Source organism: Thalassorhabdus alkalitolerans, assembly GCF_042656525.1.
GTDB classification, from domain to species: Bacteria; Bacillota; Bacilli; order Bacillales; family Marinococcaceae; genus Thalassorhabdus; species Thalassorhabdus alkalitolerans.
The window spans coordinates 1-113,440 of the sequence record NZ_JBHSOZ010000010.1 but is presented as its reverse complement, the minus strand read 5'-3'; the positions used below and the strand labels follow the sequence as shown (position 1 = coordinate 113,440).

122 protein-coding genes, 2 pseudogenes, 4 riboswitches and 1 other annotated feature (1 of these 129 cut by a window edge) are annotated in these 113,440 nt (G+C 41.9%); of the genes and pseudogenes, 22 read left to right on the top strand and 102 right to left on the bottom strand.

The window, feature by feature from the left end; genetic code table 11:
• The 3 genes from ACFPU1_RS15560 to prsW all read right to left on the bottom strand — a co-directional run.
• Positions 1-499 carry the 5' portion of a methionine biosynthesis PLP-dependent protein gene (locus ACFPU1_RS15560; protein ID WP_385942791.1) on the bottom strand. The gene continues 608 nt to the left of window position 1, outside the view, so the window shows 499 of its 1,107 coding nt (coding positions 1-499); the start codon lies at positions 497-499; its stop codon lies beyond the left edge, outside the window.
• A 182-nt stretch (positions 500-681) separates the two neighbouring features.
• A riboswitch (SAM riboswitch) is annotated at positions 682-788 on the bottom strand.
• Positions 789-848: 60 nt separating this feature from the next.
• Positions 849-1,013, bottom strand: coding sequence for a hypothetical protein (locus tag ACFPU1_RS15555; RefSeq protein ID WP_198153567.1), 165 nt, complete (start codon positions 1,011-1,013; stop codon positions 849-851).
• Positions 1,014-1,025: 12 nt separating this feature from the next.
• The gene (gene prsW, locus ACFPU1_RS15550) at positions 1,026-1,682 is read right to left on the bottom strand and encodes a glutamic-type intramembrane protease PrsW (RefSeq protein ID WP_385942789.1); all 657 of its coding nucleotides are present in this window, start codon (positions 1,680-1,682) and stop codon (positions 1,026-1,028) included.
• A 135-nt stretch (positions 1,683-1,817) separates the two neighbouring features.
• Between prsW and ACFPU1_RS15545 the strand changes: the two genes are divergently transcribed.
• Positions 1,818-2,789 (top strand): asparaginase, encoded by a 972-nt coding sequence (locus ACFPU1_RS15545; RefSeq protein WP_054637401.1) that lies wholly within the window; start codon positions 1,818-1,820, stop codon positions 2,787-2,789.
• Between the two features lie 290 nt (positions 2,790-3,079).
• On the opposite strand, the gene ACFPU1_RS15540 is transcribed toward ACFPU1_RS15545, so the two are convergent.
• The 7 genes from ACFPU1_RS15540 to ACFPU1_RS15510 all read right to left on the bottom strand — a co-directional run bounded on the left by ACFPU1_RS15540 (position 3,080) and on the right by ACFPU1_RS15510 (position 9,542).
• Entirely contained in the window at positions 3,080-4,087 is a 1,008-nt protein-coding gene (locus ACFPU1_RS15540; protein ID WP_385943040.1) for a YpdA family putative bacillithiol disulfide reductase, read from the bottom strand.
• 83 nt (positions 4,088-4,170) lie between these two features.
• Positions 4,171-5,436, bottom strand: coding sequence for a Glu/Leu/Phe/Val family dehydrogenase (locus tag ACFPU1_RS15535; protein ID WP_054637400.1), 1,266 nt, complete (start codon positions 5,434-5,436; stop codon positions 4,171-4,173).
• A gap of 258 nt (positions 5,437-5,694) precedes the next feature.
• A complete protein-coding gene (locus ACFPU1_RS15530) occupies positions 5,695-6,285 on the bottom strand; it encodes a genetic competence negative regulator (protein ID WP_054637399.1) in 591 nt (196 codons plus the stop codon).
• 94 nt (positions 6,286-6,379) lie between these two features.
• Positions 6,380-7,294 (bottom strand): MerR family transcriptional regulator, encoded by a 915-nt coding sequence (locus tag ACFPU1_RS15525; protein ID WP_385942786.1) that lies wholly within the window; start codon positions 7,292-7,294, stop codon positions 6,380-6,382.
• Between the two features lie 43 nt (positions 7,295-7,337).
• Positions 7,338-8,105 (bottom strand): metallophosphoesterase, encoded by a 768-nt coding sequence (locus tag ACFPU1_RS15520; protein ID WP_385942784.1) that lies wholly within the window; start codon positions 8,103-8,105, stop codon positions 7,338-7,340.
• A 207-nt stretch (positions 8,106-8,312) separates the two neighbouring features.
• Entirely contained in the window at positions 8,313-8,441 is a 129-nt protein-coding gene (yhfH, locus tag ACFPU1_RS15515; RefSeq protein WP_083465578.1) for a protein YhfH, read from the bottom strand.
• Between the two features lie 390 nt (positions 8,442-8,831).
• Positions 8,832-9,542, bottom strand: coding sequence for an SIR2 family NAD-dependent protein deacylase (locus ACFPU1_RS15510; protein WP_385943039.1), 711 nt, complete (start codon positions 9,540-9,542; stop codon positions 8,832-8,834).
• A 118-nt stretch (positions 9,543-9,660) separates the two neighbouring features.
• Between ACFPU1_RS15510 and ACFPU1_RS15505 the strand changes: the two genes are divergently transcribed.
• Both ACFPU1_RS15505 and ACFPU1_RS15500 read left to right on the top strand, forming a co-directional pair.
• Positions 9,661-9,870, top strand: coding sequence for a hypothetical protein (locus ACFPU1_RS15505; protein ID WP_054637397.1), 210 nt, complete (start codon positions 9,661-9,663; stop codon positions 9,868-9,870).
• 146 nt (positions 9,871-10,016) lie between these two features.
• Positions 10,017-10,247, top strand: coding sequence for a hypothetical protein (locus ACFPU1_RS15500; RefSeq protein WP_054637396.1), 231 nt, complete (start codon positions 10,017-10,019; stop codon positions 10,245-10,247).
• A 57-nt stretch (positions 10,248-10,304) separates the two neighbouring features.
• Here the strand turns inward: ACFPU1_RS15500 and ACFPU1_RS15495 are convergent, their stop codons facing one another.
• The 3 genes from ACFPU1_RS15495 to ACFPU1_RS15485 all read right to left on the bottom strand — a co-directional run bounded on the left by ACFPU1_RS15495 (position 10,305) and on the right by ACFPU1_RS15485 (position 13,724).
• On the bottom strand, positions 10,305-10,760 hold the full coding sequence (locus ACFPU1_RS15495; protein ID WP_385942781.1) for a DUF2663 family protein: 456 nt from the start codon (positions 10,758-10,760) through the stop codon (positions 10,305-10,307).
• Between the two features lie 401 nt (positions 10,761-11,161).
• Positions 11,162-12,667: a RecQ family ATP-dependent DNA helicase gene (locus tag ACFPU1_RS15490; RefSeq protein WP_385942779.1), complete on the bottom strand. Its 1,506-nt coding sequence runs from the start codon at positions 12,665-12,667 to the stop codon at positions 11,162-11,164.
• On the bottom strand, positions 12,657-13,724 hold the full coding sequence (locus ACFPU1_RS15485; RefSeq protein WP_385942777.1) for a YpbB family protein: 1,068 nt from the start codon (positions 13,722-13,724) through the stop codon (positions 12,657-12,659). Before ACFPU1_RS15485 ends, ACFPU1_RS15490 begins: the two co-directional genes overlap by 11 nt.
• 219 nt (positions 13,725-13,943) lie before the next feature.
• Here ACFPU1_RS15485 and ACFPU1_RS15480 point away from each other — a divergent pair, with 219 nt between their 5' ends.
• Positions 13,944-14,198 carry a ferredoxin gene (locus ACFPU1_RS15480; RefSeq protein WP_054637389.1) on the top strand — a complete coding sequence of 85 codons (255 nt, stop codon included), beginning with the start codon at positions 13,944-13,946 and terminating at the stop codon, positions 14,196-14,198.
• A gap of 30 nt (positions 14,199-14,228) precedes the next feature.
• Here the strand turns inward: ACFPU1_RS15480 and ACFPU1_RS15475 are convergent, their stop codons facing one another.
• Entirely contained in the window at positions 14,229-15,335 is a 1,107-nt protein-coding gene (locus ACFPU1_RS15475) for a M14 family metallopeptidase (RefSeq protein ID WP_385942774.1), read from the bottom strand.
• A gap of 146 nt (positions 15,336-15,481) precedes the next feature.
• Positions 15,482-15,695, top strand: a binding site (T-box leader).
• A 223-nt stretch (positions 15,696-15,918) separates the two neighbouring features.
• Between ACFPU1_RS15475 and serA the strand changes: the two genes are divergently transcribed.
• Positions 15,919-17,541 carry a phosphoglycerate dehydrogenase gene (gene serA / locus ACFPU1_RS15470; protein ID WP_385942772.1) on the top strand — a complete coding sequence of 541 codons (1,623 nt, stop codon included), beginning with the start codon at positions 15,919-15,921 and terminating at the stop codon, positions 17,539-17,541.
• Between the two features lie 65 nt (positions 17,542-17,606).
• Here the strand turns inward: serA and ACFPU1_RS15465 are convergent, their stop codons facing one another.
• From ACFPU1_RS15465 to ACFPU1_RS15340, 26 genes are all read right to left on the bottom strand, one after another.
• Entirely contained in the window at positions 17,607-18,014 is a 408-nt protein-coding gene (locus tag ACFPU1_RS15465) for a hypothetical protein (protein WP_054637387.1), read from the bottom strand.
• A gap of 41 nt (positions 18,015-18,055) precedes the next feature.
• On the bottom strand, positions 18,056-18,235 hold the full coding sequence (locus ACFPU1_RS15460) for a hypothetical protein (protein ID WP_385942770.1): 180 nt from the start codon (positions 18,233-18,235) through the stop codon (positions 18,056-18,058).
• A 69-nt stretch (positions 18,236-18,304) separates the two neighbouring features.
• Entirely contained in the window at positions 18,305-19,417 is a 1,113-nt protein-coding gene (locus ACFPU1_RS15455; protein ID WP_385942768.1) for a Ger(x)C family spore germination protein, read from the bottom strand.
• Positions 19,401-20,504 carry a GerAB/ArcD/ProY family transporter gene (locus ACFPU1_RS15450; RefSeq protein ID WP_385942766.1) on the bottom strand — a complete coding sequence of 368 codons (1,104 nt, stop codon included), beginning with the start codon at positions 20,502-20,504 and terminating at the stop codon, positions 19,401-19,403. The genes ACFPU1_RS15455 and ACFPU1_RS15450 overlap by 17 nt, the downstream gene beginning before the upstream one ends.
• A gap of 18 nt (positions 20,505-20,522) precedes the next feature.
• The gene (locus ACFPU1_RS15445; protein ID WP_385942764.1) at positions 20,523-22,034 is read right to left on the bottom strand and encodes a spore germination protein; all 1,512 of its coding nucleotides are present in this window, start codon (positions 22,032-22,034) and stop codon (positions 20,523-20,525) included.
• A 181-nt stretch (positions 22,035-22,215) separates the two neighbouring features.
• Positions 22,216-23,136, bottom strand: a complete 921-nt coding sequence (locus ACFPU1_RS15440; RefSeq protein WP_385942762.1) for a VanW family protein — start codon at positions 23,134-23,136, stop codon at positions 22,216-22,218.
• A gap of 112 nt (positions 23,137-23,248) precedes the next feature.
• A complete protein-coding gene (locus ACFPU1_RS15435; protein ID WP_385942760.1) occupies positions 23,249-23,821 on the bottom strand; it encodes a cob(I)yrinic acid a,c-diamide adenosyltransferase in 573 nt (190 codons plus the stop codon).
• A gap of 1 nt (position 23,822) precedes the next feature.
• Positions 23,823-24,254, bottom strand: coding sequence for a bifunctional adenosylcobinamide kinase/adenosylcobinamide-phosphate guanylyltransferase (locus ACFPU1_RS15430; protein WP_385942758.1), 432 nt, complete (start codon positions 24,252-24,254; stop codon positions 23,823-23,825).
• Positions 24,206-24,811 carry a histidine phosphatase family protein gene (locus ACFPU1_RS15425; RefSeq protein WP_385942756.1) on the bottom strand — a complete coding sequence of 202 codons (606 nt, stop codon included), beginning with the start codon at positions 24,809-24,811 and terminating at the stop codon, positions 24,206-24,208. The genes ACFPU1_RS15430 and ACFPU1_RS15425 overlap by 49 nt, the downstream gene beginning before the upstream one ends.
• Positions 24,769-25,524 carry an adenosylcobinamide-GDP ribazoletransferase gene (gene cobS, locus ACFPU1_RS15420; protein ID WP_385942754.1) on the bottom strand — a complete coding sequence of 252 codons (756 nt, stop codon included), beginning with the start codon at positions 25,522-25,524 and terminating at the stop codon, positions 24,769-24,771. The genes ACFPU1_RS15425 and cobS overlap by 43 nt, the downstream gene beginning before the upstream one ends.
• A gap of 14 nt (positions 25,525-25,538) precedes the next feature.
• Entirely contained in the window at positions 25,539-26,102 is a 564-nt protein-coding gene (locus ACFPU1_RS15415) for a bifunctional adenosylcobinamide kinase/adenosylcobinamide-phosphate guanylyltransferase (RefSeq protein ID WP_385942752.1), read from the bottom strand.
• Positions 26,099-27,175 carry a pyridoxal phosphate-dependent aminotransferase gene (locus ACFPU1_RS15410; protein ID WP_385942750.1) on the bottom strand — a complete coding sequence of 359 codons (1,077 nt, stop codon included), beginning with the start codon at positions 27,173-27,175 and terminating at the stop codon, positions 26,099-26,101. Before ACFPU1_RS15410 ends, ACFPU1_RS15415 begins: the two co-directional genes overlap by 4 nt.
• A complete protein-coding gene (gene cbiB, locus ACFPU1_RS15405) occupies positions 27,162-28,118 on the bottom strand; it encodes an adenosylcobinamide-phosphate synthase CbiB (protein ID WP_385942748.1) in 957 nt (318 codons plus the stop codon). The genes ACFPU1_RS15410 and cbiB overlap by 14 nt, the downstream gene beginning before the upstream one ends.
• The gene (locus ACFPU1_RS15400) at positions 28,118-29,593 is read right to left on the bottom strand and encodes a heme ABC transporter ATP-binding protein (RefSeq protein ID WP_385942746.1); all 1,476 of its coding nucleotides are present in this window, start codon (positions 29,591-29,593) and stop codon (positions 28,118-28,120) included. Before ACFPU1_RS15400 ends, cbiB begins: the two co-directional genes overlap by 1 nt.
• A 22-nt stretch (positions 29,594-29,615) precedes the next feature.
• Complete coding sequence (locus tag ACFPU1_RS15395; RefSeq protein WP_385942743.1) at positions 29,616-30,656, bottom strand: FecCD family ABC transporter permease; 1,041 nt, start codon at positions 30,654-30,656, stop codon at positions 29,616-29,618.
• Complete coding sequence (locus ACFPU1_RS15390) at positions 30,637-31,668, bottom strand: ABC transporter substrate-binding protein (RefSeq protein ID WP_385942741.1); 1,032 nt, start codon at positions 31,666-31,668, stop codon at positions 30,637-30,639. The genes ACFPU1_RS15395 and ACFPU1_RS15390 overlap by 20 nt, the downstream gene beginning before the upstream one ends.
• Positions 31,669-31,883: 215 nt before the next feature.
• A riboswitch (cobalamin riboswitch) is annotated at positions 31,884-32,078 on the bottom strand.
• A 79-nt stretch (positions 32,079-32,157) separates the two neighbouring features.
• A complete protein-coding gene (locus ACFPU1_RS15385; RefSeq protein ID WP_385942739.1) occupies positions 32,158-32,889 on the bottom strand; it encodes a class I SAM-dependent methyltransferase in 732 nt (243 codons plus the stop codon).
• Positions 32,890-33,051: 162 nt separating this feature from the next.
• On the bottom strand, positions 33,052-34,833 hold the full coding sequence (locus ACFPU1_RS15380) for an ATP-binding protein (RefSeq protein WP_385942737.1): 1,782 nt from the start codon (positions 34,831-34,833) through the stop codon (positions 33,052-33,054).
• Positions 34,833-35,549, bottom strand: coding sequence for a response regulator transcription factor (locus ACFPU1_RS15375; RefSeq protein WP_385942735.1), 717 nt, complete (start codon positions 35,547-35,549; stop codon positions 34,833-34,835). Before ACFPU1_RS15375 ends, ACFPU1_RS15380 begins: the two co-directional genes overlap by 1 nt.
• A gap of 257 nt (positions 35,550-35,806) precedes the next feature.
• Positions 35,807-36,994, bottom strand: coding sequence for a c-type cytochrome biogenesis protein CcsB (ccsB, locus tag ACFPU1_RS15370; RefSeq protein ID WP_385942733.1), 1,188 nt, complete (start codon positions 36,992-36,994; stop codon positions 35,807-35,809).
• Positions 36,995-36,999: 5 nt separating this feature from the next.
• Positions 37,000-38,664, bottom strand: coding sequence for a cytochrome c biogenesis ResB family protein (locus tag ACFPU1_RS15365; protein WP_385942731.1), 1,665 nt, complete (start codon positions 38,662-38,664; stop codon positions 37,000-37,002).
• A 15-nt stretch (positions 38,665-38,679) separates the two neighbouring features.
• Positions 38,680-39,210, bottom strand: coding sequence for a thiol-disulfide oxidoreductase ResA (gene resA, locus ACFPU1_RS15360; protein WP_100398491.1), 531 nt, complete (start codon positions 39,208-39,210; stop codon positions 38,680-38,682).
• Between the two features lie 119 nt (positions 39,211-39,329).
• Complete coding sequence (locus ACFPU1_RS15355; RefSeq protein WP_100400794.1) at positions 39,330-40,052, bottom strand: pseudouridine synthase; 723 nt, start codon at positions 40,050-40,052, stop codon at positions 39,330-39,332.
• A gap of 175 nt (positions 40,053-40,227) precedes the next feature.
• Positions 40,228-40,758: a spore maturation protein gene (locus ACFPU1_RS15350; RefSeq protein ID WP_100398490.1), complete on the bottom strand. Its 531-nt coding sequence runs from the start codon at positions 40,756-40,758 to the stop codon at positions 40,228-40,230.
• A gap of 1 nt (position 40,759) precedes the next feature.
• On the bottom strand, positions 40,760-41,353 hold the full coding sequence (locus ACFPU1_RS15345) for a nucleoside recognition domain-containing protein (RefSeq protein ID WP_100398489.1): 594 nt from the start codon (positions 41,351-41,353) through the stop codon (positions 40,760-40,762).
• A gap of 6 nt (positions 41,354-41,359) precedes the next feature.
• Positions 41,360-42,499, bottom strand: a complete 1,140-nt coding sequence (locus ACFPU1_RS15340) for a D-alanyl-D-alanine carboxypeptidase family protein (protein ID WP_385942727.1) — start codon at positions 42,497-42,499, stop codon at positions 41,360-41,362.
• Positions 42,500-42,600: 101 nt separating this feature from the next.
• On the opposite strand from ACFPU1_RS15340, the gene ACFPU1_RS15335 reads away from it, so the two are divergent.
• Positions 42,601-43,362: a YetF domain-containing protein gene (locus ACFPU1_RS15335; protein WP_083465569.1), complete on the top strand. Its 762-nt coding sequence runs from the start codon at positions 42,601-42,603 to the stop codon at positions 43,360-43,362.
• Positions 43,363-43,560: 198 nt separating this feature from the next.
• On the opposite strand, the pseudogene ACFPU1_RS15330 reads toward ACFPU1_RS15335, so the two are convergent.
• From ACFPU1_RS15330 to ACFPU1_RS15300, 7 genes and pseudogenes are all read right to left on the bottom strand, one after another.
• A pseudogene (locus ACFPU1_RS15330) lies at positions 43,561-43,805 on the bottom strand (transposase); the annotation flags it as partial.
• A gap of 290 nt (positions 43,806-44,095) precedes the next feature.
• Positions 44,096-44,959 (bottom strand): DUF421 domain-containing protein, encoded by an 864-nt coding sequence (locus ACFPU1_RS15325; protein ID WP_385942724.1) that lies wholly within the window; start codon positions 44,957-44,959, stop codon positions 44,096-44,098.
• Between the two features lie 21 nt (positions 44,960-44,980).
• Positions 44,981-45,187, bottom strand: a complete 207-nt coding sequence (locus ACFPU1_RS15320; RefSeq protein WP_054637877.1) for a DUF1657 domain-containing protein — start codon at positions 45,185-45,187, stop codon at positions 44,981-44,983.
• Positions 45,188-45,198: 11 nt separating this feature from the next.
• A complete protein-coding gene (spoVAE, locus tag ACFPU1_RS15315; RefSeq protein WP_385943038.1) occupies positions 45,199-45,546 on the bottom strand; it encodes a stage V sporulation protein AE in 348 nt (115 codons plus the stop codon).
• A 2-nt stretch (positions 45,547-45,548) separates the two neighbouring features.
• Complete coding sequence (gene spoVAD, locus ACFPU1_RS15310; protein WP_385942722.1) at positions 45,549-46,565, bottom strand: stage V sporulation protein AD; 1,017 nt, start codon at positions 46,563-46,565, stop codon at positions 45,549-45,551.
• Positions 46,565-47,044, bottom strand: a complete 480-nt coding sequence (gene spoVAC / locus ACFPU1_RS15305) for a stage V sporulation protein AC (RefSeq protein WP_385942720.1) — start codon at positions 47,042-47,044, stop codon at positions 46,565-46,567. The genes spoVAD and spoVAC overlap by 1 nt, the downstream gene beginning before the upstream one ends.
• Before the next feature lie 16 nt (positions 47,045-47,060).
• Positions 47,061-47,522: a hypothetical protein gene (locus ACFPU1_RS15300; protein ID WP_385942718.1), complete on the bottom strand. Its 462-nt coding sequence runs from the start codon at positions 47,520-47,522 to the stop codon at positions 47,061-47,063.
• A 245-nt stretch (positions 47,523-47,767) separates the two neighbouring features.
• On the opposite strand from ACFPU1_RS15300, the gene ACFPU1_RS15295 reads away from it, so the two are divergent.
• Positions 47,768-48,451, top strand: coding sequence for a DUF421 domain-containing protein (locus tag ACFPU1_RS15295; protein WP_385942716.1), 684 nt, complete (start codon positions 47,768-47,770; stop codon positions 48,449-48,451).
• 219 nt (positions 48,452-48,670) lie between these two features.
• Here ACFPU1_RS15295 and ACFPU1_RS15290 read toward each other — a convergent pair whose 3' ends face one another.
• The 4 genes from ACFPU1_RS15290 to ACFPU1_RS15275 all read right to left on the bottom strand — a co-directional run bounded on the left by ACFPU1_RS15290 (position 48,671) and on the right by ACFPU1_RS15275 (position 51,481).
• Entirely contained in the window at positions 48,671-48,877 is a 207-nt protein-coding gene (locus tag ACFPU1_RS15290) for a DUF1657 domain-containing protein (RefSeq protein ID WP_054636405.1), read from the bottom strand.
• A 159-nt stretch (positions 48,878-49,036) separates the two neighbouring features.
• Positions 49,037-49,954: a superoxide dismutase gene (locus tag ACFPU1_RS15285; RefSeq protein ID WP_385942714.1), complete on the bottom strand. Its 918-nt coding sequence runs from the start codon at positions 49,952-49,954 to the stop codon at positions 49,037-49,039.
• A gap of 191 nt (positions 49,955-50,145) precedes the next feature.
• A complete protein-coding gene (gene scpB / locus ACFPU1_RS15280) occupies positions 50,146-50,724 on the bottom strand; it encodes an SMC-Scp complex subunit ScpB (protein ID WP_385942712.1) in 579 nt (192 codons plus the stop codon).
• Positions 50,717-51,481 carry a segregation/condensation protein A gene (locus ACFPU1_RS15275; RefSeq protein WP_054636407.1) on the bottom strand — a complete coding sequence of 255 codons (765 nt, stop codon included), beginning with the start codon at positions 51,479-51,481 and terminating at the stop codon, positions 50,717-50,719. Before ACFPU1_RS15275 ends, scpB begins: the two co-directional genes overlap by 8 nt.
• Positions 51,482-51,919: 438 nt before the next feature.
• On the opposite strand from ACFPU1_RS15275, the gene ACFPU1_RS15270 reads away from it, so the two are divergent.
• Positions 51,920-52,447, top strand: coding sequence for a DUF309 domain-containing protein (locus ACFPU1_RS15270; RefSeq protein WP_385942710.1), 528 nt, complete (start codon positions 51,920-51,922; stop codon positions 52,445-52,447).
• Positions 52,448-52,510: 63 nt separating this feature from the next.
• On the opposite strand, the gene ACFPU1_RS15265 is transcribed toward ACFPU1_RS15270, so the two are convergent.
• The 5 genes from ACFPU1_RS15265 to ribD all read right to left on the bottom strand — a co-directional run bounded on the left by ACFPU1_RS15265 (position 52,511) and on the right by ribD (position 56,539).
• Entirely contained in the window at positions 52,511-52,876 is a 366-nt protein-coding gene (locus ACFPU1_RS15265; protein ID WP_054636409.1) for a GNAT family N-acetyltransferase, read from the bottom strand.
• A 193-nt stretch (positions 52,877-53,069) separates the two neighbouring features.
• On the bottom strand, positions 53,070-53,543 hold the full coding sequence (ribH, locus tag ACFPU1_RS15260) for a 6,7-dimethyl-8-ribityllumazine synthase (RefSeq protein ID WP_100398479.1): 474 nt from the start codon (positions 53,541-53,543) through the stop codon (positions 53,070-53,072).
• Positions 53,544-53,563: 20 nt separating this feature from the next.
• On the bottom strand, positions 53,564-54,757 hold the full coding sequence (locus ACFPU1_RS15255; protein ID WP_100400789.1) for a bifunctional 3,4-dihydroxy-2-butanone-4-phosphate synthase/GTP cyclohydrolase II: 1,194 nt from the start codon (positions 54,755-54,757) through the stop codon (positions 53,564-53,566).
• 35 nt (positions 54,758-54,792) lie between these two features.
• Positions 54,793-55,443 (bottom strand): riboflavin synthase, encoded by a 651-nt coding sequence (gene ribE / locus ACFPU1_RS15250; protein ID WP_385942707.1) that lies wholly within the window; start codon positions 55,441-55,443, stop codon positions 54,793-54,795.
• Position 55,444: 1 nt separating this feature from the next.
• On the bottom strand, positions 55,445-56,539 hold the full coding sequence (ribD, locus tag ACFPU1_RS15245; protein WP_385942705.1) for a bifunctional diaminohydroxyphosphoribosylaminopyrimidine deaminase/5-amino-6-(5-phosphoribosylamino)uracil reductase RibD: 1,095 nt from the start codon (positions 56,537-56,539) through the stop codon (positions 55,445-55,447).
• Between the two features lie 258 nt (positions 56,540-56,797).
• Positions 56,798-56,946: riboswitch (FMN riboswitch) on the bottom strand.
• A gap of 573 nt (positions 56,947-57,519) precedes the next feature.
• Between ribD and ACFPU1_RS15240 the strand changes: the two are divergent.
• Positions 57,520-57,771 (top strand): annotated as a pseudogene (locus ACFPU1_RS15240) (transposase); the annotation flags it as partial.
• A gap of 201 nt (positions 57,772-57,972) precedes the next feature.
• Here the strand turns inward: ACFPU1_RS15240 and ACFPU1_RS15235 are convergent.
• Positions 57,973-58,407 (bottom strand): peptidylprolyl isomerase, encoded by a 435-nt coding sequence (locus tag ACFPU1_RS15235; RefSeq protein ID WP_054636410.1) that lies wholly within the window; start codon positions 58,405-58,407, stop codon positions 57,973-57,975.
• Positions 58,408-58,460: 53 nt separating this feature from the next.
• A complete protein-coding gene (lysA, locus tag ACFPU1_RS15230) occupies positions 58,461-59,780 on the bottom strand; it encodes a diaminopimelate decarboxylase (protein WP_385942702.1) in 1,320 nt (439 codons plus the stop codon).
• 232 nt (positions 59,781-60,012) lie between these two features.
• Between lysA and ACFPU1_RS15225 the strand changes: the two genes are divergently transcribed.
• Both ACFPU1_RS15225 and ACFPU1_RS15220 read left to right on the top strand, forming a co-directional pair.
• On the top strand, positions 60,013-60,474 hold the full coding sequence (locus ACFPU1_RS15225) for a YsnF/AvaK domain-containing protein (protein WP_385942700.1): 462 nt from the start codon (positions 60,013-60,015) through the stop codon (positions 60,472-60,474).
• 97 nt (positions 60,475-60,571) lie between these two features.
• Positions 60,572-61,081 (top strand): YsnF/AvaK domain-containing protein, encoded by a 510-nt coding sequence (locus ACFPU1_RS15220; protein ID WP_385942698.1) that lies wholly within the window; start codon positions 60,572-60,574, stop codon positions 61,079-61,081.
• A 179-nt stretch (positions 61,082-61,260) separates the two neighbouring features.
• Here ACFPU1_RS15220 and ACFPU1_RS15215 read toward each other — a convergent pair whose 3' ends face one another.
• From ACFPU1_RS15215 to ACFPU1_RS15135, 17 genes are all read right to left on the bottom strand, one after another.
• Positions 61,261-62,736 (bottom strand): spore germination protein, encoded by a 1,476-nt coding sequence (locus ACFPU1_RS15215; RefSeq protein WP_385942696.1) that lies wholly within the window; start codon positions 62,734-62,736, stop codon positions 61,261-61,263.
• Positions 62,721-63,296 carry a stage V sporulation protein SpoVABEA gene (gene spoVAEA, locus ACFPU1_RS15210; RefSeq protein ID WP_385942694.1) on the bottom strand — a complete coding sequence of 192 codons (576 nt, stop codon included), beginning with the start codon at positions 63,294-63,296 and terminating at the stop codon, positions 62,721-62,723. The genes ACFPU1_RS15215 and spoVAEA overlap by 16 nt, the downstream gene beginning before the upstream one ends.
• A gap of 27 nt (positions 63,297-63,323) precedes the next feature.
• Positions 63,324-63,746, bottom strand: a complete 423-nt coding sequence (locus ACFPU1_RS15205; RefSeq protein WP_385942692.1) for a stage V sporulation protein AB — start codon at positions 63,744-63,746, stop codon at positions 63,324-63,326.
• Positions 63,747-63,748: 2 nt separating this feature from the next.
• Complete coding sequence (locus ACFPU1_RS15200) at positions 63,749-64,348, bottom strand: stage V sporulation protein AA (RefSeq protein ID WP_385942690.1); 600 nt, start codon at positions 64,346-64,348, stop codon at positions 63,749-63,751.
• Positions 64,349-64,523: 175 nt separating this feature from the next.
• Positions 64,524-65,273, bottom strand: coding sequence for an RNA polymerase sporulation sigma factor SigF (sigF, locus tag ACFPU1_RS15195; RefSeq protein ID WP_054636412.1), 750 nt, complete (start codon positions 65,271-65,273; stop codon positions 64,524-64,526).
• Between the two features lie 11 nt (positions 65,274-65,284).
• Positions 65,285-65,725 carry an anti-sigma F factor gene (spoIIAB, locus tag ACFPU1_RS15190; protein WP_054636413.1) on the bottom strand — a complete coding sequence of 147 codons (441 nt, stop codon included), beginning with the start codon at positions 65,723-65,725 and terminating at the stop codon, positions 65,285-65,287.
• A 2-nt stretch (positions 65,726-65,727) separates the two neighbouring features.
• Complete coding sequence (gene spoIIAA, locus ACFPU1_RS15185) at positions 65,728-66,078, bottom strand: anti-sigma F factor antagonist (protein ID WP_385942687.1); 351 nt, start codon at positions 66,076-66,078, stop codon at positions 65,728-65,730.
• Between the two features lie 122 nt (positions 66,079-66,200).
• Positions 66,201-67,400 carry a D-alanyl-D-alanine carboxypeptidase family protein gene (locus ACFPU1_RS15180; RefSeq protein WP_385942685.1) on the bottom strand — a complete coding sequence of 400 codons (1,200 nt, stop codon included), beginning with the start codon at positions 67,398-67,400 and terminating at the stop codon, positions 66,201-66,203.
• A 121-nt stretch (positions 67,401-67,521) separates the two neighbouring features.
• Positions 67,522-68,823 (bottom strand): pyrimidine-nucleoside phosphorylase, encoded by a 1,302-nt coding sequence (locus ACFPU1_RS15175; RefSeq protein ID WP_385942683.1) that lies wholly within the window; start codon positions 68,821-68,823, stop codon positions 67,522-67,524.
• Between the two features lie 22 nt (positions 68,824-68,845).
• Complete coding sequence (locus ACFPU1_RS15170; RefSeq protein ID WP_385943036.1) at positions 68,846-69,661, bottom strand: purine-nucleoside phosphorylase; 816 nt, start codon at positions 69,659-69,661, stop codon at positions 68,846-68,848.
• 6 nt (positions 69,662-69,667) lie between these two features.
• Complete coding sequence (locus tag ACFPU1_RS15165; protein ID WP_385942681.1) at positions 69,668-70,501, bottom strand: purine-nucleoside phosphorylase; 834 nt, start codon at positions 70,499-70,501, stop codon at positions 69,668-69,670.
• 8 nt (positions 70,502-70,509) lie between these two features.
• Positions 70,510-71,703, bottom strand: a complete 1,194-nt coding sequence (deoB, locus tag ACFPU1_RS15160) for a phosphopentomutase (protein WP_385942679.1) — start codon at positions 71,701-71,703, stop codon at positions 70,510-70,512.
• Between the two features lie 138 nt (positions 71,704-71,841).
• The gene (gene xerD / locus ACFPU1_RS15155; RefSeq protein WP_385942677.1) at positions 71,842-72,732 is read right to left on the bottom strand and encodes a site-specific tyrosine recombinase XerD; all 891 of its coding nucleotides are present in this window, start codon (positions 72,730-72,732) and stop codon (positions 71,842-71,844) included.
• A gap of 15 nt (positions 72,733-72,747) precedes the next feature.
• A complete protein-coding gene (locus ACFPU1_RS15150; protein WP_385942675.1) occupies positions 72,748-72,978 on the bottom strand; it encodes a YqzK family protein in 231 nt (76 codons plus the stop codon).
• Positions 72,979-73,170: 192 nt separating this feature from the next.
• Positions 73,171-73,671 carry a ferric iron uptake transcriptional regulator gene (gene fur / locus ACFPU1_RS15145; RefSeq protein WP_385942674.1) on the bottom strand — a complete coding sequence of 167 codons (501 nt, stop codon included), beginning with the start codon at positions 73,669-73,671 and terminating at the stop codon, positions 73,171-73,173.
• Between the two features lie 118 nt (positions 73,672-73,789).
• Positions 73,790-74,431, bottom strand: a complete 642-nt coding sequence (gene spoIIM, locus ACFPU1_RS15140; RefSeq protein ID WP_385942671.1) for a stage II sporulation protein M — start codon at positions 74,429-74,431, stop codon at positions 73,790-73,792.
• Between the two features lie 294 nt (positions 74,432-74,725).
• A complete protein-coding gene (locus ACFPU1_RS15135; protein WP_385942670.1) occupies positions 74,726-75,265 on the bottom strand; it encodes an NUDIX hydrolase in 540 nt (179 codons plus the stop codon).
• 76 nt (positions 75,266-75,341) lie between these two features.
• Here ACFPU1_RS15135 and mciZ point away from each other — a divergent pair, with 76 nt between their 5' ends.
• Positions 75,342-75,464, top strand: a complete 123-nt coding sequence (gene mciZ / locus ACFPU1_RS15130) for a Z-ring formation inhibitor MciZ (RefSeq protein WP_157842924.1) — start codon at positions 75,342-75,344, stop codon at positions 75,462-75,464.
• A 3-nt stretch (positions 75,465-75,467) separates the two neighbouring features.
• Here the strand turns inward: mciZ and ACFPU1_RS15125 are convergent, their stop codons facing one another.
• Both ACFPU1_RS15125 and ACFPU1_RS15120 read right to left on the bottom strand, forming a co-directional pair.
• On the bottom strand, positions 75,468-76,538 hold the full coding sequence (locus ACFPU1_RS15125) for a DUF3866 family protein (RefSeq protein ID WP_385942668.1): 1,071 nt from the start codon (positions 76,536-76,538) through the stop codon (positions 75,468-75,470).
• Between the two features lie 229 nt (positions 76,539-76,767).
• Complete coding sequence (locus ACFPU1_RS15120; protein ID WP_385942666.1) at positions 76,768-77,289, bottom strand: TlpA family protein disulfide reductase; 522 nt, start codon at positions 77,287-77,289, stop codon at positions 76,768-76,770.
• A 218-nt stretch (positions 77,290-77,507) separates the two neighbouring features.
• Here ACFPU1_RS15120 and ACFPU1_RS15115 point away from each other — a divergent pair, with 218 nt between their 5' ends.
• On the top strand, positions 77,508-78,341 hold the full coding sequence (locus tag ACFPU1_RS15115) for an undecaprenyl-diphosphate phosphatase (protein ID WP_385942664.1): 834 nt from the start codon (positions 77,508-77,510) through the stop codon (positions 78,339-78,341).
• A 296-nt stretch (positions 78,342-78,637) separates the two neighbouring features.
• Here ACFPU1_RS15115 and ppc read toward each other — a convergent pair whose 3' ends face one another.
• Positions 78,638-81,391 (bottom strand): phosphoenolpyruvate carboxylase, encoded by a 2,754-nt coding sequence (gene ppc, locus ACFPU1_RS15110; RefSeq protein ID WP_385942662.1) that lies wholly within the window; start codon positions 81,389-81,391, stop codon positions 78,638-78,640.
• A 224-nt stretch (positions 81,392-81,615) separates the two neighbouring features.
• Complete coding sequence (locus ACFPU1_RS15105; protein ID WP_385942660.1) at positions 81,616-82,575, bottom strand: CobW family GTP-binding protein; 960 nt, start codon at positions 82,573-82,575, stop codon at positions 81,616-81,618.
• Between the two features lie 155 nt (positions 82,576-82,730).
• Here ACFPU1_RS15105 and ACFPU1_RS15100 point away from each other — a divergent pair, with 155 nt between their 5' ends.
• Both ACFPU1_RS15100 and ACFPU1_RS15095 read left to right on the top strand, forming a co-directional pair.
• A complete protein-coding gene (locus ACFPU1_RS15100) occupies positions 82,731-83,765 on the top strand; it encodes a permease (RefSeq protein ID WP_385942658.1) in 1,035 nt (344 codons plus the stop codon).
• Positions 83,766-83,886: 121 nt separating this feature from the next.
• Positions 83,887-84,894, top strand: coding sequence for a TIGR03943 family putative permease subunit (locus ACFPU1_RS15095; protein WP_385942656.1), 1,008 nt, complete (start codon positions 83,887-83,889; stop codon positions 84,892-84,894).
• Positions 84,895-84,995: 101 nt separating this feature from the next.
• Here the strand turns inward: ACFPU1_RS15095 and trpB are convergent, their stop codons facing one another.
• The 7 genes from trpB to ACFPU1_RS15060 all read right to left on the bottom strand — a co-directional run bounded on the left by trpB (position 84,996) and on the right by ACFPU1_RS15060 (position 91,456).
• The gene (gene trpB / locus ACFPU1_RS15090; RefSeq protein ID WP_385942654.1) at positions 84,996-86,177 is read right to left on the bottom strand and encodes a tryptophan synthase subunit beta; all 1,182 of its coding nucleotides are present in this window, start codon (positions 86,175-86,177) and stop codon (positions 84,996-84,998) included.
• Positions 86,178-86,246: 69 nt separating this feature from the next.
• On the bottom strand, positions 86,247-87,872 hold the full coding sequence (gene cimA / locus ACFPU1_RS15085) for a citramalate synthase (protein WP_385942652.1): 1,626 nt from the start codon (positions 87,870-87,872) through the stop codon (positions 86,247-86,249).
• A gap of 188 nt (positions 87,873-88,060) precedes the next feature.
• Entirely contained in the window at positions 88,061-88,915 is an 855-nt protein-coding gene (locus ACFPU1_RS15080; protein ID WP_385942650.1) for a PRD domain-containing protein, read from the bottom strand.
• 156 nt (positions 88,916-89,071) lie between these two features.
• Positions 89,072-89,230: a hypothetical protein gene (locus ACFPU1_RS15075; protein WP_385942648.1), complete on the bottom strand. Its 159-nt coding sequence runs from the start codon at positions 89,228-89,230 to the stop codon at positions 89,072-89,074.
• A gap of 99 nt (positions 89,231-89,329) precedes the next feature.
• The gene (locus ACFPU1_RS15070) at positions 89,330-89,923 is read right to left on the bottom strand and encodes a YflT domain-containing protein (protein WP_385942646.1); all 594 of its coding nucleotides are present in this window, start codon (positions 89,921-89,923) and stop codon (positions 89,330-89,332) included.
• Positions 89,924-90,140: 217 nt separating this feature from the next.
• Positions 90,141-90,794, bottom strand: a complete 654-nt coding sequence (locus ACFPU1_RS15065; RefSeq protein WP_385942644.1) for a general stress protein — start codon at positions 90,792-90,794, stop codon at positions 90,141-90,143.
• Positions 90,795-90,955: 161 nt separating this feature from the next.
• The gene (locus ACFPU1_RS15060; protein ID WP_385942642.1) at positions 90,956-91,456 is read right to left on the bottom strand and encodes a PTS sugar transporter subunit IIA; all 501 of its coding nucleotides are present in this window, start codon (positions 91,454-91,456) and stop codon (positions 90,956-90,958) included.
• A 306-nt stretch (positions 91,457-91,762) separates the two neighbouring features.
• A riboswitch (purine riboswitch) is annotated at positions 91,763-91,862 on the top strand.
• A gap of 110 nt (positions 91,863-91,972) precedes the next feature.
• On the opposite strand from ACFPU1_RS15060, the gene ACFPU1_RS15055 reads away from it, so the two are divergent.
• The 4 genes from ACFPU1_RS15055 (at position 91,973) to ACFPU1_RS15040 (ending at position 95,394) form a co-directional block, all read left to right on the top strand.
• On the top strand, positions 91,973-92,569 hold the full coding sequence (locus ACFPU1_RS15055; protein WP_385942640.1) for a xanthine phosphoribosyltransferase: 597 nt from the start codon (positions 91,973-91,975) through the stop codon (positions 92,567-92,569).
• 15 nt (positions 92,570-92,584) lie between these two features.
• Positions 92,585-94,102: an NCS2 family permease gene (locus tag ACFPU1_RS15050; RefSeq protein WP_385942638.1), complete on the top strand. Its 1,518-nt coding sequence runs from the start codon at positions 92,585-92,587 to the stop codon at positions 94,100-94,102.
• A gap of 259 nt (positions 94,103-94,361) precedes the next feature.
• On the top strand, positions 94,362-95,045 hold the full coding sequence (locus tag ACFPU1_RS15045; protein WP_385942636.1) for a hypothetical protein: 684 nt from the start codon (positions 94,362-94,364) through the stop codon (positions 95,043-95,045).
• A gap of 160 nt (positions 95,046-95,205) precedes the next feature.
• Entirely contained in the window at positions 95,206-95,394 is a 189-nt protein-coding gene (locus tag ACFPU1_RS15040) for a hypothetical protein (RefSeq protein WP_385942634.1), read from the top strand.
• Between the two features lie 190 nt (positions 95,395-95,584).
• On the opposite strand, the gene asnB is transcribed toward ACFPU1_RS15040, so the two are convergent.
• From asnB to ACFPU1_RS15025, 3 genes are all read right to left on the bottom strand, one after another.
• A complete protein-coding gene (gene asnB, locus ACFPU1_RS15035; RefSeq protein ID WP_385942632.1) occupies positions 95,585-97,435 on the bottom strand; it encodes an asparagine synthase (glutamine-hydrolyzing) in 1,851 nt (616 codons plus the stop codon).
• A gap of 85 nt (positions 97,436-97,520) precedes the next feature.
• Entirely contained in the window at positions 97,521-98,507 is a 987-nt protein-coding gene (locus tag ACFPU1_RS15030; RefSeq protein WP_385942630.1) for a class I SAM-dependent methyltransferase, read from the bottom strand.
• Positions 98,508-98,528: 21 nt separating this feature from the next.
• The gene (locus ACFPU1_RS15025; RefSeq protein WP_385943034.1) at positions 98,529-99,872 is read right to left on the bottom strand and encodes an FAD-dependent oxidoreductase; all 1,344 of its coding nucleotides are present in this window, start codon (positions 99,870-99,872) and stop codon (positions 98,529-98,531) included.
• Positions 99,873-100,001: 129 nt separating this feature from the next.
• Between ACFPU1_RS15025 and ACFPU1_RS15020 the strand changes: the two genes are divergently transcribed.
• On the top strand, positions 100,002-100,181 hold the full coding sequence (locus tag ACFPU1_RS15020) for an H-type small acid-soluble spore protein (protein ID WP_054636433.1): 180 nt from the start codon (positions 100,002-100,004) through the stop codon (positions 100,179-100,181).
• 28 nt (positions 100,182-100,209) lie between these two features.
• On the opposite strand, the gene ACFPU1_RS15015 is transcribed toward ACFPU1_RS15020, so the two are convergent.
• The 9 genes from ACFPU1_RS15015 to ACFPU1_RS14975 all read right to left on the bottom strand — a co-directional run bounded on the left by ACFPU1_RS15015 (position 100,210) and on the right by ACFPU1_RS14975 (position 109,261).
• Entirely contained in the window at positions 100,210-101,058 is an 849-nt protein-coding gene (locus ACFPU1_RS15015; RefSeq protein ID WP_054636434.1) for a fructosamine kinase family protein, read from the bottom strand.
• On the bottom strand, positions 101,055-101,525 hold the full coding sequence (locus ACFPU1_RS15010) for a low molecular weight protein-tyrosine-phosphatase (protein ID WP_054636435.1): 471 nt from the start codon (positions 101,523-101,525) through the stop codon (positions 101,055-101,057). The genes ACFPU1_RS15015 and ACFPU1_RS15010 overlap by 4 nt, the downstream gene beginning before the upstream one ends.
• Before the next feature lie 121 nt (positions 101,526-101,646).
• Positions 101,647-101,928, bottom strand: coding sequence for a hypothetical protein (locus ACFPU1_RS15005; protein WP_054636436.1), 282 nt, complete (start codon positions 101,926-101,928; stop codon positions 101,647-101,649).
• Between the two features lie 396 nt (positions 101,929-102,324).
• Positions 102,325-102,762: a YaaR family protein gene (locus ACFPU1_RS15000; RefSeq protein ID WP_385943032.1), complete on the bottom strand. Its 438-nt coding sequence runs from the start codon at positions 102,760-102,762 to the stop codon at positions 102,325-102,327.
• Between the two features lie 131 nt (positions 102,763-102,893).
• Entirely contained in the window at positions 102,894-104,573 is a 1,680-nt protein-coding gene (locus tag ACFPU1_RS14995) for a flagellin N-terminal helical domain-containing protein (RefSeq protein WP_385942627.1), read from the bottom strand.
• Positions 104,574-104,590: 17 nt separating this feature from the next.
• A complete protein-coding gene (locus ACFPU1_RS14990; RefSeq protein WP_385942625.1) occupies positions 104,591-105,013 on the bottom strand; it encodes a flagellar export chaperone FliS in 423 nt (140 codons plus the stop codon).
• A 58-nt stretch (positions 105,014-105,071) separates the two neighbouring features.
• Positions 105,072-105,371: an EscU/YscU/HrcU family type III secretion system export apparatus switch protein gene (locus ACFPU1_RS14985; RefSeq protein WP_054636437.1), complete on the bottom strand. Its 300-nt coding sequence runs from the start codon at positions 105,369-105,371 to the stop codon at positions 105,072-105,074.
• A complete protein-coding gene (locus ACFPU1_RS14980) occupies positions 105,368-107,866 on the bottom strand; it encodes a hypothetical protein (protein WP_385942623.1) in 2,499 nt (832 codons plus the stop codon). The genes ACFPU1_RS14985 and ACFPU1_RS14980 overlap by 4 nt, the downstream gene beginning before the upstream one ends.
• Positions 107,867-107,977: 111 nt before the next feature.
• Positions 107,978-109,261 (bottom strand): DNA polymerase IV, encoded by a 1,284-nt coding sequence (locus ACFPU1_RS14975; protein WP_385942621.1) that lies wholly within the window; start codon positions 109,259-109,261, stop codon positions 107,978-107,980.
• 127 nt (positions 109,262-109,388) lie between these two features.
• Between ACFPU1_RS14975 and ACFPU1_RS14970 the strand changes: the two genes are divergently transcribed.
• A complete protein-coding gene (locus tag ACFPU1_RS14970; RefSeq protein WP_385942619.1) occupies positions 109,389-109,580 on the top strand; it encodes a hypothetical protein in 192 nt (63 codons plus the stop codon).
• Positions 109,581-109,624: 44 nt separating this feature from the next.
• On the opposite strand, the gene ACFPU1_RS14965 is transcribed toward ACFPU1_RS14970, so the two are convergent.
• Positions 109,625-110,743: a M20/M25/M40 family metallo-hydrolase gene (locus ACFPU1_RS14965; RefSeq protein ID WP_054636441.1), complete on the bottom strand. Its 1,119-nt coding sequence runs from the start codon at positions 110,741-110,743 to the stop codon at positions 109,625-109,627.
• A gap of 34 nt (positions 110,744-110,777) precedes the next feature.
• On the bottom strand, positions 110,778-111,188 hold the full coding sequence (gene mce, locus ACFPU1_RS14960; protein WP_157049850.1) for a methylmalonyl-CoA epimerase: 411 nt from the start codon (positions 111,186-111,188) through the stop codon (positions 110,778-110,780).
• 159 nt (positions 111,189-111,347) lie between these two features.
• Between mce and prli42 the strand changes: the two genes are divergently transcribed.
• Complete coding sequence (prli42, locus tag ACFPU1_RS14955; protein WP_157842918.1) at positions 111,348-111,440, top strand: stressosome-associated protein Prli42; 93 nt, start codon at positions 111,348-111,350, stop codon at positions 111,438-111,440.
• Between the two features lie 87 nt (positions 111,441-111,527).
• Here the strand turns inward: prli42 and ACFPU1_RS14950 are convergent, their stop codons facing one another.
• Complete coding sequence (locus ACFPU1_RS14950) at positions 111,528-112,040, bottom strand: L,D-transpeptidase (RefSeq protein WP_385942616.1); 513 nt, start codon at positions 112,038-112,040, stop codon at positions 111,528-111,530.
• 18 nt (positions 112,041-112,058) lie between these two features.
• Positions 112,059-113,081, bottom strand: coding sequence for an aromatic acid exporter family protein (locus ACFPU1_RS14945; RefSeq protein WP_385942614.1), 1,023 nt, complete (start codon positions 113,079-113,081; stop codon positions 112,059-112,061).
• Positions 113,082-113,440 lie beyond the last annotated feature (359 nt).

Below are 113,440 nucleotides of genomic sequence, written 5' to 3'. Positions count from 1 at the left end.
TATTCTCTCTTGCAACAGCAGCAAGGCCTTCCAAATCAGCTTCCTGCATTAATGGATTTGTCGGCGTTTCGATAAATAAAGCTTTTGTATTTTCTGTTATTTTTTCTGAAAAAGATGCAAGGTTTCGAGGATCTCCGTATGTAAAGGTTAACCCCCACTTTTTCCACCCTTCTTCAAATAAACGATAGGTGCCGCCGTACAAGTCCTGGGATGCCAGGATCTCATCCCCGCTTTTAAATAGCGCTAGAACTGTTTGAACAGCTGCCATTCCGGAGCTTAACGCAAACCCCTTGTCTCCGCCCTCTAAATCTGCAATCGCCTTTTCAAGAAGTTCTCTTGTAGGATTTCCTGTCCTTGAATAGTCATAGCCGGTTGATTCTCCTATACCGCTGTGCCTGTATGCAGTTGAGAAGTAGACAGGTGCGCTTACTGTGCCTGTAGCCTCCTCGCTTCTATTCCCTATTTGTGCAAGTTTTGTTTCTAGGTTGTATCGAGACATTCTCTCCACTCCTTATGATGTAATCTGTTTTTCTTTATTTTCTAATTTTTTCAGAAAAAGGGCAGCCTAAGGTTTTTGCGACCTTTAACCCTCTTTACATTTGTTGGAAAAATGCATATGTACAAAATAAAGCCTTCTTCGGTTAAGAAGAAGGCAAGACAGTATCGAGACATGCTAGCTTCTTCTCATCTTGCAGGTTTATCACCACCTGCTGGAATTAGCACCTGACCAAAACTGGCTGGTTGCTGAGATTTCTTCGGGCCATTCCCTCCATCTCTCTAGATAAGAAAGCTTCCTATAATAAAGTTGTTATTGCTACACTACACGAAAAAACATGAAATTGCAACCTTTATTCCGGCGTAGCCTCTACATTAAGCTCCGTTTCATTCCCGCATACACATCGTTTAAACCCTGTTTCATATTCACCATCAGCTCGCTGGCGTCCTCGCAGAATATATTTTTCTCCGCATTTAGGACAGCGAATCACCACTCTGTATCGAGTTTCAGTAGTCAATACGATCACTCCTTATTCCGTTCTCTCATTCGCTTTTTTCACTTTTGTTAATGCAAACCACCACAAAAAAATCATAAAAGGGGCGATGCTCGTAAAAAGATATTGATTAATGGTTAATAGTATCAAATCAAAAAAACCGTGTAAAACAACAGGAATGATCAGGGCCAGGAAAAGCCATTTTTTTACATGGTCATTCACTTTAAAACGAGCAGATCCCAGGTAATACCCCATGACTACTCCAAACAATGCATGACTGCTCACAGGCAGAAAGGCTCGTCCGACAGCAAAGTCAATACCTGTTGCCATTAGATATAACACATTCTCGGCTGCTGCAAACCCTAAAGATAAAGAAACAGCGTAAACAATTCCATCGTACCTGTTTTTCAGTGTGCCAAAACGGTAAGCGATAAAATACAGCAGAAACCATTGAAAAAACTCTTCAAGGAAAGCGGCGTTAACGAATGCTTTGAACCAAGGTTCGGTAATTAAAGCCTCCCCTTCTAAAGCATATTGTATAACCATCACGGGGAAAACTAGCAGCACTCCTATAATAAAAGCTTTTATGACCTGCCCTATCATGTTTGAACCGTATTGATTGCGAAGATAAAAATATACAAGTAATGATATGGCAGGCGCAAGTGCTGCTGTAAAAAGTGTCACCACCGTCATAACCGTCCCCTCTGTTCATCTTCATGGTAACATGTTAGTTTTAAGGTTGAAAATTGTTTACCTTTTTTTGCAAACCAGCATCGTTAAAAAGACCGGAAACACAGGGTATATATTATTCTTATGTGAGGTGATCCTTTGAAAAAAATACTTATCATTCATACTGGCGGTACGATTGCCATGTCTGAAAATAAAGAAACGGGCATGGTCGTGCCAGAAGAAAAGAACCCTCTTCATTCTGTAAACGAAATGTTACAGGAGACAGTGAAGATAGAAACGGAAGATTACCTTCACCTTCCTTCTCCTCATATCACTCCCAGGCACATGCTGGGTCTTGCTGAAAAGATTAATGAAAAGATGAAAAATTCTCATTTCGACGGGGTCGTAATTACTCATGGAACAGATACACTGGAAGAAACCGCCTACTTATTAGACTTGCTCTTACATTTGGACCAGCCAGTTGTTATCACTGGAGCTATGCGTTCAAGCAATGAGCTTGGCGCTGATGGCCCTCATAACTTAATTTCAGCTGTAAGAACAGCAGCAAGTGACAAAGCAGCCAAAAAAGGGGTCATCGTCGTCTTTAATGATGAAATTCATACAGCTAAAAACGTAACAAAAACCCATTCAAGCAACATCGCCACCTTTCAAAGTCCTCAATACGGGGCCATAGGGATCTTAACAAAACGCGAAGTTTCTTTTCATCACATTCCAGCGCACCGGGAACACTTTCCAGTTACAAAGCTCTCTAAAAAGGTGCTGCTTGTAAAAGCATACGCCGGCATGGAAGAAAGTGTGATGGCTCATATAGCCTCTCATCCACTCGATGGTCTGGTGCTTGAAGCATTCGGGCAAGGGAATGTGCCGCCAGCTATTGTTCCTCCCTTGGAATCACTCATTGAAAAGAACATTCCAGTCGTACTGGTATCCAGAAGCTACAGCGGTATCGTCCAGGACACATACGGCTATGAGGGAGGGGGCAGGCAGCTGAAAGAAAAAGGAGTCATATTTACAAATGGATTAAATGGACAAAAAGCACGGCTTAAGCTGATGGCTGCTCTTGAGATGACTCAGGACCATGGAAAGCTCCAGGAAATATTTCTGCGCTGAAGTTCTTTAAATCAGGCTCTTTAAAAGGTGACATTGATTTTTTAAAATTATTCGATAATAGGTAATAACGCGAAGCTCCTTCGGTCCCTTGAGCCGCAGCTCCCCCAGGGTGGTTTTCCAGGGAGCCGCGGCAATTCACGTACTACAGAAGACACCGTGGATGCATGAAGGGACAGTAGAATGGATCTGGCACGCGGTCCTTTAGGCACAAGCGAGGGCCTTTAAGGAGAAATCAACAACAATGTACAAAACCACGATCTAAAAATGACAACCTTATGAAGGCTGTCACTTTACAACTGTATGTTATAGTCCCTTGTTCTCAGCCGCTCGTATATCGTTTCGGAGACAGCATCACCATGGAAACGCCCGTTTTCTATAAAAATCTCATTTGCATTGTTTCCTGCTGCAATCACACCCGCTATAAAGAGATTTCCCACATTCGTTTCCATTGTATCCTCGTCAAATACCGGGCGCCCTGTTTCCTTTTCAATTTCCACACCCATCTTGGTTAAAAAGCCGTGGTCAGGATGATACCCTGTCATCGCCAAAACAAAGTCTGCCTCAACAGTTTGTTGTTCACCATCAACGATAAAATGGACACTCTTTTCAGTAATTTCTTCAGGGACAGCATGGTAGTGCATCTTTATTTTATTGTGGCGGATCAAAGAAAGAAATTCAGGCAATATCCAAGGCTTTACATCTTCTGGCATCTCCCCGCCCCGATATAAAACTGTAACGTTTGCCCCTGCTTTTTCTAATTCAAGTGTGGCATCTACCGCTGAATTTTTCCCGCCGATAACGACCACATTTTTTTTGAAGAAAGGATGTGCTTCTTTAAAATAATGGAATACATGCTCGCTTTCTTCTCCCTTTATCCCTAAATAATTTGGATTGTCATAGTAGCCAGTGGCTGTGATCACAAAAGGGGCTTTATACTCCTTTGCTTCACCTTTTTTATCTTCAGTTAAGAGCAAAAAGGAACCATCTGCTTGTTTACAGACTTCCTTCACTTCTTCAAAAGAATGAATACGTAACTTTTTACGCTTGACAACTTCCCTGTAATAAGAAAGGGCCTGGTTCCGCTTTGGTTTTCTTTCTTCTGTTACAAACGGCAGATCCCCAATCTCTAATTTATCACTTGAACTAAAGAATGTTTGATGAGTCGGATAACGGAAAATCGTGTGAACAACGTTTTCCTTTTCAATAATCAGGGGATCCAGCCCCTTCTCCTGACAAGAGATGGCAGCTGCCAGCCCACAAGGCCCTGCTCCGATTATAATGACTGTCTCTTTTATGATGCTCACCTTTGCCACTCCTTATTTTTCTGCATTAGCGAACCCCCTTCCTCTAGGAGCAGGGGGTCCTGAATGTCATATGTTCTTTATATCCAGCCTCGGAATCTGGATGCCTCGGCCATTTTTCTCACACCAATCATATAGGCAGCAAGACGCATGTCTACTTTCCGTCCATGAGCAAGACGAAAAATATTTTCAAATGCATGAACCATTACCTGTTCGAGCTTTTCTTCCACCTCTTCTTCTGTCCAGTAATATCCCTGATTATTCTGCACCCATTCAAAATAAGAGACCGTTACCCCGCCGGCACTTGCCAGAACATCCGGTACAAGAAGAACACCTCTATTAGATAATATTTTTGTTGCTTCCATCGTAGTCGGCCCATTTGCTGCTTCTACTACTATGTCTGCTTTTATATTATTGGCGTTTTCTTTTGTTATTTGGTTTTCAATCGCTGCCGGCACCAGGATATCACACTCCACCTCAAGAAGCTCTTGATTGGTCAATGTGTTTTTAAATAAGTTGGTCACTGCTCCAAATGAATCTCTCCGGTCAAGAAGGTAATCAATATCTAATCCATCTGGGTCATAAAGAGCTCCGTACGCATCAGAAATGCCTACGATATGAGCCCCTGCATCATAAAGAAACTTCGCCAAGTAGCTGCCTGCATTGCCAAATCCCTGAATAGCAACCTTGGCGCCTTCAAGAGCAATGCCTTTCTTTTTAGCCGCTTCTCTCATGCAGATGGTAACCCCTTTTGCGGTAGCAGACTCTCGTCCGTGAGATCCTCCTAACACTATAGGTTTGCCTGTTATAAATCCAGGAGAATCAAACTCCCTGATCCGGCTGTATTCGTCAAGCATCCAGGCCATGATTTGAGAATTTGTAAATACATCGGGGGCAGGAATATCCTTTGTTGGCCCGACAATTTGGCTGATTGCTCGTACATACCCTCTGCTTAAACCTTCCAGCTCACGAAAAGACATATCTCTTGGGTCACAGATAATTCCTCCCTTTCCGCCTCCATAGGGCAAGTCCACAATGCCGGCCTTTAAAGACATCCAAATTGATAAGGCTTTGACTTCTTTTTCAGTAACGTTCGGATGAAAACGGACTCCGCCTTTTGTAGGCCCAACCGCGTCATTGTGCTGGGCACGAAAACCGGTAAACACTTTTGTTGATCCATCATCCATCCGAACTGGAATTCTTACAGTTAGCAAACGTACAGGCTCTTTCATGAGTTCATATATTTCATCTGGATACCCCAGCTTACCCAGGGCCTCTTTTACTACTTTCTGTGTAGAAAGCAAGACATCCATGTTTTCTTGCTCTGTTTTCTCATTTTCTTCCATGTCTGTTCACCTCTATAAAAAAATAGAAAAGCGTTTGTCTCAAGGCATTTGGCCAGGAGCGGCAATCATCGCGCATGTTCTAGATTTTTCACATTCAATCACTTACTACTATAAAGAAAGATTGCGTTTATTTCTACCGAAATGCTGTCTTTCTTTTCCTCACTTCAATGAGACTGCCATCCTCTCCTGCCTTTCATTCCATCCCTTAGATCCAGGCTGGTAAACCCCATAAAAAAACACCTCTTATAAAGAGGTGGTCTATCGTGAAAAGTAAGATACAATCTCACTTACTGCGTTTTCATTCACCAATCTGGAAGAATATTCTTTTAAAAGTGTATAGGAAATGGTAGACGGCTCTCCATACTCTGACATCACTGCAATAAAGGTGTCCTCTGAAAGCGCAGCGGTTTCTGCCTTGTGAAAATACAGATAGTAGCGCTCTTTATGAAAGAGCAGCTGCCCGCCAGTAATTCCAGAGTCATAAAGACGCCACGCCAGCTGAATAATATCTTCAAACGATCGATATTCAAAAAGCATTTCCGGCCTCTCATCCATCGTTATTTCCAATTCCAGAACATCTTCATCCATCTCTTCAAAAGAACATGGTGCTTCTTCAGACGATAAATGAATGATCATTCCCTGAGCAGGCAGAGCATATACTTCTACTGATAAATACCCTTCTACTTTAAATCCAAGAACTTCATCTGCTTCAAGAACCATATCTCGGAACAATTGTTTCACTCGAGGAGAGTCATTCCAAAGATCATCTTTTTCTAACCCCCGCTCACTTAAATCATCCAACGTTAAAAACACTTTCACTTTATTGGTGGTTATTTTCTCCAGGCGCATAGCTGCCCCTCCTTCGCCCTGATCCACCCCGCTTTGATGCGATCACTTCTTATCCTACTTTATTCATTAGGCTTTTCCACCGTGATAGACTTTTCTATCTTCTATATTGCTGAAAGAAATCATGAAACCAATGATCCCACCCTTGTATGGTGGAATCCATAATGAGCAGATTATTACCCAACTCATTTGTTGAGGCTCCTTTTACCGCGCTCCCACCAATCCCAGTGACCGTATTCGGGTGTTTTTTTGCTACTGCCTTGACCACTTGAAGGGCGCCCTCCAAATTCTTAACCATCGTGCACGAAATGAAAAAAAGCTTTGGCTGCACTTGATTTACTACCGTGAGAATGTCTCTGCCAGGAACGCCCGTACCTAAGTAAATTACATCAAATCCTTTTCTTCTCAAAAAAAACGTAAACGTTAACAGACCTAACTCATGGCGTTCATCAGGTGCACAAACAACCAGGACTTTAGGAAGATAGGCATCAACCCGGTAACTTTGAAAGATGTTACCCATTTTCATTTTTATAAAATTTGAAGCAAAATGTTCATGAGCAGCTGTTATAGAATTCCGTTCCCATAAATCCCCCACCTTTATAAGCAGGGGAGTAAATATTTCTATAAGAACCTTTTCGATGCTGAATATACTAAAGGCTCTGTCAGCAAGAGCCTGGGCTTCACTTTCATTAAAAGACAGCAAGGCTTCCCTTATTTTAATCGAAAACTCTTCAACCTGACCGTTTCCCTTTCCTTCAACAGAATCCAGTTGAAAATCTTCTTTCTCAAATAAATCCACTGCCTGCCCAATGGTAAAACCCTTTTCCACTTTATCTATTAACCATCGTAAGGTCCCTACATGCTCCTCAGTATACAACCGGTGTCCTGCCTGGTTCCTTACTGGTTCTATAATATGGTAACGACGCTCCCAGGCCCGGAGCGTGCCTGGCTGGATTCCAAGCATCTTAGATATTGCCTTAATATTGTATTTACCGGTTTCATTTTGCGACACAGGAGATTTTCACCTCTTACCTTTCTTCGTTTTCTTGAGTCAGTTATTCATCGTCTTTTACTAATGTGAGTAAATGCGTCTCTGCCGGCGCTCCCAGCCTCATTGGAATTGTTGTGGTACCGTAGCCGTTGCTCAGGAGCAGGGTGACACCATTTCTTTGCTTTACGCCGCCCTTTTCCCTTATCCCCTTTCCAAAAAGCCTGATTTGCCCCCCGTGTGTGTGTCCGCTGAAAACAAGAGTTATATTATGAGACTTTTTAAGCTTGTGGATGATGGCTGGATCATGAGCCAGTAAAACTTTAAAGCCATCCCCTGAGTATGCTCCTGCTTTTTCCAGATCATCTCTTCCATGATTGAGTTCATCCACTCCTATGAGAAAGAGGCTTTCCCCATTCTTTTGTAAGACAGCTGTATCATTGGCGAGAACCGTCACACCGTGTTCTCTTAGTGTCTCCTCCAGCCTTTGGGGATCCTTTTCATAATCATTATTTCCCCATACGAAATAAACGGGAGCAATAGATGAAAGCTTTTTAAGATTTTCTTCCACTCTGGAAAAAGGCACTGCTTTTTCCATGATGTCTCCCCCGACAAATACATAATCAGCTTTTCCTTTAACCTCTCTGAGAATGGAAGAGTGAATAGAACGAAAGTGCAAATCAGATATAAAAAAGATCCTTACTCCGTGAAAAGAAGAAGGAAGGTTTGAAAAAGAAAATGTGTGCTCACTGACACGATTGCGCCTAGCTTCAATAAGCATGTATCCAAATAATGAAGCACAAACAGTAAAAATAAATCCCATAAATGATTTCACGATTACCCTCCTCGCACTCTAGAAAGAGTATAGCGAAATTCTACTTTATTGAAAAGAAATGGATACTGTTACCAAGTATTCTTTACACTACTAAACACTTCTATGCCTTTTCCTAGTCTGCTCTTTAAAGGGTATTTTATTGTGTGAACACAAAAAAATAACAGGTTGGAAACCTGTTATAAGACACTTATTGTATATTTATTTTGTTTATTCTCCGTGCCGAAGGCATTTATCACATTGGTTCATATAGGACTCGTGCTGCTCATGCATTTCATCTCCGCAGTCCGCACACATTTTTGGAGGCAAATTTCTAAAGAATTCCAAGATATTTTTCATACATTCCACTCTCCCTTGAGTTGTTTGTACACTCATTGTATTATAACAGTTATAAAAATACAACAGTGTTTTATAATATTTTTTCCTTTTTTTCTTTTACTGTTCTATTACAATTACTTTTTAATGGCTCTGGTAAAAGGTAAGGTAAGGATTTTTTTCCAGATAAAAGCGCGAGACGTTTTCAGGTATCCCATGAGAGGAAAAACCCGCAGCGTCGTTTTCCTAGAAAACCGAGGCAAGGGCCGTGACGTAGAAGACACCGTTCTGAAAGGGCCTCGTACTTGTACCTTTAGGTGGCAGCAAGCATCTGTTAAAGAAAAACAACAACATGATGGAACAAAGCCTATTCAATAAAAAGAGCTGGGACAAAACTTAGTTCGTCCCAGCCTCCTACTTAATTATGTTGTTAAGTTGCTGCAGAATGTTTTTCGCACTTCCTTCAATTGTTTTATCAAACTGTGAAAAAGAATCAATCTCTTTATTCAGCCATACCGTTTTCCCTTTTGTCATAGAAGGAAGCTGGTTTACTGGCGAGACTTGAAGGCTTGAACCGATAACTAATACCAGATCTGCCGAATCAATGGCATCCAGACTTGTTTCCCAGGCCTCTTGAGGAAGCATTTCACCAAACAATACGACGTTGGGTCTCAGTCTGCCACCGCATTCCCTGCAGTTGTCACCATTCAGAAATAACTCCTCAAGAGCTCCTGCACCACAGTTGTGACAGCGAAACGTTCGGATATTCCCGTGGAGCTCTGAAACATTTCTATTGCCCGCCTGATGGTGAAAACCATCAACATTTTGAGTAGCAACATGGCTGATAATGCCCTTTTTTTCCCATTCTGCTACTATAAGATGGCCTTCATGAGGCTTACAATGGCTGAGACTGATAATCCTGTCCCGGTAGAATTCGTGAAATAAATCATAGTTACGGTTCAGGGCATCCACATTGGCTACAGTAGAAGGATCAATGCTTCTCCACCAACCTTCTTTCGAACGAAAATCAGGGAGCCCGCTTTCCGTGGACATTCCTGCTCCAGTTAATACAACAGTGTTTTTGCTTTCCATCATCCATTTTCCAACCTCTTGCAATGTCGCCAGTCTCCTTTCAAGGTGGTAAAAAAATTGTTATGTTTTTGTGAAACACATAGCTCTTTCTATTTTACTTTCTTATAATTAATAATGAAAACAACCGATCTAGAGAAAAGAGGAAAGTATAATGGACCTCACTGTATTTTTAATTGGGACTGCCTTATTTACCGGCGGCTTTGCATTACTGCTTTATTTCCTTGTAAAAAAGAAAAAGTTGACTCTGCCTTTTCTTGCTATGGGCGTCGGAGTTATCTTATGTTTTTCGGGGTTAATGCTTGCTTCTCCTTTATATGAGGACGAAGAATCCGAAGAAGCTTTCTCGAGTCTGCCTCAATAACATCGTTCCCCCTCCTTCATGCGCTCCCGTGTTAAATTGAAATATATGGAAGATAATTTGCTAACTTTATTGAATTTTCAATCAATTTAGTTTACACTGTTAGTGAGCGCTTACAATTACGTTTTTGTCACAAGGAGGAGGAACAAATGATACTTAATAAAATAAAACATCGGTCTCTATTTACTAACGACGATTTACGATACAATGAAAAACTTGGACTTCCGGTAGAAGTATTCTGCACGATGCAAAATACCACGGTAGCATTCGGCCAAATTGAATCTTTTTCCAATTTATCGGTATCCATAGCGAATACATGTTATAACCGAAAGCAGTTTGTGTTCTTCGGTCACCAGCCTGTGGATCATTCAACCCTATAAAAAGAACCGTTCCCTTTGGACACGGTTCTTTTTTTCACAGGCTTCGCTTCTGTTCGATCATAAATGAAACAGGTTAATATCATAGTTTTCCTGTAAGCATGAAAATAACTCATGCCTTGTTTCCCATCTTTCCTTTGTGTCCCAAAGCTCTTCACTTCTTTGAATTAATTCTTCGCGAAGCTTTTCAAATTCTTCCTCGGCTTTAACAAGTTTTCTTTTCCCTGTGATCAGTGTACCTGCGCCAAGAATGCAGCTGACAGCCGCCAGCTGGCCCCACCATACGGTAAACAGCACAAGAATATTTTGTAAAACCTCATTGTGCCCCTGGCTTTGCATGTAAAAAATTGATAAGAGCAGGACTGCCATGCTGATCATTGTAAGGATTCCTGCTCTTTTAACCAGGACATCAGCTGCCTTTTCTTTTTCTTTTCTAGATACTAATTCCAGTAACAACGTTTCAGCCATAGGCGAAATATCTACCTGGGATAACTTTTCAGCTGTCTTCTGCTCCATTTCCCACCTCCTCCACTCTACACTTTATTTGGAGAGTTTAGGAATTATACATTCAGAGAAGGCATAGGAGGGACTATCCATACCAGATAAAGGAACTTAAACCAAGAAGAACTATAAATATAAATAATACAAACAACAAATTTATGAGAGAAAAATGACTATTTTTCTTTTTGACTTTCTTATTTCTATGAGCTTCACTCCTCGGAGGAAGAGATTCGTTGTTGGCTGCATCATAGCTATGGTCATTCAAATGAAGGGACACATTATCTTGTTGTATCCTTCTAGAGCGCGCGCTTTTTATCATGAATATTCACCTCTATTGTTTCAGAAATGATTTACCCTCTTTCATGCCCCGGCTTACGTTCATCTGGACTTCACTCTGCTTTTCTTGAATATGACTGTTATTGGTGCAGTATGTGGCGTAAACGTGCATTCCACTGAAAAATTGTTTTGACTTTTTGTTCAGTTGTTTCGCTTCCAGGAGGCTCGTGACCGCATTCATCACAGCAAATAGCTGGCCGCTCAGGATTCATCGTCTCATTAAATACTTTTAAAAGGCCTTCCCGACGGCACCCCTTTTCGTGAATCCATGTCTCCATTTGCCGAAGTTGACTATATTTCACTCGTTTTCTTTTTACAATCTGATTTTCCAGTATTCTTCCTATCTCTGTCACATTATGAGTCGTGAGAATGGAGGCAGCATCTATGATCTGAAAGAAACGTAAGTAAAAGTGAAGAAAGCGTGCGTGGGTTTCCTCCATTCCGTACTGGTGCATGAGTTCTTCCTCTGTGATCTGCTTGCAGGAATGGTTGTTGACGATATCATCTAAAACGGCAAGATATTCCTCTTTAGGGGGGAATTCATTTTCAATCAGCAAGGCAGGAATATCGCCATCTTCTGGGCTTACAAGCAGCAGGGATACACTTTGCCTTCCGTCTCTTCCGGCTCTCCCTATCTCCTGAATAAAGGATTCAAGGTTTGTTGGGTATTGGTAATGAATAACAAATCCAATGTCAGGTTTATTAATGCCCATGCCAAAAGCGCTTGTACAGCATATGACATCTAATGAAGAGGATAAAAATTGCTGCTGAATCAACAGGCGGTCTTCATTACTCAACCCTCCATGATAAGATGCTGTTGTTTTTGAGGTTTTTTCCCTAATAAGCTGTGCCAGCTTCTCCGCTTTCTTCCGCGAAGAGATATAGACCATTCCCGGCCCAGGAAGATTCTCTATCCATTCGATAAGGTTTTTTTCTTTGTCATGCTCGCCTGTGTGCTTCTTAACAAATAGGGCAATATTAGGCCTGTCTATGGGATGAATGAAATGCACAGCCTTCTCTAACTGAAGCTGTGTCACAATATCCTTCTGGACTTTAGGAGTGGCTGTGGCAGTTAATGCCAGGCATGGTGGGTTTCCAATCCTTTTTCTCACTTCACCAAGACGTAAATAGTGAGTTCGAAATTCATGCCCCCATTGCGATATACAATGGGCTTCATCCACGGCAAACAAAGAAATATTCATGTTTTCAAGGCGGGAAAGTACCCATTCCTGTGTCAATGTTTCCGGTGACAAATAAACGATTTTATGAAAGGGAAGTTCCCTTATTTTCTCCTTTTTTTCCTCATGACTGAGAAAGCTGTTAATGGCTGTCACTGATTTTATCCCTTGCTGCTTCAATTCTTGTACTTGATTGTCCATCAGAGCCAAAAGAGGGGATACTATGACAGCCGTTCCTTCTTTTAAAAGGGCGGGAAGCTGATAACAAAGAGATTTTCCTGAACCAGTCGGTAGCATGGCAAAGACATCGTTTCCTTCAAAAATATTCTGTACAATTTGTCTTTGCCCCTGTCTGAACTCTTCATAGCCGAACCATTTCTTTAAAGCATCCTCAAGCTCAAGTCCCATGTCTTTCCCCCTGTGCGAGGGCCAGCCGAATTTGAAAGTATGTAACTCCTGCTCCGACTTCCTCTTTAATTATTTTAAGTTTTTTCGTCTGTCTGCGCAGCGACGCTTGAACAATTTGTTTTTGCAGCTGTTCTGAGACATATGTATCAATTAAAAAAGAGGGATCGTAAGAAGAAATTTCAACAATGTGGTCTTCTATTGTACTTGGCCGCAGCCCTCGTATAACGGATATTTCCTCTTTACTCTTTTTTTGCAAAAGAAGTTCTTTTGTCTTTAGGGCAGTTGCTGTAAGCCCCTGGCTGTTTCCGATGTCCTTGATAAAAGAATATAAAAATGGATAGGACTCAGGGCGGGCAGATCCTTCCTTAATCAGATAATGAAGTACGCCATTAAAACGGAACCTGGCTTCAGAGCTTTCAATATCAAAGGTTGAAGCACATTGGCCAAAGGTCAGTCCAGGGGCTTTCCATCCGCTTAACCTTGAAACAAATATATCGGAGTCCAGTTTTTCGAGTGTGCATAAAAGCTTATGTAATTCTTGAAACAACGTCTCTGCCGAAGCTTCTTTATCAGGTTTTCTTTTCCATTCTTCTTTCACCCACGTGAGCACAGCATGGTTGTTAGTTACTGGAATGTAGAAAGAATCTTTTTTTAAACCGAACGACAAAGCCTGAACAAAAAGAGAAAGTCTTTGCCACAATATAGAAGCCGCTTTTTCGTATAGCCAGCCGTTGTAATGGTTAGACCAAGGAGGATGAGAAATGAGTTCATTAACCTTTTCCTTTCCTTTGGAGGTTAATGTGCCACTGTCTTTTGAAAGTACTATATACTTCTGTTGAAACGCTAAATCATGAACATCCTGGTTAAATTCTCTTTCACTGTAAGCCGGAAGTGACTGAAATAAGAATAACGTCTGATAAAGCTTTCCATCCTGAATCGTTTGTGCCGTTTTTTTTCCTGTAAGAAGGTGGTAAGCGGATCGCAGTGTACGGTCTCCTTGAATGCGAAAAAGAACAAACAATAGTAGTTTCTGCCTGAATAAAGCCCTTTCTGCCAAAGAAACCACCTTCCTTTTTTAATAGTCTTCATTTCCAGCCGGAATAATAATAATATAAACAAAGCCTACTATATCGGCGTCTCATAAGGTTTTTTCAAGTTTATCTGTTGAAAATTTTATCACGAAAGCATACAATATGAAATAGAAATCAATACGTTATCCATGTAGATAGATGCAATAGAGTCGTGGATAAATTATATATAACAGGAGGATTTCAACATGGCTAAATATACAATTGTAGACAAAGACACATGCATTGCCTGTGGAGCTTGCGGGGCAGCTGCACCTGATATTTATGATTACGACGATGAAGGATTAGCAGAGGTAATCCTTGACGGCGATGAAAATAAAGGAGTAGTAGAAGTACCTGAGGAACTGGAAGAAGACATGGAGGATGCCTTTGAAGGCTGTCCGACTGATTCTATTAAGATTGCTGATGAGCCATTTGACGGCGATGCATTAAAATTCGAATAAAAAAGCAGCTCGTCAGCAGACGAGCTTTTTTTATTCCTTTTCCCATTTATCCAGCGGCGGAGAAAAAGACGGAAAAGTTAAACTCTCTAAAATAAGAGGAACATTATTCAGCCACATTTCCAGTGAGGCGTCAAAGGGAAGAGGGTTTTTCCCGATGCCAGTTTCAATGGTAAACCCGGGACGCTTCCATTCTTTAATAAACCAATCTTTAAACCCGGCAGCACTGGCAGCGGTTTTTACAGGGTGATAAGAGCTGGCACTGGCAAGCCTCTCAGCGAGACTTTTGCACACCTTAGGTTCCATATCCCGGTATCCCCAGTAAATTTCCTGTCCTTGAGAGTGAAATGCCAGCACGTGGGAAAAATCTTCTTTCATTGTAAGCAAGTATATGCTTTTACTTTCAGGCTCACTGATTGGGCTCGCCCCTCCATAATGGCGGTACCACGGCTGCTTTGGACTTGTTTTAGCCTCCTCCTTCCAGCCGGCTGGCCATTGATGATTTAAATCTACTCCATTTATATTAGCTGACCAATGCCTGAAGTCGGACCAGCCATCATTGATAGCAGCCACCTGTTCATAATGAGAATGTCCTTTGGATAGTCCTTCTTGAACAAGTTCTGCTCCATCAGGGTTTACTAAAGGAACAATAAACAAAGTGGCGTCTTGATACAGCTTATGGGGAGAATAACCGAGCCATGGAGCTTTCGTATTTACTTTTTTTATAAATGTTTTTAAAAAATTCATCAAAAGCCACGAATTCATCCACTCATTGCCATGCCAAGTGCCTGTGAGAAAAATTTTTTTCTGCCCTCTCCCATACTTAAACAGCCATAAAGGCTTCTTCATTACAGACTGGCCGATCTGCTCGACCTTAAGTCCTTTAATCGTTTGACTCTGCAGCAATCTGCGGTCATTTTCAAGCTCTCTCCATCCGTATTCCTCACTGCATGGATATAACTTTTTTCTTTTCGTTGAAGAAGCATTGTCCGGGATTAGGAGGTGTCTTCCCGGATAAAGATAGGAGTGTGATGAAGGAATCTCCTTGTTGGCTGCCAGCAGATCCTCTATCCTGATATGAAAACGATTGGCAACTTTCGTTAACGTATCACCGGATGTTGTCTTATAAGTAAATACCATAATCTCCCGCCTTTCTCATGTATGTAAAAGTATATGAGCTTAACCAAAAATGAGAAGGAGGGAATTGACAGATAAGCAGCCTTGTGTTAAATTATCAGACAATAAGAGATAGACAACTGTCTATCTGTCATGGACAATATGATACATGAAATCCGAAGACGAAGAATGACGAAAACCTTGGTCATCCCAGAGAGCCGGCGGTGGTGAGAGCCGGTATGCCAATTTTCCGATAGCCCTTCTGAGCAGTCACTTTGAATAACAGTAGAAGTGAACGGGTAAACCGTTATCTTATGAGCTTAGGCTCCCTAAGGCAGGCATCTCCTGCGAACGAGGGTGGTACCGCGGACTTCCGCCCCTCACGATTATTCGTGGAGGGGTGGAAGTTTTTTAATGGAGCGCTTTCATAACCAAAGGAATTTGCATAATTTATGCTTATTTAGATACAGGCTATGTCCAAAGCACAATGTTGTATGATAAGGTCAAAGCTATAGTGAATGCAGAGTCCAGTGCTTACAATTCATGAGGCTTAGGCTTGAAATACCCTTAGCATAGCTTAGATATAATAAAGGAGAGTGGAGAGGTAATGATTCAGCAGCCAGTTCTTGAACAAACTCAACAGAAAGGAAAGAGTCAGTTGTACAATATACTCGTAGCAGACTCTATGAGCAAAGAAGGATTAGCTCCTCTGCTCAGCAATGAAAATGTAAATTGCGTAGAAAAGAAAGTTGACGAAGTAGAGGATCTTTCCGTGTACGACGCTCTTCTTGTCCGGAGCGCGACGACTGTAACCCCGGAACTCATGGACCAAATGAAGAACTTAAAGATCATAGCTCGAGCTGGTGTCGGTGTTGATAACATTGATATCGATGCTGCAACAAAGCGGGGAATCGTCGTGGTTAACGCTCCTGAAGGGAACACAATCTCTACCGCTGAACATACGTTTGCCATGATCATGTCTTTAGCCCGCAAAGTTCCACAAGCCACCATGTCTATTAAAAATGGTGAATGGAACCGCAAAGGATTCCAGGGAACCGAGCTTCGTGGGAAAACCCTGGGAATCGTCGGTTTTGGAAGAATTGGTACTGAGCTTTCAAAGCGTGCCAAGGGATTTGAAATGTCAGTTCTCGTATTTGATCCTTATTTGCCTACATCACGTGCTGAAGAGCTCGGCGTAACCACAGCAGATTTAGACGAGCTTCTGTCCAAAGCTGATATCATTACCGTTCACACACCGCTTACAAAGGATACAAAGGGTCTTCTCGGCATGGAAAATATTGCAAAAACAAAAAAAGGCGTGTACCTCATCAACTGTGCCCGTGGCGGTATTATTGACGAAGAAGCTCTTGAGCATTATATCGAGAACGGACATGTGGCAGGAGCGGCTCTGGACGTGTACGAAGAAGAACCTGCTACCAACCACAAGCTGCTTGCCCATGAACAAGTCATTGGAACGCCTCATATAGCTGCTTCCACAAAAGAAGCACAGTTAAACGTGGCTGCCCAGGTTTCTGAAGAAGTGGTAAATTTCCTTGATGGACTTCCTGCTCTTAATTCAATCAACCTTCCTACGATGTCTAAAGAGCTTTATGAAACGATCAGGCCTTATTATGAACTAACGAAAAAAATGGGAGATATTTTATCACAGGTAATGAAAACACCTGTCCAGGAAATTGATGTTCAATACGGCGGAGAGGTTGCTGACCTGGATACATCTGTCTTGACAAGAGCCCTTATGGCCGGGTTTTTAAGCCATCGCGTGGATGCACCTGTCAATGATGTCAATGCTTCTCTTATTGCGAAAGAGCGAGGCATTATCTTTGGTGAGAAGTATCTGACAAATACAGTTGGCTATTCCAACCTGATCAAGGCTACTGTTCAGGGAGAAGGACGCACTTTTACAATTCAAGGAACATTTGTAAAAGAATACGGCCCACGAATTGTCCGTATCAATGATTTTAACGTTGACTTTTATCCAACAGGGCATTTAATTTACATTCAGCATTCTGACAAACCAGGGGTCATCGGAAAAATGGGACAGCTGTTAGGTGAGCATAATGTCAATATCGCAACCATGCAGGTGGGACGCCAGCAGGAAGGCGGAGATGCCATCATGATGCTTGCGGTAGACAAAGAGGTTACAGATGAGGTTGTTAAAGATTTAACCTCTATCGAGGAAATCACGTACTCTGATAAAATTGAATTGTAATTACCTGTAAAACAAACTCCCTTGCGATTCGCGCAAGGGAGTTTGTTTATTGTATACTTGGTACCTTAATGAACCGGCCATATGTAGCGAAGAATCCTACTCTGCTGCACGGGCTTTTTTTTCTGTAAAAATTGCTTCCCTTGCTGAGAAAGTCTTGCATGCCCCTCTTCTTTTACAATGAGGTGCTCCATCTCTGCCACCTTCTCCATGAAACGGTATAAAGAGATACCTCCCGGGCGCCTGTGTTTACTTAAAAGCTGGTAACACAAAGCCGCTTCAATTCCTTTCCAAAAGCGTCTGTGTAAAAAACCGTCTCGGTCCAGCCTGATTGTTTCATGCTTTTCTATCTTTCGCAGGAAAAATAGAAAGGAGTCATAAAGGAGTTCTTCCTGTCCCTGTGAACCAGCCTGTTCGTTTAACCAGAGAAGGAGCGAAGCATCCACAGTAATAGTTTCATCCTCTTCCCATTTCATTTCCATTCGATCCTTTGTCTTCGTAGGTTACTTAAATTGTATCATAACTTAACTCTTTCAACGATCTTTTCATTTTCTCTACAAAGACACTCCTCTTCTGCAGTTTCACTGCTGCTTTCTTCTGAAGCAAGCGTAGATAGACTGAGAAATAAAAAGACAAACCCTACCACCAGCGCAAAAACAAAAACCACTAAAAACCGTTTACTATAATCAGCTATCAAATTTCTTTTCTCTCCTTTGCACACAAACTGAGGTTAGTGTATGCCGCACAGCCTTATTATAGAACTTACTTAATCCATTGCACCGAATTCAAGAAGCTGGACATCAACATGAACTTCTGCCTCAAGTGCAGGATATATGTTTTCTTTCCATTCCTCTGGATCCCAATCTCTCGTACGGCTCCGGTATTGTTCACCAAAGCCCAGAGGATCGATATTCTGCTCTATGAAGTAATTGATTAATCGCTCGCCTGTTGCCTTTATCTGCCCTTCTATAGACTCTTCAACAGCTTGAAGGTCGTTTGGATCATCAAGAGCCAGCTCGCCGACATAGTCCTCCACGTTTCCTTTTATATCAAGACGAACTTCATAATGAGGAACCGGATCTCGGCTGACTTCCTCGTACTCATGTTTCGTTTTTACGTTATTCATATGAAGAGTAGCATCAACCCCTTCTTTGTCAATGTCGAAGGTGTGAGTACCTCTTCTGGATCCTTCATTCATGATTTTAAAGATAAAAGACTCATCGGGTCCTAAATGCCCCACCTTATATTCCCCGTCAAACAACGCTAAACCGTTTAGCTTTAAGGTTTCTTCATGAATCGTAAAGAAAGGCAAATAGGCATCACGGCCGTCACTGTGAATGTCGAAAACAAAGCTATGAAGGTTCGTAGCCGGAATCTTTTCTTCCTCCTCGGCTTGGTCAATGAGATTTGCGTAATACATACCGACTCGTTCTCTTGCCCCAGTCAGATCAGTATCAATCCCATCGTGCGCTCTTCCTTCCATGACTGCTACATGAAGCTGGTTGCCCACCCGTGGGTCCCGATAAAAGCTACTTACAATATCACTAATTCCATACTGCTCGGCAAAGGGGTGGCCAAATACAAGAATTCTCATCTGTCCGTACCGAAGAGGTCGTTGCCATTCAGTATTTAAATCATCCCTGATTTCTTTCGGACTCTGTCCTTCAGTTTCCATTATGATCACTTCAAGCTGACCTTCTTCTCCCATTTCAAAATAGCTGGGAAAAGCAACTGTCTGCTCCATTGTTCCCTCAGTTTCCCCTAAGTCAAATGCCGCGATTTGTACCATGGTTATATCATCAAGTATTTTTGTTTCCATACAGCCGGATAATAAGAAAATAGGGAGAAATACCAAGAGTAGACTAACCTTTTTGATCATTGTTTTTGCTCCTTTTTGAAACAATCAGCTGAATTATAAACAGAAGAGGAATATATACAGTCAGAAAATAAAAGCCCACATTGGATACATAATCATTAAACTGGTCAATTCTCTGTCTGCTCTGAAACACTGGCATTATCACTACCATTGCTGTTAAAAAAAAGATAAGAGCATAGCGCTGGCGAATGGGAAACATCCGTTTTATCCCCCTGCTTGCTGCCCATAATGCAAGTGCAATATTTGGTGCAATAATAATCAGCCACAAGGAAACCCCGATATATTCAAATCTTTCAACAAAGGGGAGCTCAATAACCTTCAAAAGCGTCAATGTAGCCCAAATTGTTCGGTTCAGCTGTTCTTCACTGTAAAAGGCAAGGCTGACGAACATTAAAAGAGTATAAGAAAAGACTGTTACCCAATGACCGAGCTGGGCCCATTTTTGGGAATCAGATGCGTTTTTAATAAATGGATAAAACATCAATATAAATTCAATGCCAAGAAAGGTTAAAGCTGTGTCTTTAGCTCCCAATAAGATCTCTTCCAGGCTGTGCTTCCAAATCGGTAGCAGGTTAAGAAATTGGGCATATTCCAGGGGAAGCAAAAGAATAAAAACGATTGCGCTTGGAAGAACGACTCCAATTACACATAAACCGACTACGGCCCGAAACCCTCCAAGGATCAAATAATAGAAAAACACAAAGGAAATCATTCCTAGCACCCAGGGGGGAAGTTCTTCAAACATCCACACTTGGACAACCTCGACATATGTACGGTTAACAAGGACAGCCAAAGCAAAAAAATAAAGGACCATTAGAAAGCTGAGAATACATCCAAGCCACTTTCCAAATAAACGACGGTGGATTTCAATGATATCCGTGTTATGTGCCCGTAAAATACTGTACATCATCGATAGTGCAAGTGAAAAAACAGTACCTGCAATAATTACCGAAATCCATCCGTCATAGCCTGTACGTTGTACGACTACCCTTTGAAAACCTAGAATTCCAACTCCTACCTGAATAGCATGAACAAGAAAAAAGACCATAGGAGGACCAACTTGAAAATTTTCTTTTATGTTGCTGTCCATTGTGGCCCTCCTCCTTTCTTATTCATCGATATCCTTTTTCTGTACTGCTTTTTGAAAAGGCACCCTTTTGGCAGAGATCGTCCGACTGTGAACAGGTCTACTCGTAAATGTATTAAAGGGCAACCTGATAAAAGCATCTTTCCAATCCTGAAAACGTAGAGGATAAAAGGGAGCTAAGTAGGGACGCCCAAGCGAATTCAACTTAATTAAATGAACGAATGTAAAAAGAACGCAAATAACGATTCCTAGCCCTCCTAACATAGTGGCTGCAATCAAGTATGGGAACCGGATGATTCTTATTGTATTACCCATTTGATATACCGGAGTTGTAAAGGAAGCCAAAGCAGCCAGGGCAACAATGATGAGTAATATATTACTGAGAAGACCTGCTTCCACAGAGGCCTGCCCAATAACAATTCCGCCTACGATACCAATGGTCTGGCCGACTTTCGTTGGTAGACGGGCACCAGCCTCTCGTAACAGCTCAATCGTTAATTCTAGAAAAAGTGCCTCTATGATGGGAGGGAAAGGAATGTTTGCCCGAGATAACACTAAAGTGATTAATAAATCCTCTGGGATCATTTCATAGTGATACGTTAAAACAGCGACATAAATGGGTGTTGCGAGTATTGAAAATGCCACGGCCATAAAACGGAGTAGCCTTACAAAGGAAGCAATCTGCCAAGGGAGATAATAATCTTCCAGGGATGAAAAAAACTCGATTAATGTAGAAGGCGCGACGATGGCTTCTGGTGATCCATTGCTAATAAATATTACTTTGCCTTCCGTGATCGCAGCGGCAGCCCGGTCCGGGCGCTCTGTATTAATAAATTGTGGAAAAATAGAGTACGTGTGATCCTGAATCATTTGCGCCAGGTTATTACTGTCTAACACCTGGTCTGTTTCAAGCTCAGTTATACGCTGAATGACCGTATTAACATTTTCTTTATCAGCTACACCATCGAGGTAAATAACTGCTACCTTCGTCTGCGTGACAGAACCTACTTCAATTTCTTTAATACAAAGGTTAGACAAAGGGATCCGTTTTCGGAGCAGGTGAATATTTGTTTCTAACGTTTCTACAAATGCTTCCTGAGGCCCGGCTACACTGAACTCAACCTCAGGCACTCCAACATCTCTTTCTACCACACTCGGGGAAGAAAGGAGAAGCCCTTTTGTTTCTCCTTCGGTTCTTTGCAGGAATACATACCCTTCAAGTAAGAGTTTTTGTATATCTGAAAATTGGCTTGCTTCCAATGTTTCTTCCGTGGACACAATGTTTGCGATATCTTTATAGTCTCTCCATTCCTTTTCTTTCAACGGGAGAAGAATGTTTTGCTGGTAATAGTCTTCTTCTATTAAGGTATCAAAGTAATAAGCATATACTTTTCCATAAGGCGTAAAGACAGCTTTCTTAGTAAAGTCATTACTGTTTCGTTCAAGTCGCTGCAACCCTTCTTGAATGGTCTCTTGCGGCTCTTCTTTATTTTGTTTATTCTGCTTGCTTTGAAGAAACCTTAATAAAAACATCTCTTTCTCCCTCCCCTCTATTGAATTTAGTATGAGAGAAGGCTCGTTTCTTTATTCTTATAACCTTGGGTAAGCTGCTTTTTGCATGGTAAAGTTTTTGAAAAAACAGCAAAAGGACCTCCTATGATGGAAATCCTTTGCTTCTGCTTCTCTGGATGAATAAACTAAGGCTTACTTTTTTTCATTTTGAGGATGATAAAATATTGACCGTCAGTTCCCCTTGATTTTTATTTATTTTTGTTTCGATCAATATAGGGTCTTCATTTGAATTTTTGAACCTGAAGTCAGGTCCTCCCCAGGATACCGTGGCGTCTCTTCCAGGTGGCACGTACCCGATGTCTTTGGAATGTGTGTGTCTCTCCGTCACCGCTAAACCCGCTTGTTCTACGGCATTAAATAGTGTGCTTGAAGTTTGGCATATCCCTCCGCCAATTCCCCATACAAATTGTTGATTTACAATTTCCTTTGCCGGCTGGTATCCTCTGTCTTCCGTTCTTTCCCCTACCGCATCATTAAAAGAAAATTCCTCACCAGAGGGAACAATGTGATAGTGAAGACTTTCTGCGGAAAGATTAATATTTTCAGAGCGTCCAGCGTCACCGCCATTGAAATATGTAGTAAAGCTTCCTAAGTTCTTATCTGTTATCCCCTTGAGGTCTTCTGGCTTAAGCAGTGGCGGAATCTCTTCCACGGCGATTTCAAGGACATTTTCATCAAAATCCATCTGTAATAATGCTTTTTGAGTCTCTTCTTTATTCAATCTTTTTCCTGGAGACCCTTCGACTACTTCCCCATTTTCTGTCAACCCAGGGTTTTTTGCTGGTTCATACACTAATTTGTCAAGCTCTTTCAAAAACGCATGCAGCTTATTTCTTTCCCATTTATCTCCTGGCTGGTAGCCATACTCGTGGAGTAAAAATGATTCCAGGGTTTTTCCTTTTTCCTTTGCCTGGATCTCCCACATATATGGAGGTTTTATAAGCGCCGCAGAATTTTCGGCACTGGCTGCAAAGCTTACCTCACGTGCTTCTTCTTGAAAAAGCTGAACGAAAATACCTGCGGCTACAAAAAAGATGCTGCCAGCTAAGATCGTCTTTTTCATAGATCTCCCTCTTTTTTTGAAGTTTACTTTCTCCTCTTCACTTTATGAAAGGGATGAGAAAAATAAGACCATAAAAAAACCAGGTGAGAAATGGGTTCTCACCTGGTTTTTTTTACTTTTTATTTTTCCCCCGGAAAACAATGGCACTTCTTTCATATTCCACATCGGGAACAGAAAGGCGGAAGTTTGCAACTCTTGCCGCTGCAAAGAAGTAATCAGATAAGCGGTTTAAATATTTTAATACCTCCGGGTTAATATCTTCTTCTTTTTTTAATCCAGCTACTATCCGTTCTGCTCTTCTCGCCACAGTCCGGCACACATGCAGCTCTGCTGCAGCCTGCGAACCCCCGGGAAGAATAAATCGCTCTAACTCAGGAGCTTCCTTAATGTACTCATCTATTTTGTCTTCCAGGGAAGACACCATTTCACTTTTAACCTTTACAGGGGCTTTTTCGTTTACGGTAGCAAGATCTCCGCCACAGTCAAACAATTCGTGTTGAATTTTCATCAGTTCAGGGACAATATCAGGGAACAGTTCAGGATCCATGACGCTGACTGCTTTTCCAACAAATGAATTTAATTCATCACAAGTTCCGTAGGCTTCAACGCGAATGTGGTCTTTGTCTCTTTTTCCGCCAATGATGCTTGTTTGGCCGCTATCACCAGTTCTTGTATATAATTTCATATTACTCCTTCTCCCTTCCTTTTAAAAGCTTCGCTATACCAAACCATAATACATACGCCTTTTCAGACTTTTTCACCATATATTGATAGAGCCTGCCGGTTTCGTCACGCCACGTTCTATCTTCTTCATCAACAGGGACAATTCCTTTGCTTATATCCGTGCCTATGATAAGTAACAGCCTTCCTTCTTTGTTTCTTTCCCATTCCAGCCAATGCTCTATGCTGCTAAGCACAGCCCCATAATTCCCAGCACACTGTTTCATCCAATGTTCCATTCCTTCTAATATCATAATGTCTTGAGAAGAATCATCACAAGAAAGACTGTCGCCATCGTATGCACATGCCCATACATACTCCCTTTGTGATTCATGCAAGTACGTCTCTTTTACCCATTGGCGTTTCCCGTTGAAGGCACCACCTGTAATGAAATGCATACTCTCCCCCCTTCTCTTTCTTGAAAAGAAGCCTTAATCCCCCCTCCATAGGGGATGTGCCACAATGAAGATTTCTGATCTGCAGCCACCTTGATCCACTCTCTGATAACGCCTCCATGTGTGAAAATCACTGTGTTCTCTGCTCCATGGTTCCATGCAGTCTCCCATGCTTCCTGAATTCTGAAATGAAAAGCTGATAATGTTTCACCTCCAGGCGGGGAAACAAGTGACGGGTCGTTAAGCCATTGACGGTACCTGGGATTTTCTTTTAAATCTTCATATGTTTTTCCTTCCCACGTGCCAAAATGGATTTCTCTCCAGCCTTGATCAATGATTGGTTTCTTCCAAGGATAAACCATTGATGCTGTTTCCTGGCATCGCAAAAGATCACTGGAGAAAAGAAGACATGAGGAAGGGAGGTTCAGCTCTTTTATCAGGTGTGAGGAAGGCTCCCAGCTGCTTTGTAGCGAAGGGTTGCTCCAGCCGCAATATCTCCGCTGTTCGTTGTACTCAGTCAGACCATGGCGAAGTATCCAAATGTAACGAGTGTCATCCATAATAATGTTTCCGTCCCTTCACTTAATGCTCCTGCCATATCTCCATTTACCCCGCCAAAGTGTCTCTTAAAAAAGAAGTAAGCCAAAACATAGCCCCCAGTCACTGTAATACATAACAGGAAAGTCAATTCAAAAGACAAAGGAAACAGAAAAAGAAGAAGAAAGGCAAGAAACACAGCAGCGAGTACATCTTTCTTTTCTATTTCTGTCCGAAACCAGGCGGCCAGACCTTGATGGGAAGCTAACGGTGCAAGGGACAATAAGCAAGCCATTGAGACTCTTGCCAGCATAGGGATACAAATAAGGAGAAAGAAAAGCTCCCAGGTAAATAATCCTTGTGCTTCATATAGAAAAAGAAACCTTCCCCCAAGGAGGAAAACTACTGATAAGACAGCAAAAGACCCAACGTGGGGATCTTTCATTATTTTCATTTTCTTTTCTTTCTCCTGGCGTGAGCCTACCGCATCACTGACATCCATCCAGCCGTCAAGGTGAAGACCGCCGCTAAGCCCAGCCATGATAACAAGCAAGAAAAAAGCGGTGACGGCAGGAGGAAGCCAGGGAGAAGCAAGTAAATAAAACAACGCGCCTATCCCGCCAATACATGCACCGGTAAGGGGAAAGAAGGGTAGAGACCTCCTGGCTGAAGCTGTACTCCAATCCACTCTCTTTCCAGCCGGGATCACCGTAAGAAAGCTTAAGGCAAGAATCATGCCCTTGTACCACCTCATTGTTTGTTCCTACCCTTCATCAAAAGGGGGATATCATGTTCCACCATATACGCCTTACCTGCTAAACGTATAAGCTGCTGATGAAGCCTTCCTAAAGCCGCCATATACTGATAAACAAACGGATCATCTGGGACCGGTTCCTGAAAAATATCATTACTAATTAAAATTAAGTGCCTGCTCTTTTTCTTCAAATCAATGGTCACGTTCATCATGCGCTCCCCGACATCGTCTACAGGCAGAGCATCTTGAACTGAGCTCTCACTGTAAAATAACTCATTACTCAGCCAAGTGGTCACGCAATCGAGAAAAACCGTGTCTTTCTTGGTAACAAGGGGAACGCATTCATGAAGATTTCTTGCTTTTTCGATCGTTTCCCAGCTCCTGGCACTTTCTTCTCTCCTTGCTTGATGTTCATCAACCCGGCTCTTCATCTCCTCATCTGTTATCTTTGAAGTAGCTATATATATCAACCTTCCATCCCTGTCCACTTCTTTTTCTGCCAATTCCTCGCCAAATTTACTTTTTCCGCTTCTGACGCCTCCGCAAATGAAAGTCATCATCGCTCTTTCCATCCTTGCAGGGCTGCCAGGAGACGGTTGTTTTCTTCATTCTTTTTTACTGCCATTCGTATGTAGCTCCCATTCAAACCAGAGAAATTGTAGGTGTGTCGCACATGAATTCCTTTCTCGGACAGGAAGGTAATCAAAGGTAATAAATCTTTAGCAGGGTCTTCTCGAAGAAGGTAATAGTTTACAGTTGCAGGAGAAATGACAAAGCCCAGTTCTTCCAGTTTGGTTTTCATCCGCTCACGCTCTGTGGCAATCATGTTTACTGATGCGTCTGTAAAACTCTGTTCTTTGAATGCTTGTTTTATCGCGCATCCCGCTATATTATTTACGCTCCATGCAGGCATAAGCTTCTCTGCTTGTCTTACTTTATCAGGTGAAGCAATCAGATACCCCGCTCTTAACCCGGGTATTGAAAACATTTTTGTCATTGAACGGATAATGATCAGGGTGGGGAAGGTGTGTCTCCAGGATAATAAATGGCGATGATTAACGGTAAAATCGTAAAATGCTTCATCGCAGACTATATCAATATCCCTATCATGACAGGCTTGAAACATTTGTCGCAGCAGTTCCTCCCCATAGGAAACACCAGTGGGGTTATTGGGATGAGAGAAAAACACGGCATCAACACTGGAAAGTGCCCCAAGAAAATCATGCAGGGAAGGCTGCCACTGGTTTTCTTCTTGGGCCATGATTGTTTTAATCCTTGCTTCGTTTGCCTCTAAAGCCGTGCGGTATTCTGCAAAGGAAGGCTCTATTAAGAGTACGGTTTTATCTTTATATAATCGGGCAAGAAGAAAGATAATCTCCGATCCCCCGTTGCCAGCTAACACTTCCTCTTTCCTTACTCCTGCAGCTTCTGCTATAGCCTTTCTTACATCCTCGCCCTGGGGGTGAGGATAATAAAAGGCTGCTTCCATCCAGGACGGCCATAACTCTCTAAACGAATCAGGTGGTCCAAAGGGATTCGTGTTTACACTGAAATCAAGAATGTCCTGGGGTACTGAGGTACCAAGTCTTCTGGCTAATTCATTTGGCATCGCTCCGTGTTCAGGCCAATGCATAGACAACTCCTCCTATTAACCAGCAAAAAAGTATAAATACTGCTACTGTCTTTTTCATGATATGAACGGCTTCTAAAATTCGATCAGGAGCAAGTTCTTTTGTTCCCCTGCCAAAATGAGGCCTGGATACCATTTTACCGTGATACCTAGTCTCCCCGCCAAGAGTAACACCTAGTATGTATGCCATGGCAGCTTCCCCATACCCGCTGTTTGGGCTGTCATGAAGCTTTGCGTCTCTCATGGTTCCTTTCATGCTTTCGAAAGTAGAGAGAGGTTTGCCAGCGCCAGCACTTATCACCATTAATAAAGCAGTCAGCCGTGCCGGAACAATATTTGCCAGATCATCTGCCCTGGCAGCTGCCCAGCCAAAATGAAGGTATTTGCTTGTTTTGTAACCGACCATTGCATCACACGTATTAATGACACGATAAAGGTAAGCAAGAGGAGCTCCTCCAATAAGGGCATAGAAGAGAGGCGCTGTTACACCGTCAGACGTATTTTCGCCCACACTCTCCACAGCCGACCTTACCATATCCTTTTCTTGCATCGTCTCTGTATCCCGGGAAACGATCATCGCAGTCTGTCTGCGAGCCTCATTTGTGTCTCCCTCTCTTAGAGGCTTGGCAATATTTTCAGCCGCTTTTTCTAAACTTCTCTGTCCGATCGCAAGCCAAATCAGCACAGTCTCAGTAAGTACACCAACGACTGGATGGATGCTGTAAGCGACAACAACAGCGGCTGATATGACACCAAGGGTACAAAGGCAGACAATAAAAAGGAGAACTCCCCCTCTGGCTTTTAAAAAAGTGCCCTTATTTAATTTCTTTTCTAAAAAAGAAATGAGAGTACCCATTACTACCACCGGGTGCGCTTTTGAATGAGGATCACCCAGGAAACGATCGAGCAGCACCGCTCCGGTCAGTGCCATCAAATGATACATCATCAAGCCATTGTTTCCTTCCTGCGAAAATAGGCAGAAAGCGATTCTGTCACAGCTTCATAAACCCCTCTTCCGATTTGGCGGCCAAGAGGCGTAACCGTTCCCCCATACTCATGCGTCTTTCCCTGCTGGCTTGCCGCCACCACGATACTATCCGTAGACGTGCCTGTCGCAATCGTTTTTGTTCTCTCATCCATTATCCCGAAGTCTGCAAGAGATTTTGCTTTCGCTTCCGTAGCGGTCATTAAAGCCTGAACAAAGGCGGCATCAGGAAGCGTGCCGTCTATAAACACCCACATATTAATTGTGCCCGCTGTTTCTTTAACGGATTGATGAGTATGTGCTCGAGCTGCATCAACGGCATTGGAGGTGCCTGCCGTTACCATGATCAGCAAATCTGCATCCTCAGTAGAAAATCTGCGGAAGGCGGCGTCTTCCAGAACAGCTGCGGTCATCATGCCTACAGTATCTGCATCGTCAATATCTCTTTGTTGTAAGAACTGACGAAACTCTTCTTCCGTATTATCACAATGATAATCATAAGGGACGTGCCGGTTAACAAAATGGCTGGCCCATCCTATTCCTGATCCGATAACTGCTGAAGAACAAGTTTTAAAGGGAAACGGTACACTAAGGTGAATGATTTCCTCAGTTGTCTTCTTTTCAATATTTGTCAGCACGTTCATAGATCTCTCCTCTTTACTAGGAGTAAGTGAAAGAAGGGGGCTGGGTACATCCGGATGTTCCTTTCGTGTAATGGCCGTTTCGTAAACTTCCTCCAGCAGATTTCCTTCCATCACCTTGGCAGGGGGACCGAGAGCCTTTTCTTTCCCTTTATCCATGAGAAGCACTCTGTGACAATACATAGAAGCCATATTTAAATCGTGGAGAACTGCCACTACCGTTAACCCTTTTTCACGTGTCCAGCTTTTCAGCGTGTCGAGCAGGCTCATTTGAAAAGAAACATCCAAATGATTGGTAGGCTCATCAAGCAATAATATGTCTGGTTCCTGGGCCAGCGCTCTGGCAAGCATTACTCTTTGCTTCTCACCGCCGCTTAACTGGCTAACCGACTTCTCCGCAAAGTGAAGGACATTGGTTTCCTGCATTGCTTGGTGGATGACTTCTTCATCAGCTGATGTGGTTAAACCAAGCCACCCCTTTTGATAAGGATATCTCCCAAGCTCCACAACCTGTCTGACACTATAGGAGAAGGCAGTCTCTGCATGCTGGGGGAGTACCGCCATTTTTTTTGCCAGTTCTTTCGAGGAGTAATCCATAATATCCTTGTCACCGAGAAGAACTCTTCCTGAAGAGGAAGAAAGGGCGGCATGAAGGATTTTTAATAACGTGGACTTTCCGCTTCCATTTGGACCTAGTATTCCAAAGATTTCCCCTTTGTTAATGTTAAGGTTAATGTCCTTTACGACATCTTCTTTATTTGTATAACCACCGGAGATATGTTCAATCGTCAGCACGTTTCTGCACCTCCTTTTCTGCTTAAAGCTTTTTGCGTTCTCTCAGGAGAAGCAATCCAAAAACAGGAGCACCAATGATTGCTGTTAATACACCAATAGGGAGTTCCGTCGGGGCAATCAGAGTCCTTGCTGCCATGTCTGTTAATACGAGAAATCCCCCTCCTATCAGTAGCGATAACGGTAAATGATGACGGTGGTCAGCTCCAAACAACAGACGGACCAGGTGAGGTATAACCAGTCCGACAAATCCAATCGTTCCTGAGACCGCTACTGCTGACCCTGTTAACAAGGATGCTCCAAGTAAGATGGAAATCTTTCTTGCTTCTGTATTTACTCCTAACGTTTTAGCTGTCTCTTCACCAAAAACCATTGCATTCAGTTCTCTGCTGTTTGCAAACAAAATAACAGCTCCTGTTATAAAGAAAGGAAGCATAAGAAGGACATGACTCCACCCTCTCATTGATACACTCCCCATCAGCCAGGTTATGATCTGGCGAAGTTCCTCACCTGTTAATGCAATCAAAAGAGACATCAACGATCCTAGAAATGAACTGAATATGATTCCGGCTAAAATAATAGTTTCTGTAGCTAAATTCTTTTGCACAATCCTGGCAAAAAACAGGACTAGAAAAAGAGTCAAAAATCCGGAGATCACACTGACAAAAGGAAGAGTAAAAGCTCCAATCAGCGGGAGAGAAAGCCCAAGAAAAAGAACAATCACAGCACCAAGAGCTGCCCCGGATGATACACCCAGTGTGAATGGATCTGCCAGGGGATTTTTTAAAAATCCCTGAAAAGCAGATCCTGCCATGGCTAGAGACGCCCCTACCAAAAGGGCAAGAGTTACGCGAGGAAGACGGATATCCAAAATAATGTTTCGCGTAACGGAATCGATGTCAGCGCCTAGTGGTATCCCGGCACCTTCCTGAAGAAGAACTATCACTGTCGTTGAAAAAGGAATTCCAATACTGCCAATTGAAATACCAATAATAAGGGCTGCAAAAAGGAAGAGAACACTCCCTCCATAAGCAGCCCACTTTTTTTTATTCGTTGTTAAAGACATCAGGATAAACCAGCTCAGCAATTGCTTCAGCACCGTCTACTAAACGAGGTCCTGGTCTTGTAACTTTATCTGCATGTACATCGTAAATTCTTTCATTTTCTACAGCTGGAATGTCACTCCAGCCTGATCGTGAAAGAATTTCTTCTTCAGGATCTTCCACATAAAAACCATAGGTTGTAATGATCACATCGGGATTTAAGGCGATAACATCTTCTTCACTGTACTGAACCCACCCCTCTTCATTTTGGGCAGCATTTTCAGCATTGATCATTTCCAGAATCTCATGTAAAAAGGTGTTTGTACCAGTAGTATAAATTTCTGGAGCCGGCCCCACCTCAAGCCAGACTGTTTGTCTTTCATCCTCGGATATTTCCTGGGCTTGTTCCTGGAGCTCGTTAACACCTTCCTGCATCTCAGCTACAAGCGTTTCAGCCTCCTCATACGTCCCTGTGGCCGCACCGATCATTTCAATTGAATCGTAAGCATCATCAAAGCCAGAAGCTTCATTTACAAATAAAACGGTTATATCTGCCTCCTGCAATTGATTGAAACCTTCCTCACTGAAGTGAGCGGATGACTCATGAGCCAGAACAAGATCAGGCTCTAATGACAAAATGGTTTCCACATCGAATTCCATCCCGCCTACACTCTGAATATCATTCACTTCTTCCGGGTATGTATCGTTGTCAGTAACTCCCACAATGCGATCTCCGGCTCCTAATGCAAAAGCAGTCTCTGTATTGCTCGGAATCAAGCTGACAATTCTTTGAGGCTCTTCCTCAATTGTAACTTCTTCACCAACAGCATCTTCAATCGTCACTGGAAAATCGGCTTCTGCACCGTCTTCTCCGTCGGCATCAGTGTCTTCTTGCGGCTCCTCAGCTGCCTCTTCTTCCATAGATTCTTCAGTCGTATCCTCGGCAGCTTCTTCTCCTGTATCCTCTGTCTCTCCGCATGCTGCTAAACTCATTACTAAAAGTACTGACGTACCCATTACCCATTGTTTTCTCACTCTTTGTCTCTCCTTTTACTTTCCGTTCTTTCTCTATAATGGTGAAAGGACTCGATACGGCAGCTTTTCCTGTTTTTTGGTCAATAACATCCTATAGATGCAAAAAAAAGCTCCCCTTTTTCAAAAAGGAGAGCATACATGTGTATAACCTAAGTCACTGTAAGACAGCCGTAAGGCAGTTACCACGTCTGCTTCCACCTTTTCCTCGAAGGCCTGGCATATATTCATCTAAGGCAGGTCTCCTGACTTCCGCGTTCTGGATCAGCCTGCCTTCCCAACCTGCTTCTAGCAGACAGTGGCTTGATAGGCGTTCCACGCGTATACAGTGGCGGGACCGTGCCGGATTTTCACCGGGCTTCCCTTTTAACATTTCCCTTGATAGGAAATTGACCATAGATGTGAACGGTATTTTGTTTTCTCCATATTCAAAGTATACAGGATATTTTTTGTTTGAAAAGATGCTTTTTCAGCAAATTTTTCATTTTCCCTTTATTTCTCCTTATGGCAAATAAAAATTTGTCGAGGAGATGTGGCGGTTTGGTAAGGGGAAGCATCATAATCCCCAAAGTGAGATTGAATAGTGAAACCGCTGCTTTCAAGCATACTTTTAAGCTCCTCTGAAGAATAAAGCTTCACTCGTTCCAGGTATTCTCTTTTAGACTCATTTTCGTAAATTGTAATCGTTTTCGCAACAAACCCATTCTCAATTTTCCTCTGCTGCCTGATGCGAAGGCCGTCCTTATTTGATTCATCCACTGCTACTAGGTTTTTCGTAACATACTCAGGATTTAAATAGTCAAATAAAAACCAGCCCCCAGGCTTTAATGCTTGATAGGCATTTTTAAAAACAAGCTCATTTTCTTCATCATCCGGAAAATAACCAAAACTTGTAAATAAATTAAATACAGCATCATATTCATTGCGAAATTGAATATTTCTTACATCCGCACGCATGTATTTAATGGAAAGATCACTGGTCAAGTCAATCGCTTTTTTCAATAAAACAGCTGATAGATCAACCCCGGTTACGTCAAAATCCTTACGGGCAAGCCATCGGCAATGGCGTCCATGACCACAGCACAGATCCAGCACTGTCATCTTTTTTTGAAGAGGAATATAGGACATTAATGCTTCAAGCTCCCGAGCTGCTTTTTGTTCATCCCTGTGATCATAAATTCTCAGGTAGTCTTCCTGAAAGCTTTCTTCGTACCATTCTCTCAATGTGCCCCCTCCTTTCCCTGAACTTTTGTATGGAGCTTGTAAGTGTTCATCGGACAAAGACTGAGAGGGCTTTCAGCCTGTGCTGCCCTCTCCCTTCTTTATTACCATGCCAAAATAATTCTCTTTTCAACAGCACTACGAAGACAAATAACTTCGGGGTTTTTAAATGTCTTCTCTTGGTATATGAAAGGTAAAAGTCGTACCCTCCTCCACTTTACTGTGAGCAGAAATCTGGCCGTTGTGTCCCTCCACAATATTCTTTGCGATAGCAAGGCCAAGGCCCGTTCCTGAGCGGCCCCGGGTTCTGGCTTTATCCGCCTTATAAAAACGTTCGAACACAAAGGGCAGGTCTTCTTCTGGTATACCTGACCCAGTGTCCTCCACATCAACAGTAACTCCGGATTTGTCTGTTTCCACACGAAGTGTCACGGTTCCGCCAGCCTCCGTATGACGAATGGCGTTATGAATTAAGTTCGTCAGCACCTGCTCATATCTGTCTGGATCAACATCCATCACAGGCTCTTCGCCGGTAACTTCGGTTTGAAGATTGACTCCCGCTTCTTTAGCCAGACCGTGAAACTTTCTGGTTATTTTTGCGCTCATTTCATGGATCTGAATCGGTTCTTTATTTAATTGAATATGGCCGGCCTCCATACGGGCAATATCAAGAAGCTCATTGACCAGTCTACCCATTCGGAGAGACTCTTCATATATAATCTGGCCAAGCTCCTTTTTCTCCTCATCTGTAGCTGCAATATCATCAATAATTGCCTCACTATACCCTTGAAGCATCGATATCGGGGTTCTTAGCTCATGGGAGACATTGGCAATAAAGTCTTTTCTCAGCTTATCGTGCTGCTTCTCCTCTGTCATGTCTCTTATCAGCACAACGACCCCTCTCACAAAGGTGCCATCATATAGAGGTGTCATAATAATCGCATAGTGCCGTCCTTGCAAATCAATTTCCGTTACTTGTTCCCGCTCGATCGCCACTACCTGCTGAAAGAGCTTTTTCATATCCTTTGGCAGCTTTTCCAGTGTTAATTCTCCACCCATTTCATAATAATAGGCCTGAAGAAAACGATCTGCAGGAGGGTTAGTAATCAAAATGCTTCCTTTGCGGTCAATCGTTACTACCCCGTCGGCCATACTGCTTAGGACTCGGGAAAGCTGCTCTTTTTCTTGATTAACCTGGGTTACGCTTCTGTTTAGTTCCCGGCGCATTCGGTTAAAGGCATTAGCAAGCTGCCCGATTTCATCGTTAGTGAGTGTTGGAACCTTTGTGTCAAACTTCCCTTCTGCTACTTCAAGTGTGACCTGCCTCATTTTTCGGAGGGGGGCAGTAATCCGGCTTGAGAGAAAAAATGCAAAAATAGTCGTTAAAATAATAGCAATTCCCGCAGAAAGAAGGATAATCTGCCTTGTCACTCCTGTCGTATCCTCTATTACAGCAAGAGACTGATAAAGAAATAATGCGCCATCGTCCTCTCCCATTTCCAGAGGGATACCGACCACAAAGATCTCATTATGGATTTCCTCACCATTTTCATATACCGGAAAATCCCCGTGGGTGACGACACTTTCATTTTCAGTAATGACCCTTGAGAGGATCTCATTTTCTAAGAAAATGTCTGAGGGCAGGTAGACATTATAAGGGTCCTCAGCGGTTGAGGACCAGATGTGTTCCGTGCCTTCAAAGATTGTCAGCCTCGTTTCGTATGAGGCGGCGATCCCTTCGATTGTTTCAAGTGCTTCTATGTCGTCATCATACTCCTCCATTAAAGAAGCGATTACATTCGCATGATTTGTCAGCTGCTCTTCCGCCTCATTTATATGGAACCCTTCAAAAAACTGCAGGAGAAGAACTGTCAGGAGAAGCAGGACGACTGATACAAGTAAAAGAATGGTAAGCCAAAGCTTACCAACAACGCTTCTCCACAGCATTATTCGTTCACAGCCTCAAATTTGTAACCTACTCCCCATACGGTAGAAATCATATTTGCAGCATTTTCTGACACGCGGCTTAGTTTTTCACGGAGCCTTTTTATATGAGTATCTACTGTTCTCAAGTCGCCGAAAAAGTCATAGTTCCATACATCTTTTAACAGCTGCTCTCGTGAAAAGACTTTATCTGGCGACTGAGCAAGGTAGTAAAGAAGTTCATACTCTTTTGGAGTCAGGTTTATCACTTCACCTTCAACCGATACTCTATGGGCATCATTATCAATGGTTAAATAAGGAAAGACCAATACATCCTTTGTTTGCGTTTCTGTTTGGAGGAACTTTGTTGTGGAAGAGCGTCTAAGCAGAGCTTTTACCCTTAACACGACTTCACGGGGGCTGAATGGCTTCACAATATAATCATCCGTTCCGACTTCAAACCCTTGCACCCTGTTTGCTTCCTCTCCTTTAGCTGTGAGCATGATCACTGGTGTCGCTTTTGTTTTTCGAAGCTCCTGGCACACTTCTACTCCATCCATGCCAGGCATCATAATATCCAGTAAGATAAGATCGTATTCTTCGTTTAATGCTAACTCTAACGCCAGTTCACCATGATCGGCTTCCTCAACTTCATAATTTTCTCTTTCTAAATACATTTTCAGCAGACGGCGGATACGATCCTCATCGTCGACTACCAATATTCTTGCTTCCTTACTCATATCGCTTGCCTCCTAATCCTCTTCCTAAGCTGTTAGTCTTCATGACTCGTCACCTAATGAACATATGAAGCCATATCATTCGTACCGTATAAAATGACTGCAGTCATTTTATATCTGTCCATGATCATTCTAACATGATAAGGAAAAGAGCATAAATTAAATGCACTCTTCGCACCTTCCGCTTTCTATACGTTACGCACACAGCATTTCTTGCCCTCTTTTAAAAAATCCTCCCGTAAAACGGGAGGAAAATATTATTAAGCGTACGAGTGCAGCCCTGCTATGACAAGATTTACAAAGATTAAGTTAAACATAATAATAGCAAACCCAATCACACATAGCCAGGCAGACCGTTCACCGTGCCATCCCCTTGAAAGACGCAGGTGGAGATAGGCTGCATAAAACAGGAACGTAATGAGCGCCCATACCTCTTTTGGATCCCAGCCCCAAAATCTCGTCCAGGCAATCTGAGCCCATATCATGGCAAAGATCAGTCCGCCGAGTGTAAAGACAGGAAAGCCGATCGCAATGGCCCGGTAGCTGACTTCATCGACCATCTGGGGATTAACTCCTTTTAAAATGGGCTGTATAGCTCCACCAATCCGTTTTCTAAACCCTAACCGTAATCCCCCGTAAAGGATAAGACCCGAAGCTAGAGCCCAAACAACAGTATTTAAGTCGTCACTCCGAAGCCATTCCGGCATAAAAACTAAGGGATTCATACGGTCTTCGCTAATCAGCTCGCCTTCATTGGGTCCGATCAATGCAGGAAGCTCATACGTAATTTCGGCCTCTGCTCCCTGCTCATTTACGTACTGAAATGTCGCCTCATAGTCCATAAGGTTAAAGACATTGGTAATGATGACAAAACCGAGCACACTGATTAAAGAATACATAATCAGCTCAAGAGAAAAAGTCTTCTTGTTACGCTGGGTAAAGTCAAGCGTACGAACAAGGTATACAAGACCTGCTGCAAAACCTATCGCAAGGATCCCCTGGCCAATGGCAGTCGTAATGACGTGAATATGAAGCCAGTAGGACTGCAATGCTGGTATTAATGGATCCACTTCTCTTGGGAAAATGGAAGCATATGCAATAATCAGCATCACAATCGGCATCGTAAACAAGCCGAGGACATCATACTTATAAATAGCATAGAGAATGATAAAAGCAAGCCCCATGCAGATCCCTAAAAAGGTTGTATATTCAAACATGTTACTTACAGGAGGATGCCCGGCTACTGCCCAGCGGGTAAAGAAATAGCCTAAGGCAAAAATCAAACCAATAATAGAAGCAATAAAACCTAATCGCCCCCAGCGGTTTCCAGACATTTCCCCTTCCTTGTTACGCCATTTTTTACCTGTCACAGAGACAGCAAAAAATATTGTAGCAGCAAGGTAGCAAAAAAAGGCGACTAATAATAAATTTCCACTAAGTGCGGCCATTGCCCTCACTCCTTCGTACTTTCAATTTTCTCATCCAGCTCTTTTTCTTCTTTTTCAGCCGTTTGATCGGCAGGCATTTCTATCTCTGTCTCATCAGTTACAGACTGTATATCTCGCTTTAGAGTCTGATAGTTTTTATTCGTGTGGCCGGCTACCATTACTTCGCTTCCGTTGTATTGAAGCCAGATTCTCCGGTGAGACCAGTAGGAGCCTTGAACGAGACCGATCATAAAGATAATGCCTCCGACAATGATATAAGGAAGGGTCAAGTCTTTGCGAACAGTCAAGGCCGTCACATTGTTGGTTTCGACTCCTGCAAAGCTCATTTCATACTGATTTTCTCCGAACACATCCATATTCTGCTGTATCGCGACAAAGGCGTATTCTCCTTCGTCATCTACGTCAGGACCATGCATTTGGAAAATGAATGCCGGGTTATCAGGAATCCTGGATTCAGTAGAAGGAATACCGTCATCATCAAAGAAAAAGTTTGGAAAATAATCAGAAATGACAACACTGTAACCGTCACCGAGATCATATGAATCTTCAGGGTTATAAAGGTCGATGTCAATCTGCCCGAGGGCCTCTCCTGTTTCCCTGTTCTCCATCGTAAAGCTCATCATGCTGAATTCATTGAGCTTATAATCGGTCTGGTATAAGGAAAAGTTATCTACATTCATCGGTTCATTTACACGGATCTCCTGGCGTGCGATTTCCGTTAAATCACTTTCCGCACCAACGGTTCCCCCTGCTTCCCTTTCATAGAGAACAGCATTGGTCTGAAATGTTTCAACGACTGGGCCTCCGGCTCTTTCAATAGCAGCTCCAAACGTTTCATCATCCTCATCATACAGCTCAACAAAAAACTCTTCATTTTCAAGGTAATACTGACCGCCTGTGCCTGGAATAACCTGTGTTTCCCCTTCACGCACCCACACATGTTCGTCCACATACATGCCGGGGAAGAAGCGGAGCATGGCACCGATAAGAAAAATGATAAGTCCGAGATGGTTCACATATGGTCCCCACCTTGAAAATCTACCTTTTTCCGCTAACAAGTTTCCATTTTCTTCACTGATTTTGTACTTCTTCTTCTCGAGAATGTCTTTAGCCTTAGCAAAAGCTTCTTCCTTATCAGATACCTTGTTTTTCCCATATACTCTTTGTCTTTTTAGAAAACCTTCGTGACGAGTGACTCTTTGGGTTTTTAAAGCTCTGTGCAAGGGTACTACTCTATCAATACTTGCAATAAGAAGCGAGATTCCAAGACCCGCAACTAACGCCATGTACCACCACGAACCGTACATGTTATGGAGCCCCAGTTCATAATAAACCTGGCCGGCTATTCCGTACTCATCCCTGTAATAAATAGATGGATCCTCTCCAGGAGGAATGTACATTTCCTGAGGGAAAATGGTTCCCAGAATTGAAGCGAGCAGAGTTAAAACAATCAGCCAAATACCTACCTTTACCGACGAAAAGAAATTCCATACTTTATCGACTATCGTTTTGTTATAGGTTTGTGACCTTCGTGCTACTCCTTCATAACGCATATTAATAACTTCTTTGTTTTCAGCTGCTTCCTCCAAAGGCTTTCCGCAGGATTCGCACAGCTGAGTGCCATATGGGTTCACATGACCACAGTTATCGCATTTTACCTTGTTGCTCATTTGAACACCTCGTAACTACTGTTCAGGCTTAATCTTTTCCATAAATTCTGCTACCATATCTTCTGTCATCTGTCCCACATGCTTGCCCACCACTGTTCCATTTTCATCTATGAGCAGCGTTGAAGGCAAAGGGCCGATTCCATAGGCATCTACAATATTATTTCCTTTATCAAGTAAGATTGGAAAGGTAAGGTTATGGCGGGATACAAAACGCTGAACCACCAGCTCAGATTCATTTACGTTAACAGCAAGTATTTCTACACCTTGATCCTTAAAGACTTGATACTGGTTTTCCATATAGGGCATTTCTCGTTCACATGGAGGACAAAAGGTTCCCCAAAAGTTAAGAAAAACCCCCTGGCCTTCATAATCTGCAAGCTCTACCCTCTCTCCTTCCAGGTTTTGAAGGACGAAATTAATGGCTTGATCCCCTTCAGCTACTACCTCCTGCTCAGAGAAAAAGTTCATGTAAAACGTATACAACAGAGCTGCCGCTATGGCTGATAACACAGTACTTCTAACGATAAGCCTGCGTTTTTTATTCATTTTTCCTTCCTCCTGCCACCTCAAAAAATAAAGAAAATAAGTGATCAATCGACATCTTTTCTCACGCCAATATTATTATAACGTTACTTGTCTGTTTATGGGTGACTGCCTTTTGAAACTTATGTGACAGCAAGCTCCCTAAGCTTTTTAACTTCTATTGGCTTAAGTGCCCTTGCTTCCCCGGGTTCCATACCTTCCAAAGTCAGGAAGCCGTATTTCTCCCTTTTCAGCTTCAAAACAGGGTGACCTATCGCTTCAAACATCCTTCTCACTTGCCTGTTTTTACCCTCATGTATTGTTATTTCAATAATAGAAGTGTTTCTCTTTTTATTCCCTGATTGAAATTTGACCTTAGCAGGTGCCGTTTTCCCGTCTTCCAACTGAATGCCTCTGGCTAATTGAGTCAAAGCATCTTTACTTGGTTTTCCTTCCACTTTTACAATATAAGTTTTATTGACCTTGTTCTTTGGATGAGTTAATAAATTTGCAAACTCTCCATCGTTCGTAAGAAGGAGCAGACCAGAAGTATCATAGTCTAGACGGCCGACCGGGAATATTCTTTGTTCTACCTCAGGCAAGAAATCAGTAACGACTTTGCGGCCTTTGTCGTCATTTACCGCTGATATCACTTGCTTGGGTTTATAGAGAACGTAATAGACAGGTTCTTCTTTATCGATAGGTATCCCGTCAACCCTTACTTCATCTTTATTTGGCGTAACTTTTGTTCCAAGTTCTGTAACCTTCTTTCCATTTACTTCAACTCTTCCTTCTTTAATGAGGTCCTCTGCTTTTCTTCTCGATGTGACCCCAGCATTCGCGATTACTTTTTGTAAACGTTCCATGGCTTTCACCTCATTCATCATCATACCTACATCCTAATCAATTCTCAAGTTCTCAACGATTAGAGCAAACTGCCTATCACAGCATACCATGTTTTTCCCGGCCAAACATAAAAAAAGCTTGGCAGACGCCAAGTCAGAGTAATTCTCTATTTATTGTTTTTAGTAAAGAGAAAAATCAGGAAAAAACGAGGAGGACAATGACAATGGCAGCAATGATTCCCGCCAGATCTGCAAGCAGGCCAACTTTTAAGGCATCGCCCATTTTCTTAATTCCCACTGCTCCGAAATATACAGTCAGAACGTACAGGGTGGTATCTGTGCTCCCCTGCATGGTTGAAGCAAGACGTCCGATCAATGAATCTGGCCCGTAGGTGGCAATCAAATCACTGGTCATTCCTAACGCTCCTGTGCCTGAAATAGGCCTGATCAGGGCAAGGGGGACAATTTCTGCAGGAACACCGAAAACGCCAAGAATAGGCTGTATCCAGGAAATAAGCAAATCCATTGCACCTGAAGCCCTGAATACTGAAATGGCAACCAGCATGCCAACAAGATAGGGAATAATGGAGACCGCCAGTCCAAATCCTTCCTTAGCCCCTTCCACAAACGTTTCATAAGTAGGCACTCTTTTCATCGTACCTAAAAAAAGAATACCTCCTATGATAATCGGGATAATCCATGTGGAAATTAAGGTGACCCATTCCATATTACCTTCTCCTTTTCACTAGCCGGCGGTGGTAAAAGTAACGGTCAATTAATAAGGCGGCGGCCGTGGAACACGCCGTAGCAATAATAGTGGTCCCTACGATTTCTGTGGGGTTGGCTGACTCGTAATTCATTCGAATGGAAATGACAGTGGTGGGAATAAGGGTAAGGCTCGCAGTATTTAGGGCCATAAGTGTAATCATCGAACGGCTCGCTTCATCCCTCCCGTTATTGAGGCGCTTTAGCTCTTCCATTGCTTTAATCCCCATAGGAGTCGCCGCATTACCAAGCCCAAATAAATTAGCAGTCATGTTTGAAATAATATAACCCATGGCCGGATCATTCTTGGGTACCTCTGGAAAAAGCCTGCTGACAACAGGGGAAAGCATCCTGCCAAGTAAATCAAGCAGGCCGCTTTTCTGGGCTATTTTCATCAGCCCAAGCCAGAAAGCCAGAATACTGATTAAACCGATACATAGCACCACTGCTTCTTCAGCACCCTTAAATACAGCTTGATTGACCTCTTCCATTTTCCCGGTAGCAGCCGCAACAATGAAACCAATGATCAGCATGGAAGCCCAGATGATGTTTATCATTATGACTCACTCCGATAAGGCCCTGTACAGACCCCTCAATTTCGCCCAGAATCCTTCCTCTTTATCAGATGATGTATCTCTTTTAAAGTATAAGGCAATCGCATGAAAAGGCTCTCCGTTCAAGGAGTACTCAAGCTTTCCCACTGGCTGGGGAGGAATGTATGAATCTGCTCTCTCTTCTGATGGGGGTTCATACAATACAATTTGTTGTTTTACGTTCCTTTTCTCCTCCTCTGTCAGGGGGTAGCGATACGTATAGGGGATGAGCACTTTTTTTTCGTAAAAAGGATCATCTGTTTCCTTTAGCAGCCCTTCTTTCGCAAGAACTTCCATATCGTAATTTTCAAAAGTCCATTCATACATCTTTATATGGTCATTCCAATCAGAAGGAGCATTAATTGTTACTGCGATGAGAGACATGTCGTCTTTTTCGGCTGTGGTGACAAGTGTTCTTCCTGCTCGTTTTGTATAACCTGTTTTCCCTCCGGTACAATACTCATACAGCTGTGTTAGAAGGCGATTTTTATTGCTCCATACCCTGTCCCAATCTTCCCCTTCCTGGGAAGCACGGTACGTTTTGGTTCCTGCCACTTCCTGGTACTTTTCATTCTTCATGGCGTACTTTGTAAGCAGAGCCATATCATAAGCCGTTGAATAATGCTCTTCATGATCATCCAGCCCATGGGGATTAGCAAAGCGGGTATTTGTCATTCCTATTTCCTGTGCTTTCTCATTCATTAAAAAAACAAAGCCATCAAGGCTCCCGCCTACATGCTCGGCTATGGCTACCGCTGAATCATTTCCAGAACGAAGCATCAGTCCAAATACCAGATCTTCTAGTTTAATGTTCTCTCCTGGCTTTAAGTACAGGGACGATCCTTCCGTATAAGCTGCATTTCCGCTTACCTTCACTGTTTCATCCAACTTCCCTGATTCAATCGCTATAATTGCCGTCATAATTTTTGTAATGCTCGCAATACGCATCTGTTGATCTTTATTTTTTTCATACAACACCCGTCCTGATTCAGCTTCAATCAAGACAGCTCCCTTTCCCGACACTTCAAATGGGGCAGCCTCAGCAGCAGAAGGAAATAATTGAAAAAGAATGAAAAAAACAAGCAGTGATCCATATAATTTTCGTTTCATCTCCACCCCAGCTTCCTTCCTGTTTCTATTTCTCCTTGAGGAGAACAATGATACAAGCTCAGCTTGTTTGTACATTCTATGTATTAAGCCGTTGTTTATGAATGCCTCATAAAAAAAGAGGGGAAGGACCACAATACAAAGAAAAGGGGGTGCAGGAAATAACTGAGACGTTTCTTTCAGAAATGCTTACTGTTCTCTTGCGGATCATAACTATTTTTCCTCTTTTACTTGTTATTACCTTGTACATGGGCAAACGTTCCATAGGCGAAATGCCTGTATTTGATTTTCTTATAATTATTACCCTCGCTTCTGTAACCGGAGCTGACATTGCTGATCCTTCTGTTTCCCATGCTCATACAGCATGGGCTATCGTGATTATCGGGCTGTTTCAAAGGTTCGTCTCACGATTGTCCATACGCTGGAGAGCATTGGGACAAAAGATCACCTTCGAGCCTACGATGGTCATCGCCAATGGGAAATTCCTTCCGGAAAACATGAAGAAGATCCGTTATTCTATTGATAATGTCCTGGGGATGTTAAGAGAGAAAGGAAATTTCCATATAGGACAAGTTAAGCAAGCCATCATTGAAAGCAACGGCCAATTAAGTGTACTTTCTGCAAATAGTGCGGGAGAGGATAAAGATAAAGGTGAGGAGCTGTCTTTTCCTCTTATTCTAGACGGAGTGATAGATCAAAAAACCCTGAAAGAATGCGGCATTACTACTGACTGGCTTGCCACTGTTCTTCGTAAAAAAGGAATCTACCGAACAGAAGATGTCTTCTTTGCAGCTGTCGATCAGCAAAAAAAACTTTACGTTACGAGACAGAAGGAAAAAGAGCCTGAAACTTCTCCCCGCCACTAAAAAACACCTGGTGGAACTCACCAGGTGTCAGACTGTCGAGGAACCCAAGCTTTTCTAAAGCATGGCTTCCTAATGTTTTGAAAAAATGTCGTCTTCCAGCCATTTTATTTGCTCTAAAAATGCAAAAACACCCCTTAGCTGGCTGTGAGGTGGTTGGCGATCTTCTTTATATTCTGCGCTGCGGCTGTCATCAGCGCCTGTTCCGATACTCCTTTCAAGCTGCCTTTCAGAACGGATACCGTAAAGGTATCCGACAAACATCATTTTAAACAGCATAACAGGATCAATGGGCGGACAACCGTTGTCTTCACTGTAGTAGGGCTTGACTTTGAGGAAAAATCAATTGTGGCTTCAATTTTCCGGAATAAGTGGTCTTCGGGAAGCAGTTGATCAATCGATACCATTGCCAATTCAACTTGCTTCTCTCGGATTGGAGGTAACATGTGTTATCCTCCTTTTTTGAGTAGCGAAAGACGGCGACTCCGGCGGGAAGAGCAGGAGCTGAAGACCCCGCAGGGTGATTTTCCCGAGGAGGCTGAGGCCCTGCCCGCTGCATAGAAGCCACCGTTCATGCGAATGAAATGTAGCTTGAACGGATGACGCACTTGTACCTTTAGGTAAAAGCGTCCGTCGGTAGCGATTTCTTACTATATATTATACTATAAGTATCTGAATAACTGGATTATTAAAGATAAAAACAGGTTGTTGAGACAACTTTCTCAACAACCTGTTTTTACGTTTGTGACAATATGGGACAAAGCGCGTTCAATACTTTTTCAAGGTCTTTTGCCGACTTGTTATACATTGCTTTTGCCTGTTGATCATCCGTTGCCAGAGCATACCCCTCCAGATCCGCCTGACACTTTTTTACTGCTGACAGGAAGAGGGGTTTTTCTATAGGCTGCGGGGACTGAAGCTTATCATCAAACAGGTCCACTTGCAGCTCCCCAAGTTCGTCCACTTGAGCTAAAAAAATATTTTCAATCGTAATCCCAAGCTTTTCTACTTCTGTTTGAAGCCACTCTCTGGAATACCCTCTTCTTGCCAGTGCCTCATCTTTAATTTCCCCATCCTGGACAATTGTTTCTGGTTCTTTTAAAGAAGGAACATCCAATTGTGCTGTTTTAGGAGTCAGGGGCTGCTGTTCTTTTTTAAGAAGAACATTCACCTCGCCATTAGGTTCCAGTAAAGCGAATTCTACATCAGCCACTTGAAATGCCTGCTTTTCTCTAAGCTTTCTTAACAATTGATCAGATGAAAGGTGGCTTTTTTTCATGTGGTCCTCTAATATCTTGCCATCTTGAATAACGGCAACGGGCTTTCCTTCATACCAATATCTAAAGGTTTCGCTTCGAAGAGCAAGATTAGCAAGGGCAAGTGGGAGAAATCCCCAAATCAGCAGAGCAAAAACAGGAAAAGCAGGAGGAATAGCTAAATAAACTGCTGAAACTCCTGCAGCTCCACCAGCTGCTATCGATAGCATCCCTTCAAAGGCGCTCCACTCACCGACAGGTTTTCGCACCCACATTTTTGCTACCAGAAAAATTAATACGAATAATACAATGGACCGAATCATCACCTCTACCCATCCAGGCATCCATGACACCTCCTATTTGTTTTATAACCCTTTATATTGGGGTTCTTCCAGCTCAAGCAGAGATATTCGCTGCTCCATCTGGACGATGACCTGGCTTACAACCTCTTTGTTGTCCTGAAATAATTTTCTGTGATCGGCTTTTTCAGATTCAGCCGTATACTTTTCCAAGGATGCTTCAATTCCTTTTAGCTGTGCGAGCGTACCTTTTACCTGGGAAGCAACAGTCATTATGGTTCCTCCTAACCCTTTGGTCTAAAAATTAAAGCTGCAATAAATGAGAAAATGATCGCTGAAGAAATACCTGCACTTGTTACCTCAAAAATACCTGTAACCACACCTACAATGCCATGCTGTTCTGCTTCTGCCATAGCCCCATGGACAAGAGCATTACCAAAGCTTGTGATGGGAACAGTGGCCCCGGCACCTGCAAAGTCAATAAGAGGCTCATATAAACCAAGCCCATCGAGGATGGCACCGAAGACCACTAATGAGCTCAATGTATGAGCTGGTGTCAATTTTCCTACATCCATCATAAGCTGCCCGATCACACAAATAAGGCCTCCGACAATAAAAGCACTAATGAACATTGTCATCCCTTTGCCCCCTCGCTTTCAATGGCTACGGCATGCGCAATACATGGAATACTCTCTTTCTGCTGAAAGGTCAACGGAGATAGCAATGCGCCCGTTGCCACTACGAGAATCCTCTTAAAATCCCCATTTCTCATTCGGTTTAATAAATGGCCGTATAGCACGGCTGCAGAACATCCGGAACCACTCCCCCCGGCGATCACTGGCTGATCATCGTAATAAATCATGATTCCGCAATCCTTAAACTTTTCATCAGAAATACTTAGGTTATGTTTTTCAAATAAATCTAAAGCGATAGGCCGTCCTACTTTTCCCAGGTCACCTGTTACAATTAAGTCATAGTAATCAGGTTCAATAGCAAGATCTCTAAAATGGGCTTCAATCGTATCAACTGCTGCGGGTGCCATGGCCCCGCCCATATTAAAGGGATCGGACAAACCCATATCCACAACCTTCCCGATCGTCGCTGAGGTCACTCTAGGACCAGTGCCGCTCGAAGAGAGGAGAGCCGCTCCTCCTGCTGTAACTGTCCACTGGGCTGTAGGTGGTTTTTGTGACCCATACTCGGTTGGGTACCTGAACTGTTTTTCAATGGCTGAATTATGGCTCGCGGACCCTGTTAGTATATTATTGGCTCCTCCATTATCAACAAGGAAAGCAGATAGAGCCAAGCCTTCCATGGAAGTAGAACAAGCCCCGAATAATCCTATATACGGAATACTTAAAGTACGGCAGGCAAAGCTTGTCGCGGTAATCTGGTTTATTAAATCACCAGCAAGGACAAATTGTACTTGATCCTTGGAGAAACCCTGCTTATCTAATGCAAATTGAAACGCTTCCTCCATAAGTACTTTTTGAGCCTTTTCATAAGAATCCTGTTCCATCCACAAATCTTCATGAAGGGCGTCAAAATCATTGCATAGCGGTCCCTTTCCTTCAAATGGCCCGCCAACGACTCCTGTTGAAATGATTGCCGGTTTGCTTTCAAACACCCATGACTGGCGGCCAGCTAACATTACAATCCCCCCCACTGTATAAGAATGGTTCTGATGAGAGCGATAAAAAAGGCAGCGACACTTCCAAATACAATTACCGAACCGGCCAGTTTAAACATGTTGCCGCCGACTCCCAGGACATATCCTTCCGTCCTATGCTCGATGGCCGCACTTGCCATGGCATTGGCAAACCCAGTAACAGGAACCGCTGTCCCGGCTCCAGCATATTGAGCAAAGCGATCGTATACACCAAATCCAGTCAACAAAATTGATAGTATAATTAACACTGCAACGGTAGGATTGCCAGCCGTCTGCTCATTGAAATCAAAAAAATGAAGAAAAAAAGTTTGAATCCCTTGTCCTACAAAACAAATAAGGCCTCCGACCCAAAAAGCACGAATGCAGTTCTGCACAACGGGCCGTTCAGGTTCTCTTCCTTTCGCCAGTGTTTGATATTCCTGCTGGGCTGGTGTAAGGTTTTTCTTTTTTTCATTTGCCACCTTATTATCCCCCTTGTTATCCCTTCATGTACTCTTGAACTTTACCTAATCGTTTATTGATATCACTTTTATTAAGCTGGCGCTGGTGTACCTCTCTTTCTAGTTTCTCAAGCTCCATATAGGCTTTCTGGTCTGTGGACAAATAAATCGTCATTCCAGGCCAGCGCTTGGTGAGCTTCCTGTGACCGGCTTCTCTAATCTCTTTCAGACGTAAACGGGCACTGTGCTTCACTTGCGGTGCAATATAAAGCTCTTTTTCAAAGCTTACCGCTGTAACATCTGTCACTTCTTCCATAGCCCGAATTATGGCTTTGGCTTCCTCGGCCCTTGCCTGGAGCGGTGCCGCAGCGTTTTTAACAGGCTCTGGCGGTGACACTTCCGTATGTCCGGATATTTCAGGAGGCTGCTGGCAGCCAGCAGTCATAAAAACAAAGGAAGCGATAAGCAGCAGTACACATGTTAGGTGTTTCAATTTCATTGACCTGCACCTCCAACCATCTACATTCTCCTTTTAGTATGAAAAATTCAGTTCCATTTATGTATTTCTTATTTGGAAGATGTTGTAAATCAACTGATGGGCTGTTCTTTTTGGTCTGAAGAACAGCGTTTCGATTACATCTGCCACTCTGTGTCCATTCATCAATTTAAACTCTTGAGTAAATCCTGTATTTTTTGGCAAATGAGGGAAATAGTATAAAAAAACACTTTGGAAGTTGATGGAATATGAATACAAATTATGGATTTTTAACCGTTGAACTTCTCATAGGCTTCTTTGCTCTTTTAGTGGTTACAAAGCTTTTAGGTAAAACTCAAATTACCCAACTTACCCCCTTTGATTTTATTTCTGCTTTGGTTTTAGGTGAACTTGTTGGGAATGCAATTTATGATAAAGAGATTCATGTGACATACGTTCTCTATGCCATCTTTGTTTGGACGGTTCTCATTTCAACAATTGAAAAAATCACTCAGAAATTCAAACGGTCCAGAAATGTTTTAGAAGGGAAACCTACGATTGTAATTAGAAACGGACAATTAGATTATCAAGCGTTACAGAGCAATAAGTTAGACTTAAACCAACTGCAGCACCTTCTCCGGGATAAGGATATTTTTAGCTTGAAAGATGTACAGTATGCTATTTTAGAGGCGAATGGGTCGGTTAGCGTTATGAAAGCAGATCGTGCTGCCACGCCAACAAAAGAAGATTTAAATATACCTAAAACCTCTTCTTATCTTCCTATGAGTGTCATTCTAGATGGGGAGTGGGTGGAAGATAACCTCAAAGAAATAAACTGGACTAAGGACCAGATTTTGAATGAATTAAACAAAGCCGGCATACCTAACATCAGAAGAGTGTTATATGCTGAATGGAACGGGTCCCTGCCTTTGCACATACAAAAATATGATTAAAAAGCTCACTCGTACTGGAAGGCTCTTCGGATGAGCTTACATTTCCTGGCTTTCTCAAGAGTCTTTCAGAAAAGGAATGGTTTGGGGAACAAATCTGACGAGAAGTCAGCGAAGAAGAAGAGAGTAATATGTTTTAAATTTTTTTACCCCACGCTACAAGAAGAAAAAAATAAAAAACCCAGCTTTTAGAGAAAGCCTGGGTAATTGACACATTGTATTCTATTGCTGTGAATATTGAGGTTCTTCCTGTTCCACCTGCTTCATTCTCATATCTAAACTGTCCACGATATTTTGAGTTTGCTGCGCAAGGTTTTGATATGTTTGCTTTGCTTGTTGATTTTCAGTTTGTAAAGCAAAGGTCTCCAAACTCGCTTGTGCACTTTTGAGACCTGCTAATGTTTGTTTAATTTGTGTTCCAACGGTCATTCCTATCTCACTCCTTTATCGTATTCCTTATTTAATATGGAATAATTCAAGTACAATATGCGCGTCATACTTTTCCATTAAATAACCCGCCTTCCAACGAAGACGGGTTATTTATACCTAGTGGAATGGGGAAAACAACGAGCTATCCGTGGAGACGTGCTAAAAGGGCTCCCACTGGAGACGACGGGCTTTTTCGAACCTGTCAGACACATCATCCCAATCAATGACATGCCAGAAATTATCCACGTAATTCCCTTTTTCTGTTTTGTATTGTAAGTAATAGGCATGCTCCCAGACATCCAGTACTAAAAGAGGGATAACGTCCCACTGTGATAAATAATGATGCTTCTCAGCCTGGAGAATTTCAAGTCTTCTGGCTCGTGGCGCCCACACTAAGATAGCCCACCCAACACCCTGGACCTTTTTTGCAGCTTCACTAAAATGCTCTTTAAATCCTTCGAAGCTGCCAAAGTCTCTATTAATGAAATCTCTGAGCTCACCACCAGGTTCTCCTCCGCCAGCAGGGCTCATATTATTCCAGAAAATGGTGTGTAAATAGTGGCCGGCACCATTAAAGGCGGCTTCCCTTTCCCAATATCTCAACAGTTCAAAATCTCCCGTTTCTCTTGCCCTTTGCATTTCTTCTTCTGCTTTATTTAATCCATCGACATAAGATTGGTGATGTTCACTATGATGAAGTCTCATAATTTCTTCAGAGATCACTGGCTCTAACGCATCGTAGGAATAAGGCAAAGGAGGAAGGCGGTGTTCTCCAGGGGGCACGTAATCCTGAGTCTCCCCTCTGCTTTCCGTCGTTACACTTGCTCCGCTCTGAAATTGTTCATATGCTTTTGCTGTTCTTCCTACCTGCTCTATGAAATAATCGAGCTTTTCCTTATCTTCTTCCATTGATTCCGGCCATGATTCTTTTAAGCGATAAAGTTCCGTTTCCATAGGCGCTTCTTCCTGCTTGTCACTTTGCACATCTACTCTTGAATGATATATATATTCTTCCAAATCATCCATCCACTCTTTTACACGATAAAGATACTCATTCCATTCTTCCCGCTGGGACAAGAGCCTCACTCCTTTCTCTATTTTAAAACTTATGGAGTGACGAGTTGTCCCATTCTCTTAAATTGACAGGTCCCATTTTATGGGAGGTGCCTGGCACCTTGGGACGCTGTAACATAAATAAGAGCCCACGCCTGATCCAACAGGAACTACAATTACAAGCAAAGGTGTGCCTGGCACCAGGACAGGATGACCTATTCCTTGATTGTATCTTCAAAGCTTTCAAAGAAGAGGTCTGCTTCTTCCTCACTTTCTTCTTTTCCCTCAGGCAGCGGAGGAAGCTCTTCTAAAGAGGAAAGTTCAAAAACATCAAGAAAACGCTGGGTGGTTTGATACAAAATAGCCCTTCCTGTACTCTGCGCTCTTCCGGCTTCCTGAACCAGTCCTTTGCTAATCAGGGTCTGCATCGGCTTCTCCGATTTCACTCCCCGGATTTCTTCTATCTCCACCCTTGTGATGGGCTGTTGATATGCAATGATAGCCAATGTTTCAAGAGAAGCCTGTGACAGACTGCCTTTTCTTGACTGGTCAATCAGTTTTTTAAAATACGGAGCATGTTCTTTTCTCGTCATCATATAAAATCTGTCGCCAAATTCCTTGATTTGCAGGCCACGTTCTTCATTTTCATAGTTGCTTGAAAGGAGACGGAGCGCTTCTTTCACTTCCCCGGCATCTCCGTCTAACGCTTTTACCGCATCCGGAACAGCTAGGCCTTCATCCCCGCATACAAATAAGAGTCCTTCGAGCACCGACAGCATATCCTTGTTACTCATCTTGTATCTCCCCCTCTCTGCTTATAATAATGATGTCCTCAAAATTATCCATCTGCATGCATGAGATGGAATGAGCTTTCATTAATTCCAAAACCGCCAAAAAAGTTACAACCATATGAGATTTATCAGGGGAATCAAATAGTTTTGAAAAAGTTGTAGGTTCCTTTTGTCTTGATAACAATGTCCGAATTTCGTCCATCCTTTGAGTTAAAGGAATTTCTTCGGAACGAATCTTCGTCTGACGAGGCTTTTTGTACCGGACACGTTCTTTTAACTTCTGAAAAGCTTGAATCATATCATATAAAGAAAGGTGTTTCGTATCAATTTCTTTATCTTCCTCTAAAGTCTGGCTATTATCTATCGTGCTCGGGGGCTTTGAAAATGTAAGATTTCTTTGTTCCTCACGATTTTTTAAAGTGCCCGCCGCCTCTTTAAATCGCTTATATTCCAGCAGCTGGCTCATTAATTCTTCCCTGGGGTCTTCCTCCCAATCCTCAGTCAGTTCTTCGTCTATCATTTCTTCCTGCTTTGGAAGGAGCATTTGACTCTTGATAGCAAGCAGCGTTGCAGCCATCACTAGATATTCGCTGGCAACATCCAATTCCAGCTCCTGCATCGTCTGCACGTACAAGAGATACTGCTCGGTTATTTCTGAAACAGGAATGTTATAAATGTCAACTTCTGCCTGCTGTATCAAATGTAACAAGAGGTCAAGGGGACCTTCAAAAGCATCAATCTTTACGTTGTATGAGTTCACGTCTTATCACCTGATTTTTAAAATGGTTCTGTTAAAATGGGACTGTTAATTTTTCACAATTCATGGCATTGTAGATAAAAGAGCGACTCCGGCGGGAATGCATGAGCCTCACGAGCCCGCAGGGGGGTCCAGAGGAATCAGAGACCACATGCCCGAGGAACGAGAATGAAGGGATGTATAAATCGGTGTCTGCTTGTCCCTATAAGTGTTATCAAGCGTCTTTGACGAGCAAGATGGAACAAGATTAAAAAATAATTGGTAAAAAAATATATTTTTTCCGGCAAAACACCGCGTGTTTTTACTTGAAACTGTTGAAATTATAACATAACACCTTTCTTAACAAAGGCAATCAGCTATTGAAGCTGGATTAAATGTGTTATAATAATTTCCATGCTAAACTTATCGGTTTTCTTTGTAAGAAAGGAGTTTCTGCTGTCTATGTATCCAAACGCATATATCGAATACCTGGTATACTTTCATGGGCCCAGAGACTTCTTTGAATGTCACGAGGTTCTTGAAGAGCACTGGAAGAAAGATAATAAAGAAGAAAGAAAACCCCACTGGGTGGGTTTAATACAAGTGGCCGTTTCCTTATACCACCAAAGAAGGAATAATTTCTCTGGTGCCATTCGTATGATGACAAGCGCCTTAAACATTTTAAGTAAAGAAGCGGAGAATTTAAAGCTCCTTGGTTTACAATATGAGGAGTTACTACAAAGACTTGAACAGAGGCTAACGGATATGTATGAATATAAGGACTATGAGGAATTTAACCTCCCAATCGCTGATTTGGATCTCCTTGCCTATTGCAAGCAAAAATCCTTGGAAATCGGCACTCTCTGGGGATCCGACAGCGACTTCGAAAATGGTATGATTATTCATAAACACACTCTCCGTGACCGTTCCGAAGTGATTGAGGAACGCCTTAAACAACAATATGTCAAAGAAAAGGAACGGAAGGCGTAACTTACGCCTTCCGTTTTTTTATGCTTATTATATTATGCTTATTATTTACAATCCTGCAAACTTCTAATTCACTTCTTGATTCACTTCTTTTTCACAGCAGCTCAAAAAACCCGATGTTTCTTCAGAACCTACCATTTCACAGCCTAAGCGTTGCGAAAGAACAGACACCATTTTCCGGCCAATTCCTTCATCCCGAAACGAAGGGTTTACACAAAGATGCTTGAGTTCAGGTGTTCCATCTTCATGCATATAAATTCCGATTACACCTACAAGGTCATCGTTTTCTTTCCAAAGATACAACTGCCTGTTTTCCTCTTCTTCATAAAGACGAATGGTTTCCTGCAGTTTCTTGACTTCCTTTTCTTCAGGCATAAAAGAAAGAAGACCCATAGCTATCTTTTTATACGAAGATTTGTACTTGATGAACATTTTCATCCCTCATTGCTCATGTTGATCTTATACCTTAATATGCTGTTCCTTCTTCCTCAATTATACCTGTGTAAAACCAAAAGAAAAGGTTCAAACGACATATTTTACCACTTACAGGCAAGGAAATTTGACTCACATTAAGAATGTTTGTCCTTTTATGTTATACTGCTTATCCATTTACGCTATCATTATTTTACTCTTCTTTTAAGCTTTTATCAAGGTTGGCCATTTCAATTGCTGTCACAGCTGCTTCTGCCCCTTTATTTCCTGCTTTCGTCCCGGCACGCTCAATCGCCTGCTCAATTGTGTCCGTGGTAAGGACACCAAATATTACAGGAATCCCGGTTTGAAGAGAAAGAGAACCTACTCCCTTTGCAGCTTCACCGCACACGTAGTCAAAATGAGGAGTAGAACCGCGAATCACAGTTCCAAGTGTAATGATGGCGTCATATTTCCCTGTTTCAGCCATCTTTTTTGCTGCAAAAGGAATTTCAAATGCACCTGGTACCCAGGCAATATCAATATTTTCTTCATTTACGCCATGGCGTTTAAGCGTATTCTCTGCTCCGCTTAATAATTTACTCGTAATAAATTCATTGAACCTTCCAACTACAATACCAATTTTCTGGCCCGTGCCCACTAGTTCACCTTCATAAATGTTTCCCATGTCAATTTCCCCTTTCATTGCTAAAAATGCAGCATATGTCCTAATTTAGAATGTTTGGTGCGTAGATAAGTTTCATTATCTTTGTTATATGGTAATTCTAACGGCACTCGCTCTACAACTTCAAGTCCGTACCCTTTAAGTCCTGTTATTTTCCTGGGGTTATTAGTCAGCAGCTTCATTTTGGAAATTCCAAGATCTCTTAAAACCTGTGCTCCTATGCCATAATCACGAAGATCCGGACCGAATCCCAGCTTTTCATTTGCTTCAACGGTATCGTAGCCTTCTTCCTGAAGCTTATAGGCTTTCATTTTGTTAATTAAGCCTATTCCCCGTCCTTCCTGTCTCATATATAACAAGACACCTTTTCCTGCTTTTTCTATCTGCTGCAAGGCAGCATTCAGCTGTGGTCCGCAATCACAGCGGTGGGAACCAAATACATCTCCTGTTAAACACTCGGAATGCACCCGAACAAGAACGGGCTCATCCGGAGCAAACTGGCCCTTAACGAGGGCAATGCTTTCTTTTTCATCTACAATTGATGTGTAGCCTACCGCTCTAAAATCTCCATAGTCTGTAGGAAGTTTTATTTCAGTTTCTCTTCTGATTAATTTATCTTTTTTATGGCGGTATTGAATCAGGTCTTTAATGGTTATCATTTTAATTTCATGCTGGTCTGCAATTTTCCTCAAATCAGGGACCCGCGCCATTGACCCGTCATCTTTAATAATTTCGCAAATAACCCCTGCAGGCTCAGCTCCAGAGAGCCTGGCTAAATCCACAGCAGCTTCTGTATGCCCTGCTCTGCGTAACACACCGCCATTTTTGGCCACAAGAGGAAATATATGTCCAGGCTTTTTAAAATCATGTGGCTTGGTGTCTTTAGCGATTAAAGCCCGGATCGTATCAGCTCGTTCATGGGCAGAGATTCCTGTTGCATTTGTTTTGTGGTCAATACTCACAGTAAAAGCAGTTCCGTGTGGATCAGTGTTATGGTCTACCATTGTCTGCAAATCAAGCTCTTTTGCACGATCCACACAAATTGGAGCGCAAACCAGGCCTCTTCCATGAGTAATCATAAAATTAATTGTTTCAGGAGTAACTTTTTCTGCTAAAGCCACAAAATCTCCTTCGTTTTCACGATCCTCATCATCACAAACAATAACTACCTTTCCTTGCATTAATTCATAAATCGCTTCCTCTATCGGATCAAACATTTTTTCAGTCATGGTCTTTCACTCTCCTGCCCATTCTATTTAAAGCCGTTTTCCTCTAGAAAAGATTCACTAATATTTCCTGTTTTCGGTGATTGAAGCTTTGTTTCCACCAGACGGTCAACATATTTTGCAAGCATATCACACTCGATATTTACCGGATCACCAGCAGACTTCTCCCCTAGTATTGTTTCCGAAAGAGTATGGGGAATGATGGAAAGTGTCAGCTCCTGCTGATCTATTCCAAACACGGTAAGGCTTATTCCATCAATGCAGACTGACCCTTTATTCATGATATAAGGTGTAAGATGAGCTGGTACCTTAATGGTAAAGTACACGGCATTATCTAACGGCTTCTTTGCAAGCACCTCGCCTGTTCCGTCAACATGGCCGGAAACAAAGTGACCTCCAAATCTGCCGCCGGCTGCCATAGCTCTTTCCAGGTTTACTTTTGAACCAGGTTTTAATGTCCTTAGACTCGTAGCTCTGACTGTTTCCGGCATAACATCAACAGTAAAATGGCTGTCATCAAACGAAGTAACTGTTAAGCATACTCCGTTCACCGCGATACTGTCACCAAGACCGACATCGGTTAATATTTCTCTTGCTTCGATACTCATGACGATCGCCTCGCCGCTTTGATGTAATGACCTTATCGTTCCCTTTTCTTCAATAATTCCTGTAAACATCTTAAAAAGCCTCCTTTGGCCGGGCGGTTATTTTGAGGTCGTCTCCTGCTTTTTCGACAGATATGATATCAAGAGCGATGGCTTCATTAATATTTGCTATTCCTGTTCCTCCTACAGCCGTAGGAGCATCTTTGCCGCCAATCAGCTTGGGAGCCATATACATAATCACTTCCTGGAATGCCCTTTCTTTCACAAAGGACCCGGCAACTGTCGCGCCCCCTTCGACATAAAGGGATTGAATATTTCTTTCTCCTAAAACGTTCAGCATCTCCTGAAGGCTGATAGAAGAATGACTCATTTTAATGACTTCAGCACCTAATGATTTATACTGTTTCACTTTTTGTTCATCGTTATCGCTTCCACAGATGATCCATACGGGAGCAAGCCCATCATGAAGCATTTTCGCCTGCAGGGGGGTTCGTAAATTTGTATCGAGAATCACTCTTATCGGGTGTGCGCCTCCTGAAGGAAGCCTTGTCGTTAACGAAGGGTTATCCTTTTTCACTGTTTCAACCCCTGCCAGGATGGCATCATGAGTATGCCGTGAATAATGAACATCCTCCCTCGCTTCTTTTTCAGTGATCCATTGGCTTTCACCGGTCACCGTAGCCGTCTTTCCGTCTAGAGAAGTCGCCGACTTTAAGGTGACATAGGGTGTTTTCGCCTTCATAAAATGAAAAAATTTTCGGTTGAGCCAGTCTGCTCTTTCTTTTTCCACCTCAAGGACAACCTCGACTCCCGCCTCCTTTAATTTCTGTATACCCTTTCCTGCAACTTGAGGGTTAGGATCGGACGTTGCTATGACAGCGCGCTTAATTCCTTTATTAATAATTGTATCCGCGCAGGGCGGAGTTTTACCGTAATGACTGCAAGGTTCGAGGGTTACATAAATATCTGCTCCCGCTGCTTCATCTCCAGCCATTGCCAAAGCATGCACCTCGGCATGTTCTGTCCCTGCTTTTAAATGAGCCCCCATTCCAAGAATACGCCCTTCTTTCACGACAACAGCGCCTACTACCGGGTTTGGGGAAGTTTGTCCTTCTGTATTTTCCGCTAAGTCCAATGCTAGTTTCATATAGGATTGATCATTTATCATGGATGGCTCCCCCTTCTATCAAGCTTCCTTCTGCGGTCAATTGGTCTTTGCTTTTCTAGAAGGCCCTCACTCTTTCACCGCTTATATAAAATAAAAACCCCCTGAAGAAAAGGTTTCTTCAGGGGAACGTAAGTAATATACACGTGTTCAAATAAGCCTCTTTCCCGGAAGGTGAAAGTCTGAAATGGACAGACTCCTCCCTGGGATATCCGGCTTGTTAAAAAACAAGCAACATAAGTGCAAAGAGGTGAACACGGTTTTTTCCTTCTCCCATCCAGACTTTACTGTCGGCTCTGGAGTTTCACCAGATCCACCGTGTCTTCAATGAAAACACGGGTCACGGACTGAAAAGCGAATATCGCTTTATCACCGCCGGTTGGGAATTTCACCCGACCCCGAAGGCAAACCGCATGGCTTGATATATTCAATTTTTAATTAGTATACCATATTATCCGGCCAAACTAGCAACAATGAAGACTTATTCATAGAAATCTTTCTCCATCGCCCATTTCTGTCAGTTCGTTTTAGTTATTGGAAACTCAAACATTGCTGTACAAAAACGACCCGATATTACGCCTAACCAGTTCTATTGAAAAGTAAGAAGTGGGGGACGGAGTAATCTTCCCCGGTTAGCTAAAGTCCTGCCAGCTGCATAGAAGTGAATACGAATGTAATGAAGGCTTTAACGAATGTTGCACTTGTGCCTCGAGGTACATGCTAGTGTACCTTTGATAGAATCCTGAAAACAAAAAAAGAGAGACTGGGACAAAACTCAGCTAAATAGAAGGACCCTCACCGTCGGTGAGGGCTTTTGCTATAGGATGTATTTTAAACAGTTGATTGTTCAAAAATACACTCGCTTGCCGCGGGCAAGGCTTCAGCTAGCCGTGGAAAATCGCCCCGGCGGATCTTCAGCTCTTGCTTTTCCCGCAGGCGTCTCGTGACGTTTAACAATCAACGTATATGTACACAAAAAGGGTAGTGAAGATTGTTTTGCATGTCCACTTCGTTCTCAGTGTATGAAAGTCAAGGAAGGAAATAACCGCAAGGTTCATTATAATGAGAAGTGGGAAAATCAAAAAGCCTACCTATATTCAAGAACTGCTTTCAGACGAGAAAACCGGTGAGATCAACGGGAAGCGTAAGATCGATGTGGAGCCAACCTTCGGATTTCTGAAGGCTAATTTGCGTTTCACACGAATGTCGGTGAGAGGAAAAAACAGGTGAAAAACTAAATAGGATTTGCATTACTGGCGGTGAACTTGAGAAAGTACACCGCCCGTAAGCCCGATCATCCCATTTCTGATCAATAAAAAGGTGCCAGCTATCGAAAATCGATAACTGACACCTTTTATTCCTTTTCAGAGACTGTTTTATCCCAGCCTCTTATAGACAACCAAAAAGTTTATGCAATGAAGCCTTTAAGACTGTGCTTATTCTTCCCACACCTTAACTTCCTTCATTACATCTCCGCCTTGAATACGGTCTACGGTTTCAAGTCCATCTGTTACCTTGCCAAAAACAGTGTGGACGCCATCCAGGTGAGGCTGGCGATCAAACAGGATAAAGAACTGGCTTCCGCCCGTATCTTTTCCAGCGTGGGCCATTGAAAGGTATCCTCTCTCATGCTTATGAGGGTTGCCTTCTGTCTCACATTTGATTGTATATCCAGGACCGCCTGCCCCAGTTCCTTGAGGACAACCGCCTTGTGCTACAAAGCCAGGAATTACACGGTGAAATGTCAGACCGTTATAAAACCCTTCATTTGCAAGTTTTTCAAAATTAGCTACAGTGCCAGGAGCATCTTCTTCAAAGAATTCTAAATGGATTGTCTCACCGTTTTCAAAAGAAATTGTACCTTTTTTCATTTCTTCACCTCATTGTATGTAGTGGCCCTTTCAAAGAAGGGCACTGTTTATTATTATACTCGTTCCGGGGCATATAAAGGAAGGTCGTTACGAATTAAATCATCATATGTTTCGCCTTTTACAACCAGATGAGTCTTTCCTTCTTCTGCAAATACAACGGAAGGACGGGGGATTCTGTTGTAGTTATTAGCCATAGAATACCCATAAGCCCCCGTACAAAAGACAGCTAAAATATCACCGTGCTTTACTTCCGGGAGCGGGAGGTCCCAAATAAGCATATCTCCGCTTTCACAAGCTTTGCCTGCAATTGAAACCTTATCTGCAGCTTTCTCGTTTGCTCTGTTCGCAAGAATTCCTTCATACTCCGCCTGATAAAGAGCCGGACGAATATTATCTGTCATTCCTCCGTCAATAGAAACATATCTACGTACATTTGGAATATCCTTTGTAGAACCAATTGTATAAAGGGTGGTTCCTGCATCTCCTGCGATAGAACGACCTGGTTCAATCCAAATCTCAGGAACATCCATTCCAGAATCCTTCGCTTCTTTTTTTACAGCTTTGATTACATCCTTTACATACTCTTCCGGAGGCAGAGGGTCATCTCCTTCAACATAACGTATGCCAAAGCCCCCGCCGACATTTAATACGTCAGGGGTATAGTCAAACTTCTCCTGCCACTTTCTAATACTCTCGTACAGCTTCTCAACTGCCATTGTAAAACCAGTTGTATCAAAAATTTGGGAGCCAATATGGCAATGAAAGCCGAGGAGCTCTATTTCTGGCTGAGAAAGAATGGTTTCCATTGCTTTTTCAACCTGCCCGCTCGCAAGGTCAAAACCAAACTTCGAATCCTCCTGGCCAGTTGAAATGTAATCATGAGTATGAGCTTCTACTCCAGGAGTGGTCCTGAGAAGCACCTTCACAGTTTTCCCTTGACTCTTCGCTTCTTCTTTAATTAAGTCAAGCTCATAAAAGTTATCAGCAACAATACAGCCTATATTTAATTCTATGGACATACGGATTTCCTCAGCGCTTTTATTGTTACCGTGGAAATGGACACGCTCCATCGGGAATCCCGCTTGTTTAGCTGTATACAATTCTCCTCCTGAAACCACATCAAGGCTCAAGCCTAGTTCATCAACCAGCTGTATCATTGCCAGGCAGCTGAATGCTTTGCTGGCATACGCCACTTGATAGGACACACCTTCTTCTATAAAAGCCTTTTGAAAGCCCTCAGTCCGTTTACGAATTAATGCTGTATCGTATACAAATACAGGGGTTCCATATTTTTTGGCTATCGTTACAGTATCTACTCCGCCAATTTCCAGATGGCCCTTTTCATTTATCTTGCTCGTTCCATGTAAATACATGAGCGTTCTCTCTCCTTACCCCTTAAATCAATGTGTCCATTTTATCATCATTTATACATAAGCAAAAGAAAAAGAGTCCACTTCCCTGAAATTGTATTTTTGCCCTATGCCGTTATTTTATAAAAAGTAAATTCATTTCAATTACACCTTTTAATTGCACTCTTAATTAAAGAATACATTTTGGTTTTAAAGGAAAAATAAAAACCTACTCACTTCTTGGGAGGGAAAAATAATGAGCTTTTTTAAAGAAGATTCTCAAAAGGAAACCCGTTCCCGAAAGCAGGAACAAGCAACAGATACAGAATTTGCTAGAGATAATGCTCACCTTGAGCTTCGGGAAGAAGAAATAGACGTGCATAAGCATCGAGCAGAAACAGGAGATGTGACCCTTCATAAAGATATTATTGAAGAGGAAAAAGAGATTAACGTGCCTGTATCCCATGATCAAGTTGTTATTGAGAGAAAAGCAGTGAATCATGAGCCATCCGAGGAACCAATTGGAAAGGAAGAAACGATCCAGATCCCTGTGACGGCTGAAAAACTTGATGTTGACAAACACACCGTAGTGACAGGTGAGGTCTCAGCCCATAAACAGGCTGTGGAAGAAACAGAACAAATAAAAGATGTCCTTCATAAAGAAGTAGCTGACGTTGAAGAACATGGAGATGCAGAAATAATTAATGATGACAAATAGCCTTTGCATTTAATTGCTTTTTCCTACTTAGCGTTTGTTAAGTAGGATTTTTACTTATAGTGAATTTACAACTAAATACAATAGGAGGGTGAAATTTATGAAAAAATCTATTCTGTTCGGATCCATTATTGGTGGACTTATTATTTTTTTGTTAGGGGGATCTTTTTTTGCAGGAGTTGTTATGGGTGGGATTATAGGGGGGATATGGGGAGCCTTCTTCGGGCAAAAAAAATCATTACCTAGAAAAAGCACGAAAAAAGGCTCCTCTTTAAAAGTTCGTGAAGAAGAACTAGAAATAAAAAAAGTGAAAGTTCCTATAGGGGAAGTTAACGTTCATAAGGAAGTAATAAAAGACAAAAAAACGATTACCGTGCCAATTAAACGTGAAGAAATGGTAATTGAAGCAGGGGATGAAGAGTATTATCGCATTCCTCTAAAGGAAGAGGAAATTAAAGTCAGTAAACATCCTGTAACATTAAATGACGTTTCTATAAAAAAACAACGAAAAAATGAGATTCAAAAAGTGAAAACCACACTAAAAAAAGAAAAAGTTATATCTGACGTTAACGGAGAGGCGGACATGAAAGAACAGGATCCTATTACGTAAATGTTTATGGACTTGTCGAAGGCAATTGTGGGAAGTTCTCGTTTTTGCTCACCGCCACTTGTTGTGCCTTCATGTGAAAGCGAAGTGCGTTGCCTTCATGAATGGAAAAAAAAGAAGACCCGAACCACCGCAATAAATGGTTCGGGTTTTTTGAATGATTTCCTTTTGTTCCACCTCTTTTATGATTGCTTGATGGGATCCTGAGGGTCAACAATCTTTGGTCTGAATCGAAGAGTTGGTACAGTAGTACGTACAATAATCTGCCAGAATTCCTTGGGTGCAAACGGCAAAAACGGCCAAAGATAAGGTTTATTCAAGGAACGAATGGCACATACCAACAAGAAAATGATCGTGGTACCAATAATGAAGCCTGGCCCTTCAAACAAAAAGACGAGCACAATCAGAACAAGTCTGGAAATCTTTAACGCAACACCCAGCTCATAGCTTGGTGTGGCAAAGAGACCTACCGCCCCTGCGGCAATATATAAGATAACTTCTGCGGTAAACAAACCGACCTCAATGGCAATTTCCCCAATTAAAAGTGCTGCGACTAACCCAAGAGCCGTTGCCAAAGGAGAAGGAGTATGGATGGCAGCCATCCTCAGAAGTTCTATACCAAATTCAGCGATTAGAATTTGAGCAAAAATAGGAACATTTTGATCTCCATTGTCGGGACCTATATAATCAAGCATTTCAGGCAGCATTTCCGGAGACAACACCATTAGCAGCCAAAGTGGAACTAGAAAGACTCCAGCAAGAATTCCGAGGAAACGAACCCAACGAAAGAACGTCCCAATGGCCGGGGCCTGCCGGTATTCTTCTGCATGCTGGACATGGTGAAACATTGTCGTTGGTGTGATGATTACGCTAGGGGAAGCATCCACAATGACAACAACATGCCCTTCTAAAAGGTGAGTAGCTGCCACGTCAGGCCTTTCCGTATAACGAACAAGCGGAAAAGGGTTGTTTCCCTGTTTAACGATATACTCTTCCACTACTTTGTCAGCCATAGAAAGACCGTCAATATTAATGGATTCCAGTTCTTTTCTCACGATCTCCACCAAGGCAGGGTCAGCAATCCCATCTATATAGGATAGACAGACATCGGTTTGCGATCTCGTTCCTATCCGAAGCATTTCATTGCGAAGGTTTGGATCCCTTATCCTTCTTCTTGTAAGGGCCGTGTTTTCTACGATGTTTTCTGTATATCCGTCTCTTGCTCCACGTACGACCTTCTCTGTGTCTGGCTCTTCAGGGCCTCGTCCTGGATAGTTTCTTACATCTACTATGAAGGCTTCGGCTTTACCTTCCATTAAAATAACAGCAAGACCGGAGAGGAGCTCTGTGATACAATCCTCAAAGGTATCTTTATACTCTACTTGAACATGGGTAAGATGGTTTTCTATTGCTTTTTGAACATCGTGAACTTCCCTGCCACGTGATTCAAGCAGCATAAGCTCTCTTAAAATCTCAATTACGTATTGATCATTTGAAAGTCCATTTACGTAATAAATTTGAATTTCTTTCCCAAGTATGTTCAGCTTTCGAATTCCTACATCGTAACTTGTCCCGATTCCCAGGCGTTCTGTTAGTAATTTTTCATTTTTATGAAGTTGTGGAAAGAGAGACTGTTTTTCTTCTACTTGTTGCGACAATTCCAACCACTCCGTTCGATAAGGATTTCAATAGCTTTTCTTGTTATCGGCGAGCCTTTTTCAGGGTCATCCCACCCTCCCATTTTGCCTATATCCCCTACGCCGATGACAGGAACTCCCAGGTCATCAATACAATACACTGTATCTCCTTTGAGCCGGCCAATTTCAAGGTCCTCTATCCCTTCTTTATCCACTCCATAAGAAGTAAGGTTCCCAAACTTGTCTATTGATACATCAACATTGGTCCAGTCAAATTGTTTCGAGGTGGATGCCACGGCTATGACACCTAATACATCAACTGTATTGCCTCTGTTAAGGGCTATCATCTTCTCTTCTCCCCGCCCTATCCCTTGCTGCCCGGCATCATCAAACAACAGCAAAACCGGCTCCCCTTCTGCGCTTTTAACCATTTCCTCCAGCTCTGTTGTATTAGGAGGAGAAGGATTACCTCCTGAAGCTGTAAGAAAGGGGAGCTGTAATTCTCCTGCAGCACACTCTACTGCTTTCACGGCAGCAGAATCTCCATCTGTTATAAAAATTACTGGCTTTTTCCTACTCACTAGCTTCTCCCTTTCCTTTTATTTTATTTAATGGTTAACAAAGTAAAGCCAATGAAAGAGTGATCCCGTTATTTTCCCTAACACTAGCGCCATCAGTAAAACAAGGATATTATTTTCCATCCCTACTCGTTTTGAGAGAATGGGAAACACGTTGAGCACTTCTGTCAGGCCCGCTGCCAGCATACCTACAAACATTCCTGCAGCAAGCCCGACCGGGACTGCTAAAAATGAAGGCAGATGAGCATGAGGCTGATGAAGAGTGAAAACAGATCCGGCAATGGCACCTGTTATCACTGCCCACTCATACAGCTGTACAAGATGATAAGACCGAGTCAGCTGGACTAGACGAGGAATAATTCCAAGCACGGAAATAAAAGCTACAAAACCACTTCCGACAGCCAGCCCCCCTGCTAAACCAACGAGAATTGACAGTAAAGGTTCAATAGTCATCTTTACAGTTTTTCTTTTTCGGACATAATTACGTAGCGGTCCATATCTTGCTGATAATTGAACATTTCCACTTCAAGGGGACTTGGCTCTTCGTTTATTCTCTTACGGAATAAATGATTAAAAAATAAAATCATTCCAAGCCCAAGCCCAAAGGAATAAGGAATTTGCAGAAGCCAGGGTGCCGATACTTCATTTCCTGTAATGATCATAAAAATTTTCTGATGGACTTCCAGCATGCTCACGTCTTCATGAAAATTCATAATGGCAAGTCCTGCTCCAACAAACAGAAGAAACCAAACAAAGGATACAAAAAGAAGAGATGGAGGGCGCTTCCCCCGGTCCACTTCTATAATCGTGTTCACCGGGCCAAGAGACTGAACGTCAAGGTCAGTATGCCGGGTTCGAAGGAGGAAAAGCACGTCCATAATGTCTATCACCACGTGGGTTTTATCTGCTTTGGTTACTTCATAAAGCACGAGATCTCCCATCGCCGTTTTAATCTTTTCCTTACCTTCCAGATAAGCAACATCTTTGACCAGCACTCGCTCGTTCAGCTTCTTTTGGATTCTGCTTTTAAGCTTTATATAAATGATTTCATCCAAAGTTGTTCCTCCTCTCAGGAGTTCTTAGTTGTTTTTAGTATGAACGCCTTTTTTTTCCTCATTCTAAAATTGAGGAAATACTTCATCTTACTAAGAAGAAACCTCTAACAAGGACGCACCCCGTTCTTACGATAAAAAATAATAGTTGTTGTGAAAATACAAAAAGCCGGATGGTTTATTCATCCATCCGGCTTTTTATTTTATCCAGTATTTTCTTTTCTAAACGAGAAACCTGAACCTGGGAGATACTAAGTCTTCTTGCCACTTCTGCTTGTGTTTGATCCTTAAAATAACGAAGATACACAATCAGCCTTTCTCTTTCTTCAAGATGGCTTACCGCCTCATGAAGAGCAATCTTATCAAACCATTTCTGTTCATTTTCATCTGAAATCTGATCCATAAGCGTGATAGGATCGCCGTCATTTTCATAGACAGTCTCATGCAGGGAAGAAAGTGACCTTGTCGCTTCATTTGCAAACACTATCTCCTCTGGTGCAATCTCTAAAGCAGCAGCAATTTCATTCACAGTAGGGGTCCGTCCCAATTCCTTCGTCATTTCTTCCTTTTTCTTTCTGATCTTATTATTTAATTCCTTTAAGGAACGACTCACCTTCACCGTGCCGTCATCTCTGATAAATCTTTGAATTTCCCCAATAATCATCGGAACAGCATAAGTGGAAAATTTAACGTCGTAACTTAAATCAAATTTGTCTACAGATTTAATTAAACCAATGCAGCCTATTTGAAAAAGATCATCTGCTTCATACCCTCTGTTCATAAAACGCTGGACGACCGACCAGACAAGACGGGTGTTACTGTTAACAATCAACTCTCTTGCCTCAAAATCACCACTTTGGCTTTTCGCAATCAGTTCCCTCAGCTTGGCATCACTCAACTGTTTATTCTTTTTTACTTCTGTCCCCATGGCGTTGCCCCTTAATTACAAAACGCTTTGGTTTTAGATAAATGCTTTTTTAAATAAACAGTGGTCCCCAATCCCGGTTCTGAGGTCACTTCTACTAAGTCCATAAAATTTTCCATGATCGTAAAACCCATTCCTGACCGTTCCATGTCTGGTTTTGTTGTATACAATGGCTCCCTTGCTTTATCAACGTTTCCAATCCCTTGTCCATCGTCTTTTATCGTAAGTTCCACTGTATCTTCCTCAAGTTTAGCCATAATAATAACCGTGCCTGCAGGGTTTTCACCATAACCATGAATAATTGAGTTCGTGACTGCTTCGGATACTACTGTTTTAATCTCTGTCAACTCTTCCATCGTTGGATCAAGCTGTGTCACAAAAGCTCCTACAGTAACTCTGGCAAAAGATTCGTTTTCACTAACAGCGGAAAACTCAAGTCTCATTTCATTTTTCACTGTTACGCCACCCCCAAAGTTCGTAAAGCATCAAATTCTCCCTCTTCCAAACGCAAAACTTTAAAAAGCCCTGACATTTCAAACAGTCTTTTCACAGGAGGAGAAATGTCACATACAACCATTTGTCCCCCTCTATTTATCACTTGTTTATACCTTCCCAAAATGACTCCAATTCCTGAACTGTCCATAAAGGTCAAGTCTTCCAGGTTTAAAAGAATATGCTTTATTTCTTCAGGCTCATACGCTCGTTCCACCTTGTTTCTCACATCATGGGCAGTGTGGTGATCTAATTCCCCACTTAAACGGACACAAAGTACGTCTCCTTTTCGTTCTAAATCAATCGAAAGGCTCATCGGCTCTCACTCCCATTTCATTCTTGATAAACACTAGCATCTTTCTGAAACATATATTCTCCTTACACCTTCCTCTTCCTTTCCCACTGACAAAACTAGTGGCAAATCGTGTAAAGAAGAAGCTATTCGCTTTCCTTTTCATTACTGCCTGCATCTATGCCGGACATCTTCGCCAAAGTTCGTTTAAACAATCCCCACCACGTGGCTTCTTTTACGTCTTCACGTGCGACGATATCCGTTTCTGCCAATACTTCTCCATCTTTTTCTACTACAAATTTCCCGATCGTTTCTCCTTTTTTAATCGGTGCTTTTAAATTCTTGTTCATTTCAACTTTTTCACTTATATCTTCAAGCTTCAGGCCTTTTTGAATCAGCAGGCTTATCCTGCTTCCTAACACTCCCGTCACATGGGATGCGTCCCCTTTTTCCACTGCTGCACGATCTATGACGTGGTCCTTATCGTAAAGAGGCTGGATATCATAATGATTGAAAGCGTAGTCAAGGAGCGATGTTGTCTGACTATTTCTGGTCTTGGGTGTTGTGGCTCCCATTATTACTGAAATAACGCGCATGTTCTGTTTTTTCGCAGTGGCAACCAAGCCGTATTTAGCTTCTTGAGTAAATCCCGTTTTTAACCCGTCCACTCCTGGATAAAATTTTACAAGCCTGTTTGTGTTTACAAGCCAAAATTCATCATCAGTGCCCTGCCTTAAGTAGTCTTCATAAATTCCGGTAAAAGATGTGATTTTCTCATGTTTTAACAGCTCTCTAGCCATTAAAGCCAGATCCTTTGCACTCGTGTAATGATTCTCAACAGGCAGGCCGTTGGTGTTCGTAAAGTGAGTATTTTCAAGGCCCAATTCCTCAGCCCTTTTATTCATCATCTCCACAAACTTTTCCTCTGACCCGCCAATATGTTCGGCCATTGCCACAGAAGCATCATTTCCAGAAGCAACGGCAATTCCTTTCAGCATATCCCTTACAGTCATTTCTTCGCCAGGCTCAAGAAAGATCTGTGATCCTCCCATTGAAGCCGCATACTCACTCGTTACCACTTTATCTTCATAGTCAATTTTTCCTTCGTCTATCGCTTCCATAATTAAGAGCATGGTCATAATTTTTGTCATGCTCGCCGGAGGCAGGGACTCCTCACTGTTTTTCTCATATAATACTCTACCTGTATCTGCTTCCATCAAAATAGCAGCTGCAGCCTCTTCAGCAAGCTCAGCTTGTTTCTCCTCTGCGAACGCATGTTGAGAAACCGATAAGACTAGCAAACAAGCAAGAAATATAGATGTACTTCTTTTTAATAATCCCCTCATAGTACAGGACCTCCAGATTTTTTACTACTAGAGTTTCCATAAATTTCTTCTTTCATACTGCCAGGACAATGGAAGAATAAAAAAATTCCTATCCTTTAGAAAGGATAGGAATTCATGTGGATTATTCAATCGTATCATAAATTAAAGAAGGGGCTGAGGCAGGCTTCTCTTCAATCTCATACGCTCTATTAATCATATCTTTGACAGCTTCATTCTCATCTTTATTTGTATGAAGAACGGCCAAAGTCTCTCCATGCTTCACAGAATCCCCAATTTTCTTTACTAGTTCAACTCCTACTGCATGGTCTATTTTATCTTCCTTTGTCGCTCTGCCTGCACCTAATACCATTGCTGCCCTTCCAATCAGAGCAGCATCCATTCGATGGACAAAGCCTTCTGTATCAGCTTTTACCTCTATGAAAGAGGAAGCTGTAACAAGGGTCTCCGGTCTTTCAACGGAAGCCGGATCTCCCCCCTGTGCTTCAATGAACGTCTTCATTTTTTCCAAAGCTTTTCCGTTTTGAATCACTTGCTCAAGCATGGTCCTAGCTTCATGAACAGTGTCTGCTTTTCCTCCCAGCACTACCATGTGGCTTCCAAGTGTCAGACAAAGCTCATGAAGATCCTCCGGGCCTTCACCTTTTAGCGTATCAATAGCTTCTTTGACCTCAAGTGCATTGCCGACAAGGCGGCCAAGGGGCTGATTCATATCACTAATGACTGCCATTGTCTGTCTCCCCAGAGAGTTACCAATATCAACCATTGCTTTCGCCAGCTTTCTTGCATCTTCCACCTTGTCCATAAAAGCACCTGAGCCTGCCTTAACGTCTAAGACAATCGCATCGGCTCCGGCCGCAATTTTTTTACTCATTACCGAGCTTGCAATCAGGGGAATCGAATCAACAGTAGCCGTTACGTCTCTGAGCGAATAAAGTTTTTTATCAGCAGGTGTCAGGTTTCCAGATTGTCCGGCGAGAGCAATTTTATTTTCGTTCACGAGACGAATGAACTCCTCACGCTCTAATTCTGTCCGAAATCCATTGAAGGCTTCCAATTTATCAATGGTGCCTCCTGTATGGCCCAGCCCCCGTCCTGACATCTTTGCAACTGGAACACCAAGGGCGGCCACTAATGGCCCAAGGACCAAAGTAGTCTTGTCTCCTACTCCTCCAGTAGAATGCTTATCTACTTTAATTCCTTCAATTTCCGTCAGATTTAATTGATCTCCTGAAGCTGCTATTTCATATGTCAGCGTCGCCGCCTCTTGCTGAGTCATTCCTTTAAAATAAATAGCCATGGCAAAAGCTGAAGCCTGGTAATCTGGGATTTCCCCTCGGCTGTAGCCTTCAACAAACCACTTAATCTCTTCATTTGTAAGGGTTTCCCCATCTCTTTTTTTTGCAATGATATCTACCATACGCATAGTAAATCGTCCCCCTCTCGCCCTATGGCATTGTCTTTAATACTTCTTTAACGAGAGAAATAAAACGAGGCTTCGTCTTTGTCGCCGTTTCTATTACTTCTTCGTGGCTTACACCTTCAATTTCTTCACCGATTGCCATATCTGTGATGCAGGAAATGCCCAAAACTTTCTGTCCTCCATGTCGTGCAACAATTACTTCAGGAACCGTGGACATCCCTACGACATCACCTCCAAGCTTACGAAGCATAATAAGTTCAGCGCCAGTCATAAAAGCAGGACCTGAGATTCCGGCGTACACACCTTTTTGTATGGAAATTCCCAGCTTATCAGCTGCCCTCTGAGCTACTTCCTGTAAACCTTTTTCATAAGCCTGACTCATATCTGGAAAGCGCGGTCCTAACTCCTCATCATTTGGCCCAATGAGAGGATTGGCCCCTGTCATATTTAGATGATCTTCAATTACCATAAGATCTCCCGGCTTAAATGAAGGATTCATTCCGCCGCAAGCATTCGTAACAATAATCGTTTCTACCCCCAGCTCTTTCATGACACGGACAGGAAACGTCACTTCTTGCATACTGTAGCCTTCATAATAATGAAAACGTCCTTGCATCGCTACAACGTCTTTTCCCTCGAGAGTCCCCCCGGCAAGTCTTCCTGCATGTCCTTCCACTGTAGAAACAGGAAAATGAGGAATAGATTGGTACTCAACGTAGATCGCATCCTCTATTTCTTCTGCAAGATCACCAAGTCCTGATCCTAAAATGAGGCCCACTTTTGGATTTACGCTAAATTGTTCTTTAAGATAAGACGCAGCTTCCTTTACTTTGGCAGACATATTCATTTATAGTTCCTCCTCATTCATTCGTCCAATAATCCCTTTCATAAGAGACAAAAATTCTTCTCTCACTTTTTCAGTTGTTTCAATAACTTCATCGTGGCTCAGAGGCTGATTGAGTATACCTGCGGCCATGTTAGAAATGCAGGAAATACCGAGTACTCTCATACCGCCATGTCTGGCAGCCAGAACCTCAGGGACCGTAGACATCCCTACAGCATCGCCTCCCAAAGTCCTTGCCATTTTCACTTCAGCAGGCGTTTCATATGCAGGGCCAGTATTGCCTATGTACACCCCCTCACGAATAGACATGTTCAGGGATTGAGCAGTTTCTTTTGCCACTGTCCTTAGTTTCTCGTCATAGGCTGAAGAGAGGTCTGGAAAACGAGGACCCAGCTTTTCATTATTTTTTCCCATTAGGGGATTATCCCCCATGAGGTTAATATGATCCTTGATAATCATCAAATCTCCAGCTTCAAAGGATTCATTCACTCCGCCTGCTGCATTTGTCACCAGCAGCGTTTCCACGCCCAAATTCTTCATTACTCGTACGGGAAAAGTCACTTCTTTCATCGCATAGCCTTCGTAAAAATGAAATCTCCCTTGCATAGCCACAACAGGGAGGCCTTTTAGTCTGCCAAAAACCAGTTGACCGGCGTGTCCTTCAACAGTTGGGACAGGAAATCCTGGAATCTTGCTGTAAGGAATGACAATTCTCTCTTCAATTTCATCTGCCAGCACCCCAAGCCCGGACCCTAAAATTAAGCCTGCCTTGGGTGTTTCTTGAATCTGTCCACGCAAAAAAGAAAATGCTTCTTTTTGTTTCACTTCTTGACTCATGGTTTTACTCATCCTTTCTTAAGAGCGGATAAAAAACTCGTTCCATGGGAAGGAGCTTTCAATGTGAAATTTTCAGCAATTGTAGCGCCTACATCAGCAAATGTCTTTCTCACGCCAAGGTCCTGGCCCCCTGAATGAGAAGGAGAATATGCGATTAAGGGCACTACTTCTCTCGTATGATCTGTCCCGTGGTGTGTCGGATCATTTCCATGGTCAGCGGTAAGTAACAGGAGATCATCACTTTTTAAAGCTTCCAGTAACTCCGGCAGCTGGCGGTCAAATTCCTCAAGGGCTTTTGCGTACCCGTCTACATCTCGGCGATGTCCAAATTTAGCATCGAAATCTACAAGGTTCAAAAAGCTCAGTCCTGTAAAGTCACGGTTTGCTGTTTCAATGATCTTATCCATTCCGTCACTATTCGAAGTAGTCCGCAAGGATTCGGTGATACCCTCTCCATCATAAATATCGCTGATCTTCCCTATGGCTAAACTGTCAAATCCCTGGTCTGCCAGGTCATTCATAACTGTTCTGCCAAAAGGCTTTAAAGCATAGTCATGACGATTTGCTGTACGCTCAAAAGCTCCTGGTTCACCAATAAACGGACGAGCAATCACTCTTCCTATCATATAGGGAGGTTCATACGTAAGTTTTCTGGCTTTTTCGCATATCTCAAAGAGCTCTTTTACAGAGACAATTTCTTCATGAGCCGCAATTTGAAGCACAGAATCTGCGGACGTATAAACAATTAAATCACCTGTCTCCATATGCTCCTTCCCTAATTCTTTGATAATCTCTGTTCCTGAGGCTACTTTATTACCGATTATCTTTCTTCCTGTTTCCTTTTCAAGCTGTTTAATCAGCCCTTCATCAAATCCATCAGGAAACGTGCGAAACGGCTCGTCTATTCTCAGTCCCATAATCTCCCAGTGTCCTGTCATCGTGTCTTTTCCTCTTGAGGCTTCTTCCATAATTCCAAAAGAAGCGAGAGGAGCATCTATTTTACGGATCCCCGTCGTTTCCTTAATCCACCCTAGTCCTAGCTTTTCCATAGTTGGCATAGAAAGACCACCTGTTTTCTCATCGATGTGGCCGAGGGTGTCAGCTCCTACGTCATTGAATTCTGCAGCATCTGGAGCTTCCCCTATCCCTACTGAGTCCATCACAATTAAGAAGACTCTCTTAAAAGGTATATTTTCCGCCATATCATTTCCTCCTTTATGTACTGTTCATTCTCCCTTTTCATTGCTTTGTAAGCAAACCAAAAGCCCCCATAAGAATACCTCTTCTTATCAAAGGGCCTGAAATAGAATCTTTGTTTATTGTGAGCCTGTCCTTTTCTTTTATGCTCTGGGATGGTACGAACTGTAAATATCTTTTAGTTTTTTGTTTGATATGTGTGTATAAATTTGTGTGGTTGAGATATCTGCATGCCCAAGCATCTCTTGTACCGCTCTCAGATCTGCACCATTTTCCAGTAAGTGAGTGGCAAATGAATGACGAAGAGTATGAGGTGTCAGCGCTTTTGTTATATTTGCTTTGTCGGCTATTCCTCTTAATATTTTCCAAAAACCTTGACGTGATAAAGGGTTCCCGTGATGATTTACGAATAACTGCTCGTGTGGTTTTTCTTTTGCTAATCCAGGACGTGCTTTTTGCAAATAGATTTCTAAAGCTTCAATGGCAACTTTTCCTAACGGAATAATTCTTTCCTTGTTTCCTTTTCCCGTACAGCGGACAAACCCCATTGATAAATGAACATCGCCTTTTTTTAATTCACACATTTCAGAAACTCGCAGGCCTGTAGCATAAAGAAGTTCAAGCATCGCCCGGTTTCTCCTGGAAAAATCATCAGCTCCGCCAGTTGCATCTAATAATAACTCTACTTCTGTGGTTGATAGCACCTCGGGAAGCTTCTTGTCCCCTTTAGGTGTTTCGATCAGCTCTGAAGGGTCACTGGAAGCCGTTTTTTCTCTCAGCAAGAATTGATGAAGCGCCCTTATGGAAGACGTGGTCCTGGCCAGCGTGGCCTGGGATCTTCCTTTTTCTTTCAATAGATAGAGGAATTCCGTAATGTCAGCTCGTCGTACTTCATCCCACGTTGCGATGTTGTTACTTTCTTTTAAAAATAAAAGGTAAGCCTTTAAATCTCTTTTATACGAATTGACAGTGTTTTCACTCAATCCCCGTTCTACTTTTATGTAATGGAGAAAATCATCTACCCCATGCTCCATTAAATTCCCCCCTTGTCATTCCCCGTGCCGGTAAAAAAACAGTAGCCGTTCCAGCCAGACTGACGGTCCTGGTTCTTCAAACATTTCTATCACTTTTACTGCCCTTCCCTGGGGCTCTTCAAACCTATGATCGCTTTCATATTCTGCACTTATCCATAGAATACCATAATAAAAAAATGTCGTGCACATTGCAAAGACAAGAAATACTTTAACAGCATCAAACATGGGGCTAAACCACTTTCTCATATTATTCACCTCTAAAAAAGCATGCTTAATTTCAAGCTATGCCTAAATAGATAAGAAATATACATGAGACAGCTATCTTACGGAAAAATCTTTATGTATAAGAAAATTATATCCTTCCAGCTGCTATAGGAAGGCTTTCTATGTCTTATATAAACCAAAAAATAAAAACCTCTTCCTTAAATGAAAAGGTTTTTATCGGATTTTGGTTTTACTACCCTTTTCTTCGGTTTTCTCCTCTTTTTTCTCTGGGTCTGATTTATTATTGCAGCGGTGGCAGATTCCGTGGAAGGTTAATCGGTGATCTTTAATTTGAAAGTTCCAGTTCCTCTCAACGACTTTTTCTACATCACCGAGAAGGTCCTCTTGAATTTCGTCCACTGCCCCACATTCTATACATACGAGATGATGATGGAAGTGAGCAGCTCCTTCTTTTCTCAAGTCATAACGGGAAACTCCGTCCCCAAAGTTAATCTTATCTACCACTTCAAGCTCATTTAAAAGCTCAAGGGTACGGTATACGGTAGCCAAACCGATTTCAGGAGATTTTTCTTTGACAAGCAGATATACATCTTCCGCGCTTAAATGATCTTCTTCATGTTCTAGAAGGACTCTCACTGTAGCTTCTCGTTGAGGCGTAAGCTTGTAGCTTTGCGCATGCAGCTGCTTCTTAATGCGGTCTATCCGGTTTTCCATTGACATTCCCCTCCCCCTGGTGACCATTCACGATTAATTATAATCTCAGGAGAAGAGAGTGTCAAATGATAACTAAAATCATTATCACATTATAATTATTATAATTAAATTTTAGTTATTAACCTGCTGTCCAGTCTATAATGATTTTCATTAAAGAGGGTGACAGAAAGGCTTCAATACTTGAAGCAAAAGCAAGGAGCATAATGGAGACAGCCATAAACAAACACGATTTCATAAACATAGGAAAGATAGGCTCATAATTTGTTTTTAAGAATTGATGTCTGATCAATTTAAGTGAGAATGCCAAAGAAATTGCAGCCACAAAAATATAAACAGGTACAACAATCAGGTTTTGAGGGAGCACTGAAACAAATGACATGGCAAAACCCGGAATCCCCATTTGATTCACCAGGAAACCTACGGTAAAGCCGACAACAATCCCTTTTAAAAACAACAATAATAATATAAAAGGCAGACCGATCACAGATAAGCCTAAAAGCCACATAAGCCCTGCATATTTAGCGTAGTGAGAGAAGCTTTGTTTAAACATATCACTTGCCGTGGCATAGCTTCCTTCACTGACTTGTCCAAAAAATTGGTTTAGATACATATATAAATCATGTTTTTGTGTCAAGCTCAAGCTGTTTACTACAATAGCTCCAAACACAATACCCATGAGAAAGAGAACAGTAACAAACAAATAGAGCGACCGATGCTCTTCTATATGCTGATAAGCAGACCTGGCCAGCTTTCCCTTCATAGAATTCTCCCCCTCTCGTCTCTGTTTCTGTCTCTACTCTATGAGAGTTATACAAAAACTATGACTCAAGGAAGAATACGATTTCGATTGCTAGGTATGCCTACCCTGTTTTCACTGTCTTGATTCTTATTTTTTATGGTCACTAATTTAGTGAGACAGAGGACTGACAAATTACCATGCCCGCTAAACCAGGGTAAGCGGGCACAATACAGGCAGAAAACTACCTGGTCAGAAACACATAAAAAGCTTGATAAGAGAAGGGAAACAAGAGAAAGTTTAAAGAAAAAATAAGCATTAACAGAGCTTTAACTTTAAATACTGCAGAGCATAAGCTGTTTTGGCATCATGAATTTCCTGCTTTTCCATCAGTTCTTCTGCTTCCTCAAGGGTGACTTCCAGTACATCTACAAATTCATCCTCATCGGTCCCGGCAGTCCCTGCCATTAACCCCTTTGCTTCATAAATATGTACCAATTCATCAGCAAAACCAGGAGAGGTATAAAACGAAGTGATTTTTTGGAATTCCTTAGCCTTATAGCCTGTCTCTTCTTCTAATTCCCGGGCAACTGTTACTGAAGGATCCTCTCCTTCTTCTAGCTTTCCAGCCGGAATTTCTATTAAGTGTTTTTCTAAAGGCTTTCGAAACTGTCGGACCAATACAAGCTTGTTATCCTCAGTTAGGGCGATAACCGCCACGGCTCCAGGATGGTTAATTACTTCTCGTTTTCCATCCTTGCCATTAGGAAGTCTTACATCTAAAAGATTCAGATCTACTATCTTCCCTTTATATATATTTGTAGATTTAACAGTTTCCTCATACAGATGATCCTTCATTTTTCTTCCCCCTTATGTATAAAAAACCCCGATTTTACATACAGTTTATCATAAAATGAATAAAGGAGCGGTGGATATGAAAGTTTATATCACTCCACGCCACATTAGAATTGTCGGTAAAGCATGGGAAGTGACTCAATATTTAAAAGCTGCCTCACGAACTCATAAAACAATGGCTGAATGGGGGAGTAAAAACTGATCCCTACCCTGCCACAGCGAGAGCCGCTGACAGGCAGGATAAATAAAACGGCGGATCATCTTCTATCGGCCTCCCCATTGTTGTAAGAGAAAGAGGATAATCTTTTTTCCACTCTTTCCACTTAAGCTCAAGCTCGTCAACAGCCTGCCATAACACTTTGATATGCTTATTTTTTTTCATGAGGAGAGAGCTTTGCTGATAGAGCACTTGGTGTTTCTCTTTAGCAAGATAAGGCAGTGCCAGGAAAGAGTAAGCCAAGGTAAAATCCTGTAAAGGTGTAAGGGTGTGATGACTGATTCCTCTGTGTCGTTTCCTTTCGTCCTGAAAGGAAATACGCGCTGTCCATACCGGGATGCCTTCCAATGCCCCAACCAGGTTGGACCAATTAGCCAATGACAGTCCGCTGAAACCCCATGGTGTGTTGGTGCCAGTGGTACCAGGTCCCATAGAAATGATCATATAATCTGCATTATATTTAACCGACAGCCATTGCAAAGCATTAGGTATAGTGGTGGCTTCTTCCTTCCCTCCAAAAGCCTGCCCTACGGTTATAGTTTTTACCCCTTCCCAGTCTTTCATTACACTTAGATGGCTGCTCATATTTAAAGGCAGCGAAGCTTCATCAGACAACACAACCCCAATTTTACTTTTAGGACTTAGAGCTATTAAAGCTCCAACTAACACAGGAATCATGCTGTGCAGCTCTGCTAGCAGGATCTTTTTTCCTTTTAAAGTAAATGGCTGTTGAAAGATCCAATGATCCGGATGCTCAGGATCATCCACTGAAAGTACACTATGCTGGGAAGGAAGATATCTGGCTTTCATAATATGCCCTTTTCCCGTGAGAGAAAATGGTGAGCCTGATACGAGAGAAGTCACAATATCCCATCCCCCGGTTCCCAGTTTTAAGGCAGAAGCAGTGGTGTTTATTTTTACTTTGTCTCCAACATGTACTTTTGGAAGAAAGGATAAAAAAACCAAAGCTTTCCCGCTGCCATGATCTGTTGCAATACGTTGACATCCATTGTTTTCCTCAAGGATGGAAAGAACCGTTGCGAACCTTTCTTCATACATCCTGCTCGCTCCTTTCTGTCTTACACTCGTACTTTATGTATATGAAAAGTAATATATCCAGGAAACGAGACAAAAATTGGCTGGCATGAGTCCAGTTCAGTACCTTTTTCACACCAGCCAATTGACTGGGAACAATAAACTCTACAAGCTTCAATAGGGTCATTTCCTAAAAAAATACATTTGCTCCGAAAAGCGAATGGAAAAGAGAAATTGACCTTTACCATGCCTTTTATAATAGCTCTAAAACTTTCTGTTCAAGCAATTCATAACTAACTTCACCAGGAATCTTGTCCACTATGATTCCATCTTCATCAATAATATAGGTTGTTGGGAGGTATTGAATATTGTACATATCTGCTACATCTCCCTCGAGATCAATAACGGCCGGGGCTTCCGTCATATTATATTCCTCCACAAATCGCTGGGCGTCCTCCCTCGTACGTTCATAAGAATTCATATTAATTGTTAGGACACTCACTCCTTCAGCATGGTAATCTTCATGCAGCTGAAGCAAATCCGGTATTTCCCTGGTACATGGCTCACACCAAGAAGCCCACATGTTCATAATAACAATATCCCCGCTGTAGGAAGAAAGAGATCTCTCCTCCTCCGTCCAGGTCGGCAAGGTAAAATCTACTGCTGCATTCCCAACTTCCACTCCTACTCTCTCTATGGTCAAATTTGTATACACCACAAACATTCCAGCAACTCCAGCTGCAATGAGTATGAACATCGTCAGCTTTTTTTTCATCATTACCCCACCTTATAAGGTCTAATTTTTTATATTTTTAAAAGTAAGCATCGTTTCTTTCATACCTCTGATACCTTACTAATATAGTAGAGGAAAGTCCATCTTTAAACTGATGGACAAGTATGGTGGCCTCAGGAAAAAACTTCATAAATTTAATCTATCCGTTAATACCTATATCTGCTAAAATAACAGAGATAACAAGAGGAGTGAAGAGATAAATGAGTTGGTACGAAGCTTTAATATTCGGTATTGTTCAAGGATTATCAGAATTTCTGCCTATTTCCAGTACAGCCCATATCGTCATTACACAGATGGTTTTTGGCTATACCTTTCCCGGACTTTCGTTTGAAATCTTCTTACATATTGGTTCAATTCTTGCTGTTCTTTTATATTTTCGAAAAGATGTGGTCGAGGTCGTCACAGGATTCTTTACTTTCTTAACTACAAGGTCTTCTCATCACAGAACCTCTTTTTTCTTTGCAATTTATATTCTTGTTGCTACCTTTCTTACCGGTTTTCTTGGCTTGCTTTTAAATGACTTTGTCTCAGACATTATGAAAACCCCGCCATTTATTGCAGGGGCTTTAGCAACTACGGGGCTATTTCTTATTTTAATAGAAAGATTCCACAAATACGGTTCACGAACTGAAAAAGATATGACATTTTTGGATTCAATTTTTGTCGGCCTCGGTCAGACTTTAGCAGTCCTTCCGGGGATTTCAAGATCAGGTGCTACTTTAATTACTGCTCTGTACTGCGGTTTAAATAGAGATACAGCTGTCCGTTACTCTTTCTTACTCTCAATACCCGTCATTTTAGGCTCTTCCGTGTTAGCCTTCGACGATATTGGCGGAGGAGCGTTTGCGTCCATAGGAACAGGTAATTTAATCATTGCTTTCATTGCTTCCTTTATATTTTCATGGATAGGAATTGTCTGGCTCATCGGATTCCTTAAAAAAAGCAAACTGATCTATTTTGCGATTTATTGTTTTGTGCTAGCTGTATTCGTTGTTACCCAGCTGGATCCAACAGTTGTTATTGATGTAGAATAGATAAAACCAAGAAGCCGGGACAAAACCCAGCACAAAAGAAGAGTCTTGACCCTCGGCGGTGAGAGGCAAAGAGCAGGTTAAAAACGAAAATTTACCTTGATGGCGGTGAACTTGAGAAAGTACACCTTCCGACAAGCTCATCAACCTATTTTAGATCAACAAAACGGTGCCAATTATCGCTTTTCGATAGTTGGCACCGTTTTTACTTTCCAGAGACCGTTTTATACCAGCCTCTTTCTTGTCTCCCGTATTACAGTGTGATTAAAAAGGAGTCATTTGAGACAACCCCTCTTACATCATCCTGTATTTCGAAGGCCTGCGGCCACTCCACTTATTGTTAAAAGTACCTCTGTCAGCAGTTCCTCAGGCTGATCTTCCTGGGAGCGCATGATCTTAATTAATTCCACTTGCAGGTAATTTAGAGGGTCAACATAAGGATTTCTTCGGTAAACTGACTCTTGGATGTTAGGAGTGTGATCGAGAAGATTATCATTCCCCGTAATTTGCAAGAGCATTTCCTTTGTTTTTTCGTACTCCTCTTTTATATCCCCAAAAATTCTATTTGCTATCTCTTCATCCTTCACAAGCTTCATGTATTCTTTTGCTGTGCTCAAATCTGCTTTCATAAGAGCCATCTGCAGATTATTAACAGTAGATTTGAAGAATGGCCAATGCTGATACATGGTCTGGAGAAGCTTCACGTTCTCTTCACCTTTTGAAGCAAAAGCTTGAAGGCCCGTTCCAGCAGCATACCAGGCCGGGATAAGCTGCCTGGACTGGGTCCATGCAAATACCCATGGTATTGCCCGGAGATCTTCAAAGCGGCTGCTTCCTTTTCTACTCATTGGACGAGAGCCAATATTAAGAGCTCCCAGGTCTTTTATTGGTGTGGCTTCATTAAAATAGCCAAGGAAGTCTTTGTCACCAAACACTAACGATTGATATTTCTTTAATGAGTGGGAGGAGATTTCCTCCATTGCTTCTTCCCAATTGGATTCACGAATATGTGCTTGTTCTGACTTGTTAGAAATCTTAGCTGATGATTCCAGCAAAGCAGATGCTCCCTGCTCAAGGCTTCTAAAGGCAATATCTTCAAGAAGGTAGCGAGAGGAAAGAACCTCCCCTTGTTCCGTAATCTTCACACCGTCTCCTAACGTTTCTGCAGGCTGAGAAAGGATACTGCGGTTTAACGGCCCGCCCCCTCGGCCTAAGGATCCGCCGCGGCCATGGAAAAACTTTAAACCGATATTAAATTCCTTAGCCATATCATGAATTTCCTGCTGAGCCTTAAACAATTTCCAGTTCGCAGTAAGGGTACCCCCATCTTTACTTCCATCAGAATACCCCAGCATGACCTCCTGATTGTTTCCTCGTTCATTCAAATGATTGCGGTACACATCCATGCTAAACAAGGTTTTCATGATGTCTGGCCCTGCAATTAAATCGTCAATGGTTTCAAGAAGCGGCGCCACATTTAAATGACTGTCTACTTCACCATTAGCGTGAAGGCGGTAAATTCCGGCTTCCTTTGCAAGAACAAGGACTTCCAGCAAGTCACTTGAGGACTGGGTCATGCTGACCAGGTAAACTTCAATGGACCTTTGTCCGAATTCTTCATGAGCCTGTTTAATCGTATGGAATACTTTAAGCATTTCTTGTGTTTCTTTTGAATAATATTCATCTGCCAATAGAAGCGGACGCGGATCTTTAAGGACACTTTCAAGCATTTCTATCTTCTCATTTTCTGGAAGGGTACTGTAATCAGAAGTAATATTGACTGCTCGCAGAATTTCAGTAATTGCTGCTTCATGCTCGCCGCTGTGATTTCTAATATCCAAGGTTGCAAGGTGAAAACCAAAGAGCTGAACCTGGCGAATTAATTTACGAATCATTTTTAATTTATGATGTGAAGGCTGATGCTTTTCTACGCTTTCTTGAATCATCAGAAGATCATTCAACAGCTCCTCCGCATCTTCGTAGCCAAGGTCCGTTTTTCCGGTATTTTTTAACCTTTTTAAAATGATTGCAAATTTTCTTCTGTAGATCTCTGAATCCACCGGCCAAGCGTCACCTTCATCTAAATACTTCGTTTCGCCTTCTTCAACTGAACGAAGAAGCTCCTTGCTCACTTCTACCCTGACCATGGAATGACTGAATCTTCTCATCAGTTCTTCTGCTACTTTTCTGTATTTCTTAATTGCCAGTGCTCTTTGTTTCTGTAATGTTTCCCATGTTACTTCAGGGGTTACATTTGGATTACCGTCACGGTCCCCTCCAATCCAGGAGCCAAATGTGAGGAAGTTAGGGACTTTCCAATCATGGTCAGGGAACTCAGAATCCAGCTGCTCCTCAAGCTCCTGGTGGATGTCTGGCAGCACGTCAAACAACGTTTGGTCAAAGTAATACAGACCATTTCTTACTTCATCTACTACAGTCGGCTTGCGATGACGCAGCTCATCTGTCTGCCACAAAGCTGTGACTTCATTAAAAAGACTCTCATGTAAGTTCTCCTTCTCCCGTTTTGTAAGAAGAGGATTATCAAACTGCTGCAAAATAGTGGAAATTCGCTTTTGTATCTCCAGTACAGTCCTTTTGGTTGCTTCTGTAGGATGAGCAGTAATCACGAGCTCTAAGGATAAATCATTGAGTACATCCTGTATTACACTCTCTGTTATCTTATTTTCCTTTAAAGATTTCACTGCTCCTTCCAGGGAAAAAGGCTGGCTTACATCGTTATCTTCAAGCTGATATTGGCGTCTTCTTCGAATGCGATGATTTTGTTCTGCAATATTGACCAGGTGAAAATATGTGGAAAAAGCACGAATGACATGCTGGCGCATAGGCGGTTCCAAGCTGCTGATTTCTTCTTTCAGCTTTTTGTATTCTTCTTCATTGTGAGTTTGCCTTAAGGCAATACTTTTTTTTCTGATTTCTTCAACTTTGTTTAATAAGGAAACACCGCCATGATGAACTAAAATTTCCCCCAGGATGTTTCCAAGATTTTTTACGTCATTTCTTAATAGTGAGCTGCTATCTTCTACGTTGATCATTTATTACCCTCCTGTAAAAAGTCGTGCATACGATGATCATAAAACAGGGACAATTTTCGTCCCGCAAGGACATTTCGCGGCCCTTTACATGCAAAAAATAGACCTGCTTTTGCAAGTAGGTTTTATTCTAACATTAATTATACAAAATAATCAAAATTATTGCCTGAAAACGCAAGAGAAATATTTTCCTATGTAAAAAGCAAAAGAGATCACCCTTTTGCTTTTTACATCATTTTACTGAATGATTCATTTATATCGGCAGAATTAATATTGTAGCCAATGATAATCAAGCGCTGCCCTCCATCCTCATCTCTGTGAGAAAGTGGTTCTAAACTGAGAGAACCAGGTGAATATTGAAGAATAGCCCTTTTTCCCTCTCCTTTCATGTGAACAATCCCTTTGACACGAACTACCTGTTCAGGGAGAGACTCAAGCCAGTTTTTAAGATTTTCTTTTTGCAGCTGTGTTTCCGGTTCAATGTGCAGAGCTTGAAAATGAGAATGAGAATGAGAATGCTGAATTTCCTGTCTTTGTTTCTGACTGTTTTCAGAGTTATGTTCAAACCGTGACATCATTAGTTCCTCATGTAAGACATCCCCAAAGCTGGCTTCTATAACAGGAACTGAAGAAGGCTTTGCCTTATCAATTTTTTTCTTTACCTTTTCAAGTGTCCTGACATCGCATTCATCTACTTTATTCAGTATAAGAAGCGAGCTGTGTAATAGATGAGACCGTAACACTTCTCTTACTTCTTTAGAGCTCGAGAACATGCTTTGGTATTCTATGTATCTTGCTGCATCAACAACGCCAATTACAGATTTAATATCAATAAAAGCCTGCAGTCTGGGATCTGTTAGTCCATCCATCACCTGTAAAGGATCAGCGACCCCTGTCCCTTCTATAAACATGACATCTGGTTTCTTCTTTGAATAGGTGAAAAAATCAAGGAGATCATCTGTAAGATCCGTTTGTATAGTACAACATATACAGCCGTTTAACTTTTCTATTAGAGTCTCTTCATTGAAGTAGCTTTTTTCCACATTTGCTTCCCCAAGCTCATTTAAAACTACAGCAGGTGTTCTTCCTGCTGATTTTTCTGCAGTAAGCATTTCTTTCAAAAGCGTTGTCTTCCCGCTTCCTAGAAAGCCTGTAAGCACATAGACCGGTGTTTTCTTTTGTTCCATATTTGTCCCCCAATGGTTTCTTTCATTACAAATTTGTAAAATCTGGATTACTTTCTATTTTACTTAATAAAAGTAGAAGAATCTATGCTAAAATACACTCTAAGCCACATAGAATTTACATATAAGACCAAGAAAGAATGGAGCAAAAAATTAATATGGAACATACCCCCTCCCAGCTGAACGGCTGGATGAAAGATGCCCTCGGTATTTTGCTGCTATTTACTTTTGTGATTCTTTTTTTCAGCATGGATCTTTTTAAAGATGGAGGTCTCTTTACGCTTCCGTCTTCCTGGTTAAATGTAAACACTATTTTTCTAGGTATTGTTATAGAGGCCGTGCCTTTTATTTTACTAGGAGTTTTTATATCTGCTCTTATCCAAGTCTATGTTTCAGAGGATACAATACAAAGATACGTGCCTAAAAAAGCTTACGCCGCCCTGCTGCCTGCAGCCATGCTTGGAGCTATTTTCCCTATATGTGAATGTGCCATTATCCCTGTGGTCAGACGCTTAATCAAAAAAGGTATGCCTCTTCATGTCGGTGTGGTCTTTTTAGTGGCAGCCCCGATCTTAAACCCGGTGGTTGCGGCCTCTACGTATTTTGCTTTCCGCAATGACCTCACTGTTTTTTACACAAGATTTGGACTGGCTTTTGTTCTCTCCATTATCATAGGAGCTATTCTTTATACCATTTTTAAAAACAGCGACCAGCTCAAGGTGCAAAAAGACGAATTACTGGGAAACGGAATGGCGGCAGCGGCAACGCCATCCCCTAAACCGCAAAGCAGTGGGATAAAAAGAACGGTTTATCATGCCGCAGATGAGTTTTTCCTTATGGGTAAATTCTTGATTGCCGGTGCCTTCATCGCAGCTATGTTTCAAACCTTTCTGGACAGAAGTCTCCTACTTGCAATTGGTTCGAGTGACTGGGCCTCTACAGGAGTTATGATGGCTTTTGCTTTTGTTCTTTCACTTTGTTCAGAGGCCGATGCCTTTGTAGCTGCATCGTTTGGCAGTATGTTTACCACCGGGTCCATTGCCGCATTCCTCGTGTATGGACCGATGCTTGATTTAAAGAATACTATTATGCTGTTTGCGTTCTTTAAAACAAAGTTTGTACTGATTTTCATGTCAGTCGTAACAGTGACCGTGTTTACAAGTATCATGATCCTTCAATTATTTATTTTATAGGTTCGGCTCATGCTACCCCCGAAACCGTCTCACGGTTATATCAATAATTAAATGACTTAATAAGATCCACATTGGCTTTACCAAAACCTTTTATAAGAAATTGTTCTGAAAGGAGGAGAACATGGAAAATCAAACCGACACAAGCTTTCATGCGTATATTCGAGGAATTATATTAATTGGCTTTGCCCTTCTTCAGCTTGGAATGATTATATCAGGAAGCATTCGGTTATACATTGCGCCAACGATGCTGCCGTTTGTCTATGCTGCAACAATTGTGCTATTTATCTTAGGTGTAATTCAGATATTACGAAGCACAAGTAAAAAAAATGAAGATTTTTATTGTGACTGTGGAAGCGACCATAGCATGACGGGGCGGCCACTAACGAAGGTAATGATTTATGGGATATTTGTTGCTCCTGTAGTGCTTGGTTTCTCACTTCCTGATCAAGTATTGGACAGTTCAGTAGCTGCCAACCGTGGAATTCAATATGGCTCTGGTATTTTCACAAGTCCAACCTCATCCCCTTCTCCTGCTACACCAGCAGCAGAAGCTTCTGAGGAGCAAGACACAGCAAACAGAGCGGAAGCTTACCTTGATAATCCAGAGCAGTATTTGGATGATCTTGAGTCGGGTGCAATTTCCGCTTCTGGCGACAGCTTAGGGGAAATCTCAGAGGAAGAGCATTATATGATGGAAGATTTATACGAGGAGGAAGAACTGGATTCCCACTATAAAGAAATTGCAGATGCTTATGAAAATCAAGATGAAGTAATCATTACAGAAGACAATTTTCTTGACATGGTCTCTGCGATGGACATTCACTTGGACAGCTTTAAAGGCAAAGAAATTGAAGTGTCTGGTTTCGTGTACAGAGAACCAGAATTTAACGAAAACCAAATGGTTGTAGCCCGATTTTCCATGACATGCTGCATTGCTGACGCTACGGTTTATGGGTTGCTGGTTGAATCCGAAGAAGCGGTGCATTATGAGGAAGACTCATGGGTTACTATTAGAGGGACAATCCAGGAGGGGGAATATGGAGGCTTCACGATGCCTTCTGTTCACTTACAGGAAATTACTGAGATTGACGAACCTGATATGCCATATGTTTTTCCTTCCTTCAGATAGATACAAATAAGCTGGGACAATTCCGTCTCCTAAAAAAGAATGGCTCTCACCAACTGTGAGGCCATTCTTTTTCGCTGGATTTTTTCCCAGCCTTTTCTTATTTACATTTCTTTTTCTTTCAGTAACAAGCGGACTTCATTTACGTCTTTATCGCCACGGCCGGAGAGGTTAACAATAATAATATCGTTTTCGTCCATAGAAGGGGCTGTTTTAACAGCATAAGCCACAGCATGAGCGCTTTCTAAGGCAGGAATGATCCCTTCGGTACGAGCCAGCTTTTGAAAAGCATCTAACACTTCCTGTTTCGATACCGTTTCATATTCCCCTCGTCCTGATACCTTTAGATGACTATGTTCTGGCCCAATTCCCGGATAGTCAAGACCCGCTGCAATTGAGTATGTCGGAAGAGGATTTCCTTCCTCATCTTGAAGACATAAACATTTAAAACCATGAATGACACCCGGCGTTCCTTTTGTGAGGGTTGCAGCTTCTTCAGGCTCAACGCCGACCAAGCGTACATCCTCCTCTTCAATATACTCAGAAAATGCACCAATCGCGTTGCTGCCTCCGCCTACACAAGCAACAACCATATCAGGAAGGCGCCCTTCTTTTTGTAAAATCTGCTTTTTAGACTCTTTACTGATCACTGATTGAAAATGATGAACAATGGTAGGAAACGGATGAGGACCAACAGCTGATCCGAGAAGGTAAAACGTCGTTTCATAGTTTTCTACCAGATCATTTAACGCTTCATCCACAGCATCCTTAAGGCGTCCGCTTCCTTTATCTACCGGGACAACCTTAGCTCCAAGAAGCTCCATGCGAAAGACATTGAGTTCCTGCCTTCTTGTATCTTCTTTTCCCATATAGATGGTACAATCCATTCCCAGCATGGCACATGCTGTAGCCGTTGCCACGCCATGCTGTCCTGCACCAGTTTCAGCAATCACACGATGGGCTCCCATTCTTTTTGCAAGTAATATCTGTCCAATCACATTGTTTATCTTATGGGCGCCTGTATGGTTCAAATCTTCTCTTTTGAAATAAATTCGGGCTCCTCCCAGCTCATTTGACAGGCGGTCAGCAAATGTAAGAGGGTTTTCACGCCCTACGTATTCTTTTAAATAATAATTGTATTCCTCAATAAATTCCGGTTCATCCTTATATTGTTGGAAGGCATTATCAATCCTCTCTAATACTGCTTCTAGCTGGGGTGGTATAAAACTCCCGCCAAAATCCCCGAAATAACCTTTTTTCTCTTCATTTACCTCTGCTCTGCTCATCTCATTCTCTCCTTTACTATATCCTGTCTTTTATTGTACCAAAGACCAATAGAAATGCCATACCTCTGCTTAATGGTTATTTACTCCAACTGGAGGCTTAACAGTATCTTTTTTTATGATTTCGAGCTCTTCGTCCTGCTTCATAAAGTGGTAACGGATACTATCCACAAGAGCATGCCAGCTTGCTTCTATAATATTGCCGGACACACCTATAGTGCTCCACGTATTTCTTCCATCTGATGATTCAATGAGTACTCTTACTTTGGAAGCAGTAGCTTCCCCCTCATCAAGCACACGCACTTTATAATCAGATAAGTACATCTTATGAATCACTGGATAAAACTCGCCTAACGCTTTACGCAATGCATGGTCCAGCGCGTTAACCGGCCCGTTCCCTTCTGCTGCGGTCATAACCACTTCTTCGTTTACTTTCACCTTCACCACAGCTTCAGTAGTTAATTCATCACTGGATTCTTTATCTGTCAGAATTTTGAAATGATCCAGCTCAAAGAACGTAATATCTTCTCCTAACAACTTCTTTACCAGAAGCAAAAACGACGCTTCAGCCGCTTCATAATGGTACCCCAGATTTTCCATTTCTTTTATTTTTTCAATAATTTCTTTAACCTTGGGATCATTCTTATCAAGAGTAAGTCCCATTTCCTCTGCTTTAAACATAAGGTTGCTTTGGCCCGACAACTCTGAAACAAGAACCCGACGCTTATTCCCCAGCACTTCAGGTTTAATATGTTCATAGGTTTCTGGGTGTTTCAAAACTGCGCTGACATGCATTCCGCCTTTGTGAGCAAACGCACTATTTCCTACAAATGGCTGATTGCTTGCCGGCACTTGATTTGCAATCTCATGCACAAATTTTGAGATAGAAACGAGCTCCTGCATAGGATCGCTCCCAATACAGGAATACCCCATTTTTAATTGGAGATTCGGCAGTAAAGAAACGAGATTGGCATTTCCGCAGCGCTCGCCATACCCATTTATTGTCCCTTGCACATGGCTTGCGCCAGCACGGACGGCTGATAAAGTGTTCGCTACCGCCAGCTCCCCGTCATTATGACAGTGGATCCCGACTTGCGTGCTGACTTTTTCTTTTACATCCTTTACAATGTCTTCTATTTCCTTAGGAAGGGACCCTCCATTTGTGTCACAAAGGGTAATACAGTCTGCTCCCGCTTCCTGTGCTTTTAGGATGGCCTGAATCGCATACTCTTCATTATTTTTATAGCCATCAAAAAAATGTTCGGCATCAAAGATTACCTCTAAGCCTTGTTCTTTTAAAAATAAAATAGAATCATATATCATCTGTAGATTTTCTTCTAAGGTTGTTTGCAAAGCTTCTGTCACATGGAAGTCCCACGTTTTCCCAAAAATTGCAGCAGCCTTGACACCGCTTTGAATTAATCGGTTTAAATTGGGATCGTCAGAAGCTTTAATACCGGAACGACGAGTGCTTCCAAAAGCCGTGATCACACTGTTTTGTAAGTCCAATTCTTTTACTTTATCGAAAAAATTCATATCTTTCGGATTGCTTCCAGGCCAGCCTCCTTCAATGTAATGAACGCCGAGCTCATCAAGCTTTCTGGCGATCTTTACTTTGTCATCAACAGATAAGCTGACTCCTTCACCTTGTGTTCCGTCTCTCAGGGTCGTATCATATATCCGGACTTGCTTATTCACTTGAGTCCCTCCTACTCTAATCCATCCATACTTCTTTTCTGAATTGTTTTAAATCTCCCCATATTGGAAAATAGTATATCACAGGAGGGGACATTTGAATATGTCCAGAGGACAATCAATTACCCTATTTCTTTATATTTCAAGCCATTTGACTGCTTCAATGAAAAAATGCCCAAAGACCAGAGTCTTCAGGCATGATTGTTTTCCTCTTCCTTTATTCTGACTAATATTCTTTGAATGTGCATCGATATATACACGTTCTCGTCTTCGGGAAGGAGCAGTCCATATTCTTTTTTTAAAGCCTCAGTTGCAGCTCGCGTGCTTTGATAGACTTCGGGATAGCCTTTCTTGATCATTTGAACCATTTCAGATGGGGTAGAGCTTATATCTTCCTGTTGTATGACTGTTTTAATAGCAATATTTAAATGAGTAATTAACCCCTGATAGGCAACTGTATCAGTTGGAAAGGTAACTCCCAGAGACTCTTCGCATACTTCAACCATTAAATGTATCGCTTCAGTAAGATTCATCGTTTCTTCAACTGAAGGGTGCTTGTTTCTTGCTGTATAGAGATGAAGCGCGATAAAACCCGCTTCATCTTCTGACATGGAGGTCCCTGTCATTTTCTCTATCGCCTCAGCAGCCCATAACCCGACCTTAAATTCATCAGGGTATAAACCTTTTATTTCAGGAAGTAAATAATTCGGCGAAGACTGACCTGTCTGCACCCTTTCTATGGTAAAGATAATATGATCAAATAACGCTATATAAATTCTTTCATTAAAAGTGGCATTCAGTTCAGACTCAGCCTTTTTTACGATTTTTCTTATAACTTCAGCCTCTTCTTCTTTTATTGAGTGTAAAAGATGGGTGAAATGATCTTGTTCTTTTTCTTTTAATACAAACAGCTTTTCTATCCTTGCCGGATCTATCGTATCATTTCTTTTTTTATGGAAGGCCAGCCCCGCCCCAAGAGCAACTTTTTCCTCGTTACCTTCCTTTACTATAGCTGCATTATGGTTAAGTACCTTTTGAATGATCATAATACACTCACTCTTTCTATCAAACTATGTACCTTATTTTACTGTAAAGAGTAAGGCATTAAAAGAAAAATGAGTTCGCAGCCAAAGGTAAAATTTGACTGCCTTTTCAAAGAATCGGCGCAGCCTTCCAGCTGCACCTGGCCTAAATATCAGCTGTTACTGAGGGTCTGGTTCCTCTTTTTTCATACAATCCTCGGAACAGTAGTATTTAAAAGTACCATATGGTGAATCTTCCTTCCAATATCCCTCATTTTTAATTCTTCGGCTGCATAGAGAACAAAGACCATGATAGGTAGGGTCTCCTTTAAAAATCATACTCCTGCCTCCCTTTACTATTCTTTTGTAGCACCCCTGCTGTAAAACAACAAAACTATTCTTTTTAAAAAAAGAGCAGCTTGTGCTGCCCTTTCTCCATTATTTGTTTTCATTATTCTCCTGATGATTTAACGCGTTGTCAGAAAATTTGTCTCTGCCTGGTGCAGGATTTTGTGTCCCTTCGATTGGATGGTCACTCTCGTTTCTGGTTGTTTCTGTTCCTATATCAGAAGAGGATGCGAGGGGTTCGGCACCTGCATCCGAAGAAGTTGATGAAATACCTTCTTGGGTATTGCCCTGACTACTCTTGCTGCCGTTATCTTCATAAGCAGGACGATCCACTAAGACCACAATCCCTCCGTCTTCCACTTTATCGTGGTACTTTCTGGCCTCATCTTCAGGCAGTCCCAAGGTCATAAATTTATCAGTCAGGGTCCTTGCGTCACTTGTTTCAACCTCACCTTTTGTTTGAAAGGCCGCTTTGACCTTCTCAAAAAAACCTTCATCTTGGTCAGCATCGTACGTATCCGCCATTGTTTGAGCCCCGGTTTGTTCACCGTAAAAATTTGCTGTATCTTCGTCTTTAGCTACAATCGAAATGTCCGATGCATCAATGCCTTTTGCCTTAAGCTCTTCCACGTTCTCCAGAAGTTTCTTTTTTGAATCATACACACCAACAACTCTATTGGCCATTTTATACCTTCCTTTCTTTAAAAAGTGCTTTTTACTTCAATTCCCCTACATTGTTCTTTGAAAACAAGGCTTTGCAAAAGAGGACGTGGTCATGTTAATTCAGCCGCTACCCAGGGAGCGATGGAAAATAAATAAATGATTAAAAAATTCAAATGTTCGTTCTTTATAATAAGAGAACCAGCGTATGCTGGTCCCCTGTCGACATTATAAGAATGCTTTATTTGTTTCTATTTTCATCCTCTGAAGCGACTGGCTCAGATTTACTGTGTTGTGGTGAAGATCCTTCCGGTGCTGGATCACTGGTGCCTTGAGTCGCATATGACCTTTTGGGTTTCGCAGGTTTATTTGGCGTTCCTTCTGTTTCACCTGGGGTTTCCTCTGTTTTCATGGAGCTTCCCTCAGTCTCCCTTTCACTTGAGGTGGAACCCATTAATGGAGGACGATCCGTTGACGTAGGTTTGGTAGTATGACCAATAGGACCTCCTAAACTCTCGTCTGCATCTCTGGTTACAAATAAAACCATTTTTCCTTCTTTTATTTGGTCCTTATACTCCGTTGCCTCTTCCTCAGTCATGCCCATACTAATAAATTTTTCTTTTACATTTCCAGATGTCTTATTACTCTGTTGATTATTGCCTGTAAAAGCTTGCTTAAGCTTATCAAGCATTCCTTTATTATTGCCTTCACTGGCTTCAGTTGTTTTTTCAGTTTCAGTTTGCACACCTGTTTCCCTCATCAAATAACTGGCATCTGTCTTTTCATCAACAGCCAAAGACATATCAGATGGGTCAAGTCCTTCTTTTTTAAGCTCTTCAACAGCAGTAATGACTTCTTGCTCTTTTTCATAAACGCCTATTACTCTTTCTGCCAAGGAAATCACCTCCGGTAGCTGTACCTGTTTGTTTTGTTCTATACAATCTACCTTCCCGTATCCTATGGTTTAAAACTAAATTTTCCGGAGAAATATATACGAAACCTGAAAACTTGCAGGCACAAAAAACACCCGGTTGCCCGGGTGTTTTCACTAATGCCTTAAGCTTTCACAGTCACAGAAGCGACTTCCGTTTCTCCGCCTTTTACATCTTCAGCTTCTTTTAATTCCAGGTTCTCAAATTGTTCCCCTTCAGTAAATACCACTGGAGTTAAAGTGCTTTTTGCTTTTTCCTTAACATCGTCAAGGGAAAATTCAATGAGAAGGTCTCCTGCTTTTACTTTGTCTCCTTCTGAGACGTGAGCTTCAAATCCTTCTCCATTCATTGCCACTGTTTCCAGTCCGATATGAATAAGAATATCAAGACCTTCATTAGACTTAATACCAACGGCATGTTTTGTAGGAAATACCTGAATGACCTTTCCATCTACTGGGGAGACTACCCTTCCTTCAGAAGGATCAACAGCAAAGCCTTCTCCCATCATTTTTTCCGAAAATGTTGGATCCGGTACTTCTGTTAAATCAACGTATTTTCCTGAAACAGGAGAAAAAACCACCAAATCCTGTGGCTCATTTTTCTTTCCAAATAATTTTTTCAACATATTTAATCACCTCTTTTACATATGTATAACCTTGTCTAAAAGCCATGAAACCATTCATAATTACTTTTCTTTAATGAGTGCTTCAAAAAAGAATAGCTTTCAATTGCGGTTCCCCTCATAAAATGTAACGAACAGCCTTATAAAAGTCAACGAGACAGCCTGTACAGTCCCCATCTATTCCTTACTTCTCAAAAAGTAAAACTTACCAAAATACGAACATTAAAATCAATATTAAAATCAAAATTCGTATTTAAAGCTATTTTTTCTTTTCAACTTTGTCAATTTGCGTTATAATCCATACATACGACAAATTTATACATACTCACTCATATAATCGCGGGAATACGGCCTGCAAGTTTCTACCGAATGACCATATCATTCGACTATGGGTGAACCTCGGATGAATATGGCTTATTTTATGCACACAGCCCGATCATCAGTTGTTCGCTCATATGGACACTGGAGATCGGGCTTTTTTCATTGAGTGGACGAATTGTAACTGAAAGGATGACAGAAATGAGAAGTTTGGAAAAGGCAATTACCGAAAGAGGCCTTGTTTTATCTGAAGGTGTATTGAAAGTCGATACGTTTTTAAATCATCAAATTGATCCTGCTTTAATGAGCGAAATAGGTAAAGAGTTTGCTGCTCGCTTTCGACGTGAGCTGATAACCAAGGTGGTAACGATAGAATCCTCCGGAATCGCCCCCGCTCTTATGACTGCTTCCGAACTTGGGGTAGAGCTTATTTTTGCCAGAAAGAAAAAGTCAATAACTATGACAGATGATGTCTATACAGCGGACGTTTATTCTTTTACAAAGCAAGAAACAAATACGATCACCATTTCCAAATCCCTTCTCACTTCAACTGACCGCGTCTTGCTTATTGATGACTTTTTAGCTAACGGACAAGCTGCCCTCGGGCTTGCCTCTGTTATCAAGCAAAGCGGTGCGTCGATTGCCGGCTTTGGGATTGTAATTGAAAAGTCCTTTCAGCCGGGACGACAGAAGCTTGTTGATGCAGGATATCGGGTAGAATCACTTGCCCGCATAGAAACGTTGTCACATAGCGAGGTAGAATTTGTAAAAAATGAAATGGCATCTCAGAGCCTGTAAGAAAGAGGGAAAACAATGACTACCAACACTGTCCATTACCCGTGGTATAAAAAAGAAGATACGGACGCCTTTTTTGCTTTATTTCAAAACAACCTGGCCAATTTCGTCATCATTGCCGTAACCATGCTTGGCATGGGGTTTCCAGCAGAAATTGTTTTTGGAAAAGTAATTCCTGGAGCGGCCGCCGCAGTCATTTTTGGTAACCTGTATTATGCTTACATGGCCAACCGTCTCGCCCAAAAGGAAGGAAGAACAGACGTAACAGCTCTTTCCTACGGGATCAGCACACCCGTTATGTTTATTTTTCTCTTCGGGGTCCTGCTGCCGGCAAACCAATTAACAGGAGATCCGGAACTCGCATGGAAAATTGCATTGGCTGCTTGTTTCATAAGCGGGTTGATTGAAGCTCTTGTTGCTTTCTCTGGAAACTGGGTGAAACGCAACCTTCCTCGCGCAGCTATGCTTGGCGCCCTTGCAGGTGTCGCTCTTACTTTTATCGCTGGAGAAATGCTATTCAATACATTCTCTGTACCTGTTGTCGGGTTAGTTGTCTTAGCCATTATCTTAGTTGGCGTTCTTGGCAAGATATCCATGCCTTTTAACATCCCGACATCTCTTTTTGCGATTGTTATTGGTACCGTCCTTGCTTTCGTGATTGGTGAAGTGAATATGAACCAGGTACAAGAAGGAATGGCCAATCTTGGCTTTTATCCTCTTGTTCCTACACTTGCAGGGATTGAAGGATTTAATTATTTATTTGGCTCCCTTATTGGCTTACTGGCAGTTATTCTGCCTATTACACTTTATAATGCAATTGAGACAATGAATAATGTAGAAGCCATGTCTGCTGAAGGGGATGATTATGACGTAAGAGAATGCCAGGCTGTTGATGGAACAGGAACAATGATCGGCACATTGTTTGGTGGATTGTTTCCAACTACTGTTTACATTGCTACGGTCGGTTCGAAGTGGATGGGAGCCGGAAGAGGGTACAGCATTTTAAACGCCGCTGTATTTGCACTGGCAGCTTGCTTTGGCTTAATTGCTGCTATTTCCGCTTTCATACCTGTAGCAGCTGTTGCTCCTATCCTTGTTTTTGTGGGAATTTCCATGGTATCTTCTGCTTTTCAGCAGAATTCCACAAAGTATTATCCGGCAGTGGCACTGGCTATGCTTCCTTATGTCGCTAACTATGTCATGACAAGATTTAACAATGAAGCTGGTGAAGTAGTCAGAGATATTTCAACTGGCATTGTCCCCCTCGGTGAAGGAGCCATGTTTACGGCCATTATCCTTGGAGCCATTACCGTCTTTATCATTGACCATAATTTCAAAAAGGCTGCAGCGTTTTCTTTCGTTGGTGCCATCCTCTCTTTCTTTGGATTTATGCATGCACCTTCTTTAGCAGTAAATGCAGCGGGAGACTTTACACTAGCTTATTGTGCCATTGGTGTTTTCTTTGTTCTTTATTCCTTGAAATTTGCTAATGTTCAGGCAGGTGAAGTATTAGAGGATAAAAAAGAAGCAGCTTAGATTCTTTATTACCTCTCCTTAAAAGGGGAGGTTTTCTTTTTCAGAAAAAATGACTCATGGTTGGAATCCCTTTTCATGAAAAAAGACAAGGGTTTCTTATAAAATCGTATAACTTTAAAGCTACATATAATCAGTCACGGCTCTTTGACCACAAACAACAGCTTACCCATACCTTTCTTTACAAATTCATTTATTTAGGTATACTAATAATTGGTCAATCGAAGAGATTATTACCATGCTTACATAGGAGGTACAATTTATGAAAAAATCATTACTGCTCGTGTCCCTCTCTTCTGTGCTTGTTCTTGGAACAGCATGTAACGGTGAAGAAGACCAGGACGATGCCGTTATTGATGAAGGAGCAGAAGAAAACGGGGATATTGTAGAAGAGGATGCACAGGCTCCTGAGGAAGATGCCGAGGATATTGATGAGGACGAACAGGAAGATGAAGAATCTCCAGATCCAGATGAAGAGCTGGATGAAGAAGAAGCGGAAGAAGAAACCACTACAGCTGAAGGAATTGATGATGCCAATATTATATATGAAGACACTGACCTTGGTATCGAAGAGGAATCCGGTCCTATCTCGCTTTCCATTCAAGAAGTTCTTGTTGGTGAAAAAGATGATGAAACAATTGTAGCCGTGCTTATGGAAGCTCAAAACAATGAAGAAGACACGGTGATTTTTTATCCTAACCAGGCTTCTCTTTCCACCAATACAGGTGAAGAGGTAAGTGCCGATATTTTTGATTCGGGAAGTGTTGGCGGCGAGTTTGGAGAAGACTCAGTCGAAAAGGATTATGTTATTTTCTACTTAGACATGGATCCTGCCGAACTTGAAACCCTTACCCTTTCTATTGAAGGAGCAACTGACGGCCAAGCAGAAACCATTGGTGATGACTTGGAAATAGAAATTAACCTCGATGATGCAGAGGAAGAATAACGAAACAAAAGAGGTTCCTTACTATAAGGGAACCTCTTTTGTTCAGGTGGGCAGCTCATGGTAACAACATCCTTGTTTACATGCCAAGAAAAATCCTCATATTAATAATGGCTGGGCTGAATGAATGAATTCCAGCTAAAACACAGGAGGAGATGGTTTCATGTTTGGCATGGGGCGAAATAACAACCGCAGAAACAATGGCAATAATGCAGTCATGTTATCTTTAGTCAGCTTAGGAATAGGGGCAGCGGCTTATAGCCTGGGAAGAAGCCAAAGTAATGGTAATGGAAATGGAAACAATAACATGATGGAGCCAATGCAAAAAGCCTTTGATGAAATGCGGGATTAGTCTGATTACTTCCTGTTTAAAATGAGTCTGGGACAAAACCCAGAAAGAGAAGAGCCCTCACATCGGTGAGAGCTCTTTTTGTTTTCAGTATTCTATTGTTCAAGTCCACTCCCCTGAACCTAAAGGTACAAGTGCGACACCCGCTTAAGCTTCTTTTCATTCGCTTTCACGGTGTCTTCCATATGGCGCCTTAAGGAGAAATAATGTCAATGTGGTTAATTTCAAGCCACTTATTCATTTGAACCATATTGGCAAGGAGCTGAGGTCCTGTCATCAGCTGTCCGAACCAGGGAACGGTAAAAGAAGCACCCTTGCTGTCAGCAAGCTTTTTTAATTCGGCACGGTCCACTATTTCAAGAATTGGAGCGTGTTTATCTGCCAGTATATCTCTGACTTTTTGAGTTACCAGATTTGTATAAACTGGATGGTGTGTTTTAGGGTATGGACTTTTCTTTCGGTAAAGGACTTCATGAGGCAAAATCCCCTCCAGCGCTTTACGGAGGATTCCTTTTTCCATCCCATTTAACCTCTTCATTTCCCAAGGAATGTTCCACACATATTCAACCAGCCTGTGGTCGGCAAATGGTACCCTTACCTCCAGGCTTGCAGCCATACTCATGCGATCTTTTCTATCAAGCAAAGTGGTCATAAACCATATCATGTTTAAGTAAAACATTTCTCTTCTCTTTGCCTCTTCCTTTGAATCATCTTCATGAGCAGGAACTTCCTTCAAGGTTTCTTGATACCGGTCCTGTGAATACTCTTCTACGTTTAGTTTTTCCTGCCATTCCTTTCGCAGCAGCTTTTTTCGTTCACTCAAGGAGTCCATCCACGGAAATCCTTTTCTTTGAAGAAGATCCGTCCTGTAAAACCAGGGATATCCCCCAAAGATTTCATCCGCACACTCTCCAGATAGTGCCACTGTCGCAGTCTTTTTTATTTCTTTTGAAAACCACAGTAAGGAAGAATCAATGTCTGCCATGCCAGGCAAGTCACGGGCCATAACTGCATCATCCAGCATATCAGCCAATGTATGAACAGGAATCACTTTGTTGTGATGGATTGTCGAGTATTGATTACTCATTAATTCAATAAACGATTTATCGCTGGCCGGTTGAAATTCGTTTGCTTTAAAGTGCTTGCTGTTATCTTCATAATCGATAGAAAACGTGTGGAGCTTTCCTTTCCCTTCACCAGCAAGATGTGTAGCGGCAAAAGCTGTCAAAGCACTGGAATCTATTCCCCCGGACAAAAGAGTACTTACCGGTACATCAGCAATCAGCTGTCTTTCTACAGTATCCTGAAGCAGCTGGCGTATATGAAGAGCAGTATCCCGCTCATCCTCTTTATGATCAGCGCTCTTTACATTCCAGTATCTGCTGATTCTTTTTCCCGTTCTTGAAAGACGAAGGACATGGGCAGGACGAAGCTCTTGAATCCCTTGAAACACTCCTTTTCCAGGAGTCCGCGAAGGCCCCAGGCCGAAAATATCCAACAGCCCTTCTTCATCAAGGGCAGCTTTTACCTCCCTGTGTGCCAAAATAGCTTTTATTTCTGAAGCAAAAAGAAAGCCTCCGTTTTTTTCTGCAAAAAAGAGAGGCTTTACTCCAAGCCGATCCCTTCCCAGGAAAAGCTCTTCTTTATGATGATCCCAAATTGCAAAAGCAAAAATACCGTTTACTTTTTCCACGCATTGTTCCTTCCATTCAAGAAACGCAGTTAACAACACTTCAGTATCTGAAGAAGAAGCAAAGGTATACCCTTTTGCAAGAAGCTCTTTTCGCACCTCTTCTGTATTATAGAGTTCTCCATTATAAATGATCGTACACGTCTTCCCTGCTGCCGTTTTTGTCATTGGCTGTTTTCCCCCAGCAGGATCCACAACAATGAGCCGTGTATGTCCAAACAAAGCATGACGATCAGACCATATATTTTCTTCATCTGGCCCTCGCAGCCGCAGCGTCTTTATCATTTTTATCATCTCTTCTTTTTCTTGATGCAGGTCAGAGGAAAAATGTATCCATCCTGCTATTCCACACATAAAAAAGTCCCTCCTATAAAAGCATCAATACGGCAGAGCCTATATCTCATGCTATTCAGGAGGAACGATAACGTTCCATTTCTTTTTATTTGGCAACTTCAATCAAATACCATCCGCCTTCTTTAATGATAGGGGAAACTTTCTTTACTTTCAGACCGCTTTTCTTGGCATAACTCTTTATTTCCTTTTCAGAAGGAAGAGGATATAAATTTTCATGGGCTGACATAAAGCTGTTAAATGCTGCTGAAAAGGCTTGTCCATGCTTGGAGTTCTGCAACGGAGCCATAATGAGTAATCGTCCTTTTTTATTTAACAGCTCTTTTGCATTTTTAAATAAGTCCTGCCGCTCTTCCATTGAAAAATAGTAAAGCAGGTTATTCATCATTACAATATCTGATTTGTATTCTTTTGTATAAAAATCCTGTATATCTCCTTGAATAATCTCTACATTTGTTTGCTTAGTCTGTTCCTTTGCTTCCTTTACAATTTCTTCATGAAGTTCAATTCCTGTTAATTTAAGATCGGGATTTTTCTCATAAATACGACTTAGGTAACCGCCATAGCCACAGCCCATATCCAAAATAGAAGAAGCTTTATTTTTCTTGATCACTTCCATAAGTTTTGGGAAGGCTAATGCTTCTAATAACGAAGATGTCTGGGCAACGATCGGACCGTAATCCTTTTCCAGGTAGCTAACCCGCTCCTTTCCCTTCATTGCATCTTTATATGACAGAAGCGTCGGTATATGCAGCTCCATCATTTCTGTTAACAGGACGCCAACTGAATAAGGACTATGTCTAGAAATATACCTTGTCATCTCTTTATGACTTTTCACTTTCCCATTACGTTTCTTTTTCAGGTGTCCAATAGCAAGGCCTACTTCAACCCAGCGTTTAAGAAGAGCCTCATCAAGCTCCTGTTTTCTTTGTACCTCTTGGACCTTTGCCCCTTTGGCAAAATGATCAAATAAGTCCAAACTATATCCTACATGGGCATGCCAGGTCGGGAGAAATTCTTCATTCTTTTTCATCCATTTCCTTGCTTCCAGTAATCGTTTCATTTCCTTTATCATTTCTCCACTCACCTCATCAAGTTAATGGTACTTGTAGTACCAAGGATAATCGTCTTTGTGTGTAAAAAAATGCGGCTGCTGCTTTTGCGGGGAATATTGCTTTTTAGAGGTAAACCATGGAGGGAGACCAATAGTTCTCATGTAATCCCATGCTGAAAACTTCCACATGCCAAGCCCAGAAATATTCAGCATCTGCTTGAAATGAAGTCTGGGTATATTCTCCATGTAGTATAAAGCCCTCATTCTTGTTTTCCTGGCAGTTTGGTATGGAAAAGAGTAAGCTAAGGCAGATTGATGACTGAGAAAGGATAAGTATTCTGCCCTGGGTTTCCTGATCGTTTCAAACCACGTTAAATGTTTGTGGTCCGTTTTATTTTCTGTGTACATCCAGCCAAGAAGCTCTCCTAACACATCAGCATCTTGAATAGCCAGATTCATTCCTTCCCCAGCCATTGGATGGACGCTGTGAGCTGTATCCCCTATAATCACTTTATTTTCTTCCACATAATGTGAGACGTTATGTCGCTTCGGAATCATCAGTTGAATATCCCTCCATCCAACGGAGTCCACGTAGCCTTTCATTTCAGGCATGAACTGATAATAAGCCCTGTAAAAACTCTCGATTCCATCTTCTTTCATTTTTTTCAGCTGTCCTGGCTGAATCAACAGAACTGTCCTTACCTCTCCCCCAGGCAATGGAAAAAGGCCGAGAAAACTATCTTTGCTTGCAAAAATAACAGAATCTTTTAAGGAAGGAGGACGTGGAAAGGAGACCGTTAAAAATTGATGATTGTAATCACTTTCCTTCACTTTTGTCTTCATGGAATCTCTGATTTTTGAAACTCTGCCTTCAGCTCCTACGTAGAAATCAGCCTGGCAGTACAGTTCTTCATCCTTTGTTTTGATCCTTGCTTTCCTGGCGTCAGGGTTTTGGTCCTCAGTAAAATTCAGGAATGTCCCTGGCCATATATAATGAAAGGTTTCGTACCTTTTTAATTCCTCCAGTAAAATGGATCTCAGCTTTTCATGGGGGAGCATAAAAGCCTGATTGTAAAAAGAGTCAAGCTTATCATAACGAAGCTCGCTCTCAAATATGGGAGTTGGAAATCCATTTTCTTGAAGCTCCACTTCAATTGAGTGAATAACATGTAAGGGGTAGCTCTCTTTTTCCAGCAAGCTATATAAGCCCAGGTCGCTGAATATTTTTATGCTTTTCGGCTGCAGCAATTCTCCTTTATAGAGCACCTTTTGCGGGTTCTGCTTGGCCTTTTCAATAAGTAAAACACGAATGTTTTTCTTAACTAATTTTAAAGCGAGAGTCAGCCCGGCTACTCCCCCTCCTGCGATTAACACATCATACTTCATCAAATCACCTGTCCCCTGTCGTTCCTTACCTACCCTCATCAAGGCAGAAATAAACTTTTAGGTATAAAGAAGGCAGCTTATCGTCACCCTAGGATATAAATAAATGAAGAAGCAAAGGAGAATCTGCCTGTGAATATTCAGAGAGCTCAAGAAATAGCATCCTCTCCAGAGATGAAACATGTATACTATAATGATGTAGCCGTTTACATTCAAGCCGTTGACCCTGAAAACAGCACAGCACGCATTTATGACTTGCGCGATACGGAGAATGAAATGACAGTTAATCTTGGTAACTTAATTGAAAAATAAAACAGGGTCCTCGTTGCCGAGGTCCCTGTTATACATATTTATTTAAAATTTTATCAACGGAACGTCCGTAGCTTTCACCAAAGATATTTAAGTGAACAAGAAGATAATAAAGCTGATACAACGGCTTTCGATCTTCAAAGTCGGGTTCCAGCTCCTTTGATTCCTGGTACGCTCCATACACTCGAGGAGAGAATCCGCCAAATAAATCCATAAAAGCGATTTCAAACTCATAATCACCATAAAACACAGCAGGGTCTATTAAAAAGGGTTCTCCACCAGGGCCTGCTATCCAGTTTCCACCCCATAAATCACCATGCAGACGAGAAGGCTTTCTGTCAGGAGGTACTAACTCATCAACTTTCTCTAATAACTTCTGAGATTTGCTCCCTCTCTGACCTGACAGTCTTCCAAGAGACCTTGCTAAATCAAACTGCGGCTTTAATCGTTTTTCTCTTAAAAAATCTCCCCATGTCTTTTCCCATCCGTTGGACTGGGGGAGCTCTCCAATAAAATTATCTGCCTCGAGACCAAAATAAGTTCCATGATGGGAATGCAGCTGAGCCAGTCTGGTTCCCAGCATTTCCTCGGTTGTGTTTGTTGCTTCTCCTTCCACCCATTCCATTACAATGAACTTCTTTCCCCACCCTAAAACCTCAGGCACAGCTAATGTATGGGTTTCCTCAAGAAACTGAAGACCGGCAGCTTCCTGTGAAAAGAAATCCTTAGGGGCTTCTTCATGAAGCTTAACAAAAAAACGTTCACTCGTCGTTTCTACGTAATACGCTGAACTAATACTGCCTCCTGAGACAGGCTGGACAGTTTTAATATGGTCTTCGGCGTTAATCGAGGATAAAGCAAGTTCAACACTTGTTTTCATATCCCCTCACGCTCCCGTATATGAGTAAGGAGATTTGTACAGCTGCAGTCAACCATCTCATACACTTCCTCAAAATTCCCTGTAAAATATGGATCCGGCACATCTTCTCCAGGAGAAGCTGGATCGTAGTCTAATAAACGTGATATTTCCCCTGTATTGCTGTGTCCAGCTAACGCTCTAATATTTCCCAGGTTTTCAGCATCCATAGCAATGATGTATTCAAACTCAGAAAGGTCTTTTTTCTTTAACTGTCTTGCTTGAAGTCCGGCCGCCTCAATATTATTTTTCGTAAGTATACTTATCGTTCCTTCATGAGGAGGATTTCCAATATGCCAGTGCCCTGTACCGGCTGAATCTACAGTTATTTTACTGCTTAAGCCTGCTTCCTGGACTTTCTTTTTAAAGACTGCTTCAGCCATGGGAGACCGGCAAATATTCCCCAGACAGACAAATAACACATTTATCATACAGTCACCTCAATTTTCCATTCTCTCTTTATATTATATCGTTAATAAGAATTAAGAACAAAGACTCATAAATAAAAAAATAAAACCTCCATGGTATATACCAAAGAGGCTTTATGATTTATTAAGCAAATATTTCTTGATGGTCATTTTTTACTTGTTTAAGGATTGCTTCCACAGAAGGATACTCGTCAACCTTATATTTTTCTAATGAACATAAGGAATTATCCTTGCAGCCGTAAAATATCTGCACAACTTCTTCTGTGTCGGCTTCTTTTACAGAGAAACGACCGCTTTCCTCAAAGCTTGCATCACTGTTTTCAAACTTTTCATAAACCACATAGTAGTCAGCCTTTGTTTCCTCTGTAAAATATTCTTTCGTTTCCACCAAGTCATGAACGATCACGTTCTATTCACTTCCTATTCTTAATTTTTGTTTAGATAAAGAGAATTCCTGATTTCTACTATACACTTCTAGCTTAGAGCTTTGGTTGCCAATTCTTGAAAACCAAGTGAAGGATTTGTGAACAACTTAGTCTGTGCTCTTACCTCTAATAACAACTAGCAAAGCTAAATCACTCCTCTTTTCTTCACAAAGAATAGAATATTAGAAATGAGAAAAAGCCGCAATCTTTAAAGCAGCTCATAAAAAAGGAAAGAGCAACTCCTAGAGAGCACTGCTTAAATCATACGCGAGAGAATCACGATATAGTCCATTTGCGTCAAATTTCTCTTCGATTTAACGTAAGCAGTATTTGCTTCCCAGCTTAAAGAGAGGAGGGAAGCTTCCTGTACCAGCCTATTATGTATAGACATTAACCAGCAGTCCTCTTACTTCCCCCACTAAATCAAGAATATCCAGGCTTTTTTTGTTTTGTTCCAGCACGGCATTTGTAAGGTCCAGGAGCTTTTGATCGACTTCTTGTACGGTTTTGTATATTTTTGTACGCCCTCTTCTGTTAAATCCGCGTTTTTCTTCAAGACGAAGACCATGCTCCACTGCTTCCTGCATAAACTCCTTGACCAGCAGTTTATACTTTCTCAGTTCCTCTACTGTTCTTGTTTCGGCCAGCACATTTCCCTGGTTTTCGATTTGCTTAACAAGCTTAGTGAATCGTTCATGTGCCTTTTCATCTTTTTGCTTGTTCATGATTTCAGTAAATGAAAGAGAAGGTTCAGGGCCGGCTTTTCTTTTAACATTTTGTTGAAGTTCAGAGCGGCCAACCTTTTGTATATCGATTCTCGTCACGCCCTTTACAGTTTTTCTCATTGTACCATCGGCCACGCAAGGATGGTAGGTCACATTAGCTTCCTCTTAAAACATCATACTCCTTGGGCAAATGATTTCTATTACCCTGTAAATGATACATTCTATTGAAGCAGCTGTAATACGCCCTGGGGCAATTGATTAGCCTGTGCAAGCATGGCTGTCGCCGACTGGTTTATAATATTGTTCCTAGTAAATTCTGTCATTTCCAAAGCCATATCTGCATCACGAATACGAGACTCAGAGGCTGTTAAATTTTCATGAGTGATCTGCAGGTTATTAACTGTATGCTCAAGACGGTTTTGTGTTGCTCCAAGCTTTGAGCGTGCATCAGAAATCTTGTTAATTGCTTCATCCAATGCAAAAATAGCTTGATTGGCTGCTTCCTGGCTGCGCACATCTATTTCTTCAATACCGAGCTGTACAGTGTCCATCTTTGGGATGTCTACAAGCACATGCTGATTGGTGTTAGGGCCAATCTGAAACGCAAGGGCATTATTCACAATCGTAAATGCTGTCGCTTCCTCAGCATCTGAGGTTTGTAAATTACTGGAAATAGAAAATTCAAGGCCTCCGTGAGTAACTACTCCATTTCTGGATGTAAGTTCTTTGCCAAAAGCGTGCCTATGATATTCACCATCTTCGTTACCTGGTTCCCGGTAATAGAGAGAGAAGGCGGCCTCCATTTCCATAGATACTTTAACCATACCGGACCGCTGGATAGCACCTGTATTAATCGCTAGCCCTCCGATATTTTCTGGTCCACTGCCATCCCCAACCTCTACATTTCTAGTTTCTATAGATAAACCATCCGGACCAAGAATTTCAATCGTTGCACTGTTTCCTTCGTAGTTTCTTACATTTATGGTGTATTCACCTAAAGGTATATTCGCAAAGTTGTTAATTAAAGGTGTACTTTCATCAGGGATACCTTCCCCAGAGTCTTCGTCTCCTCTTCCTCCATTTAATTGGCCATCTGGAGTAAGGTCATTAGCTTCTGTTTCATCCCCACCGGTTTCCTGAGACTCAACTTCAGCGTCTGTAGTTGGTTCGGTGAAGTTTTGTTCGTTTACCTCATCAGATGAATTATTAGCGTCTACTTGATCTCCACCATTTACTTGAGACTCATCTTCAGCCTCTGTAGTTGGTTCGGTAGAGGCTTCTGATTGTACCTGTTGAAAATCAATATCCCCCGCCTCTAATCCTGCACCGGGCTGGACAATGGATATTTTTGGCTCGACATCAGTTACATTAAGTCTGTAATCGCCTGACTTCAGATTGGCATTGACTGCCTTAGGAAGGCTTGTTAAATTAGCCTGGTTTGCATCGTTTCCATCAATAACGTGAAAAGTAGACAATACTGCGCTGGACCCGTTTAGAAGTTTCCGTGTATTAAATTCAGTTTTCTCCGAAATAGAATCTATTTCAAGCTTCAGCTGATCTATTTCCTTTTGTATTTGGTCCCGGTCATATTCAGTGTTTGTATCATTTGCTGCCTGTACTGCCAGTTCTCTCATTCGCTGCAGCATGGAATGAACTTCCTGCATCGCTCCCTCTGATGTCTGCATTAAAGAGATTCCATCCATTGCATTTCGTTCTGCCTGCTTCAGCCCTCTGATTTGTGAGCGCATCTTTTCTGAAATAGCGAGGCCCGCTGCATCGTCTGCTGCCTTATTGATGCGAAGTCCGGAAGAAAGCTTTTCAAGGTTTTTAGAAACATGCACTTGGTTTTGACTTAAATTTCGGTAGGCATTTAACGCTTGAATATTATTATTAATCTTCATGTAGATCTCCTTTTCTGTCAGCTTTCTTGCATAACATGCTGCTCGTAAATATTGGTCTTTTGGCGAATCGTTTTAAAGCGGGTGTCCGGTTTGGCTTTGATTCCCTGATTCCACGCACCAGCCAGGTTCGTCAGTATTTCGAGAGCCAATTTCAAGGGTTCAATTTGTTTTTTTAGATTCGCTTCTATCACTTGTTCTGCAAGATAATTATACAGAGCATCAAGCTGGTCAGAAATAATTCCAGCTTCATAATTTAAACCCGCACCAAGGCGGTATAAGATGTCATTGGTTTTTTGTAAATTCCTATTAGCTTCCATATAATTTTTCATTTGTATAGCAGCTATTGCTTCATTTATGTTATGGATAGCTGCTTCATAAAGAAGTGAGGTAATTTCTTGAGAAGATTTCCTATGGATAAACTCTTCTGTTAAGCCTGACATTAATTCAAACACCTCCGAAAGCAGTCTCGCTTGTATTATCGTCTGTTAATCATTTCTTTTAATAGCTGTTTTCCATTTCTTCAATAAGCAGTAATATTTCTGCTATAACCGAATAAAGCTGAGGAGGTACATTTTCACCCAGATCCATATCCAAAAGGTTTTCTACCAGCAAAGGGTCTTCCTGCATATGTATGTTATTTTCCTTGGCCAGAGCCATAATCTGCTGGGCAACCTGTCCTTTCCCTTGAGCAACTACCTTAGGCACCAGGTTCTCTTCTTCGTCATAACGAATAACCGCTGCTGTCCGGCCATTTTTTTCTTTTCTCTGTTTGTGATTGTAATAAGCAGAAACGATCATATTTTATAGTCAAATCCTTTCTCTGTAAAAACGGGCATGGAATCGCTCTGGTCTTCTTCTTTTGTTTCTTTTTCAGTAAACGCCTTAAAATGAATGCCTGCTACACGGTAGCCTAATTCAGTCAGAGCGTTCTCAGTCTTTTTAATAAGTGGTTCCATACTGCTTTTTAAATTTTGCTGATCATTTTTTAGTGTGACCTGCAGATTCCTTTCACTCGCCTGTACAGAGATGCCGACCTCTCCTAATTTTTTTGTTTCAATTAAAAAATAAAGGCTGCAATTTTCCCAGTCTAACGTCCCTCTCTCGTCCCTTGAGTTAACATAAACCTGTAAATTCTTGACCTTTCCCTTTAAGAGATAAGGAAGCGAAAAAAACATAGTTTGAATAGGGCTTCCAGGGTCTGGCTTACTTAACAGCTGTTGTCCGGTAATATGGTTCACCCCTTGGGCTGCCTGCTGCTGCAGCCGGCTCCCTTCTTCTTCATTTCTCGCTAACTGCATCAGCTTGTGCTTTACATTTTCATCTCCTATAGGACTTCGGTTCCCAGCCAGGCTCTGGCTTATTTCTGCTTCTCTGTTAAAACCAATACTTCTTAAATAATCAAAGACTTGACGGGCTGATCCCTCTTGTAACGAAGAAGGCCTGTAGGCATCGGCAGGAGAGGCTTGTCTCTGAGTAGAGGTAAGTCGTTCTCCCTGTTCCTTTCCACTGGCAGTAAAGTGCTTCAACTTTTGCTCCGATGGATGAAATTGAAGTCTTTCAATTAATGACTGAACCTGTCGGACAATCTGTCTTGCTTCAGAAAGCATATTTTTTTGAAGAAATTTAGAAGCTTCTGCCAGCTGACTGCTTGCTTGCAGCAGGCTTCTTTCTGTTTTCATATCCGTAAATAGCGTCATCTCACTTCTTAAGATAGTTTTGTCCAGGCTTTTTATGGTCGTTTCAAGAAGCTGCCTGGCCTGTGGAGCAGTCCTTCTTTCCTCCATTAGGTGATGGGCCTGGTCCAGTTTCTTTGTAACGTCTCTTTTGATTCCTTGAAACTCTCCTGTTAATGCGGCTAATTTCTCTGTTATTTTCGTCTCCAACAGAAGCCTGCTTTGATTTTGGCCTAAAAGACCGGTAGTGTCGTTTGTTCTGTGCTCAAGAACCTGTTCTTTCATTTGCAGAAGAAGAGCTGCTACCTCCTGCCTTGCTGCCATTTCCATGCCATTATCGGCTTTGTTAATGGCTCGTTGAACCCCATCTGTCAATTGGGTTTGCTGCTTATCTGAAAGCTCAGGGTGATTCCCTGCCTCATGCCTGATATAATCTGCAGCTTTTCTAAAATCAGGTTCTTTTCCAAGCTGCTTGTGAGCCTGTTGTAATACTTCCTCTATCGGCCCTGCGCTTACCATGCTTTGAAGTACTTGACCAATTCTTTGACTTCCGGCATTTTCTAATTGAATCGCCTGATTGATGCCCCGTTCAACCGCAAGTGCCTGCCTCTTGTTCCCGGGTGGTAAAATGCTCACTGCCTCGTTTCTCATACTCGTCAGGTCAGTACCTTTTTTTAGAAGTTCTGTAAACTGGCCGGTGCTGCCTGACTCCCCCTCTTCGGTCTGACTAAAAGCTTGTAGTAACCGCTCTCTTCCTGTCTGTTGGAGATAGTCAGCTTGCTTTAACACCTTTTCAAGCTGTTTTGCACTCGTTTCACTAATTTCCGGGTGGGTAAGAAGCTGATTTCTGACTATACCTATCGTTTCTTGCACGTTTGACAGCTGAGCTGTTCTGTTTCGTACTTCCTGAAGCGTTTCATTCAAGGAAGTTTGAGCCGTTGTTTGCTGATTTTGTTGACTTATCCACCTTTGTAAGGCTCGTGTCACTGCTTGTTCTTCCTGTACTGTTAATCGCTGACCCATCTCATTGATCCTTTTGCTTTTCGCCGAAATCTGCTGTAAGGTTTCTTGCAAAGGCCTTCCGTGAAGGGCTTCATGTACAGCCTGCAGTTGCGGCCTTGTTACTTCTAAATGTTTACCTGCGAGAGCCTTCACAGTCTGAATCCTCTTAAGACTGCTTCCTGCCCCCTCATCAAAAAACTGCCTGAGGGCCTTGACAGTCTCTTTAGTCAGGGGCACTCCTTTATCTAAAAGCAATTGTGCACTTTGCCGTACTTCTTTTGATACAGGCTGCCCGGCACCTAGTCGTTTTAACACTTCATCTGCTCTTGTTCCAGTATCTCTTTGGCTTTGTCTGCCCGTTTCATCAGGGAGAGCTTTCACGAGAATTTTGCCTTGTCCTTCATCCGCTCGTCCTGCCACTTCTACTGTGACACGATCATGCTTAGGGAGAGTGACTTCAAATTGTACTCGTACTTCCTGTCCCTTCATGTGAACAACAGCTTCGTTATGGGAGAGCCTTTCTGTAACAACCGCGCGGTGCACCTCGCCTTTTTGAACAGAATGTGCTGCTTCTCTCTGGGTCGAGACATGAGCTCCGGAAATATGGCCTACATCCATTTTCATCACTCCGATTCAATCTTCTTATACTCTTTATCGGCATTTACTGCTGTATTCTTAACGGGGAATTATACGTATGATAAGAAGCAATTTGCAGCATAAAAAAGAAGCTTAGTCGTGATCCTGACTATGCTTCCTTTTTTGTCCCCAATATTCAAATAAAAAATCTTTATCAAGGCTTGTTCCTTTTCGGACATCTTTCTTTTCTTCTTTTTGAGTTTTTGTCTTTTTTATATTAAAAATTTCTTCCCCGAACTGACCTTTTAGCTTCTCCATTGTTTCAGAAAGCTTTGCTTGTTTTTCCTCTTCCTTATAAGTAAACAAATCCAGTTGTTTGTACGCTTCTTTGAGCGGCGTAACATCTAAAGAGGTAATGCCAAGAAGGCGGACAGGCTCTTCGTTCCAATATTTATTGAAAAGAAAATAGGCTTCCTTAAAGATCTCCTCTTCTTCTGTAAGAGGATTCGTCAGTTGCCTACTCCGAGTAATCGTTTTGCGGTTTTTGTAGCGGATCGTTATTTGGATATTTGAAGAACAGACTTCCTTTTTCTTCATTCGTCTGGCTACAGAAGCAGACAATGACTTTAAAGTAGAAGCTATCTTCTCATCGTTTCTAGTATCAGAAGGAAGTGTAACGGAATTCCCAATGCTTTTAAAAACATTGACTGATTCAGGGTCTACTTCACGTAGATCATGACCGTTTGCTCTTTCATGAAGCTTTCTTCCACGTACCCCAAAGACGCCTTCAATCATCTGCATATCACTGCCGGCCAAATCTCCAATGGTTTCAATGGAAAGTGATTTCATCTTTTCTGCTGTTTTTTCCCCTACTCCGTGCATTTCTCCAATGGCAAGTGGCCATAGCTTGGTATCAAGCTCTCTTTTACGTAATATTGTAATTCCCATAGGCTTTTTCATATCGCTGGCCATTTTTGCTAAAAATTTATTGGGAGCGATCCCAATACTGCAAGGAAGTCCCAGGTCTCTCTTCATCTTTTCCTGAAGCTCTCCGGCAATCTCTGCCCCTGCCCCATTCCTGAATACATCTGTCATATCCATATACCCTTCATCTATGGACACAGGTTCAACGAGAGGAGAGTATTCTTCAAGCAGCCTGAACATTTCTAAAGAGGCTGCCCGGTAGCGCTGGAAGTTAGGAGGACGAATAATTAATTCTGGACACTTTCTTAATGCTTCCCATACTTGCATTGTTGTTTTTACCCCCTTAGCTCTAGCCTCATAGCTGGAGGTTACGACAATACCTTTTCTTTCCTCTGGATTTCCTGCAATAGCAAGAGGCTTTCCTCTGAGAGAAGGATCATGTACAGCCTCAACTGAAGCATAAAAACTGTTCATGTCTATATGAAAAACCACTCTTCCTTTTCTTGCTTTCATAAGAAAACCTCCTTTGCCAAGGTTCCCATAGGTATGTATGACACCCACAATAAGAAAATATAATACGGAATCATAATAAACACATTATGATATCATATAAGTAATGAAATGAACAGGAGGGTGCATTATGAGCGAAGATCTAATCCTATCAATCACTTATAAGGATATTTTGACACAAATTGTGAGATGTAACACCCTTTACAAGGATCTGCACGAGAAAAAACCAACAATCCCGGAATTATCGGAAATTGTTGGTTTTTCAGAAGAGTTAATTCTTGAATCGATGGAATATGGCAACGCTGAACAGCACATTCATTAAGTTACTTATAAAAATCAACCTTCTTCTTTAACAAAGCCCTTTCTTTAAGAAGATACTTCTTCCACCACAGAAACCATAAGCTGGGTAATTTTATTCAATTCAGAGATTGGCATCCTTTCTTGGGGAGTATGAATGTCCAGATAACCTACGGCAAAATTGACCGTTGGTATTCCGTACCCTGAAAAGATATTGGCATCGCTTCCCCCGCCGCTTGTCTTTAAAGACGGTGTAAGCCCTGACCTCCGCACTGCATTCATGGCCACTTGAACCACGCTGTCCCCTATATCAAACTTATAACCAGGATAGGCGTACCTTACATTTACATCTGCAGAAGCTCCCATCTCTCTTGCCGTATCTTCAAAAGCTTTTTTCATTTTTTCTACTTGGACGTCAAGTTTTTTTCTATCTAAGGAACGTGCTTCCGCTAATATATATGCTTTGTCAGTCACTATATTTGTTTTTTGGCCGCCTTCAAATCGACCAATATTGGCCGTCGTTTCTTCATCTATTCTCCCAAGAGGCATTTTGGCCACTGATTTTGCAGCTACGGTAATGGCAGAAATTCCTTTTTCAGGTGCCACTCCTGCATGAGCCGTCTTTCCATTCACTGTTACTTCCAAGGTTGCCTGGTTGGGTGCAGATATAATAATGTTGCCTACATCCCCTCCGCTATCCATGGCAAATCCGTACTTAGCATTCAGCATTTCAGGATTTAACGCTTTGGCTCCAATGAGGCCGGATTCTTCTCCAACAGTAATTACAAACTGCAAAGGTCCATGCTCAATCTTTTGCTCCTGAATGGTCCGAATGCCTTCTAGCATGGCAGCTATCCCTGCTTTATCGTCAGCTCCAAGGATTGTCGTCCCGTCAGTGACGACATGACCGTCTTCCACACTGGGCTTAATACCTTTTCCGGGGATTACAGTATCCATATGGGACGTAAAGAAAATTGGGTCCGCTCCTTCCTTATTCCCTTGCATGGTACATATTAAATTGCCGGCTTCATGCTCAGTGGTTTCGGCCGCATTGTCTTCTACCACATCAAGGCCCAGAGCTATAAATTTCCCTTTTAATATATCGCAAATCGCTCTTTCATGCTTGGTTTCTGAGTCCACTTTTACTAGTTCCAGAAATTCATTTAATAAGCGTTTTTCGTTAATCATTTACTGTGTCCTCCTAACAACAAATGCAGCAGCCTTATTTCTTTTCACATAGCTCATAAAGAACACTGCCGGTCGACTTAGGGTGTAGAAAAGCTACCTCGGCCCCTCCGGCCCCAGGTACAGGAGTGTTATTTATAGCTTTAACTCCATCTTCCTTTATTTCTTGGAGCCTCGTTTCGATATCCTTGACACCTAGAGCAACATGATGAATCCCTTCCCCTTTTTTATTAATAAATCCAGCTACCGGACTATCATTTGATAAAGGCTCAAGCAGTTCTATCTTAGACTCTCCTATTTCCAGGAAAGCTACCTTTACTTTTTGTGAAGATACTTCCTCTATTTTTAATAAGGGAAGACGGAGAGTCTCCGTATAAAACGGCAGGTGATCTTCAATAGACATAACTGCAATTCCAATATGGTCGATTTTTGTTGGTTTTTCTTTCATTTTACACACCCCTTTGGCTATACCCATAACAATATGGCTTATACACTTTCTCTTCTTCTTTCCATAAAAAAATCCCTCTTTTTTTGGCATGCAGGCTTGAGACTTTCTTTAATTCCTCGTAAAATAAGACTTAGATTGAATAATGATGGAGGAATTGAAATGCCAAGAAAGTTTCAGAAAGTCATTATATATATTATGATCATAACTCTCGTCGTAGGAAGTTTGTTAACAGGCGCGGCTACCTTTTTATAAAAAGAATCAAAACTCGGACCGAAGCTTCCGCTTCGGTCCTTTTTTATTTTCCCCGACAGTTCATTCTTTGTTTACACTTTGATTTTTTTATAAAATAACTCCTATTTCTTTCGCTATTTCCTCCAGGGTCTTTGAACTTTGCCCTATCCAGATTTTCGTGCCTACGGGAACCTTGGTAAACAGATGGTCAACATCATCATTCATGAGGCGGACACACCCATTGGAAACATATTCACCAATTAAATGAGGCTGGTTTGTGCCGTGAATTCCATAGATTCTGCCATCAGTCGCATGGGCGTCAAAGCCTATCCATTTGGTTCCTAATGGATTATCCGGTGACCCTCCGGGAATATCAAGCTTGCGAAAATAAGGATTCTCAGCTTTTACTACAACCGTAAATTCCCCCTCTGGTGTCAGACCAGGCTCTTTTCCTGAAGCGATCCGGTATTCCACTTGTTTTTCGCCTGCATGAAAGTAAGCCAGTTCATTCACAGAGGTATTTATAATAATATAAGGATCTCCAACATCAGGCTCTGAAGCAAGGGGCCAAAGAAGAGATACTGCCATAATCACTTTAAAAAAGAAGGAAAAGAAAACCATTATCATCTCCGCCTTTACTTATTCCTCTTTCTTATTTTCTCCCCGCCTTTTTACCTTATACCGTTTTTTAACAGATACCGTTTGAGTTCTTCTAAGATCAGCTTTAAACATCTTCTTCATAAGCAAATACTGCTCTAGTTCATGGAGGATATAAAATAAGGAAGACCGAATTTCAAACTCCTGCCTCGTTTCTGGAAGATCCATTGCCTGGAGTTCTTCCCGCAGATCATCTAATTGCGTAAGAAAATAATTTGCTGTATTCCCTGCATACACGGCCCCGCTTAATTCATTCATAAAATCTGCTATTTTCTCTCCTTGAATCACTGTGTCATCCAGAGTAGAAATGAACGGAAGGATCCTCTCCAGGATTTCAAGCTGCTTTTCTCTCATCTTGAAGTAATGATAAAAGTAGTCATCTTCCCGCAAAAAATGATTATCAATATTGATTAATGCCTTCCCTTTTCCGTGTGAAATAGTGTTGGATGCCTCTGTGAATTCTTTTCCGGTCCACCCTGTATCGCCCTCTTTAAGATAGCGTGCAAACTCTTTCCAAATCGTCTGAAAAGCTTCCTCTATGTAAACTTGATCCCACACCAGTTCATTTTCCGCACTAGGCATGTACCAATTCATGAGTAATGCCACACCTACCCCTATGACTATCAAAAGTACTTCATTTATCAGGATACCGGCTGAAACCTCGCCCAATGTATAGAGGTGAAACATGATTACCGCGCTGGTCGCCACTCCTTTTTTTGCCTTTATAGCTACCACGGTAGGAATGAATAGTAAAAGGAGAATGGTTATTGATAGAAAGTGGTACCCAGCCAGTTCAAAAATAACAGTAGCATAAAGCAGACCAATGAGACTTGCTAAAATACGCTCCCACGAGGAACGCAATGAGTCTCTTCTGGTAACTGTTATACACAAGATCGCTATAATACCTGCCGAGGCATAAAAGTCTAATTGTAAAGTCTGGGCTATTAATATTGCTAAGCCGGCTCCAATAGCGGTTTTGAGCGTGCGGTATCCAATTTTAAACATTCGTTAAACCTCTCCCTGCCTGATAGGTTCTTTGTGTACGTGTATTCACTGCTCGTTTATAGCCACATTGCTTTTTTTAACTCAAAACAGAAATGAAAGAATGTTTAAGGGATACCATCCCACTAACATCCTTCCTTATTACAAGTAGGTTACCCTAATATATTCCTCACTCTTTCCTGACAAGAAAGAAATATTCCTTTGGAATTGTTTACAAATTGAACTTCGGATTTTTGTATGCTTTTATTCTAGCAAAAAATCATAGTATGAAACCTGTTTACTTATAAATAGGAATCGAGTAGGAGGAGGTGACTAACCTCCGTCCTCTCACACCACCGTACGTACGGTTCCGTATACGGCGG

Excerpts from the sequence above, each read along its gene's own strand:
- ACFPU1_RS15095 (WP_385942656.1), top strand. The coding sequence starts at position 83,887 with ATGGAAAATCAAACCGACACAAGCTTTCATGCGTATATTCGAGGAATT.
- spoVAD (WP_385942722.1), bottom strand. The coding sequence starts at position 46,565 with ATGTTAGCTGGCCGCCAGTCATGGGTGTTTGAAAGCAAACCGGCAATC.
- ppc (WP_385942662.1), bottom strand. The coding sequence starts at position 81,391 with ATGATCAACGTAGAAGATAGCAGCTCACTATTAAGAAATGACGTAAAA.
- prli42 (WP_157842918.1), top strand. The coding sequence starts at position 111,348 with ATGCCAAGAAAGTTTCAGAAAGTCATTATATATATTATGATCATAACT.
- deoB (WP_385942679.1), bottom strand. The coding sequence starts at position 71,703 with ATGGCGGAAAATATACCTTTTAAGAGAGTCTTCTTAATTGTGATGGAC.
- ACFPU1_RS15055 (WP_385942640.1), top strand. The coding sequence starts at position 91,973 with ATGAGAAGTTTGGAAAAGGCAATTACCGAAAGAGGCCTTGTTTTATCT.
- ACFPU1_RS15440 (WP_385942762.1), bottom strand. The coding sequence starts at position 23,136 with ATGAAAAAGACGATCTTAGCTGGCAGCATCTTTTTTGTAGCCGCAGGT.
- ACFPU1_RS15025 (WP_385943034.1), bottom strand. The coding sequence starts at position 99,872 with ATGAAGTATGATGTGTTAATCGCAGGAGGGGGAGTAGCCGGGCTGACT.
- mce (WP_157049850.1), bottom strand. The coding sequence starts at position 111,188 with ATGAAAGAAAAACCAACAAAAATCGACCATATTGGAATTGCAGTTATG.
- ACFPU1_RS14970 (WP_385942619.1), top strand. The coding sequence starts at position 109,389 with ATGAGCGAAGATCTAATCCTATCAATCACTTATAAGGATATTTTGACA.
- ACFPU1_RS15290 (WP_054636405.1), bottom strand. The coding sequence starts at position 48,877 with ATGACCGTTGGAACACAAATTAAACAAACATTAGCAGGTCTCAAAAGT.
- ACFPU1_RS15500 (WP_054637396.1), top strand. The coding sequence starts at position 10,017 with ATGATACTTAATAAAATAAAACATCGGTCTCTATTTACTAACGACGAT.
- ACFPU1_RS15125 (WP_385942668.1), bottom strand. The coding sequence starts at position 76,538 with ATGTATGAAGAAAGGTTCGCAACGGTTCTTTCCATCCTTGAGGAAAAC.
- ACFPU1_RS15235 (WP_054636410.1), bottom strand. The coding sequence starts at position 58,407 with ATGAAAAAAGGTACAATTTCTTTTGAAAACGGTGAGACAATCCATTTA.
- serA (WP_385942772.1), top strand. The coding sequence starts at position 15,919 with ATGATTCAGCAGCCAGTTCTTGAACAAACTCAACAGAAAGGAAAGAGT.
- ACFPU1_RS15365 (WP_385942731.1), bottom strand. The coding sequence starts at position 38,664 with ATGAGCAACAAGGTAAAATGCGATAACTGTGGTCATGTGAACCCATAT.
- ACFPU1_RS15175 (WP_385942683.1), bottom strand. The coding sequence starts at position 68,823 with ATGCGTATGGTAGATATCATTGCAAAAAAAAGAGATGGGGAAACCCTT.
- ACFPU1_RS15415 (WP_385942752.1), bottom strand. The coding sequence starts at position 26,102 with ATGATGACTTTCATTTGCGGAGGCGTCAGAAGCGGAAAAAGTAAATTT.
- ACFPU1_RS15465 (WP_054637387.1), bottom strand. The coding sequence starts at position 18,014 with ATGAAATGGGAAGAGGATGAAACTATTACTGTGGATGCTTCGCTCCTT.
- ACFPU1_RS15535 (WP_054637400.1), bottom strand. The coding sequence starts at position 5,436 with ATGGAAGAAAATGAGAAAACAGAGCAAGAAAACATGGATGTCTTGCTT.
- ACFPU1_RS15320 (WP_054637877.1), bottom strand. The coding sequence starts at position 45,187 with ATGACTGTTGCTTCCCAGGTAAAAGGTACGCTCGCACAGCTAAAAGGA.
- ribE (WP_385942707.1), bottom strand. The coding sequence starts at position 55,443 with ATGTTTACAGGAATTATTGAAGAAAAGGGAACGATAAGGTCATTACAT.
- ACFPU1_RS15205 (WP_385942692.1), bottom strand. The coding sequence starts at position 63,746 with ATGACTATTGAACCTTTACTGTCAATTCTCGTTGGTTTAGCAGGGGGG.
- ACFPU1_RS15120 (WP_385942666.1), bottom strand. The coding sequence starts at position 77,289 with ATGAAAAAAAAGCTGACGATGTTCATACTCATTGCAGCTGGAGTTGCT.
- ACFPU1_RS15340 (WP_385942727.1), bottom strand. The coding sequence starts at position 42,499 with ATGAAACGAAAATTATATGGATCACTGCTTGTTTTTTTCATTCTTTTT.
- sigF (WP_054636412.1), bottom strand. The coding sequence starts at position 65,273 with ATGGGGACAGAAGTAAAAAAGAATAAACAGTTGAGTGATGCCAAGCTG.
- ACFPU1_RS15255 (WP_100400789.1), bottom strand. The coding sequence starts at position 54,757 with ATGTTTGATCCGATAGAGGAAGCGATTTATGAATTAATGCAAGGAAAG.
- ACFPU1_RS15455 (WP_385942768.1), bottom strand. The coding sequence starts at position 19,417 with ATGATCAAAAAGGTTAGTCTACTCTTGGTATTTCTCCCTATTTTCTTA.
- ACFPU1_RS14995 (WP_385942627.1), bottom strand. The coding sequence starts at position 104,573 with ATGAAGATTAATAATAATATTCAAGCGTTAAATGCCTACCGAAATTTA.
- ACFPU1_RS15070 (WP_385942646.1), bottom strand. The coding sequence starts at position 89,923 with ATGGCCAATAGAGTTGTTGGTGTGTATGATTCAAAAAAGAAACTTCTG.
- ACFPU1_RS15430 (WP_385942758.1), bottom strand. The coding sequence starts at position 24,254 with ATGCATTTCATTACAGGTGGTGCCTTCAACGGGAAACGCCAATGGGTA.
- ACFPU1_RS15300 (WP_385942718.1), bottom strand. The coding sequence starts at position 47,522 with ATGAAATTGAAACACCTAACATGTGTACTGCTGCTTATCGCTTCCTTT.
- ACFPU1_RS14980 (WP_385942623.1), bottom strand. The coding sequence starts at position 107,866 with ATGGATGTAGGCCATATTTCCGGAGCTCATGTCTCGACCCAGAGAGAA.
- ACFPU1_RS15115 (WP_385942664.1), top strand. The coding sequence starts at position 77,508 with ATGAGTTGGTACGAAGCTTTAATATTCGGTATTGTTCAAGGATTATCA.
- xerD (WP_385942677.1), bottom strand. The coding sequence starts at position 72,732 with ATGGAGCATGGGGTAGATGATTTTCTCCATTACATAAAAGTAGAACGG.
- ACFPU1_RS15350 (WP_100398490.1), bottom strand. The coding sequence starts at position 40,758 with ATGGAATGGGTCACCTTAATTTCCACATGGATTATCCCGATTATCATA.
- trpB (WP_385942654.1), bottom strand. The coding sequence starts at position 86,177 with ATGAGCAGAGCAGAGGTAAATGAAGAGAAAAAAGGTTATTTCGGGGAT.
- ACFPU1_RS15480 (WP_054637389.1), top strand. The coding sequence starts at position 13,944 with ATGGCTAAATATACAATTGTAGACAAAGACACATGCATTGCCTGTGGA.
- ACFPU1_RS15345 (WP_100398489.1), bottom strand. The coding sequence starts at position 41,353 with ATGATAAACATCATCTGGGCTTCCATGCTGATCATTGGTTTCATTGTT.
- ACFPU1_RS15220 (WP_385942698.1), top strand. The coding sequence starts at position 60,572 with ATGAAAAAATCTATTCTGTTCGGATCCATTATTGGTGGACTTATTATT.
- spoIIAA (WP_385942687.1), bottom strand. The coding sequence starts at position 66,078 with ATGAGCCTTTCGATTGATTTAGAACGAAAAGGAGACGTACTTTGTGTC.
- ACFPU1_RS15375 (WP_385942735.1), bottom strand. The coding sequence starts at position 35,549 with ATGAGTAAGGAAGCAAGAATATTGGTAGTCGACGATGAGGATCGTATC.
- spoIIM (WP_385942671.1), bottom strand. The coding sequence starts at position 74,431 with ATGAAGGGAAAGCTGGCCAGGTCTGCTTATCAGCATATAGAAGAGCAT.
- ACFPU1_RS15010 (WP_054636435.1), bottom strand. The coding sequence starts at position 101,525 with ATGATAAATGTGTTATTTGTCTGTCTGGGGAATATTTGCCGGTCTCCC.
- ACFPU1_RS15335 (WP_083465569.1), top strand. The coding sequence starts at position 42,601 with ATGCCTCATAAAAAAAGAGGGGAAGGACCACAATACAAAGAAAAGGGG.
- ACFPU1_RS15495 (WP_385942781.1), bottom strand. The coding sequence starts at position 10,760 with ATGGAGCAGAAGACAGCTGAAAAGTTATCCCAGGTAGATATTTCGCCT.
- lysA (WP_385942702.1), bottom strand. The coding sequence starts at position 59,780 with ATGTATTTACATGGAACGAGCAAGATAAATGAAAAGGGCCATCTGGAA.
- scpB (WP_385942712.1), bottom strand. The coding sequence starts at position 50,724 with ATGAGTAACAAGGATATGCTGTCGGTGCTCGAAGGACTCTTATTTGTA.
- ACFPU1_RS15265 (WP_054636409.1), bottom strand. The coding sequence starts at position 52,876 with ATGTTCATCAAGTACAAATCTTCGTATAAAAAGATAGCTATGGGTCTT.
- ACFPU1_RS14990 (WP_385942625.1), bottom strand. The coding sequence starts at position 105,013 with ATGTCAGGCTTAACAGAAGAGTTTATCCATAGGAAATCTTCTCAAGAA.
- spoVAE (WP_385943038.1), bottom strand. The coding sequence starts at position 45,546 with ATGTTCATTAGTGCTTTTATTGTCGGAGGCCTTATTTGTGTGATCGGG.
- ACFPU1_RS15135 (WP_385942670.1), bottom strand. The coding sequence starts at position 75,265 with ATGAAGGATCATCTGTATGAGGAAACTGTTAAATCTACAAATATATAT.
- ACFPU1_RS15435 (WP_385942760.1), bottom strand. The coding sequence starts at position 23,821 with ATGAAATTATATACAAGAACTGGTGATAGCGGCCAAACAAGCATCATT.
- ACFPU1_RS15295 (WP_385942716.1), top strand. The coding sequence starts at position 47,768 with ATGAATACAAATTATGGATTTTTAACCGTTGAACTTCTCATAGGCTTC.
- ACFPU1_RS14945 (WP_385942614.1), bottom strand. The coding sequence starts at position 113,081 with ATGTTTAAAATTGGATACCGCACGCTCAAAACCGCTATTGGAGCCGGC.
- fur (WP_385942674.1), bottom strand. The coding sequence starts at position 73,671 with ATGGAAAACCGGATAGACCGCATTAAGAAGCAGCTGCATGCGCAAAGC.
- cbiB (WP_385942748.1), bottom strand. The coding sequence starts at position 28,118 with ATGATGTATCATTTGATGGCACTGACCGGAGCGGTGCTGCTCGATCGT.
- ACFPU1_RS15180 (WP_385942685.1), bottom strand. The coding sequence starts at position 67,400 with ATGAGGGGATTATTAAAAAGAAGTACATCTATATTTCTTGCTTGTTTG.
- resA (WP_100398491.1), bottom strand. The coding sequence starts at position 39,210 with ATGAATAAAAAACGCAGGCTTATCGTTAGAAGTACTGTGTTATCAGCC.
- ccsB (WP_385942733.1), bottom strand. The coding sequence starts at position 36,994 with ATGGCCGCACTTAGTGGAAATTTATTATTAGTCGCCTTTTTTTGCTAC.
- ACFPU1_RS14975 (WP_385942621.1), bottom strand. The coding sequence starts at position 109,261 with ATGAAAGCAAGAAAAGGAAGAGTGGTTTTTCATATAGACATGAACAGT.
- mciZ (WP_157842924.1), top strand. The coding sequence starts at position 75,342 with ATGAAAGTTTATATCACTCCACGCCACATTAGAATTGTCGGTAAAGCA.
- ribD (WP_385942705.1), bottom strand. The coding sequence starts at position 56,539 with ATGATAAATGATCAATCCTATATGAAACTAGCATTGGACTTAGCGGAA.
- ACFPU1_RS15450 (WP_385942766.1), bottom strand. The coding sequence starts at position 20,504 with ATGGACAGCAACATAAAAGAAAATTTTCAAGTTGGTCCTCCTATGGTC.
- ACFPU1_RS15475 (WP_385942774.1), bottom strand. The coding sequence starts at position 15,335 with ATGGTATTTACTTATAAGACAACATCCGGTGATACGTTAACGAAAGTT.
- ACFPU1_RS15105 (WP_385942660.1), bottom strand. The coding sequence starts at position 82,575 with ATGGAACAAAAGAAAACACCGGTCTATGTGCTTACAGGCTTTCTAGGA.
- ACFPU1_RS15170 (WP_385943036.1), bottom strand. The coding sequence starts at position 69,661 with ATGTCTGCCAAAGTAAAGGAAGCTGCGTCTTATCTTAAAGAACAATTT.
- ACFPU1_RS15380 (WP_385942737.1), bottom strand. The coding sequence starts at position 34,833 with ATGCTGTGGAGAAGCGTTGTTGGTAAGCTTTGGCTTACCATTCTTTTA.
- ACFPU1_RS15490 (WP_385942779.1), bottom strand. The coding sequence starts at position 12,667 with ATGGGACTTGAGCTTGAGGATGCTTTAAAGAAATGGTTCGGCTATGAA.
- ACFPU1_RS15040 (WP_385942634.1), top strand. The coding sequence starts at position 95,206 with ATGTTTGGCATGGGGCGAAATAACAACCGCAGAAACAATGGCAATAAT.
- ACFPU1_RS15530 (WP_054637399.1), bottom strand. The coding sequence starts at position 6,285 with ATGCGCCTGGAGAAAATAACCACCAATAAAGTGAAAGTGTTTTTAACG.
- ACFPU1_RS15150 (WP_385942675.1), bottom strand. The coding sequence starts at position 72,978 with ATGAGAAAGTGGTTTAGCCCCATGTTTGATGCTGTTAAAGTATTTCTT.
- ACFPU1_RS14950 (WP_385942616.1), bottom strand. The coding sequence starts at position 112,040 with ATGGTTTTCTTTTCCTTCTTTTTTAAAGTGATTATGGCAGTATCTCTT.
- ACFPU1_RS15225 (WP_385942700.1), top strand. The coding sequence starts at position 60,013 with ATGAGCTTTTTTAAAGAAGATTCTCAAAAGGAAACCCGTTCCCGAAAG.
- ACFPU1_RS15325 (WP_385942724.1), bottom strand. The coding sequence starts at position 44,959 with ATGCCTGGATGGGTAGAGGTGATGATTCGGTCCATTGTATTATTCGTA.
- ACFPU1_RS15505 (WP_054637397.1), top strand. The coding sequence starts at position 9,661 with ATGGACCTCACTGTATTTTTAATTGGGACTGCCTTATTTACCGGCGGC.
- ACFPU1_RS15355 (WP_100400794.1), bottom strand. The coding sequence starts at position 40,052 with ATGGAACGTTTACAAAAAGTAATCGCGAATGCTGGGGTCACATCGAGA.
- ACFPU1_RS15050 (WP_385942638.1), top strand. The coding sequence starts at position 92,585 with ATGACTACCAACACTGTCCATTACCCGTGGTATAAAAAAGAAGATACG.
- ACFPU1_RS15395 (WP_385942743.1), bottom strand. The coding sequence starts at position 30,656 with ATGTCTTTAACAACGAATAAAAAAAAGTGGGCTGCTTATGGAGGGAGT.
- ACFPU1_RS15075 (WP_385942648.1), bottom strand. The coding sequence starts at position 89,230 with ATGATTTTTAAAGGAGACCCTACCTATCATGGTCTTTGTTCTCTATGC.
- ACFPU1_RS15100 (WP_385942658.1), top strand. The coding sequence starts at position 82,731 with ATGGAACATACCCCCTCCCAGCTGAACGGCTGGATGAAAGATGCCCTC.
- ACFPU1_RS15270 (WP_385942710.1), top strand. The coding sequence starts at position 51,920 with ATGTATCCAAACGCATATATCGAATACCTGGTATACTTTCATGGGCCC.
- yhfH (WP_083465578.1), bottom strand. The coding sequence starts at position 8,441 with ATGAAAAATATCTTGGAATTCTTTAGAAATTTGCCTCCAAAAATGTGT.
- ACFPU1_RS15060 (WP_385942642.1), bottom strand. The coding sequence starts at position 91,456 with ATGTTGAAAAAATTATTTGGAAAGAAAAATGAGCCACAGGATTTGGTG.
- cobS (WP_385942754.1), bottom strand. The coding sequence starts at position 25,524 with ATGATTCTTGCCTTAAGCTTTCTTACGGTGATCCCGGCTGGAAAGAGA.
- ACFPU1_RS15045 (WP_385942636.1), top strand. The coding sequence starts at position 94,362 with ATGAAAAAATCATTACTGCTCGTGTCCCTCTCTTCTGTGCTTGTTCTT.
- ACFPU1_RS15425 (WP_385942756.1), bottom strand. The coding sequence starts at position 24,811 with ATGGATGACACTCGTTACATTTGGATACTTCGCCATGGTCTGACTGAG.
- ribH (WP_100398479.1), bottom strand. The coding sequence starts at position 53,543 with ATGGGAAACATTTATGAAGGTGAACTAGTGGGCACGGGCCAGAAAATT.
- ACFPU1_RS15080 (WP_385942650.1), bottom strand. The coding sequence starts at position 88,915 with ATGATCATTCAAAAGGTACTTAACCATAATGCAGCTATAGTAAAGGAA.
- asnB (WP_385942632.1), bottom strand. The coding sequence starts at position 97,435 with ATGTGTGGAATAGCAGGATGGATACATTTTTCCTCTGACCTGCATCAA.
- ACFPU1_RS15015 (WP_054636434.1), bottom strand. The coding sequence starts at position 101,058 with ATGAAAACAAGTGTTGAACTTGCTTTATCCTCGATTAACGCCGAAGAC.
- prsW (WP_385942789.1), bottom strand. The coding sequence starts at position 1,682 with ATGACGGTGGTGACACTTTTTACAGCAGCACTTGCGCCTGCCATATCA.
- ACFPU1_RS15030 (WP_385942630.1), bottom strand. The coding sequence starts at position 98,507 with ATGATAAAGGAAATGAAACGATTACTGGAAGCAAGGAAATGGATGAAA.
- ACFPU1_RS14985 (WP_054636437.1), bottom strand. The coding sequence starts at position 105,371 with ATGATCGTTTCTGCTTATTACAATCACAAACAGAGAAAAGAAAAAAAT.
- ACFPU1_RS15165 (WP_385942681.1), bottom strand. The coding sequence starts at position 70,501 with ATGAGTCAAGAAGTGAAACAAAAAGAAGCATTTTCTTTTTTGCGTGGA.
- ACFPU1_RS15445 (WP_385942764.1), bottom strand. The coding sequence starts at position 22,034 with ATGTTTTTATTAAGGTTTCTTCAAAGCAAGCAGAATAAACAAAATAAA.
- ACFPU1_RS15410 (WP_385942750.1), bottom strand. The coding sequence starts at position 27,175 with ATGCATTGGCCTGAACACGGAGCGATGCCAAATGAATTAGCCAGAAGA.
- ACFPU1_RS14965 (WP_054636441.1), bottom strand. The coding sequence starts at position 110,743 with ATGATTAACGAAAAACGCTTATTAAATGAATTTCTGGAACTAGTAAAA.